This is a genomic window from Kaistella soli, from assembly GCF_019038595.1.
GTDB lineage: Bacteria > Bacteroidota > Bacteroidia > Flavobacteriales > Weeksellaceae > Kaistella > Kaistella soli.
The window spans coordinates 67,747-183,089 of the sequence record NZ_JAHOPF010000004.1; the positions used below are offsets into that span (position 1 = coordinate 67,747).

Consider the following 115,343-nt stretch of genomic DNA (forward strand, 5'->3'; position numbering starts at 1 on the left):
CATGTCCTCCGTGAAAACCCACGTGCCTCTGTGGTTAAGATAGTTTGAAGTCCTAACTTTTTTGATCTCGATTTGCTCTATGAAAACCTTTGTGCCTTTGTGGTTAAGACAGATGAACCATTAAGAAATGAAGACCATTAAAATTCTTCTAATTGAAAATTTAAACATAAACCTCATAATTATTAACCACAGAGTGCACGGAAATTTTCACAGAAAGTACTGAGATTTTGTAGAGCATCATCTTCACTTTTAATCTTAGCGTCCACCTTTTTTGTTCTTTTGAATATCTTAAATAAATGAAACTTTTGTGACTTTGTGGTTAAAAGAACTCATTTACCACAACAACTTTACTCCAGAGAGCTTTTACACTTCTGCAGTTAAGAAAATAAATACCGGTGACGTCCGGCAGCGATCGGAATGGGGATTAAAAAAATCCGGAAAAGAAAACTCTTCCGGATCGTTTTTAAAACCGTGATTAATCAGTACTGAAAAATCTGCAGCTTTATTTTAATTCTTAATCACTTTCACACTCGTGCTTTCCTGATCAGAATTTATTTTGATCATATAAACTCCTTTATCAAATGCACTGAGGTCAATGGTTGAATTTTTAACCGTCTTATCCAGTTTAAAACTTTTAATCAGCTGTCCGGTTGCGGAATAAACCTGTGCGGTATTCAGTTTCGTCGCGGTGTTATTCTGGATGGTCAGCATTCCGGAGGTAGGATTCGGGAATACCTGCACTCCGTTATTCATCCCTGCCTGATCTAAGGCAAGAATCGGAGCGGTACAGTTATACACATAAATCTCATCCAGATACCAGCCTTCTATCCCGTTGCAGCCATCGGTTCCCATTTCAAATCTGAATTTAATATTCGATCCGGACACGGCACCGATTTTCGATAAGTCGATGACGCTCTGTCCCCAGGATCCGCCAAGCGAACCGCCATCAGTCCCTGTAAACGCTGCCTGACCTTTCAGAGGATTGTCGTTGCTGGCCGTTCCGTCCAGAGTGGAATTGTACCCATTCTGAGTGAATGCGGTTTTCGGAATTAAGGTCCACGCACCGCCGTTAAGGCTGTACTTGATGTTTCCGCCATCCCATTTGGCTTCGGTCGCTACATAATGATTGAATGCCATCTCGTAGATCCCGGCGGTAAAATTTGGGAAAGTAATGAGCGGACTTTCTAAGCGCAAGATACCGTTCTGCATACTGGTGGAGCAGTTTCCGTTGATGGGGTCTGCACCGAAAATGGCTTTCCCGGTTCTTCCTTTGGGAAGGCTGCTTTTAACCGTCCAGTTTCTGTTCTCCCAGGACGCCGGGTTCGTCGGCACGTTGTTGATGGTCCAGTTTCCGGTTCCGTTTTCCCAGGTTTCAGTGAACAGTGCTCCTGTAGCAGCACTTGCGCAAAGGGCCGGAGTGGGTTTTAAAAGCGGAGTATAATTACACTGTGTCGGTGGAGTTCTTAGCTGTACGGACAGAATTGCATTTTTAAGATTCTGGAGATCTCCGGCAGCCCAGGACTGTCCGCTGAGCCCGGCAGGAACTGTCGTGGTAGACAGCCCCGGTAAATTAACGCCGATCAGATCGTTGGCTGAAGCTTCTAAAGCGTCTGCGAAAATAGCAAAATCACTGGTGGGAGTCAGATAGTTTTTCTGAGCCCTCCACCACAGATGCGCTGCCTTTACAAAGCCCACCCCTGTAATGGTATAGCCGTTAAAGGTTCCGCCGTCTACCAGCAAAGCGTAGAGGTGATTCGTCACCCCGGAATTGGTATGCACACCGCCCGAATCCGCTGTTCCGCAAAAATAGTACGTTGTGTCTGAGACTTTATCCGGATTGCTGTTACAGCGCGGGTTCCACATGTCGCGGATCGGAGCTCCGAAAGCAGTGGCCTTCTCACCCATCTTCCATCTCTGGCTGCCCGAACATGAAGTAGTAGTCCTTACAGAAACCACTTCGTTTTCATCCATATAGTTATTAAAGAGATCAATGGTTTCTCCCCACACATCGGAATAGGATTCATTTAAGGCACCCGCCTGATACTGATAGATCAGCCCGCTGGTATATTCGGTATAGGCATGTCCCCATTCGTGAGCCACCACGTCATCTGCTGCGGTACCGGTACAGTAGTTGGCGGTAACGCCGTTCCAGTTGGCATTCGGGCAGTTGATACTCGGGTTGTTGTTAATGGTAACCATCGATGCATCTGCGCTGTTATAGGAAACATAATTAAATGCATTCTTGAAGAAATTATAGACGTGCTCAGCGGTGACGATTTCACTCTGCTGCCACTGATCCAGTGCTCCGGGAAGAGCATCCCCTTCTTTCCATTTTAAACTGGAAGCGTTGGTATTCACTTCATAAAGTTTCCGGTCGATAGGATGGATTCCGGTAAACTGCTCTACCAGTTCTCCGGTATGGGCATCGATAAACAGAAATTCCCGCACATCGTTTTTGTTGGTCACTTCCACTTCATACGCCAGGTAAGGGATCACCTGTCCTCCCTGTACCAGATTTTTCGGGAAAATCAAAAGATTGTTCCTGCCGGTCTGTAACGGGCTTCCCGAGCGGTTAAGGTTCTGCTGATTCACTAAATTTTTAGCGGCAGCTTCTGCTTCAGAGTAAGAAATGGAAGCTTTGGTATTTACTTTAATATCCGAAACGGTATTTCCGTTCAGCGAAGCCAGCTGGCCTTTCGAATTAAAATGGAATTTAAGCAGACCGTCATAAACGGGCAGGCCTTCAAAAGTCTGGCGGTAAATAACATTTTTCAGTCCGTAATTGTCGGTGCTTTCTTCTGCAAAAACCATGTCTTTTGCAGATTTCAGATTGAAAACACTGATATTGGCCGTCAGAAACTCCTGTACTTTTGATCTGGCATCTGCTGCTTTCAGTTCCAGGCCTTCTGCGTTTGCGAATCTTATAAAGTTCGGGTTCGCAGTGCTTTTGCTGATACTCACCACGGCACCGCCCTGCTGTTTAAGCTTTGTCATTTCCTTAGAATCCTGCGCAAAACCACAGACATAGGACAGAGCTAAAACGAAAAATAGTGTTCTTTTCATAAAATATAATGATTTTTAGCAAATATAATGCATTGTAGCAAAACTGAAAGATTTAATTTAAAAAAATAACATAAACCTTGGTTTTATGATAAATTTTTACGGGTATTAATACAGAAAACACATCTGACAAATACCACGCAGATAATCTCCTGAGTATTGAATTCACTGAAAAGAATTTATCTATTTTTGCATCTTCTATACAGTTTCCAAAATGAAAATAGGCGATAAAGTTGCTGCCATCGATGATGATTTAAAAGGCGTGATCACTTCTGTGAAAGGCGATACCGTGGTGTTTAAAGATGAACACGGCTTTACGCACCAGTTCGGTAAGAATCAGGTGGTGCTTCAGAATCCGGATATTTATAAGGAAGTCGGCACCGTTCAGAAACTTGAAATTTCTAAGCGTGTGTCTAAAAAACACAACAGAAAGCATTTGGTGCTTGATTTACATTTTGAGCATCTGGTGAAAAACCCGTCGGAGTATGATGCTTTTGAAAGGATTTTTATTCAGAAAGAGAAACTAATGGAAACCATCAGTTTCTGCCGCAAAAACAATCTGAAAAAACTGGAGATCATCCATGGAATCGGCGACGGCGTCTTACAGAAAATGGTGTACGACTACCTGAACGGCCAGACAAATATTGAGTTTGAAGACCATGATTTTTTCTATCATCAGAGGGGAAGCGTGATGGTTACTTTTCTGTGACCCTAAAAAACGCGCTAGGAAAAAATCTGTATAATCTGTGGAAACCTTCCATCTTTCAGCTTCCAGAAAATATAAGCACTACTGACAATCTTATTTTTAACCAGATGGAAGCTGGGAGTTTGAAGCTGGAAGTTTGTACAGATTTTCCCGGAAGCTGTTTCTTGCAGTCCACCTCAACCACAGAGTGCACAGAGTTTTCACGGAGCGCGCGGAGATTTTATGAACTGTCAACGCAGCTTCCTTTTTTATTCTTGTGAATACCTTAAAAAGGCTTTTGTCACTTTAACGGTAAAAACCATTAACAGCAGTTGTCTCTCAGTCTTAATCTTCAGCCTTACTTTGCAGTCCACCTTAACCACAGAGTGCACAGAGGTTTTCACGGAGCGCACGGAGATTATATGAGATGTCATAACGCTCCCTCCTTTATGGTCTTTTTGAGTAGATAAAAAACAAAGAGCTTTTGTGACTTTGTGGTTGGAATACCATTAACAGCAATTATCCTCTCAGTCTTAATCTTCAGCCTTATTATCCTTATTCTCATCCTTAATCTCATCCTCAACCTTATCGTCCGCCTCCACATCATTGGCCTTAAAGAAAGAGAAGCTTACGTTTCCGTATTTTCTGGTATCCAGAAGATTGGGATGCTGCAGTTTGGTTCTGCTCTGATGTTCGAGGATGAAAATGCCGTTGTCTTTTAAAAACCTGTTGTTTAAAACCAGGGAAATCAGTTCGCCGTATTTTTTTTCGTCCGTTTCAAACGGTGGATCGGCAACCACCATTTCATAGGTTTTTCGGTTTCTGTTTTTCTTCAGGTATTCAAATACATCGGCGCGCTGCACGTTAACCTGAAGGCTCATATCGAGTTCGGAAGCGGTGGCATTGATGAACGCTGAATGCTTTGGATTCATTTCCACAGACGTCACATCATTGCATCCGCGGGAAGCGAATTCCAAAGAAATAGATCCGATGCCCGCAAACAGATCGAGTACCGAGCTTGCTCCCATATCGAAGCTGAAACGGTTTTCGATAATGCTGAAAAGGGCTTCTTTCGCAAAATCAGTGGTGGGTCTTACATCAAAGTTTTTCGGAGCAGAAATTCTTTTTGATTTCCATCTTCCGGAGATGATTCTATACATAGTTGGTGGGTTTCCCGATGTTTCGGGAAGTGTTTTTAATGAAGTTTGTTCTTTATCCTGCTAGGACAAAATTCTTCTTCGGAATATTATCGTAAACGATTTTTAGATGCTTTACAAATTTCTTCAGTTCCGAGATGAAAGTTTCGTTTTCAGTGGTTTCTCCGTAGACTAAGAAGTGGGTTTCATTAATTCCGAAACCGATTTTGCTTAAAGTGAACATGATGAAATAAAGAAAATCAACCTCCGAATTCACATCCAGATTATTGTAAAGCACTACTTTCTTCTGATCGAGCGCAAAAAACTCGCACTGATGATGGTAGAGATTGATGTGGATTTCCTTCTGATTTTTCGCAGTAATGGCGTTGAGGAATTTTTCTCCGGAGAAATTAAAATTCGTGGGAAGCTTTTTATTTTTGATCTGCTGATAATCGGCTTTTGGAAAAGTATAATAAAACTGAACCCCAAATTTTTTGTTCACCGAAAGCATCAGTTCTTCGTTTTTCTCATCTACCGGCGCGTTGAAAGCAATAAGGTCATAACCCAAGCTGTGTTCTGAAAAACCTTCAGGCATCAGGGTAAAATGGTTCAACGCTGAAATAACGGCAATCTCTTTAAAGTTTTTCTCCGCCAGAATCTCACCGAGCTTTTCGGAAATAAACTGTTCAGGACTTTCTTCACTGACAAAAAAAGCCTGTTCCTCCAAAACGTTTTTGTTTTTGGAAATCTGGTACTGTAAACCGTCTTTTGTAAAAAGAAGAGAAAGCTTGTGCATAATTTTTTATCGTGAGCAAATTTAATAAAAAAAAAAGGAGTCCGTTTCGGTATTGGAAAATAATGATGAACCGTATGATTCGGATCATCAGTTTAAGCCATAAAAATACTTACTTTTACTTAAAATTATTCAAGATGAAAAACGCGGTATTGGTATTCTTTCTTTTCTTGGGAATCAGCATGTTTTCTCAGTCCACGCAGAAGGTTCAGGTGGTGGAGGCTTCGTGCGGACAGTGTCAGTTTAAAATGAAAGGAAAAAAGGGCTGTGACCTTGCAGTAAGGATCAATGGGAAATCTTATTTTGTCGAAGGAACTAAAATTGATGATCACGGCGATGCCCACTCGAAGGAAGGGTTTTGCAATGCCGTCAGAAAAGCCGAAGTGATGGGAGAAATAAAAGGAGACCGATTTGTTGCGACTTCATTTAAACTGCTGCCCGAAGAAAAAGAGGGGGATAGGAAGTGATTTGCTGGGTGTTGGGTGACGGATGTTTGACGCTCCTTGTTTTTGCTTGCTCAAAAAAAACATAAAGGAAGCCGGTTATGACCTCTCATAAAATCTCCGTGTGCTCCGAAAAAACCGCTGTGTGCGCTGTGGTTAAAATGAAGTATACGAAGGACAAGGCTGAGGATTAAGACTTAAAGTAATTACTGTTAGTGGTTTTACCGCAAAAGTGACAAAAGTGTCATGCTTTTTTAAGCCGTCCAAATGACCCAAAAAAGCAAAAATGAGATGTTCCATATTTTTGCTAAGCGGATACCATATGGAAACAAAAAGTTAATTATTTTTTTTTGCGTCCCTGTTTTAAATTCTCAACACCTACGGTTGAGGCATCAAGCATCAAACACATTGCTTTACAGCACTTTCAGTTCGAGATCAATGGTTTTTCCGAAGAACTTTTTGGAAATCTTTTCGAAATTTTTGGTTAAATCTGAAAGATAAAACCGGTACTGAGGTTTTGGATTTTTCTCGTTGAGCAGATGATGCTTTTCCAGAATGATTTTCAGCTGGTTGGCTACGATATTCGGTGAATCAATCACGCGGACACGGTTGCCGTAATACTGCTTAATCTCATCGATGAGCAAAGGATAATGGGTACAGCCTAAAATCAGGGTTTCAATATTCTTTAGTTTGTTGTTGCTCAGATAATTGTAAATAATCGAATGGGTAATCGGATGGTTTTTGAAACCTTCTTCAATCGCAGGAACCAAAAGTGGCGTTGCCAGTTCATCCACTTTGATAAATTTATTGTGTTTGCGGATTGATTTTTTGTACAGTCCGGAATTGACCGTTGCTTTTGTGGCGATCACGCCTACATTCGTGTGAATTTCGTAAGACACTTTTTCCGCCACCGGGTTGATGACGTCGATCACGGGAACTTTCTCCGCCACAAGATCCAGCACTTCTTTCAGCGCGTTCGCAGTAGCCGAATTACAGGCAATCACAATCGCCTTACAGTTTTTCTCCAGCAGAAAACTGGTGATTTTCGTGGAATATCCCACAATCGCTTCCCTGGATTTTTCACCGTAAGGAAGATGTTTGGTATCACCGAAATAGATAAGGTCTTCGTTGGGAAGCAATCTTTTGATTTCCTTGGCCACCGTTAAACCTCCAACTCCTGAATCGAAAATACCGATCGGCTGGTTGGCGGAGAGATGGCTGAAATCCTGCTTTTTCTTTTTCAAGGGGAAAAATTTTTACAAAAATAAGGTTTTTGGATGAATCCTGAATACGTTCTCAGGAGAGTTTAAATAAGGTTCTTGAGAGAAAACAGCTTAATTTTCTACATTTCAGAACTTTCCGCGGAATCGTAAAATTTCGGCATCTGCCAGTGGTATTTTACCGCCAGCGTACGGATGGCTACGATGAGAAGGATGGTGGAAATCTGAACCAGCGTATAAGACAGCCTGCTGTAATTAATAAGAAGTAGGAAAACACTGCCTCCCACAATACAGGCCGTCGCATAAATCTCCGTACGGAAAATCAACGGAATTCTGTTCAGTAAAATATCTCGTATAATTCCCCCGAAACAGCCTGTAATGGTTCCCAAAGTAAGACAGATCAAAGGATGCAGGTCCGCGCTGAGCCCCTTTTGGATCCCGACAATGGTAAAAAGTCCCAGTCCGAAACTGTCAAAGAGAAAAAGGGTAACCTTGAATTTTCTCTCTACCGACTTGAACACCATCGAAACAATACAGGTGATAAAAATTACAGAACACATCACCAGATCACGCATCCAGAAAACTGGAACATCCAGAAGAACATCGCGTACCGTTCCGCCGCCCACCGAAGTAATAAATGCAATAATTAAAACCCCGAAAGGATCAAGGCGTTTCTGCATGGCCGCGAAACTTCCAGACATCGCGAAAGCAACGGTACCAAGCAGTTCTATAAGTAGATTTAAATTTTCGTGAACCATATTGATCAATCAGTAATGAGTAATAGTTAATTAAATTATTTTGGATTTCTCTCAGAAAGTTTCTTTTTGTAACTGGTCATTACTTTTACTATTTCTTCACATTCTTTCTTTAAATTTTCAAGTTCTTTTCCATTGAGGTAATTCAGTTCCTCAATGAGTTCCAACCAAAATTGTGTTTCGTCTGCTTCTTCCACCACAATACACAATTTAGAGAATTTTTCATTTTGAGATCTTGCTGTTCCCATTGCTCTGTAATTGGCAGCAACAGAAGTTGACGACCGGTAAACCTGTTTTCTTATGACTGACAAATCATCGGAATAAGGCAAAACAGAAAGACTTTTTATAATTGAAATACAGAGCTTTTTTGTTCTTTCCCTAAAAATTTGGTTATAGTCAGATTCCATAAAAAAATTATTACAGGTTACTCATTCATATTACTTATTGCTCATTGCTTATTGCTTATTGCTCATCACCCAATATCTACCCTCACCGTGTCCGGAACCAGCAGTTCGTAATCACCGCCGAAAGTGATGATTTCTCTTACAATGCTGCTGCTGATAAACGATTTTCCGGCAGAAGTCAGAAGGAATATCGTTTCAATCTGATTGCCCTGAGTCAGTTCGCGGTTGGTTTGGGCGATTGCTTTTTCAAACTCAAAATCGGCCGGGTTTCTCAGGCCGCGCAGAATAAAATTGACGTTTTTGCTGTGGCAGTAATCAATCGTAAGTCCTTCAAAATGGTCCACTTCAACATTCGGAAACTTTTCAAAGGTTCTTTTGATGAATTCCACCCTCTGTTCCAGTGAAAACATATATTTTTTCTGTGAATTCTGCCCGATTGCGATAATAATTTTATCGAAAAGCGGCGCAGCTCTTTCCACAATATCATAATGTCCAAGGGTAATCGGATCAAAAGATCCCGGAAATACAGCGACTCTCATAGTTTAGTTTTTGTTCTCACAGTCAGCGGTTTGCTTACTGTATTTTATTTTTTTCAGTCCATAGAAAGGACCGGATTGGAAAAATTACTTCTTCAGCGCTTTTTCTACCTCATTCCCGCATAAATCCTGGATAGAAATTCCGTAGATTTTTGCCTGTTGAGGCAGGATTGATGCCGGTGAAAACCCGGGATTCGTATTCATTTCCAGCATATAAGGGATACCGTTCATAATGATAAACTCACTTCTGGAAAACCCGCTCATTCCTAAAGAGTCATACGCTTTTTTAGCAATCTCCTCCACTTTTTTACGGGTGCCGTCATCAATTCTCGCCGGTGTTATTTCTTCTGAAGCGCCTTCATATTTGGCTTCATAATCGAAAAACTCTTTGAAAGGTACAATTTCAGTAATTCCCAGAACAATGGTTTCCCCGTTAAAATCTACGACGCCAACAGAAACCTCCATCCCGTCGAGAAAGCTCTCAATCAAAATCTCATCATCTTCGGCAAATGCAAAATCCACCGCCTTAAGGAAATCCGCTTTTTCCTTCACTTTGCTGATCCCTAACGAAGACCCGCTCTGATTGGGTTTCACAAACAAGGGCAGTCCCAGGTCTGCAATAATATCATCTTCATTAAAGGAATCGCCTTTTCGCAGATATACGCTTTTCGCGGAAGGGATTCCGTATTTTGAAAGCACCGCAAGGGTATCTTTTTTATTGAACGTCAAAGCACTCTGATAAAAACCGCATCCGGTATATCGCTGTCCGATGGTGTCCCAATACGCCTGAAGTTCTCCGTTTTCACCCGGTTTGCCGTGGATGATATTGAAACAGACATCAAACTTCACATCAAAACCGCTGTCAAGATTAACGGAAAAATCCGCTTTGTTAATCGGAATATGCTGTCCTCTGTCATCTACAAAATACCATTCATCTTTCAGAATAACCACGTGGTAAACATTGTATAAACCTCGGTCGAGAGAATCGTAAATAAGCTGCCCGCTTTTGAGAGAAACCTTATATTCGTCGGAATAACCGCCCATTACTACGGCTACATTTTTCTTGTTCATACGTTTTAATCTAATCAAGCAAATTTAAACAAAATGTTTAAAATTAGGGTTGAAGCCTGCTAATATTATCCCTTGTGGTAAAAAATTATTTTAACGATAAATATCATGCAGATTTATGGAAAAATGGAAGTCTCCGTGTTTATTTTCCTGTTAAAAATATGTATTTTTGCTGGCTATGAAAAGATGGTATCTCTACCCTTTTTCTCTGGGTTATCACTTGGTTACCGGCATCCGGAACTTAATGTATGACTGGGGAATCTCTAAATCGACCAAACTAAAAACTCCGGTGATCAGCGTCGGAAACCTTTCTGTGGGCGGCAGCGGGAAATCTCCGATGGTGATGTATCTGGCAGAACTTTTATCGAAACATTACAGAACCGGTGTCCTTTCCAGAGGGTATGGCAGACTTACCAAAGGTTACGGCATCACGAATTACGACAGCAATTATAAAACGGTGGGCGACGAGGCGATGCAGCTTTTCGAAAGGTTTAGAAACCGTTTTGTAATCGGCGTTTCTGAAGAAAGAGTTCCCGGTGCAAAAAAAATGATCGGCGATATGGATCTGGACGTTTTGCTGCTGGATGACGCCTATCAGCACAGGGCGATAAAGCCAGGCTTCAACATCCTGATGACCGATTATAACGATCCCTATTTTAAAGATTTTGTGCTTCCTGCAGGCGATCTGAGAGAAAGCAGAAGCGGAGTAAAAAGAGCGCAGATCATCATGGTTTCCAAATGTCCGGATGACATCACCGAGGAAAAGAAACAGTATTATATCTCGAGAATTAAACCTCAGCATAACCAGAAAGTTTTTTTCTCCTGGATTGGTTATGACGAAAACATTTACAGCAAAGACAAATTTCTCCCGGATAACAATTTGAGCTATTACGATATTTTACTGATTACAGGCATCGCAAACCCGAAGCCTTTGATCAGTCATTTAGCCAAATTTTCGCAGCGGGTAAAACATCTTAAATTTAAGGACCATCATAATTTCAGTGAACAGGACATCAAGGATATTGTAGCGGAATACAGAAAACTCGGCGAGTATAAACTGATCCTCACTACTGAGAAAGATTATGTAAGACTGAAAACCTTTGATTACCTCAGGGATCTGGTCTACTACTGGCCCATTAATGTAAATATTGAGAACAGGGAAGAATTTAATCAAATCATATTGGATTATGTTAGAAAAAATTAAAGAAACAGCAGCCTTCATTAAAAACATGATTCAGGAAACCCCTGATTTCGCAATTGTTTTGGGCTCCGGCCTCGGAAAACTGAAAGAGGAAGTACAGGCCATCCATACCCTGGATTTTACTGAAATCCCAAATTTTCCGCAGACCACCGTTGTAGGCCATGGCGGAAAACTCATCTACGGAATACTGGAAGGCAAAAAAGTACTCATGATGAGCGGCAGATTTCATTATTACGAAGGGCACGATATCCAGACTGTTGTATTTCCGTTCCGGGTTTTCCATCTTTTAGGAATTAAAAACCTGATCGTATCCAATGCCTCCGGAGGGGTAAACCCCAACTTCAAAGTTGCCGATATCATGCTGATTAACGACCATATCAACATGATGCCCGAACATCCTCTGCGCGGAAAAAACATCGATGAACTGGGGCCTAGATTCGTGGACATGAGTGAGCCTTACAATAAAAAAATGCTGCAGGTTGCCACAGCGGTAGCAAAAGATTTAAACATCAGAATCCACGAGGGATGCTACGTTGCCCTCCAGGGACCTACTTTTGAAACCCCTGCAGAATACGGGATGATCAAAGCAATCGGCGGTGACGCAGTAGGCATGAGCACTGTTCCTGAAGTGATCGTAGCCAAACATCAGGGAATGGACTGTTTCGGAATCTCGATTATCACCGATGTGGGCGGACCTGATATTGCATTTACCGTTTCCCACGAAGAGGTTTTACAGGCTGCAGATAAAGCGATGCCGAACGTCATTAAAATTGTAAAAGGTCTAGTAAAAAATTACAACGCCTAAATCTTTTATTAAAAAAACGCATCTCCCGGATGCGTTTTTTTCTTATCGGTTTTCGGCTTTCACGCTGAAAATCTTCAACCCTTCTTATTTCACTTTCACATAGATGTGACGGATATTGTTAACACCCGTTACGCGTTCATCGATTTCAATTTTACCGATGCTTTTAATTAAAGGCAGAAGTTTTGAAAAACCGAAATTTCGGGGGTCAAAATCCGGTTTCTTTTTAATGATAAAACTTCCAAGATTCCCAAGGAAAGTCCAGCCGTCTTCATCGCCCAGATCATTAATGCTCTGAGTGATAAGTTTAATAGTACGTGCGTCCACTTTGCTGATGGGTTCTGCTTTGTTTTTCTTTTTAACAGGCCTTTTCGCTAAAGTACTTTCCGGCTCTTCTGTACTGTCAGCTTCTTCAGTATTGTTGAGAATTTCCAGATAAATAAATTTATCACACGCAGAAATAAAAGGTTTCGGGGTTTTCTTTTCGCCAAATCCAATCACGTTCATGCCGGCTTCCCGAAGTCTTGTGGCTAATCTTGTAAAATCGCTGTCACTTGAAACGATGCAGAATCCATTCACTTTCTCGGAATACAGAATATCCATCGCATCAATGATTAAAGCGCTGTCGCTGGAGTTTTTTCCTGTGGTATAACTGTATTGCTGAATGGGCGTGATGGCGTTTTCGAGCAAAACATTTTTCCAGCCCGAAGCATTGGGTTTGGTCCAGTCTGCATAAATCCTTTTGATGGTGGGAGTTCCATTTCTGGAAATTTCCTCCAGCATTTCTTTTACGTTTTTATAAGGAACATTGTCCGCATCAATCAAGACTGCTAATTTATCGTCTGCCATATTTGTTTAAAAAATTATTCTTAAGTAAAGTCAAATTTACAGCAATTATTTTTAGAAAAAGTGGAAAATAACATCAGGGAGACAGAAATCGTTTGGGCTTTTAAAACATAAATTCTATTTCAATGATGTACAAGTTAATTTAATTTTTAATAGAAACATACTGATCTGGTGGAAGCGCTTTCTCTGGAGGAGGCCAATCTGGAGATGACCGAAAAAACGCAGAAGAAACCCGTCGGCGGATCACCGAAGCAACCAAACTTCCCTCTTCTGCCGCTCCTTTCAGGTGCGGGTGCCCACAAGGCGATGCCGAACGTTATTAAAATTGAAAGGTCTGATAAGAGAATACGTCGCCTGAACATTTATTGATAAACAAAAAAAACCGTTTTGAAGAGGATTCAAAACGGTTTTTGTTTAGATATGATTATCAGTTTTTATCAGTTTTTAATAAGTTTTTCCTGAGTTTTGGTGCCGTCTTTACTTTCTGTCTCAATGTAGTAAACACCGGCTTTCAAACGGGTTAAATCAACAGCATCATTTTTAAGCTCCGGAGTCTTCATTAATTTTCCGGTACTGTCAAAAATACTGAGGTTTTTAATTTTTCCTGAATTTTTAAAATAAACCATTCCGGTGGAAGGATTCGGGTAGAACTGTATCCTGCCCGCAAGACTTTCTTCGCCGGTAGCAAGAGCAGCGGTCATATTAAGGGTCGCATAACCTCTGTTCCCTGCACCATGATAAGAAAGGGTAAGCGTATTGTCTCCTTTCGCGTAAAAGATATCCAGCGGTCCTGCAGCATTAGGGATCGGTGTATCTTCAGCACCTCCGTTAAGGCTTCTTGTTGCTACTACCGTTCTTGTGCCCGCCGCAACAACATTTGAAGTCACGGTCCAGTCCTGGCTTGCATCAGCCGACGGCGTTACTCCAACTCCGTTAAAGGTATAATCTCTGCTGGCCGAAGAATTATAAATAAATCCGTCAGCTCCGTCAGCCATCCCTAAATCTCCGCCGCCAATTCCCATAAAAGAATTGCTGGGTCCGGTAAGCGTAAGGGTAACTGTTGTGGGGTTAGTGTCCATCTTCACCGTCATGCCGGTTGCTCCTAAACTCACCGTTCCTGAAGTGAACTGGCCCGAAATGAAAATGCCGGTAAAGACACTTCCTAAAATAAATAATAGTTTTCTTTTCATGTTAGTCGCTTTTAAAAAGGTTAATAATATTTTGCTTTTTGGTTTGTATTGCATATTCAAAAGGGGTAATTCCCGTCTGGTCTGCCAGGTCTTTTTTCGCCCGGTTGTTCAGCAGGATCTTTACAAGTTCTTCATTACCTGTCTTAACAGCCCATATCAGCGGGGTGGTACCGGAAGAATCCGCAATGTTGGGGTCGGCATTTTTCCGGAGCAGATGCTCTACCAGTCCTTTATGGTAGCGGATGCAGAGTCCGGCCAAGGCCGTTCCTTCAGGGCTTTTGTAATTAAGGTCTTTCACCTTTTCGATCAGGAAATCAGCAACCTCTGTATTTCCGCGGTAACAGGCCAGTATCAACGGGGAAAACCCCATAGGACTGACTGAATTGATCACGTCAGGATTTTTCAACATAAGCTGCTGCATCTCCGCCACCGTTCCGGATCTCGCAATGTCAAAAACATCTTTTTCCTGGGCTTTCAGAACGAAAAAACCGGCCATTAAAATCAGTATTAGAAATTTCGTTTTCATTATTTATGCAGTTCAAAATAATAATCTATATTGACATTTTCCGCAATTTTCTTCATGACCATTTTCGGTACAGTCACCTTATAATCTGCAGGCTTCGCAACAAATTTCCCTGAGATATAAATTTTACCGTCCTTGGTATAGATCTGAGCAGCAGAGTTAACCGGATTATTCACTCCATGAAAATTCAGGGTACCGGACACAGTATAAGCGGTTGGGGTTGAGGACAGATTTTCTTTTTTGAAATCTGCTATTTTTCCGGTGAATGTGGTCTTGGGATATTTCGATGTCTCAGCATAGTTTTCATTGAAATGTTCTTCCATCAGTGCGTTCTTAAATTTGAAATTTTTGGTCATTGCGACAGATGCAAAATCTCCGCTGTCCGCGTTCAGAACTGCAGCTGCATTGGAATGTCTGGCATCGATATCCTCGAAGAGCGGTACGTTGGCTTCAAAGTGAACGGTTCCGGTTTTGGTCGTGTATTTCTGGGAAAACAAAAGATTTCCTAAAAACAGAACCATGGTGATCATATAAATCCTTTTCATTTGATTATGGTATTAAATTATTGCTGCAAACCGTCAGCTTTCCATTTCTTTAAAATATCGATGTCGGCCTGAAACAGATTTCCGCCCTGAGGCATTTTCTGGGGATCTCCGGAAGGTCTCTGTACACGGTCTAAGATTTTGTCGATGGCATTTTTCACCAGGGTATAGTCGGTTAAAGGAAAAAATGAGGAGGCTCCGCCCGGCGAATGACAAACTGTACAGTTCCTGTCAATCACCGGCTTTACGTCCTGAGTGAACTTCACGGTTTCAGGAATGATCACTTTCCCGGTAATGTCTTCATAAGTACGGGTATCACAGCCCAGCAGTGCTAAACCTGAAATTAAAATGACTATTTTGATCGGTGTCTTCATATTTATTAATTTTAAAAGACTCTGTACAGGTTAAATCCGAAAAAAAAATGTCCCTTCGCCCAGTCTCCGGTAGCATTGGTGAGATAGCCCGTTTCGGTATTCGGCTGCGAATTGGTGAAAACAAGCTGAAAAATATGTCCGCCGGTGTCGATATCCATACCCACAGAAAGCGGATTTTTATAATAGTTATGATCTTCAAAATTCAGAAAATATTCTGCATTCAGCGAAACCCGTTTCGATATTTTATACCTTCCGCCAATGCCGGCTGAGAAAAGATTTTTATCCTCAATCGCGGACTCAATCAAATTCTTATGCACAAAACTCGGGGTCAGCTGCAGACTGAACTCATCAGAGAATCTCCGCGAAATAAGAATCTGCGAGAGATAGGCAAGCCGGTCTCCAAATCTCAGATTGGGATAACTGTCTTTATCAAGAACCGAATTGATATCCACCACATGGTAACCAACTACGTCAAAAGGGGAGTTTCCCATCTGTTTCAAAATCCTGTATTTTGTTCCAAATTCATAGGTTTTCTGATAGGTATGTCTGGAAGCACTTAATGAAATTCCGTCTGTCAGTCCATAAACTACTCCCAGTTTTGTAGTAGCATGATCCAGCCCGAAGAAACTTTTGAACCCGTCACTCACATCCCCGAAACGGTGAGAAATATCAAGATACCATTCTTTTTTGGCGGGCATTTTTGTCGACTGCCCTGTGACAATCTGAAGCGCTTTGAAACTGGGCTGGTAAATTTCAGAAGACTGGGCCGTATCAATTTCTTTCAGCAGATCTTCCTGTGACCATCCATAAAAACCAATAAAAAAGAAGAGAAAAACAGTAATTTTTGTAATCATATACGGTCTTTTTTAAAAACTGAAATTTGCTTTACCTCACCTCATAATCCACTGATTACAAGACAAACAAGAGAATGAAAAACAAATGTAAGTTTTAAAAAAAACAAAAAAAGTGACTAAAGTCACAACGGAACCATCACTTCAATCCCCAGGCTGTTTTGGCGGATATTCCCTTCATGTTCGAACTTTTTCAGGATTCTGCTTACAACTTCTCTTGCCGTTCCCAGGCTGTTCGCAATATCTTTGTGAGAAACCTTCACCGGATTTTTTCCTGTAATTTCCACCTTTTGATGCAGATAATCCATCACGCGTCTGTCGAGCCTGTGAAAAACCACTTTGTTCAGCATGTCAATCATTTCTGCAAACCGAAGATCATACTCACTATAAAAAAAACGGTTGAGCGCAGGATACAGATTCATCCACCGCAAAACCTTATGAACAGGAATAAGCAGCACCTCTGTAGGATCTTCCGTAACGGCAGAAACCCTGCTGATGCCGTCTCTGAAAGCTGCAGAAAACGTCATGATGCAGCTTTGTTTCGGCCTTACGAAATAATACACCAGTTCGCGGTCCTCATTCATGGCAAATACCTTTACCAGCCCGGTTAATACAACAGGAATAAATTTGACGTTCTGGCCTTCGTACATGAGTTCTGTTTTCGCTTCAAACTGCTGGATGACACAGCAGTCTTTGAACTCCTTTAAAAAATCTGCTCCAAGAAAACGGAACTGATCTTCTATATCTTCGTAGCTGCACATGATCTTTTTTTTATAAAATTATATATTTAAAGCATATGATTTTAACTTTCTCTAATTTTTTTGACAAAATATTTCTGAAAAGCTATTAATAGTCACAGACTTAAGGAAATAAAAGGGACATCTTAACCCTGCGAGAACTTAAATATTTCAAGCTGTATTTTTCAAAGTTAGTGATCGTATTTTTTCAAAATTAAACTCTATTTACAATAGTAAACGAATAATAATGACCGTCATACTGATTAATTCAGGCGACGTCCATCAAAAAAGAAAAGCCGCCTAAGTAACGGGCTGGAAAAACCTTGACAACATATAAAATCCGAACAACAAACCGGTACATTTATTTCGAAACCACAGGAATTTAATATCGATCGATTCCGCCATATTACTAAGGCGGATTCTTTATTTAAGAAAACATCATTTCATTTCAAGTAAGCACAAATCTCATTGTTTTTAGACGGTCAAAACAGTACAAGTTAGACGCATGTGGAGGATGAATTAATAAAAAACTCCATGCTCCATGATAAACTTTGTGCACCCTGCGGTTTAAACAATCTCCCTTGCCAGCAAAATACCTTTGCGTAATTAAAATGTACAGAGGTCATTTTCTTTCCGTGTATTCCTCCTTTCCTGAAGCATTTAATTTTTTATAATTTTGCTCCATGTTACCCAACCGGAAAATCATTCATGTGGATATGGACGCCTTTTACGCTTCCGTGGAGCAGCATGACAATCCGGAACTCCGCGGCAAACCTGTCTGTGTTGGTGGCGGAAAGTATGGCGTGGTAGCCGCCGCAAGTTATGAAGCCAGAAAATTCGGAATCCGGTCTGCAATGCCTGGAAGAACTGCACTGGAAAAATGCCCGCATCTAATCGTTGTGAAACCAAGATTTCAGCGTTACAAAGAAATTTCCCAGCAGATCAGGGAGATCTTTCATGAATATACTGATCTGGTGGAACCGCTTTCTCTGGATGAGGCCTATCTGGATGTGACCGAAAACAAAAAAGGGATGGAGTCGGCTAACGATATCGCAAGAGAAATCCGTCAGCGCATCTTCGAGGTAACCGGACTTACCGCTTCTGCAGGGATTTCAGTGAATAAATTTTTGGCCAAAGTCGCTTCTGACTATAACAAACCTAACGGACAGAAAACCATTCATCCCACCCAGATTCTGGAATTCATGGAGGAATTGCCGATAGAAAAATTCTTCGGCATCGGCAAAGTAACGGCCAACAAGATGCATGAGATGCATATTTTCAAAGGACTTGATCTGAAGAAAAAATCGCTGGAAGAGCTCATCGGGCTTTTCGGAAAATCCGGAAATTATTATTATAATGTGGTCCGTGGCATTCACATGAGCGAGGTGAAAGCACACAGGATACAGAAAAGTGTTGCCGTGGAGGAAACCTTCTGGGATAATCTGCTCGATGAGGATGCCGTTTTCAAACAGCTACAGCTCATCAGCGAAGAACTCGAAGCACGGCTTTCCAAAAAAGAAATCAGGGGAAAATCTTTAACCCTGAAAATCAAATATAAAGATTTCACCCAATACACCCGGAGCAAAACCCAGGAAGTATATTTTGACGGCGCTTTTGATTTTTATGAAACCGCACAGAAACTCTGGGAACTCAGACCTTTTGACAGGCCCGTAAGGTTATTAGGACTTTCCCTTTCCAACCTCAACACCCAGGAAAAAAAGCAGATTTCAGTACAGCTGAAAATACCTTTTGAGGAATACGGATAAAGAAAAAATAAATTTTTAATCCGGTTACGCATTATATGCACTTATTTGTATATTTGCACCTCACTGCCCGGATGGTGAAATTGGTAGACACGCTCGTTTCAGGTGCGGGTGCCCACAAGCTTGCAGGTTCGAGTCCTGTTCCGGGCACAAAAAAGCTCTCTTTTAGAGGGCTTTTTTTTGTGCTCTTAAAAAAAGGGAATTAGGTCTTCACTGAAAAACTCCTCCAGAAAAATCATCAGCACGTTGAAAGCCGATCCCAGCGCGCCTTGCTGCAGACCGTTGAAGGTCAGCCGATGTATGATAAGACCCTTTAACCTATTTTACTTTACTCTGGTTTCACTATTGGTTTGCACTCTGTATTTTGGGATTTTCAGATATCATTGCTGCATCGCACTTCGGCTAATAACATACTTAATATCAGACATTTGTATTAAGCCTTTATGCTGAATGCTGCCATTTGTATTTTTGCTGGAATTTTATATATTTGTTAAGACTTTTTAAGATTTTTTTAACATTTATTGATAATCCGGTAAACACTGCTGATGAAGAATTTTTATTTTCTGATTTTTTTTGTATTATTTCAAAACCTTTTCTCACAAAATACTGACCCCAATTACCTCAGGCAGGGCATTTTTGAAGATTCCAACGGTAAAATCATCACCAGCAGCACTGCACAGGAAAAATTCCTGAAAGAAAGAAATCTTAAAGTTCAGCAGGAACAACAGCACATGCACAAGGCAACCCAGCCGGCTGTTGAAATGTGTGCTAACGGTGGTTTTGAGCAGACAGAAACAGTCAGCGGCAAGCAATATATCAGGAATTTCCTCTATAATATCGGGGATCCGCCAGGACCTACCCAATGTAAATCCATTTCCAATACCGCAGACACTTATATTCCCCAGTATACTCCAGGGAACACCGCTTTGATGGCCACTTCGGTACCTGCCAACTATATCGACCCGTTCATGGGAGATATCAAAGCATTTGACCAGTACGCACTTAAGATCAACCACACCGGCTCAAGTACCTATGGCTCTATTGTGCAGGGAAAAAGGTTTAAAACCAATAACGAAACGCAGCTAAAGTTTAATTACAAGGCGGTCCTGCAGTCGGTGTACGACACGAGCCATACGGACAATCAGCCCTTTTTTAAAGCAAGAATCCTTAACAAAAACGGCGTTGTGGTAAGTGAATTCTGCTTGGTTGGCGATGAGAAGAACTGCATTTTTACGAAAGTTCCCGCTGGCGGCTACGGTTATGTAACGCTGTATACCGACAAATGGCAGTCGGGAATTCTGGATATTTCGTCGATTCCCAATAACGAGAATTTCACTGTAGAGTTTATGGCTTCACGATGCGGTCTTGGCGGTCATTTCGGTTATGCCTATGTTGATGATCTCTGTATTCTGCAGTCTACAGAAAACTTTGTAGGTTCGGTAACGCTTGATCCTTTATACAGCATCTGCCCTACCCTTCCGCTAAACGTATGTGGGAACTACACGCTGCCCAATTCCGGCGGTGTGGCGGCTACTCTTAAAACGCTAACGCTTAAACTTCGCGATGCCGGAGGCAATGTGGTATATACCACTACCACTCCTGCCACTCTGGATACTGCTAATAAAAAATTCTGTTTCGCCCTTCTTCCCCAGAATTTTCCCAACACGATCAACAGCAACTATAATGTCAGCGTCACCGCCGATTTTGATGTAGCTGCCACTTCAGGCGGAGGTGCCTGCGGGAGCAGCGGGGGAAATACAGCTATTTTCGGTTCTGCTACGGATTCCGATGCCAATCCCGGGTGGGACATCAGTTTTCTCAACTGTTCTCTATCTTGCGACATCAGTGTAAGTACCGCAAAACTTTCGAAGTGCGATACCGATTATGACGGAAGTGAATCATTTGACCTCAGACTTTTTGACGCACTGGTTGTGCCTTCCACCACTGGGCTTACCTTCTCCTATTTCGCAGATTATAGCAATGCGTATAATAACACCGGTGCCATTACAGGTTCATCAGCATATCTTTCCGCTTCTACTGTCCTTTATGTAAGAGTTTCTAGAGATGCCGGATGTTATAAAATCATTCCTGTTGACCTGGAGGTAAAAAATCCTACCGCCAACATCACGGGAATCCTTAATGTATGTTCTGGCAGCACGGAACTCAAAGCTTCCCCGGGAGCAACTTATCTCTGGAGCACGGGCGAATCTTCGCAGAACATTACCGTCACCGCTACAGGCGTATATTCGGTTACCGTGACCGACAGTTTTGGCTGTGCGAGTACCGCCAGTGTGAGCATTGAACCAAGCCAGACTGCGGTAACTCCTACCCTTGAAATCACTCAGCCTTCATGCTTTGTCTCTACCGGAACAGTAAAAGTAGTTTCACCTGCGTCCCAGTACAGTTTCGACAATGGCTTAACATGGGGTTCTAATCCAGTGAAAACCGGGCTTTATCCTGGTAATTATAAGGTGATGATCAAGACATTGAACGGATGTACGTCGTACCCTCAGGATGTTACCATCACCCCCGTACTTACCGCATACCCCAGCTGCTCCGCGGTACAGCCAAAATTTTGTGGTGATACCGGAAGCATTACAGTGAACAACTCTGCCGCTTACTACAGTTTCGATAACGGAACAACTTGGGTGACAGGTTCTACAGCGGACCATCTTCAGCCCGGAAACTATTCGATCCGTACAAAAGATATTTCCGGCTGTATCTCCAATGCGCAGATCGTTAATATTTCGAGCACTACCCTGGGTTCTCCGGACTATACCCTTGTCAACCCGGCATGTTCTGCTCCCGGCACCATTACTATTAATACCCCTTCCGATTTTTATACCTTCAACGGCGGACAGACTTGGGTTACCAGCAATACCCTGTCTAATGCAATTTCTGGTAATTTTTCCGTTGGGATTAAAAACAGTCTGGGATGCACATCAGTCTTTGTGACTATTTACCTTCAGCCTTTCCAGAATACCTCACCGCAGTATAGTGTTATTCAGCCTGCCTGTGGACAGGACGGCACGGTATATATCAGTACAGAGGCGGATTTCTACAGCTTTGACAATGGAGCTACCTGGACAACAAGCAATATGAAAGATCTGCCGCCTGGCACTTACAGAATCAAGATAAAAAATGCAGCAGGATGCCAGTCGCAAACCAGCAGTGTTTATCTGTACGAACCTCAGCTTCCCTATCCTTTTTACACCGTTTCACAGCCTACGTGCGGGAACAACGGAAGTATTACGATTAATTCGGTATCTGATTTTTACAGTTTTGACGGAGGCACCACCTGGGTGACCACAAATACCAAAAGTCTGCCTGCCGGAAGCTATCAGATATTGGTTAAAAACAGCCTTGGATGCAAGTCATCTGCCGCTTATGTGAGTTTAACGGAAGTAAAACTGCCGAAAGCAGATGTGATGACGGTGCAGCCTACATGCACCGCCAAAGGAAGTATTACGGTGAATACACCGGCAGATTTATACAGTATCAACGGAGGCACCACCTGGTCAGCAAGCAATGTTTTCTCCAATTTATCAGGGACAAGTTATAATGTAGTGATCAAAAATGCTCAGGGTTGCGTTTCAGAAACCAATTATGTCTATTTCAACCAGATTTATCTGGCTGAGCCAACCTATCTCGTGGTGAACCCCAGCTGCGGAAATGTGGGAAGCATCACCTTCACCTCACCCGCTGATTTTTACAGTATTAATGGAGGAAGCTCGTGGAGCACCAGCCCGGTGTTTACCAATCTTAATGCCTCGACGGGTTATTATTTGATGGTTAAAAACAGTGCCAACTGCATGTCCGCCGGTATTTCTGTTTACATGAATACGACCAATCTTGCCAGCCCGTCCGTAACAGTGGTACAGCCAACCTGCGGTACTAAAGGCAGCATTACCGTGACCTCCCCCGGCAGCTCCTACAGTTTCGACGGAGGAAACACCTGGTCCACTTCACCGGTTAAGAATAATATCACCTCCGGCTATTTTTATGTTCAGGTAAAAGATGCATCCTGCGTTTCTACCAGTACACCGGTGACGATCAATGAATTTTTTCTGCCCGGTCCTTCCTATACGGTAACCCACCCGAGCTGCGGCACAGGCGGATCCATCACCTTCACCACTTCTGCGGCGCAGTACAGCATTAACGGAGGTCAGACCTGGAGCAACACCGCAACCTTCAGTAACCTCGCGGATGGCTATTATAGTCTTATGGTACAGAATGCGCTGGGCTGTAGATCGTCCTCTTACGGTGCAAGCGTGACCCTTCAAAAATATTACCTTCCCAAACCGGACGTGCAGATTATTCAGCCCACCTGTACAGTTAAAGGCAGTATTAAAATAATGACGCCAGCCGCGATGTACAGTTTTGACGGCGGACAGACCTGGGGAACGGTCAACGAAAAAACAGATTTAACTTCGGGTTATTATAACGTGGTAATTAAAAATGCTCAGGGATGCACCTCCAACCCATATGACATGAGCATAAGCATCACCGCATTTTTTCTTCCTGCGCCGTTTGTTAAAACCGTACAGCCTACCTGCAGTGATTCCGGCAGTATTACTGTTGTTTCCCAGGCAGCCCAGTATTCATTTGATAACGGTTCGACGTGGGTAACAAACCCTGTGCTTTTGAATCCTTCGCCGGGATATTATAATATTAAAATTAAAAATGCCGCCGGCTGCACCTCCATTTCCACTTCAACCTCAGTCAGCAAATTTTACCTCAGCCAGCCGAGTTACACAACCGTTCAGCCAACGTGTGCCGTGCCCAAAGGCACCATCTTCATCAATACCGTGGCTGATCTTTACAGTTTCGACAACGGCACTACCTGGACGACAAACCCGGTGAAAAACAACCTCAATTCAGGTACTTACTACCTTCTGATTAAAAATGCTTCCGGCTGCGTTTCGCAGAGTGCCTACGTTTATATCGGTTCATCTCCAAATATTCCGGCAACTCCTGCTGTTTCGCTTGTTCAGCCGACGGCTTGTGACGCCACCGACGGAACCATTACCATCACCACTCCCGGTGTAAGCTATACCTTTAACGATGGAGCCAGCTGGACCAATGACCCTGTAAAGAAAAATGTTGGATCCGGAACCTATATCATTAGAGTTAAAACCAGTTCCTCAGGCTGCGAATCGGCTTCGGTACCCGTGACTTTACATTCCGGAATTACCATCGCTGCACCTGCAGTTTCAGTAGTACAGCCAACCTGCAGCGTAGCTACCGGCTCCGTTACCGTAACCACCAGCGCTGCGACCTACAGTTTCGATGACGGTCTCACCTTTGTGTATTCCAATACCAAAAGCGGTCTGAATCCTGGCGTATACAAGATCAAAATTAAAAATGCTACAGGCTGTATCTCTGCCGTAACATCCGCTACCGTAACGGCTCAGGCACCGCTGCCGGCACCTGCATTCCAGGTACAGCAACCGGACTGCAGTAGTGCTTTGGGAACACTTCTGATTACCACTGCCGCTGCGGAATACAGTTTCGACAACGGACTTACTTATGGACCTTCCGCTACCAAATCCGGTGTTGGACCCGGAACCTACAGTTTAATGATTAAAGATGCCGCAGGATGTATTTCCCTGGCAGGTATTGCCACCGTCAACCCGCAACCGCTCACTCCTTCTGCACCTCAGATCTCAGTAAGTGCGCCTTCCGGATGTACTGCCTCCAGCGGGACGGTAGCCGTAATTTCTGCGGCGGCGTTCTACAGTTACGATGACGGTGCTACCTGGGTAACAAACGCGTCTGCAAATCTTTCGCCCGGTGTATATCAGATCAGGATCAAGCTTTCTGCAACAGGATGTTCTTCCCCGGCAACTGCCGCGACGGTAGTACCTCCTCCGAATGCTCCCGCGCTTCCTCTCTTCGCAGTGGCACAGCCTCTTTCATGCACAAATCCTTACGGAACCATTACCATCACTTCCACGGAATATCAGTACAGCTTTGATAATGGCGCGACTTATTCCTCCAACGCGGTTTCATCACTGCTTTCACCGGGAATCTATACGCTGAAAGTCCGTAACAATGCGGGATGCGAATCCGGGGCAGTGGCCGTCACAATTAATATACCTGCCGACACCCCCCTCCAGCCAACCGCAACTGTAGAGCAGATCGACTGCGCCCACCCTTCCGCTAAAATTACGGTCAATGAAAGCGCTTCCCAGTACAGTATTGATGACGGTATGACCTGGCAAAACTCTAATATTTTCACTGGACTGTTTCCTAAAACCTATCTGCTGAGAACTAAAAATGCACTGGGCTGCCAATCAACTGCGAGACAAGTAACAGTGCATCCTTTTATCAATCCTACGCCTAAACCTCTGGTAAGTGTTACACAGAATTTCTGTGTTCAGCAGCAGGCCACGGTAGCGGAACTCAGTGCTGGCGGAACTCAAATCAGGTGGTACCTCAACGCAACCGGCGGCAGCACTCTTTCTCCTACCACTGCACTGGTAAACGGAGCCACTTATTATGTAACACAGACCCTCGCCTCCTGCGAAAGTGAAAGGGCTCCCGTACAGATTAACATCTTCAGCACGGCAACTCCTACCGGACCGGCTGCACAGGTCTTCTGCGTAAGCCAGTACGCGAAAGTATCAGATCTTACCGTGAACGGAAGCCAGATTAAATGGTACAGCAACACAACAGATACCTCACCGCTTGCTGCAGGCATCTTGCTGCAGGACGGCATTACGTATTATGCATCCCAAACAGAAAACGGATGTGAAAGCGTAGGCCGTCTTGCGGTGACGGTATCATTGGTGATCACCAATATTCCTGCTGCCGACTACTTGGCGCCCGCGCTGTGTTCGGAGGAGGACGGTACGAAAAAAACGGATCTCGCCCAATACCAGCCGCAGCTGGTTGCCAATTCGGCAGGCTATACCTACCGTTATTACACGCAGAACAATACCCTGATCAGTGATCCCGCGCATTACACCCTGATTACAGGCCAGAATATCTTTTTTGTTGAGATTAACGCTGCAAGCGGATGTTCTGCCAAAGTGAAACTGACGGTAGTTTTAAATGCGTCACCGGTAGTCAGCGTTCCTCCTTCAGCTGAATACTGTCCGGGCAGTTCTGTACAACTGGACGCCGGCAGCCAGCCAGCGGGAACCAGCTATTCCTGGAGTTATAACGGCGTGTTCCAAAGCAGCCAGCGGACCATCAATGCGGGCCAAAACGGAACCTACGCTGTTACCGTAACCAACAGCTCTGGATGCAGTACCTCAAAAGCCGCCACTGTGAAGAAAGTAGATTTTCCTGTCATCACTGAAATTAAAATCGAAAACAATACCGTCCAGATTATGGCTTCAGGCAGCGGGCTGCTTGAGTATTCCGTTGACGGTCTCCTGTGGCAGACGTCGGGTATATTTTATAATGTCCCTGTCGGTCAGCATAAAGCATATGTAAGGAGCGGCCTTCAACCCTGCGCTGTGGCAGAACAGACTTTTACAATATTTCTGATCAGCAACGTATTCAGTCCGAACGGTGACGGTGTTAACGATACGTGGCGAATCGAAGGCATTGAAGATTATCCGGGCAGCCGAATCAGGGTGATCGACCGTTTTGGAACCGTAGTTTTAGACCAGAAAGTCACCGGCACTTTTTCCTGGAACGGGCAGCACCTGAGCCGTCATCTTCCTACGGGCAATTACTGGTACTATATCACCGTATCCGACGGCCGAATACTGTCCGGGTATGTGACGATTAAAAACCGAAACTAATGACGCTTATCTTTTGAATGGTAAAGAAAGTCCGTAATCTCCATCGCACATTGCGAGAATTGCCGGATTTATTTCAGAAGTAATTTACTTGGATTTAAACGCAAAAATCAACATTCTTATATTGGAAAATTAAAAACCTCCGCTGATAAAGGCGGAGGTTCACTTTTTATTTTTAAGTTTGGCAATGACTTTCAGCAAAGCGTCCCTGTTTTTGGCTTCGTGGTAGAAGCGCGGAAGTTTTTCGAGTAAGGTAAAGTGGGTCCGGTCTTTGTGTTCACGCAGCGTGGCTGAAATATAAGATTCGAGATAATCAAGATGTTCGCGACTATATGCAATGAAAACCTCATTCTTGAAAGGTGCAGTGTACCACAGCTTTGCCTCAAAATATTCATGTGCTGCCATTTTCAAATGAGCACGGATTCCCACCACTTCAATTGCTGTACCGGTAATTTTCGAATAGCCGCAGTGAAGACAGTACAGGCGCACTTCCTTCTTTTCGTGATCTGCTTTTGCTGTTGCCTTCTGCCCGCAACCCGGACATACCACATCCACCTGATTCTGGAAATAGCTCAGGCGGTGCTTCTGGTCCTGGAAACGGTGAGTCATGGAAAATTGTTTGTCTGTAAATATATTAAAGTTTTTGAAACCGAATTCTCTGTTAGCTATGATATGATCAGCCTTATTCATCATCATCTTCTCTTGGAAATGACTGATTCATTCTGCGTTCTGCAAATTCCTTTATTTATCAATAAGAAAATGACCGCCAAAGCGGTCACGGTATATTAATTCTAATGTCAATTTACTTCAGATAATCTTCTACCAAAGCTACCCAGTATGCTGCGCCAATGGGAAGAATTTCCTGGTTGAAAACATATTTAGGATGATGAACCATAAAAGTGTCTCCATTCCCTAACATGCAGTAATTGCCCGGCTTCTGCTCCAGCATAAATGCGAAATCTTCACTGCTCATCAGCGGATCCGTATCGTCGATGACATTTTCAGCGCCAAAGGTTTTTTTAGCGACTTCACTGGCCCATCGGGTGTTTTCAGGCGTGTTTACCAATACCGTTCCGGCTACTCCTTCCTTGATTTCGTAAGTGCATCCAAAACTTTCTGCCTGGGCTTTGGTGATGCTTTTTATTTTTTCCAGCACCATTTTCCGAACGTCATTATCCATGTTGCGGACACTGAGTTTCAGGGTAGCGGTTTGCGGCACTACGTTGCCGGCGTTTCCTGCCTGGAAGGATCCGACATTTACTACTGTGTTTTTCCAGGGTGACACATTGCGGGAAACAATGGTCTGCAGCGCCATCACCAGACTTGAGCCGCAAACGATAGGATCAACGCTCAGTTCGGGCATCGAGCCATGACCGCCTTTTCCGGTAATAACAATCTCCCAGTTATCAACGGCAGACATGGTAGGACCTTCCCTGAAATGAAATTTTCCCTTTTCAAGCCCGGGAATATTGTGCATCGCATATACAGCGTCAACAGGAAATTTTTCAAAAAGACCGTCCTGGATCATAGCAGGACCGCCCTGCATGGTTTCTTCCCCCGGCTGATGGATGAAACGTACTGTGCCGTTGAAATTTTTAGTTTCGGAAAGGTATTTTGCAGCGGCCAGTGCCATTGAGGTATGACCGTCATGCCCACAAAGGTGGGACTTTCCTTCAAACCTGCTTTTATAAGGAAGATCATTATCTTCCTGAATAGGCAGCGCGTCAAAATCGGCACGGATGCCGATCACTTTTTGGCCGTCGCCTACTTTCAAAGAGGCTACGATGCCGTACTTTCCGACGCCTTCGGCGATTTCAAATCCTTCAAAAGTCTTTAAAATTCCGGCGATGTATTTCGAAGTGTTTTCTTCCTGCATTGACAGTTCAGGCTGCTGATGCATGGTTTCCATCCAGGATCTGATTTCATCCTGTTTTCCTTTTAAGGTTTCCAGTGCGTTCATTTGATTTTGTATTTCAGGTTAAATAGTTTTTAAATCAGGATCGTGAGTACAGACGATTTACCTGTTGGAATGGGGTAAGAATTGCGATTTGTGTTTTATGAGCTCAGGGTATAAAGTATTGACAATGCAACAAACAGTATGCCGTCAGCAGATTTTTAATTCCACTTATTTTCCATTACAAACAACTGAGGTTCAGCAAGTATACAAAATGGAGAATGAACATTGGGACGCTCTTAAATCTTTTGACTTAAATGCGTCTTACATTAAAGCTTTAAAGTTTTATCGAATCTGATTTATTAATGATTTACAATATAAATTAAGTCATTTAATTTTGGGGGAGCTTGTGATTATACCTAAATGAGCAAGATGAACTTTATATATTTGAAACTAAATTCCAGCCTTTTTCTTAAAGCCTTTTCTGATATTGGCAAGAGTTTTGTCTGTTTTCTCCAAACAATAAAAATATGAATACGTCCTTAAAAATCGCCATAGGATTGGCAGCAACAGCCGCAGGTACACTCGCAGTGGCTGTTTTAAGAAATCGTAAAGGAGCAGAACAGCAACAGTTTACCGCTCCGGACGGAACCACCTACCGTAAGGGAGAACGCTACCAGAGCGCGAATCAGAAGACCTATCTTAACGGAAAAGAAATCCGACAGGAAAAACCCGCAGACCATTTTCTGAATGACCGCAATACCTCTCCTTCATCCTATCCCAATGATGCAGCCTCCAACCATTATGACGGAGCAGCGAAGAATGTACAGTATCATCAAAGAGGGGTAAGGCACCGGTGATATAGGCTTAAACAAAATTAACCTAACCGCAATTTTCGGATTTTTCAGTTCCGGAATTTGCGGTTATTTATTTTTCAAATTTTTAACAGCATCGTCTTCCACGGAATTATCTTTCCGACACTAAACTTTGGTACCGCCAACCCGACGCTCGAAAATTTAAGCATACAGAAATTTTCCGCTTTAATTTTTCAGATAATAGGTATACACATTATAGGGATATATTTTCTGGGCTAGGAAGCGGGAAATCAAACTGCATATAAGAATAGGGAAAAATAACACGAAACCGTTCGGTACGAGATTACACACCAAAAACAATGCTGTAAAAGGTGCATAGATGGAAGCCGAAAGTGTAGCTGCCGCCCCTATCAATGCAAAGTTTACCATATTGAATGCCATTCCCAGATAGGTGTTGCAGCAATAAGCCACACAGAAGCCAAGGAAAGCCCCGGCAACAATGCTTGGCGCGAAGACGCCGCCGTCACCTCCTGCACCGAGGGTTAATGCAGAGGCCAGAGGTTTAAGGAAAATAAGTGCTGCCAGAAAAATCACCGGATAGGTTTGAGAACCGCTCAACAGTTCCCGCAAAGGATGATAGCTGTCACCGTAGAGAAAAGGAAAGCTGAAGATCAGGAGTCCTACCAGTAAAGCCCCAAGATTTACTTTGATAAACTCGCTGCTGATGCCTGCAAAAAAATCCTTAATCCGGATGACAAGCACGGTAAAACATACCGAGAGCAAAGCACCCAAAATACTGAGCAGCCCAAAGTAAGGCACCGCTTCCCACTTCCAGCCGGTAAGGAGATAAGGAAGAAGATGTTCTGTCTTAAAGAAACTCATGAAGAGCCAGGAAACGAGTGCCGAGACCGTGCAGCTGATAAAAAGTGTTTTAGAGAATTTTCTGGCAATCACTTCCATCGCAAAGAGCCAGCCTGCGAGCGGACTTCCAAAGAGCACCGCGACGCCGGCCACTACACCGGCGCAGACCATTTCCAGTTTATAGACGTTTGCAGAAAAATTCTTTTCATAAGCCGCGTTCCCGACCGTCGCTGAAGCCACCACCGTGGAAACTTCAATACCCGTAGATCCGCCGAAAATAACCGTTAAGAAGCCATTAAAATAATGAGACGGAATTTTAAAAAGAGGCAGATGGTCTTTTCTCTGGTCCACTGTTTTATAGATCTCAGTAATGCCTTTATTTTTTCTGTTTCGGAACAGGTACTTTCTTAAAAAATAGATCGCCGTAATTCCTACGGTCGGAAGAAAAATAAAAATCAGAGGATTGCTTTTTTCCGCTGTGCTGAAAATAATTTCCTGAAAATATTCAGTCAGCGTCTTTAGAGAAAAGGCCAGAAAACAGCAACAGATCCCAATTAAAACTGATATCAAAGCAAGTCTCAACTCATGGTGTCTCTGTATTTTTTTTCTCTCCATTGGTATTCTTTTATGCAATATTAAGGAATTCAAAAAAAACATTTCCTTAAAGTCACGGTAAAAAAAGCTGATCAACAAAACAAAAAGCAGCAGGTTTTTAAGTTTTCGGGACAGTTTTTGCTAACTTCACGTGTCAAAAAACAATAAACAATGAATGCAACGATGATTCAGTTTTTTCACTGGTATTCTGAAGGAAACGGTAAGCTATATGATCAGGCGAGAGATTCCGCAAACTATTTAAAGGAACTGGGCATCACTGCGGTATGGTTTCCGCCGGCTTATAAAGGTGCAGGTGGCGGCTATTCCGTAGGATATGATCCTTACGATCTCTTTGATCTCGGGGAATTTGACCAGAAAGGAACCGTCCCAACCAAATACGGAACAAAAGCACAATATCTGGACGCATGCACTGCCCTTCAGAAAAACGGCATTTCCGTCATCGCCGATATCGTCCTGAATCACAAAGCGGGAGGCGACGAAAAAGAGAAGTTTCATGCCGTAAAAGTAGATCCTGAAAACCGGCAGCAGAATCTTTCAGAACCTTTCGAAATTGAGAGTTATACAAAGTTCACTTTTCCGGGAAGAGGTAAGAAATATTCAGATTTTGAGTGGAATTTTCAATGTTTCTCCGGCGTCGATTTTGCGGAAGGTCAGGAAGGCATTTTCCAGGTCATCCACGACCACGGCGACGGATGGGAAGAAATGATTGATGGCGAAAAAGGAAATTACGACTATCTGATGTACAATGATATTGAACAGCGCAACCCTTTCGTACGCGAGGAACTGAACAGGTGGGGAAAATGGTACCATGATCAGATAAATTTTGACGGAGTGCGCCTGGATGCAGTAAAACACCAGTCTCCCCAGTTTTATCAGGAATGGCTTCAGCTGCTGCGCTCGAATACGGGAAAAAATATTTTCGCTGTCGGAGAATACTGGGCGCCCGGCCAACTGGATCTGCTGCAGAAATATATTGAAGCAACCGAAGGAAGCATGAGCCTGTTTGATTCTTCACTTCAACAGAATTTCCATACCGCCTCACTCGCGGGGGAAAATTATGATCTGCGCACGGTCTTTGACGGTACGTTAACACTTGCCGATCCCAAGCACTCAGTGACGGTGGTTGATAATCATGACACCCAGCCGCTGCAGGAGCTGGAAGCTCCCGTAGAGCAGTGGTTCAAACCCCTTGCCTACGCCCTGATGCTGTTGAGAGAAAACGGATATCCCTGCGTCTTTTATCCCGATCTGTTCGGCGCGACCTATACCGACAAGGACAAGGAAGGAAATGATCAGGAAATATTTTTAAATAAAGTCGAAAAGATTGAGGAACTGCTGAAAGCAAGACAGCATTTCGCTTACGGCCTGCAGCGCGATTATTTCGAAGATGCCAACTGCCTGGGATGGGTCCGTGAAGGAGACGGTGAACACAAAGGCTGTGCAGTGGTTTTAAGCAATAAAGATTCCTACGAAAAACCCATGGAAATTGGCGTACAGTACGCCGGACAAAACTTCTACGATTATCTGGGATGGTTCGATACTCAGGTAACGGTTGATGAAAACGGCTGGGGAAACTTTCCGGTTCCTGCCGGAAATGTGAGTGTTTGGGTACCCGTCTAATTTGAACAGAATTTATAAAACCTCCGCCAGAAAGAGCTTCCGGATGACCGAAAAAAATATAGTAAAATATCTTTCTATTTTTTAACTAAATAAAATTTGTTTTACTACTTTTGTTCTGTCAATTTAACATAATAAGATGAATTTCGAGCGCATTCAGGAAAAACTGGAAATCCTTGCAGATGCTGCAAAGTACGACGTATCATGCTCTTCCAGTGGCGGTAACCGGAAAAACAAAGGCGGACTGGGCAACAGTCATGCTTCCGGGATCTGTCATACCTATACCGAAGACGGAAGGTGCGTTTCGCTGCTCAAAATTCTGCTTACCAATCACTGTATCTACGATTGCGCCTACTGTGTTTCCCGCAAAAGCAACGATGTAAAACGTGCGGCCTTTACCGTGGAGGAAGTGGTGGATCTTACGATCAATTTTTACCGCCGCAACTATATCGAAGGTCTGTTCTTAAGCTCCGGAATTTTTAAAGATTCCGATACCACGATGGAAAGGCTGGTGCAGGTTGCAAAAAAGCTCAGGCTTGAACATAATTTCAACGGATATATTCATTTGAAATCCATTCCCTGTGCGAGCAACGAGCTGATGAAAGAAGCGGGTCTTTACGCGGACCGGCTTTCCGTGAACATTGAGATTCCGACAGAAAAAGGCCTGAAGTTGCTGGCTCCCGACAAATCGCATTCAGAAATGATCAAACCGATGAGTTTCGTAAAAAATGAGCTAATTCTTTATAAAGAAGAAAAGAAAATCTTCAGAAAAGTACCGAAATTCGCTCCCGCAGGACAATCCACCCAAATGATTGTCGGCGCTACGGGCGAAACCGATTTGAAAATCATTAAAGTTGCCGATCATTTTTATCAGAATTTTAATCTGAAACGCGTGTATTACTCAGGATATGTTCCAGTGCTGGAAGACAGCCGCCTTCCTTCCATTCACTCGCAGGTTCCGATGCAGCGGGAAAACCGTTTGTATCAGGCAGACTGGCTTATGAGGTTTTACGGATTTGAGGCGAATGAAATTCTCGATGCATCCAATCCTTTCCTGGATCTGGAGATCGACCCGAAACTCGCGTGGGCATTGCGCCACCGTGAACAGTTTCCGGTAAATATTAATTCCGCTCCAAAGGAAATGATTCTTAGAATTCCGGGAATCGGGACTAAATCTGTAGGAAAAATATTGATGGCGAGAAGATTTCAGAAACTGACACTCGAACATTTAAAGAAAATGGGCGTTGCCGTAAACCGTGCAAAGTATTTTGTCGAATTTGAAAACAACAATATTTTCAGCAAGCTGATCGACGAGCAGAATTTCAGGAAAATCATCCTCGCCGGAATGAGTTCGAAATACCAGAATCCTTTTTCACAGCAACTCTCGCTTTTCTAAATGACAACGCTTATTTATGACGGCTCTTTTGAAGGTCTGATGACCGCAGTTTTTGAGGTTTTCGAGTACCGTTTTGAAGCTGTAAAAGTGATCAGCCAGGAGCATTACCATTCGGAGGATATTTTTTCCGACGTGCATGAAGTGATTACTTCCGACGAAAAAGCGGACCGCGTCATTAAAAAGCTTGAAGCAAGCTTAGGAAAAAGTGGGGTAAAACAGCTCCTTCTGGTTTATCTCTCCGAAAGACCCGATTCGGGGAATCTCATTCTTTCCGCCGTACGGCAATCCGTTAAAAACCCGGAAGAAAATATCCTTCAGAATTTTGCAGACGCCGAAATTATGGAAATCGCAAAAATCACCAAAAGTATGGGCAGGGAAATTCACCGGCTGCATGCGTTCGTGCGTTTTGAAAAGCTGGAAGACGGAATGTTTTTTGCGAAGGTAGAACCTGATTTCAATGTACTTCCGGTAAGCATTAAATTCTTCAAAGACCGTTACGCCGACCAGAAATGGATGATTTATGATCTGAAAAGAAAATTCGGTGTGCTCTACGATCTCAAAACGACGGAATTCTTTTATCCCGCCAATGACCAGCTGGATCTTCTGAAAGGCCCTGAAAATTTTCATCACGAAGAAGAAAAAAAATATCAGAAACTCTGGCAGCGCTATTTTACCAAAACCAATATCACGGAGCGGAAAAATATGAAACTTCACATCCAGCATGTCCCGAAACGCTACTGGAAATACCTGACGGAAAAGTTATAACCAACTGCAAAATCCAGAGCGAAAGAAATATTTTTCCTGAATGTAAGTGTCTTAAGTCTGCAGCTTAACTTATGCTGTATTTTGAGCATTAAAGAAGACAATTTTTCTGCAACAGTATTTACATTTTGTCTTAATTTTACTTTAAATTAAAAACCAATGCTGGAAAATCTGGCTTTTTATCTTTTCCTCGTCATCATCATTGTTCTGCTGGTGATGCTTGCCAACAAAATAAAAGTGGCCTACCCTGTTCTGCTTGTTCTGGCAGGTCTCGCGATCAGTTTTGCACCGGGAATTCCGTCTATTATCATCGAACCTGAACTTATTTTTCTTCTTTTTCTTCCTCCTCTTCTTTACGAAGCTGCCTGGACGACCTCCTGGAAAGAGCTCTGGCGGTGGCGCAGAATTGTTTTCAGTTTTGCCTTTATCGTGGTTTTTTTTACTGCCATCTGTGTGGCTTTTGCAGCCAACTATTTTATACCGGGCTTTTCACTGGCACTTGGATTTCTTTTAGGAGGAATCGTTTCGCCTCCTGATGCGGTGAGTGCGGGCGCGATCCTCAAATTTGTAAAAATCCCGAAACGCTTCCAGTCGATTCTAGAAGGGGAAAGTCTGCTGAATGACGCTTCTTCCCTTATTATTTTTCGGTTTGCGCTGATCTCGGTTGCAACAGGGCAGTTTATCTGGTACCACGCGGTTTTCAATTTCTTCTGGATGTGCATCGGCGGTGTGGGCATCGGACTTCTCATCGGATACATCTTCATGAAAATGCACAAAATTCTTCCGACGGATGCCAATATGGATACGGTATTTACGCTGGCTGCGCCATTTATCATGTATCTAGTCGCAGAAGAACTTCATGCTTCCGGCGTTTTGGCTGTAGTAAGCGGAGGGCTTTTTCTGTCGATCCGAAGGCATCAGTTTCTCACCGGAACTTCGCGGCTTCAGGGAGTGAATGTTTGGGAAAGTTTCAGTTTTTTACTCAATGGGTCCGTTTTTATGCTTATCGGTCTTGATCTGCCGCAGATTGTCTCCGGCCTGGGAAACACGAGCATTTTTGAAGCTTTCGGTTATGGGGTTTTAGTGACTGTTGTTTTGGTCATGATCAGGTTTCTTGCCAGTTACGGTGCTGTAATGATCACTTTAATTATGCGGAATTTCATCACCGTGGCGGATACCGAATCGCCCGGATGGAGAGTCCCCCTAGTGATCGGATGGACCGGAATGCGGGGTGTTGTTTCTCTGGCGGCAGCGCTTTCAATCCCGGTAACCTTAAACGACGGCAGTCCTTTTCCGCAGCGGAACCTCATCTTGTTTATCACTTTTGTGGTCATCCTGATTACCCTTGTCGTTCAGGGACTCACGCTTCCCGCCTTGCTTAAAAAACTGAAACTTCAGGACAGGGATTTCATAAAATCAGAAAAAGAAATCGATTATGAAATAAGAAATGCCCTGGCGCAGATAGCGGTTAATAAGCTTAAAACAGATTACGTTCAGAAACTGGAAACCTTTCCTATCTTGAGGGAACAGCTCCATATCTGGGAAAACCGTGTTAAAAGTTCGGAAATTATTCTTAATTATCCTGAATATCAGAAAATCTACGCGGATATTCTGGAAACCCAAAGAAAGTGGCTCATCAGCAAAAACCGTGAGGAACTTTTACTAGATGAAGAAATTATTAGGAAGCACCTGAGGCGGCTTGATCTTCAGGAAGAAAAATTAAATCTCGGAAAGTAATTACTAACAGTAAAATCAAAATAATATGAATTCAACAGCACCAGTTTTTCCCAAAGGCAGTCCGCTTCCAAAGGACTGGTTCGTGGGTGACGCATTTTTAACCCCGCTGCTCTCACCGGATCATAATAACTCCTATTCGGTGGGAAGTGTTTGGTTTGAGAAAGGAGCAAGAACCAACTGGCATACCCATCCGAAAGGACAGAATCTGCTGGTTACTGAAGGACAGGGATTTTATCAGAAAAAGGGAAAACCCGCTCAGATCATTAAAAAAGGCGATGTCATCGTCATTCCGGAAAATGTGGAACATTGGCATGGTGCCTCTGCCCAAACAGAAATGGCACATAGTGCCATCACCAACTTTGAAGATGACAGCCAGGTTACGTGGTTACAACCGGTTTCAGAAGAGGAGTACAGAACCGTAAATGATTTGTAATCTTATTAAATATTTCGGCAGCTCGTCCGGCAGCTTGCGGAATGCAGCACCAACCTTTTTGATTAACATTTAAATAATTAGAAATATGAATACCTTTAGCGTAAAAGCCTTCGGAACAGAAGCGAAAGACAAAGATTTAGAACTGATGCAGATCGAAAGACGCGAAGTGACGCCCTCCGATATCGAAATCGACATTTTGTACTGCGGTGTCTGCCACAGCGATCTTCACACCGCGAGAAATGACTGGGGCGGCACGAAATATCCGTCAGTTCCGGGACATGAAATCATAGGAAGAATCACCAGAATAGGTTCTGAAGTCACCAAATTTAAAGTGGGCGATTTGGCAGGTGTAGGATGTCTTGTAGATTCCTGCAGGGAATGTGAAAGCTGCAGAAAAGATCTGGAGCAGTACTGTCTGACCGGCTCTACCGGAACTTACAACGGAGCTGATCAGTTTCTGGGCGGTCATACTTTTGGCGGTTACTCGGAAAAAGTGGTGGTGGATGAAGCTTTCGGTTTGAAAATTCCTGAAAACCTTGATCTGAAAGCGGTGGCACCGCTATTATGTGCGGGAATTACCACCTGGTCGCCGCTGAAACACTGGAATGCCGGTCCGGGTTCTAAAGTAGCGGTTGTCGGATTGGGCGGCCTTGGTCATATGGCGATTAAACTCGCCAAAGGCCTGGGTGCTGAAGTAACCCTGTTTTCAAGAAGTCCAAATAAAATTCAGGATGCGCTGGATCTGGGCGCGGATGCCGTGGTAATTTCGACGTACGAAAATGAAATGAGCGCCGTAAAAGGGAAATTCGATCTGATTATCGATACCGTTCCTTATGATCACGACATCAATCCTTATATCAGCACGCTGAACATCAGCGGAACTTTGGTTTTAGTAGGATACATCGGAAAAATGGAAGAAGCACTGTTCACCCCGCCTATGATTTTAGGAAGACGTTCTGTCGCAGGTTCAGTGATTGGCGGTATTAAAGAAACCCAGGAAATGCTTGATTTCTGCGGTGAACACAACATTCTGCCGGAAATTGAAATGATCAAAATGCAGGACATCAACACGGCATACGAAAGAATGCTGAAAAGTGATGTCCGGTACCGTTTTGTGATCGACATGCAGAGCCTGAAGCGCTAAAAAGCGCTGACGTGCAGAAAATCAACTCAAAAACTAAAATTAACACAATCCGGTTGAAATCGTTCAGCCGGATTTTTATTTCAGTACTTTTTTGGCGGTACAGTTTTTCCCGTCAATTTTCTCCGTTATCTTTAATCCCAAAATTTCAGCAACGAGCGGATACACATTTACGTTCCTGAATTCGCCGATTTCTTTATGCTGCTGAAATGTCTCTCCAGAAGCAATAAAAGTGGATTTCATTTCCGGAACCAGATAAGGATTGTAGCCGTGCTTCCCTTCTGATGATCCCTTTCCTTTTTCTAAAAATATTCTGGGCGCTTTGGGAACGAGCAAAATCTGCCCGATTCTCTGATAACGGTCGTCGCGCTGTGAAAACTTCAATTTCCGGGGAAATCTTTTATCAAGAAAAACATCATAATCTGAAGTTTTATTTTTCTTAAGCTCGCGGTAAGCCGACTTCACTTCTGCAGGATTTTTTACGACTACTCTCAGTAAAGTCTGGGAATTATAGAAATCAAAACGGTCTTTATTGAAAAGCATTTCAGGAATTTCAAGAGGATTTCCGTGATCTACATTGATCATTCCGTGGTCAGAAACAAAGATGAAATTCACCTGCTGAAGACCCAGCTGCTTTACTTTCTGAACCAGACTTCCTATTGCTTGATCTACTAATTGAACCGCCTTTTCGGTGTTTTGGCTTTCAGGCCCGAAATGATGCCCGTTGGAATCCACTTCCGGAAAATACAGCGAGATAAAATGAGGACGTTGGTTTTCAGGCATTTTGAGCCAACTGATGACTTTATCCACCTTTTCTTCCGGCGTGAATTTTTCGTGATAATGGTAATAATAAGTCGGCCGGATGCCACCCGCATCACTTGCAGAACCAACCCACATCATGGATGCAGACAGCATCCCGTTTTTTTCCGCTAAACTCCACAGCGGCGTTCCTCCGTACCAGCTTCCGTCTTCAGCATTTTCTTTACTGCTCATCGCGTAGGGTTTCTGCTTCTTGTAATCGAAGAAAAAATTATCAATAAGACCGTGATGAGAAGGATACAAACCGGTGATCAGGCTCCAGTGGTTCGGAAAGGTAATCGTGGGAAAACTCGGAATCATTGCTTTTGCGGATACGCCGTTTTCTGCCAATTTCAGCAGGTTTTTGGCGTTGTATTTTTTAGCGTAATCATAGCGGAAACCGTCCGCAGAAATCAAAATCACATAAGGTTTTGGAAGTGTCTCCACCGCATTCTGCCGGTTCAGAATTACTACCTGAGCCGTATCGGTTTGGGAAAAACCATATAAAAAAAGTACAATAAACAGGGAAGAAAACAGATTTTTCATAGGAATTTTTGTATCGCAAATTTAAAAAGAAAAATAGGGCTGGTAAGATTAATTTTTGGTCATGAAGCGGACAATGCATGAAGAAAAATCATTTTTTACTGATAATCGGTAAGATATTTAAAAAATCACCAATAAAATATTAATATTTTTTAAGATTCGTTAAGAAAATATTACATTTGCGAAGTTTCTAAATATTTATTATGAAAAAACTTCTATTCTTTTTATTCGCTTTCATTTCCTTCACTTCTTACGCACAGCTTGACCGCGAACACTGGTTCGCACCGATGGTGGACCGGGCAAACACCGGCAACAGCGTACAGCGGATTTATATGTCGACCAATGAAACAGTACCTTTTAAGGTAGATGTTTATAATAATAATACCGTTATCGGTACGGTTACGATCAGTAAAAACAATCCCAAGTATTATGAGTTTACGCAAAGGGACTTAATTATTGTTTCTGGGGGCACTGCTAATTTAAATACTTTCAGACCGGTAAATAAAGGCGTCTATCTCAAAGGGGAAAAACCATTTTACTCAAGTTTAAGATTTTCGATATCTCAACACGGAGAACTGCTGACCTCAAAAGGCACCGCCGGAATAGGGACAGAGTTCAGGGCAGTAATGGCTCCAATTACAGCCAATAACGGCATCCTCAATTTCATGACCAGTGTAATGGCTACCGAAGATAATACTACAGTTACCGTCTCAAATTTCAGCCCCGGCCTCAGATTTTCTGATGGAATCCCGAGAACCCAAATCAATTTTATTTTGAATAAGGGTCAGTCTTATATTATTGATGGTTCGGGAACCTACACTCAAAATTTTACAGGATTTATAGGAGCGAAAATTGTATCCGACAAACCCATCTCGATTACCAATGGTAATTTTAACGGACAGTATGCTACTAACGCAACCAACAGCTCGGACATCCTGATGGATCAGGGAGTTCCGATAGACCGGCTGGGCCAGGAGTTTGTCCTGATGAAAGGTAACGGTACCACTACTTCCGGAATGGAGAGAGCAATTGTGGTAGCTACGGAAGACAATACAGACATCTACATCAACGGAGGAATCGTTCCTGTGGCAAGTATCAATGCCGGCCAACACTATCTGACAGACAACAGCGCATACGTCGACCAGGGATTCAATCATTATAACATGCGCATTCAAACAAATAAGAATGCCTACGTTTATCAGTTACTGGCAGGAGATGCAGGAAGTTCAATGGTAGCAACCGGCGGATTTAACTACATCCCTCCTTTAAGCTGTTATCTTCCAATAAAAATTGATGAAATTGGTCTGATCGATGAAAACAGAGTGTACATTAATAATATTGGCGGCTTCCGTGATAAAATTCCCACCAAACTCAACATTATTACTGAAAGAGGAGCAACGGTAGATGTTAAACGCAACGGAACTTCTATGGTGCTAAGTGCAGCGAACGGACCTTTCAACGTAGCAGGCAACAATAACTGGGTAACCTACTCGATTACCGGAGTAGATGGCAATATAGCTGTAAACTCCACCCGTGCCGTTACTGCAGGAATTTCTGCCGGCGATGATGCCGTTGGTTACGGTGGATATTTCGCGGGATTCTCCTTTATTCCCGCTATTATTAAAAGTGAGGGCGACTGTCTTCCAGGGGTAAAACTGGAAGTAACAGAAGGATTCAGCAATTATCTTTGGGTAATGAAAGTGGGTGCTGCCTACGTTCCGGCCCCCGGAATCAACAACACCAATAAATACGAACCAACACAGGCAGGGATTTATGCCGTACAGATTCAGCAGGGCTCCTGTCCACAGATACAGACTCAGGATTTCAAATTCTACAACTGTACCACCTATACCAATTATAATTATAACAGCTGCGGAACGGAAACCATTACTCCGGTTTTTGCTTTAAGTTCGCAACCTGTAGACCCGGCAACCGTTAAAATAGTAACTCCGCCAACCAAAGGAACAGTGACCATAGCGCCCGACGGGAAATTTACTTACAAAGTAAACCCCGGTGCCAGCGGAACAGACACTTTTAAAATGTCCTTTTGTGGGATCGGCGCCATACCCGATTGCGAAACCGTGCAGATCACCGTAATCATGATCGAAAAATCTGATAATGTCATCTTGCAGGAATGTTCCACCACCGGAATTGCCACGTATAATTTGTCTTTAGCTGCCGTATCACCCGACACTGATATTACAAAAACTTATTTTAAAACCGAGAACGGTGCTGCCAATGATATCGCCGCCGAGCAAATTACCGGTTTCACAAGTTATACCTCATCGGACGGCTTTATCTACGTAAGAATTAAAAACAGTTTGGGATGTATTGCGGTTGCAAAAGTAGAGCTGAAATCGAAATTAGCGCCAGAAGTAAAAGAAAATCTTTATACCAAACTTCATTGCGACGAAGATATTGACGGAAAAATTGACGGTACTTACAAAGTTGATTTAGCCACAATCACACCGACCGTTTTGGTACAGGCTTCCAATTTTGTAGTGAAGTATTATTCAGACGCAGCTTTATCTAATAACATCACAGGCATTTACAGCTTTACAGGAAATACCTCGATATGGATTAAAGTAGATGCCCCGAATGGATGTTCTTCTGTCATTAAAGAAATTCAGCTGAAAACCGGAGCGAAAGCAGCTTTAACAGCTGCAGCGGCTACAGAAAAGATCTGCGACGTAAACAATGATAATACTGAAACAATAAATCTTGCAGACTATCTTGCTTTATTTTCAACAGCTTCCGGAACTTCCGTCACCTATTTCAATACTGCTGCTGACGCGCAGAACAACCAGAATGCAATCAGCGCTAACCCAACCATCACTGGCGACCGCACTTTTTATTACAGAATAAATGTTCCGGGTTTCTGCGCTAATATTGCAACCTTAAATATTTTATTTAAACAAGGCACTCCTTCTGCTCTTCTTCCTGCATCAGTAAAAGTCTGTCAGGGAAACCGTACAACTCTGGATGTCGGAACAGGTTATTCAGGAATTACCTGGAGTACAGGAGCCACGACGCAAAGCGTAAGTTTAGGAGCCGGAAATTACTGGGTAGATCTAACCAACGCGCTGGGCTGTGTTTACAGACAGAATGTAACAGTAGCCGATTCCCCCAGACCCATCGTGAATACCGCAGCTTACAGCGCCATCCTTTGCGACAGCAATTTTGACGGCGTAAGTGATACCGTAAATTTTAATACGATAACGCCTGTTATTATCACTAATTTCGCTGCAAACCCAGGTTTGTTCACGGTAAGATACTATTTAAATAAAAGTGACCGGGATGCCGGAAACAACAATACGATTCCGAATCTGACAAACTGGTCTTTCTCTACCGACACTACCGTATATGTAAGAGTCGAATCTCAGTATTGTTCTTATGTTCCCGACGCTTCTCACGAGATCTATTTCAAATTGGGAACTTCCCTTCCATTGATTACCCCAACGGTTCTTACCACGGTTTGTGACAATGACCTGAATGGAACTGAAAATATCAGTTTGGCAACTTTCAGAAACCAGTTCACCACCGATGCAGGTGCAACAGTGAGCTATTTCTCTTCGCTGCAGAACGCGCAGGCAAATACGCCAAATATTGCGGTAACACAGACTATTACAGCTGACCAGACCTTTTATTACAGGTTCAAAAAAACTGGTTTCTGCGACGTCATCGGAACGCTGAAGATTACATTTAAGGCTGCTACGCCCACAGCACTGCTTGATTCGTACACGGTTTGTCAGGGAAGTGCGGTGACCCTTACAGCCGAGTCTTCTTACTCTTCATGGCTTTGGAAAAAGGGAAGCACTACTGTTTCAACATCGAACACTGCAAATTTAACTGCGGGCGTTTATACCGTTTCCTTTACAAATGCTTCCGGCTGTACATTCACCAAAAATATTACGGTGGTAGATTCGCCGAAACCGGCATGGAACATCGCAGCCTACAACGCAACCCATTGTGATGATGATTTTGACGGAAGTATTAAGATTGATTTTTCAACAGTTACCCAGGTAATTTTACCGAATCACAGCCTGTTCACCGTCGAATATTTCGCAGATACGACTTATACAACACCATTGCCTTCCAACTGGAAGTATTCTGCAGACACAACGGTTTACATAAGAGCAACTTCAACCGTTTGCCCGACAGAATACCGACAGATCGATTTCAAACTGGGGACTTCGCTTCCACTTACTTCATCTACTGTGAGTACAACAGTTTGTGACAATGATATAAGCGGTTCGGAAAACATTAGTCTTACAGATTTTAATTCTTTATTCACCACATCTGCGGGAGTTTCCGTAAAATATTTTGACACCTTAATTAAGGCTCAAAATAACGTGGGCGGCGAGGATATTACTACAGCGCAAACCATCAGCGGAGATCAAACATTTTATTACCGGTTGAAGAAAACGGGGTTCTGTGACGTGATAGGAACTCTAAATATCATTTTCAAACAGCCTAAAAAATCACTGGTTTTAACTGACCAAAAGATATGTCCGGGAACAAAAGTAACTTTAGATGCAGGACCGGGATTCACTGCATACCTTTGGAGTACCGGCGAAACCACCTCATCAATCAGTGCTCCGGTAGGTGAATATTGGGTAGACCTATCTTTTAACGGTTGTGTTTACAGGCAGGAGGTCAGCGTCACCGCGGTTTCACTTCCCGAAATAGTGAGTGTAGAAATTCAGGGAAGCACGGTTACTGTATCAGTTACCGGCGGAAATCCTCCTTACCAGTACGCGATAGATGGCGGTAATTATCAGACCTCTAATGTATTTACGAATGTTCCGGGGGGCGACCATACCGTGTATGTCATTTCTGCAGACAACTGCGCACCGGTTTCGGCGGACATTAATGTTATCCAGCTCTATAATGCGATCACTCCTAATGGAGACGGCTTTAATGATGTTCTGGATTATTCAGGGTTACTGAAGAAAAACGAACCGTTTCTGCAGATTTTCGACCGTTACGGAAAAACAGTATTCATAGGGGACAAAAACAACCGCTTCACATGGGACGGAAAATCTTCAGGAAAAATAATAGAAACAGGCAGTTACTGGTACGTAATGCACTGGAAGGAACCCGGATTCGAAACCGTAAGCAAATTTACCGGTTGGGTCTTAGTGAAAAACAGAGAAAAGTAAATGGTATTTGGAAAAGTCACAATGTAATTAGCTATGAATCATTATGAAAAAACTTCTTTTCTTTTTATTCGCTTTCGTTTCCACTATTTCCTATGCACAGCTCGACCGGGAGCACTGGTTTGGACCGCTGGTAGACCGCGTGAACAGTTTTGGCTCAGTGAACTCGGACTACCAGTCGATTTACATGTCAACCGGTGAAACTACTCCTTTCAAAGTAGAGGTATATTTCAATAATGCAGTAGTTGCAACTTACACACTTAGTAAAAATAATCCTCAAAAACATACAGTTTCAACAGCAGATAGGAAAAAAATAATTATTAATCCCGGATGGGTTCCAGATCCGGCAGCCGGGCTGTTTCAACCTGTCACCATGGGATTTTACCTGAAAGGAGAAAAACCGTTTTTTGCGAGTATGAGATTTTCGATATTCAATCATGCCGAAATCATAACCTCAAAAGGAACAGCTGCTTTAGGGACAGAGTTCCGTGTCGCAACAGCTCCACTTGTCTCCGCAACAGGAACATTAAACTTTATGAATAGTGTAATGGCTACAGAAAACAATACCACAGTTACGGTTTCTGATTTTCAGCCCGATGTGATTTTTATGGACGAAATCCCAAGAACCCAAATTACTTTCACGCTAAACAAAGGCCAATCTTACATCATTGAAGGCTCTGACAGCTACTATGAGAATCAAACCGGTTATATTGGAGCAAAAATCATTTCCGATAAACCCGTAGTCGTAACGAACGGAAATTTTAATGGACAATATGCGCAAAATATTGGTTCATCCGACATATTAATGGATCAGGCAGTACCAATAAATAAATTGGGAAAAACTTTTGTGCTTGTAAAAGGTAACGGGCAGAACAGTTACACATTCGGAAACTTAACTACAATGGAGAAAGCGATTATCGTAGCGGTAAAAAACAATACTAAAATCTATCTCAACGCAGATCCGGTCCCTGTAGCAAATCTCCAGGAGGGAGAGTTTTTTACCACCCCTCCAAACAGCTATGTTGACCAGGGATCAGGGCATTTTAACATGTACATCAGTTCTTCCGAAGACATATACGTTTATCAGCTTTTGGCAGGATCGGTTGGTCATGTCTCTAATCCCAACGGCGAAGCAACCGGCGGTTTCAATTATATTCCCCCATTAAGCTGCTATCTTCCCAGGAAAATTGACGAAATCGGATTAATTGATGAGAATTTTTTTAAGTCTAATTCTAACTTAAACGGGATTCTAAATATACCCACCAAATTAAATGTCATCACAGAAAAAGGCGCAATAATCGACATCAAAAGAAATGGAGTCTCCCTTCCAATTAGCAGTGCTAACGGACCATATAATGTTTCCGGTAACAGCGATTGGCAAACCTATTCATTTCCCAATATTTCGGGAAATATTTCAGTTGCTTCCTCCAAAGCAGTTACCGCCGGCATTTCTGCCGGTGATGATGCTGTAGGATACGGAGGCTTTTTTGCTGGATTCTCTGCCACTCCTTTAATTACAAAAGTGGAAGGCGAATGTCTTCCGGATGATGTGAAAATTGCTGTGACAGAAGGTTTCAGCAACTACCAATGGTTACAAAAAGTTGGCAACACGTATATCAATGCACCTATAAGTCCAAGAAACCCTTCCAATACCGATTATTTTTATTATCCTTCTCAGGCAGGAATTTACGCAGTAAAAATTCAGCAGGGTTCCTGTCCGGAAATTCAGACGGAGGATTTCAATTTTTTTAACTGTACGAATTATACCAATTACAATTACACCATCTGCTCCGATCTAAAGATCACCCCAAAATTTGCATTAAGCACCCAAACTGTAAATCCTTCCAGCGTTAATGTGACCATGCCTTCAACAAAAGGAACCGTAAGCATCGCAGCAGACGGAAGCATAAACTACTCCGCCAATAAAAATGCATCAGGAACTGATACTTTCAGGTTTGCTTTTTGTGGTGTCGGCTCCATACCGGATTGCGAAGTAATTCAGGCAACCGTTAAGCTTAATCAAGTCATCAGTCATGATGTAGTGCTGAAGGCATGCAGCCTGACAAATAATGCCATATTTAACTTAACGGAAGCTATTGTGACACCGGATACAGCGGCTCAAAAACAATATTATTCAGATTCCGCGTTACAAAATCTTATCCCAAATAATCTGCTTGCCAATTATCCAGCTGCCAATGGTGATTTGGTATATGTACATCTTAAAAACAGTTTCGGTTGTGAAGCTACTTCGGTTATTAGTCTGGAAACAAATCTTCCACCGGCTGTTAATGAAAATCTTTATACAAAAACCCATTGTGATGAAGACATTGATGGGATTATCGACGGAAAATACAAAGTAAATTTAAATTCAATCACACCCATCGTTGTACCCAACAGTTCAGGGCTTACCGTCCGGTATTACGAGAATGAAGCTAAAGCTAATATTGGGGGTACCGATAATATAACAGGTATTTATACTTTTGTCGCCGGTAATACTCAAATATGGATAAGAGCTGATGCGACTAACGTCTGTCCACCTGCGATTAGAAAAATAGTATTGAATATTGGTACCAAATTAAGTATTAATAACACAGTTTCAGATTTTGCCTGTGATAACGATCTCGACAATAAAACCAATATTAATTTAGCCTCCTATATTCGATTGTTTACGGCCGATTCTAGTATAACAGCTAAATATTTTGATGAGCTTACAAAAGCTCAAAACAACTTGGCTGGCGAAAACCTTCCTGCCGACCAAATTATTACTGGCAACACGATTTTTTATTACCGGTTAAAAAAACAAGGATTCTGCGAAGCAATTGGAACTTTAAACTTAACGTTAAGACAGCCAAAAAAATCACTGGTTTTAACTGACCAAAAGATATGTCCGGGAACAAAAGTAACTTTAGATGCAGGACCGGGATTCACTGCGTACCTTTGGAGTACCGGCAAAACCACCTCATCAATCAGTGCTCCGGTAGGAAATTATTGGGTAGACCTATCTTTTAACGGTTGTGTTTACAGGCATGAGGTCAGCGTCACCGCGGTTTCACTTCCCGAAATAGTGAGTGTAGAAATTCAGGGAAGCACGGTTACTGTATCAGTTACCGGCGGAAATCCTCCTTACCAGTACGCGATAGATGGCGGGAATTATCAGACCTCTAATGTATTTACGAATGTTCCGGGGGGCGACCATACCGTGTATGTAATTTCTTCAGACCATTGCGCACCGGTTTCGGCGGACATTAATGTTATCCAACTCTATAACGCGATAACCCCTAATGGAGACGGCTTTAATGATGTTCTGGATTATTCAGGTTTGCTGAAGAAAAACGAACCGTTTCTGCAGATTTTCGACCGTTACGGAAAAACAGTATTCATAGGGGACAAAAACAACCGCTTCACATGGGACGGAAAATCTTCAGGAAAAATAATAGAAACAGGCAGTTACTGGTACGTAATGCACTGGAAGGAACCCGGATTCGAAACCGTAAGCAAATTTACTGGTTGGGTCTTAGTGAAAAACAGAGAATAACACTTAAACAAGAACTCATAAAAAAGCCTGAATTCAAATTGATTTCAGGCTTTTTATTATTTATAACTGATTACTTTTCCGCAGTTTCTTTTAGCTTCGCGATCATCTTTTCGGTTTCAGATTTCAGTTCATCCAGGCCTTCATTATTAAAAATGACATAATCAGCCAGTTTTATTTTATCTTTTTCCGGCATCTGTCTGTTCATAATGGCTTCAGTTTCGCGGTAGGTTTTGCCGTCTCTGTCCATTACGCGTTTGATCCTGATATTGTCGTCGGCAGTCACCAAGACCGATTTGTAGCAGCTTTGATTCAGTTTTAATTCGAAAAGCAGTGCGGTTTCCTTAAACATGAATTCAGCATCTTGCCTCTCCACCCAGTTTTCAAAATCGGTTTTAACTGCAGGATGAATTAATGAATTGAGTTTCAGCAGCAATTCCTCATTGCCGAATACTGTTGCGGAAACAAACTTGCGGTTATAAAAACCGTTTTCATCATAAGCCTCGTTCCCCAAAAGATTTATAATGCGCTTTTTCAAATCCTCATCATCATTCACAATCTCTTTGGCGCGGTCATCAGAATAATAAACCGGAAATCCAGCTTCTTCAATGAATTCAGCTACGGTAGTTTTTCCCGACCCAATTCCGCCGGTTAAACCTATTATTTTCTTTGCAGGAGCTTCAGAATTCTGTTTCTCTTCTTCCATCATTTTAGTATCCGAAAACATCATTCATGCTGAAAGTCTCATCAAGACGAACTCCTTTTTCAGTCATTTTCAGACTGGCTAATTCGTTGTGTGCATCGTGTTCAAAGAAAAGAAGGTATTCATTATCTACGCACTGCTTCAGAAATTTTCCTTTTTCTTCCATCGTCAAAAGCGGACGTGTATCGTAACCCATCACATAAACCTGAGGAATATGCCCGGCGGTCGGAATTAAATCTGCCGCAAAAACAATGGTCTTTTCCTGATAGCGGATCACGGGAAGCATCTGTTTTTCGGTATGTCCGTCTACGAATATAACGTCCATTTTAAGGTCGGGTGCAAAACCGTAGTTTCCGCTGTTGGGAGTCGCCAAGAAATTCAGCTGACCGCTTTCCTGCATCGGGAGAATATTCTCCTTTAAAAAACTTGCTTTTTCCCGTGGATTAGGTTCTGTGGCCCATTTCCAGTGTTCTTCATTGGTCCAGAAGTGCGCATTTTTAAAAGCCGGACGGTAACCGGTTTTGTCATCATTCCATTCAATCGCGCCGCCGCAATGATCAAAATGAAGGTGAGTAAGGAATACATCGGTAATATCTTCGCGCACAAAACCGTATTTTTTCAGGTTTTTATCCAGCGAATCGTCGCCCCAAAGAGAATAGTGTCCGAAGAATTTTTCGTCCTGTTTGTTTCCGAGGCCGCAATCAATTAAAATTAATTTCTTGCCGTCTTCCACTAAAAGGGAGCGCGTCCCCAGTTCAATTAAATTTCTTTCATCTGCCGGATTGGTCTTTTCCCAGATGGTCTTCGGGACGACGCCAAACATGGCACCGCCATCAAGCTTAAATTTTCCGCACTGTATAGGATAGAGTTTCATATATTTTATTTTGTGATTTCTAAATTATAAAATTTCAATTTATTTTAACACAACGAATATCGACTTTTTATAATTTATCACTGTGGTTTCCCTCAGCCTTTGATTTTATAACTCTCTGCTGTTTTTCATTTTTTCAGCAATTTTTTTTGAATCAGCATCATCGGATTCCATTAAGTTGCTGATAATTCTTTCCGCATTCACCTCATCCCGGTTTTGGGAGAGTTTCGAGGCAATATGAATTTCTGTGGGAAAAACATTGATTCCGAAAGCGCCTTTCATTTCTTTTCTAACATATTCGTCGCCCATATTTTCTACCAACATCGGACATTTCTGAGCTTTTTCATATTTAAAAGTCAGCTTCCGCAGATGTTCATAAAGTTCATCATCCGTCATCAGCCTGATTTTCCCGCGGATCTGAACGGCTTCATAATTCCAGGTCGAAACGTTTTTGTGGTCGTACCACGAAGAGGAAATATAAGAGTGCGCACCGAGAAAATCACATAAAACCTCATCGCCGTCCTTCAAAACTTTTGCCTGAAAATTGCCTCTGGAAATATGGGTTTCGAGATAAAATCCTTCTTCCGTTTCATTCAGCAAGAACATCGAATGCGTCGCGCACAATTTTTCTTTATCAGAAATTAAAAGGGCAAAACCGTTTTCACTGATAATTTCTTTCATCAGTTCCTGGTCTTCAATTCTGTAGATTTTTGGGATGTACATTTTAAAACAGTGTGTCCGGTCGTTTCGGAATTGAAATATTCAAATGTTTGTAGGCTTTCTCAGTCACTTCCCTACCGCGCGGTGTTCTGATAATGAATCCTTCCTGAATCAAAAACGGTTCATAAACTTCTTCCAGCGTTTCCGGATTTTCGCCGATCGAAGTAGCCAGCGCGGAAATTCCCACAGGTTTCCCACGGAAATTTTCAATCATTACGCGCATAATTTTATTGTCCATATCATCGAGCCCGAATTCATCAACATTCAAAGAATTCAAAGCAAATTTCGTGATTTCGATTTCAATTTCGCCATTCCCTTTAATCTCCGCAAAATCACGGACTCTTCTCAACAATGCATTAGCAATTCTCGGCGTTCCACGACTTCTTCTGGCAATTTCCAGCGCCGCGTCTTCGTAGATTTTCACACCCAAAACTCTTGCGCTTCTCTCAATAATCATTCCGAGGAGTTCAATGGTGTAATATTCCAGTCTGGACTGGATCCCGAATCTTGCGAGCATTGGTTTGGTCAGCATTCCGCTTCTGGTGGTAGCTCCAACTAAGGTAAAAGGATTTAATCCAATCTGAACGCTTCGGGCATTCGGTCCGGATTCCAGCATGATGTCGATTTTATAATCTTCCATCGCGGAATACAGATATTCTTCCACAATTGGCGAAAGCCGGTGAATTTCATCAATAAAAAGGACGTCGTTTTCTTCTAAATTCGTGAGCAATCCGGCCAAACTTCCTGGTTTGTCCAATACAGGACCGGAAGTGATTTTGCATCCGACTCCAAGTTCGTTTGCAATGATATTGGCTAAAGTCGTCTTTCCCAATCCCGGCGGGCCGTGCAGAAGAACATGATCCAGCGCACCGCCACGGTTTTTGGCCGCCGCCACAAAAACTTCCAGATTATCAAGAGTTTTCCGCTGTCCGGCAAAATCCTGAAAACTCTGGGGCCGGATTTTCTCTTCCTGCATCAGCTCATCATCGGAAAAATTATCTTTATCTGGATGTAAAAAATCGGGCATTTTTATTCTGGTTTGTATCTCTTCAAAGGTAAAATTTTTTCTTGAATTTTATGACCGGCAAGTACAGAGAGAATTTTCCAAATACAGAAAAACGATGAAGAGCAGGAAAAACTTTGTATGCTTTGGGTTTAAATATTAAATTTACCGTTATGAAACTTATAGGTCCTTTCAAGCAAATTGTAACACTTGCCAACCTTCCGTTAAGGGGAAAACTTTCTGATGACCAGCTCGAAATCTTTGAAAATGGCGGGATTTTAATTGATGACGGCAAAATCGTAGAAATTGAAAACTATGACTACCTGAAATATTTCATTCCGAGCGACAGCAAAGAATGTGAATTTGAATTTATCGAGGATGTTCAGGTTGCACTTCCTGCCTTCACCGATTCTCATACTCATATCTGCTTTGGCGGTAACCGTGCAAATGATTTTGCGATGCGTAATGCCGGGAAAACTTATCTCGAAATCGCGGAAAGCGGCGGCGGAATCTGGAGCTCTGTTCAACACACACGAAACGCTTCGGAAGAGGAATTATTAAAAACAACTTTAGAAAGAATCAACTTTTTGATTTCTCTGGGAATTACCACCATCGAAATAAAATCCGGTTACGGACTGGATGTGGAAAACGAACTGAAAATGCTGAGAATCATCAAAAAAGCTCAAAGTTTTACAAAAGCGACTTTAATCCCGACCTGTCTTTCTGCTCATTTGAAACCCAGAGATTTCGAAGGCAGCAATGAAGACTATTTAAATTATATTTTAGAAGAAATTCTTCCCAAAGTAAAAGAAGAAAATCTCGCAAAACGTGTCGATATTTTCATTGAAAAATCTGCTTTTCAGCCTGAAGAAAGCAAAGCATTTTTGCTGCAAGCCAAAGAAATGGGTTTTGAAATTACCGTTCATGCAGACCAGTTTACGCCTGGAAGTTCAAAAATTGCCGTGGAAGTTGGAGCAAAATCTGCCGACCATCTTGAAGCGACCGTTGACGAAGATATTCAGTTTTTAGCCAATTCAGAGACGGTTGCCGTTGCGCTTCCCGGAGCAAGTTTAGGTTTGGGAGAAAAATTTACACCTGCCCGAAAGATTTTAGATGCGGGCGGAATTCTGGCCATTGCCAGCGACTGGAATCCCGGTTCTGCGCCAATGGGGAATTTAGTTGCGCAAGCTTCGATTTTGGCAACTTTTGAAAAACTTTCAACCGCAGAAGTTTTGGCAGGAATTACCTTCCGTTCAGCTTTTGCACTGAATTTAACCGATCGCGGAATTTTAGAAAAAGGGAAAAAAGCTGATTTCATTACCTTTAAAACTGATAATTTCCAGAATGTACTTTATCATCAGGGAAGTCTGAAAGCGGAAAACGTTTTTATTGACGGAGAAAAAATTTAATAAAATTATTTATCTTAACGCCTCAAAAAAATTACAATGAGCAACTTAGAAATGTGGGAAGTTTTTATCCAGACCAAACCGGGACTTTCGCACAAACACGCGGGAACAGTGCAGGCTCCTACCGCCGAAATGGCACTGCAAAATGCAAGAGATGTATATACCAGAAGAATGGAAGGAACTTCTATTTGGGTAGTTCCGAGCAAATATCTGGTGACTTCAGAAGGAGTTGATAAGGAGGCTTTTTTTGACCCTGCAGACGACAAACTGTACCGCCATCCTACTTTTTATGAGATTCCGAACGACGTAAAGAATATGTAAAAGCGTTCGCTACCAAAAAATTACCAAAAGAATGAATCCACTTTATCAATACATCCTTAAGCTTGCCGATGACACTTTGATTTTCGGTCAAAGGTTGGGCGAAGTCTGCGGAAAAGGTCCTTATCTTGAAGAAGATATTGCCCTGACAAACGTTGCGCTCGATTACCTGGGGCAGTCCAGCAATTTATATAAACATGCCGCTCAGATTCAGGGCGAGGGGAAAACAGAAGACGACCTGGCGTTTCTGCGGCTTGAAAAAGAATATTTGAATTGCCAACTTTCCGAGCTTCCAAACGGTGATTATGCCAACACGATTCTGAAAGTTTACTTTTTCGCGGTGTACCAGAAACTTCTTTACGGGGCACTTTCTGCCAGTAAAGACGAACAGCTTGCGGGAATTGCTGAAAAATCGCTGAAAGAAGTAAAATACCATTACACGCACGCTTCAACATGGATTAAAATGTTTGCGGGCGGAACAGAAGAAAGCAAAACGCGGTTGAAAAATGCGGTTGAAAATCTTTGGGAATACACCGCCGGAATGTTTGCAGCAACTCATGGAGAAGATGATCTTGCCCAACTCGGGATTGTTCCTGATGCTAAAGACCTGCACGAAAAGTGGAAGCAGAAAGTGACTGAAGATTTTACTCAATTTGGGTTAGAAATTCCGGAAAGTGAGTTCATGCAGAAAGCTTCCAGAACCGGTTATCACACGGAATATTTCGGATTTATTCTGTGCGAATTACAGTATATGCAGAGAACGTATCCGAACTGTGTGTGGTAAAATTAAATGCGCACGGATTTTCACAGATGTCTTTTTATCTGTGTAAAATTTGTGTAATCTGTGTGAAACAAATTATTCAGAATCATATTAAAATAGCCCACAGGTTTTTACAAATCTTTTTTATCAATTTTGTGTAAGTTGTGCGAAAAAAAATGCAGAATCTCCTTGACATATTATCCCAAATCCCCGATCCCGAAATCCCCGTCATCAATATCGTGGAACTCGGGATTGTACGCGAAGCCAAAATGATTTCTGATCGTGAAGCGGAAATTGTGATTACTCCAACGTATTCTGCGTGTCCGGCAATGTTTAATATTGAAGAAGATATTATTAAACTTTTTACGGAAAAAGGAATTAAGGCAAAAATCATCACCAAAATATCACCCATCTGGACCACCGACTGGATCACCGACGAAGCCCGCGAAAAGCTCCGGGTTTACGGAATCACACCGCCTGAAAAAGGTGCGCACGAAGACCATTTAAACATCCCGAAAAAATGCCCAAGATGCGGTTCGGAAAACACCAGACAGATTTCAAGATTTGGCTCTACCCTTTGCAAAGCCTCTTATCAGTGTAACGACTGCCTGGAGCCTTTCGATTATTTCAAATGCCACTAATTGAATTTACTACATAGTTTTTACTTTTTCAGACTTAAAAAATATTGGTAAATTGGAGCAATAATAAACTCGCAAAATATGTATACCCAACTCGAAATAGAAACGCATCTCGGCGGAAAACTTCAGATCGCTTATCTTAACCAGCCCGAAACTTACAACAGTTTAAATAAAACCCTGCTGAAAGAACTCCGGACTTTTGTTCACGAATCTTCTAAAAACCCGGAAGTGCGGTGTATCGGTATTTCAGGCCGTGGAAAAGCCTTCTGTTCCGGACAGAACCTGAAAGATGCCCTTTCCTATGGCGACGAAGGTGATGAAAGAGTTATCCAGAGAATTGTGATTGATTATTACAATCCTCTGGTAAAGGAAATTTCAAAATGCAGAAAACCCGTTATCTCTTTGGTCAACGGTCCTGCAGTGGGCGCGGGAGCGATGTTGGCGCTGATCTGCGACATTACTCTGGCCACGGAATCTTCCTATTTTTCTCAGGCATTTGTGAACATCGGACTGATTCCCGACACAGGCGGAACCTATTGGCTACCCAAACTTTTGGGCAGACAGCAGGCAAACTATTTAGCATTTACGGGTAAAAAACTATCTGCAACGGAAACGAAAAATTTAGGATTAATTGCTGATGTTTTCGAGGATGAAAATTTTATGGTAAATGCGATGGGCATATTAGAACAGATTTCCAATTTACCTACAAAAGCGATCTCATTGACCAAAAAAGCATTCAATGAATCGTATGACAATAACTTAAGCCAGCAACTGGATCTAGAAGGAATTCTGCAGCAGGAAGCTGCAGAAACGGAAGATTTCCGCGAAGGTGTGGCTGCATTTCTGGAAAAGAGAACGCCGAATTATCAGGGAAAATAAACGAATGTAACAGTTTAGCAATGTAATAATTTATCAATATTATGTATTTTCAAACTGTTATATTATTAAACTACATTGTTATATTTTTTAGATTATGAATATAGGAATAATAGGCTCCGGAACCATGGGAATCGGTATTGCGCAGGTGGCTGCGACTTCCGGATGCAGCGTTTTTCTGTATGACGCCAATTCAGCTCAGACCGAAAAGTCATTACTGAATTTGCAGAAGACTTTAGGGAAATTAGCAGAAAAACAGAAAATCACCATTGAAAAAAGCGAAGAAATTTTTAACAAAATAAAATTCTGCACCGAGCTTTCTGATCTTAAAGCCTGCGATCTGGTAATTGAAGCCATCATCGAAAACAAGGAAATTAAAACTAAAGTTTTCCAGAATCTGGAAGAAATTGTTTCCGAAAAGTGCATCATCTCCAGTAATACATCATCCATTTCGATAACTTCGCTCTCGGCCGAACTGAAAAATCCGGAGCGTTTTGTCGGAATCCATTTTTTCAATCCGGCTCCGCTGATGCCTTTGGTAGAAATCATTCCCGGACTTCTGACCGACAAAAAATTGGCGCGTGAAATGTATACTTTAATGGAAAATTGGGGTAAAGTTCCGGTGATTGCGAAAGATGTTCCCGGATTTATCGTGAACCGGATTGCCAGACCTTTTTACGGCGAAGCTTTAAGAATTGCGGAAGAAAACATCGCGACTCCTGAACAGATTGATGATGCAATGAAAACGCTTGGAAATTTCAAAATGGGACCTTTTGAACTGATGGATTTAATTGGAATCGATATTAATTTTTCCGTTACCAAAACTGTTTACCAGGATTATTTTTACGATCCTAAATACAAACCCAGTTTGCTTCAGCAAAGAATGAGCGAGGCAAAATTACTCGGCAGAAAAACCGGAAAAGGCTTTTACGACTATTCCGAAGGCGCGGAAAAAAAAGCTCCTGAGAAAAATGAGGAACTGTACCAAACTGTTTTCATGAGAATCATTTCAATGCTGATCAACGAAGCAGTGGAAGCAAAAAGACTGGGAATTGCCAACGACGAAGATCTTGAACTGGCGATGCAGAAAGGCGTTAATTACCCGAAAGGTTTGCTAGCGTGGGGAAAAGAAATCGGTTTTGAGAACATTTCAGAAACGCTTCAGAACCTTTATGAAGAATATCAGGAGGAAAGGTACAGACAAAGTCCGCTGCTTAGAAAACTGTAGAAAATCAGTGTTTTATATCCGCGAAAGCTGCTATTAATTAAATTTTAAATCTTCAAAATTAGATGACCCCTTTAGAACTCGCCCAATACATGCTCAATCAGGACCATTTCTCTCAGTGGATGGGTATTAAACTGATTGAAATCCGCGAAAAATACTGTCTGATCGAAATGCCTGTAAAAGCAGAAATGATCAATGGTTTAAGAACCGTTCACGGCGGCGTTACTTTTTCCCTCGCCGATTCTGCGCTGGCTTTTTCGAGCAATAATACCAATGATGCTTCGGTGGCCTTACACTGTTCGATGAACTTCACGAAAGCCGTGAGACTGGGCGATACCTTAACTGCGGAAAGCGTTTTGATTTCCGACACCCGAAAAATCGGTGTATATGATATTTCGATCACCAATCAGCATAAAGTTTTGGTGGCGACTTTCCGGGGAACGGTGTATAAAATTGATAAAAAGGTTACTGATTTGTAAAACTAATTTCCTCAAAATATTTGATAGTTCCCATTTTGGGAATTTTTTTTATTATCTTTACATCAAATTATTTGGTATTGAGAGTTATAGCAAAAAAAATCCTTCGCGAATTTTGGGAAAAACACAATGACTGTGAGCAGCAACTTAAATCCTGGTTTAAAGAAGCAAGCATTGCAGAGTGGAAAAACGCCAATGAAATTAAAAGCCAATATCCTAGCGCAAGTATTTTAAATGATCAAAGAATCGTATTTAACATTAAGGGAAATCATTATCGTCTAATTGTGAAACTCAATTATGATTACCAAATAATCTGGATACGGTATATTGGAACTCATGCCGAATATGATAAAATAGACGCAAACGAAATTTAAAGAAAATGGAAATTAAACCGATCAAAACCGAACAGAATTACTCCGAAGCATTAATGAGATTGGAGCAGATATTTGATGCAAAAAAAGGAAGTAAAGAAGGTGATGAATTAGAAGTTTTGGCGATTCTCCTTGAAAAATATGAAGACGAGAACTTCCCTGTCGATTTGCCGGATCCTATTGAAGCAATAAAATTCCGAATGGAACAAATGGATTATTCACAAAATGATCTGGCAAAAGTTATTGGTCTGAAAAGTAGGGCGAGTGAAATTTTAAATAAAAAAAGAAAGCTTTCTCTGGAAATGATCAGAAACCTTCACTCCATGATGAAAATTCCCACTGAAGTCTTAATTCAGGCCTATTAAACCAAATAAAAAACACCTTAAAACCAAACTTCAAAAACAATTTTGAAGTTTTTTTTTATTTTGATGTAACAAATTTCCGAACTTCGTTGTCTTACCTATAAACTAAGCTATGACTCACGCAATTTTTAAGGATACGGTATTCTGTCTCAAGGATGAGATGTACCGTTTTGCGAAAAGATTTGTGATGAGCAGTGACGAAGCTGAAGATGTTGTACAGGATCTGATGATGAAATTCTGGCAGAAAAAAGAAGAAATTGCCGCTTTCGGAAACATCAAATCCTATGCGATGAGATCAGTGAAAAATGAATGCCTGAACAGATTAAAGCATCATGACGTGAAAATGGGTTTTGCAGATTTTCAACTTCACCGAAGCGAGCTTTATCAGCTCGAAACCAATAATCTGAAAGACCAGATTCTCGGCTTTATCAGGCAGCTTCCCGAAAAGCAGAAAACCGTGATTCACCTTAAAGATGTAGAAGAATATGACATCCAGGAAATCGCAGAAATGCTGGAAATGGAAGAAAACGCAGTAAGAGTGAATCTGATGCGGGCAAGACAGAAAATTAAAGAACAGATCACCCAATTGATGAATTATGAAAACCGACAAATCACAGGATAAATACAGCGAAATCTTCCAGGAGCTCAGGGAAGAAAAGATGAACTGGGATTTCGAAGACTTCCTGGCTGAAGCTGAAAAAGAAGAAAAACCTGTCATTAAAATTTCCGAAAAGAAAAGCGCGTCTTTCCCGAAATTTTACTGGATGGCAGCAAGTGCAGTACTGCTTGTTACCCTGGGAATCTTCTATAACGTTTCAACTGGCAACAAAATTGACGAACAGAACGATTTGGTGAAAAATGAAATCATCAGACAGAAAGATGATTTCGGAAAAAGCAATGAAATTGTCGCCATCCATACCAATGATTCTGTAAATGTAGTGTCCGACAGTTTGGTGACCGACTCCGTATCCATCAGCAGCGATGATGATGTGATGGAAAAAATTCTCCCGAAAAGAGGAAGAATCAAAAGACAGACGCGGCCGCAGTTTGTCAGCAATTCAAACCCCGTAAAATCTGCACCGGGCAGCAACGCCCAAAAAGCCGGTTATGAATCCAATTATGTGATCATCAACGGCCAGAAAATCGAGAACGAACAGGAAGCTATTGATTTAACGAAATATTCGTTCCGTATTTTATCAGAAAATGTATCGAAAACAGTGGCTCAGACTGAAGCCCTGCACAATTTTAACAACGATTACTAAAAACTTTCTATCATGAAAAAATTACTCTTAATATTCGCCTTAGTCTTTTCACATTTCTTCCATGTAAATGCACAGAAAGACAAACTCGACCAGCTTTTTGAAAAATACCAGGAAACAGAAGGCGTTACCTCCATCAAAATTGCAAAACCGATGTTCAGCATGCTGAATAAACTCAATATCGATGATTCTGAACTTGACCAGATCAAACCATTACTGAGTAAAATCAACGGCCTGAAAATTCTGATTCTCGAAAAGCCCGAAACTTCATCCACGGCCGGAACGGAGCAAAAAAGACAGCTCGGTCTTTTTCAGAATCTTCAGACTGATATTTCAAATTCGATTAAAAACATGAAGTATGAGGAACTGATTACCGTAAACAGCAAAGACAACAAGATTAAATTCCTGTCTTCTGATGCGACGAACGGAGTTTTGGACAATCTGCTTTTAAACATCAGTTCTGAAGGAAATACCGTGCTGATGATGCTCGACGGAAAAATCTCTATGGACGACGTGAACAAACTCGTGAACGAGGCACAGAATACTTCCCTTAAATCTTCCTTAGTTACAGAAAATGTAAGTCCGTCCGGAGTTACCCAGGTAAGAAATGTAGGAAAATTTACCGGAATCAAAGCATCCAGCGGCATTAAAGTAAATTTTACTCAGGGAAATAACCAAAGCGTGATCGTTGATACCGATCCCAATCTTCAGGAATATGTTTCAACGGAAGTAAAAGACGGAATTCTGGTGCTTTCAATTAATAACAAAAACAATAAAAAACTGAACTTCAAAAAACTATTAGTTACTGTGGAAGCTCCGAGACTTGCTTCAGTAGAATTAAGCTCAGGTTCCCTTTTAACAACAGTAAATACAGTAAAAGAAAATAACTTCAAGGCGGATATTTCGTCCGGATCTAATTTGAATGCTGACATTAATGCTGACAATACGGTGGATGTGGAAATAAGTTCCGGTTCTAATGCAAAACTGGATATCAACTCAAAAAAATTCAGTTTAAACGGAACCAGCGGCTCCATGATCACCGTCGTAGGAAAAACGGAAAGCGCGGTGTTTGATGTTTCGAGTGCGGTGAGCTGCAACGCCCAGGATTTAGCCTCCAAAACCGTTACTGTTTCAGCTTCTTCAGGCTCTAATTTGAAAGTTCAGGCAACCGATACACTTTCTGCAACAGCAAGTTCAGGCGCCTCAGTAAGATATAAAGGAAATCCTAAAACGATTTCTTCGCAAAAAACCAGCAGCGGAGGAAGCATTAAAACTTTGAATTAAAAACGAACCCTGAAAATTAAAATCATGAAAAAGATTTCCCTTTTATTTGCTGCAGTGCTGTTTATGATGTCCCTTCAGTCGTGCGTAGTTTCCAGACGTCCAAACATGGGTTTCTTTGACAATCCTTATTACGACTACAAAGGCGCACAGTTTACCAGCATCAATGTCCCGATGTTTCTTGCAAAACCTATTGTAAAAAAAGCTTTGAGAGAAGACGGAGAAAGCGAAGAACTCATCAGCCTCATCAAAAAAATCTCCGATATTAAAGTGATGACGATTGAAAATGGCAACAAAGAAATGCTGGCAGATTTTGCCAAATATCTTACCAATAACCGCTTCGAAGAATGGATGACGGTAAAAAAAGAAAATGAAACCGTCAATTTTCAGGCAAAACAAAGCGGGGATGTCATTAAGAAACTGATGATCACGGTACATTCCGGCAGCGAATTGGTTTTTGTAGATGTTTCAGGCAAATTTACCGCCGATGATATTTCGAGAATTATCAATTACTCCGAAAAGAAAGACGTAAAAAAACTTGTTTCCAAATAAATTAAATTTGAAATAGCCGCAGATTTTTCTGTGGTTATTTTTTTTGGAGCCGGGAACCTGCTGTCGCTACTCGCTTTTTTTCGGCGGCGGCTTCGCCGCCGCCGAAAAAAGAGCTCACACAAACCGCTCCATCAGGGCTAGTTACCACCCGTTTTTACATAAAATTAGGTTGACAAAACCGCTATTTCCATTTTCCAAAAAAAAACCATAATTTTGCAAGAAAGTAAAGATGTCTATTCACAACAAAATCGTAGAAACTGCCATCACTTTCGATGACGTTCTTCTTATCCCTTCTTACTCAGAAGTTTTACCTAATCAGGTTTCCCTCAAATCAAGACTTTCCGATAAAATTACGCTTAATGCGCCCATCGTTTCCGCTGCAATGGATACCGTTACAGAAGGCGAAATGGCAATTGCAATGGCAAGAGTTGGAGGTATTGGTTTCATCCATAAAAATATGCCGATTGCCGAACAGGCCGTTCAGGTATACCGCGTAAAACGCTCAGAAAACGGCATGATCTCCGATCCGGTGACTTTGTCTAAAGACCATACTTTAGCTCAGGCGAAAGAAATGATGGCCAACTTCAAAATTTCGGGTTTACCGGTTGTCGATGAGGAAAACAAACTCATTGGAATCATTACCAACCGTGACGTAAAATACCAGGAAGACCTTAATGCGAAGGTGGAGGAACTGATGACTAAAGACAAACTCATCACTTCCGATAAAGAGACCAACCTTGAACAGGCGAAAGCAATTTTACTTAAAAACCGAGTGGAAAAACTTCCGATTGTGGACAAAGAATTTAAACTGGTAGGTTTAATTACGATAAAAGATATAGACAATCAGCTTGAATATCCTAACGCCAATAAAGACAAAAACGGAAGACTGATCGTAGGTGCCGGAGTGGGCGTTGGCGAAGACACCATGGACCGTGTGTCTGCACTGGTAAAAGCAGGTGTTGATATTATTGCAGTGGATTCTGCACACGGACATTCAAAAGGTGTTCTTGATAAAATCAGGGAAATTCGTAAAAGTTTTCCTGACCTCGATATCGTCGGCGGAAATATTGTCACCGCAGATGCCGCAAAAGATTTAATTAAAGCCGGTGCAAACATCCTGAAAGTAGGTGTCGGTCCAGGCTCTATCTGTACAACGAGAGTTGTTGCAGGAGTTGGAGTTCCTCAACTTTCAGCGATTTATAATGTTTTTGAATATGCGAAAACTAAAAATGTAGCAGTAATTGCTGATGGCGGAATCAAACTTTCCGGTGATATCGTAAAAGCACTTGCTTCCGGCGCGAATGCCGTAATGCTTGGTTCACTTCTTGCCGGAACTGATGAAGCACCGGGCGAAGAAATTATTTTTCAGGGAAGAAAATTCAAAGCTTATCAGGGAATGGGATCGCTTTCTGCCATGAGACGTGGCGGTAAAGAAAGATATTTCCAGAGTGAAGCAAAGAAATTTGTTCCCGAAGGAATTGAAGGAAGAGTTCCGCATAAAGGAAAATTAGAAGAAGTCGTATTTCAGTTAACCGGAGGAATCCGTGCAGGAATGGGCTACTGCGGAACAAAAGATATCGATACTTTGCAGAAAGACGGTAAAATGGTAATGATTACCGGAAGCGGTTTAAAAGAATCTCATCCTCACGATGTAATTATTACACAGGAAGCTCCGAATTATTCGTTATAAATTTCAGATCAAGATAAAAGGGTGCAAGATTTGCACCCTTTTTTTAAGTACTTTTTTCCAATTATTGGTTAATTTTACTTTTTAAATACCGAAAAAAATATGAGATCTTACTCTTTAATTATACTTCTTTTTTTATTCGTCCAGTGTGATGTTTTGCCATCTACCACTCCTGTTTACAGACCAAAAACATCAACGGCGGCTTCTGCAGGTGAAAGCAAAGAATTTGAAGAATTAATGGCTAAAGATCAGATCAATAAGAAAAAAGTGACGGCAGAAGTTTTAACTTATCTGCTGAATGATACGGAAGCTGACGATCCGAAAACGGCCGCAGTGATAGAAAACAATTCCGGCTGCAATATTATTGTAAGGCTCGTATCGATCAAAGGAAATACCATTTATAATCTTCCTATACCGAAACACGGCAAAAATCAGTTTATCATTGATAAAGGAAGCTACACGCTGAGATCAAGTATTTGCGGCGCTATATATTATTCGCAGAAATTAATCAGTGATCCTCTTATTCTTGAACTTTCTGACCGTTGAGCTTTAAAAAGAATTTATACAAAAAAAGGCTGCATTATTTGCAGCCTTTTAAATTTTGTGCAATCAGCACTACTTTTTAATGAACTTAAATTCCGAGGAATTACCGTTGGCGGAAAATACTTTTAAGACATATACACCTGGTGAAAGGCTGTTGACATTCATTCTGTCAGTATAAGTTTCTGTTCTGATGAGCTGTCCGTTCACGTTGAAAATCTGAAGCGTTTTACCGTTCTGAACTCCTGAAAAACTGATATAATCTGAAACCGGATTCGGGAACATCTGTATTTTTCCTTTACCGGAATTGCTGACAGCAAGCGTTGATGTATGCACATCGCCGGTCATTGTAGAATTGGCTGCGGTAAGATTTCCGCCGCATCCGTTTTCAGTTACTGCCACATTTTCAACCCAGGTTCCAACATTATTGCTTGGTGGGTTCAGCGCGCTGCTGTTTCCTGTGGAGTTATAATAGATCAAAAAAGGGTCAACAAAATCTCCATTACCTGAATCTGCAAGAAACTCCCATCTCGTAAGCGTGTTATTCCACTGGATTTTAAATTCGCAGGTACCCAAACCTCCGCAAGGCTGTTGACCGTCCACGGGATTGGTGATATATATATTCTTGTTCTGGCCGTCGACTCCCGTTTTGAAGAAAGTGAAATTCTGGTCTTCAAAAAGGTTGTGGCATCCGTTGAAGGAAATGGTATTCTGGGCAAAAACCAAATTGCCAAAAACGAGGACTAAAGGGATAAATTTACTTTTCATATTCTTTTAGTTTCTGGATGGAAAAATACCCTGAAGGGCGATAATACACTTAAGTACCAGATATGGCTGTCTGTTTTCGTGTGGCTGGCTGCCTCCCGCAGGATTGATCATGAGTGGAGACATTTGCGTATTCGCAGCAGCATTTGAATATTCTTTATCCAGTGCTTTGGTATTGGCAGGTAAGGAAGCGGTAGGTATATTCTGGTTTCCTTCGGCCGTTACTGCATTTACCTGGTGGTTATGCGCTGGCATTTCATTAATAGTCAAGGTATGACTTTCTTCTCCACCGGTTTCGCCCATGGTATAAGGTGAAAGCCCCGGTCCGCTACCGTCCCCGATCAGAACGCGTCCGCGCATATCCGGTAAAGCGAAGTTAGTTTGTCCGTTTCCGCCATACTGCGTTCCAAGCAAGGAAAAAAGTGCTGTGTTTTGAGCGATGGACATAAGCTGTCCGTTACATTCCGCCCAGTTTCTGGGTGCAAAATTATAAGGTACAAAAGCAATCTGGCCGAGAAAAGGTTCTGAGCCCTGTGCTTTTAAATTGGTTACTGATAAAAAAAGGACTGCGGATAAAATAATTTTTTTCATGGTATTATTAGTTTTGTTGAGGATAAATTCCGAAAAGTGCGATAACACATTTCAGCGTTACAAACGGTTGGATGTTATTATGAGCCTGGCTGGAACCTGTAGGTGAAATCATTCCTGGGGCCATCGTTGCATTCGGAGCGAGATTTGAATATTCTTTATCCAGCACACCAGTATCTGCAGGAAGGGACAAGGTAGCCACTTCTTTTGTTCCTGCTGTTTTTACAGCATTTACGAGATGGCTGTGTGAAGGCAGCTGTGCAGTTGTCACCGTCACGTTTTCAACACCACCTTTCTGGCCAAGATTGAAAGTACTGAAGCCCGGGCGGGTTCCGTCATCCACCACCACTCTTCCGCGTGCATCCGGCAATCCAAATGTGGTTACACCATCGCCGCCATAAGTGGTTCCTATTAAAGAGTAAAGTGTTTCATTCTCAGCAATCGGCATCAAAGCACCGTCACAATCATGCCATCCCAGCGGAGAAAAATTATAAGGGACAATCATAATCTGCCCGATAAAATTATCCTGCGCAGCCAGCTTCAGACTTCCTGAAAGCAAACCGAGTAATAATAAAAGATTGAGTTTTCGCATAAATTAAGTGGGATTATTATTAAATATTCAGGTTTTTCTGTAATTTACATTTTAATCAATCATAAGCATCTATAATTGATTAAAACACGACGTAAAGATACTATAAATTAATTAAAACTATTTTTTTTGTAGGTTAAATGATTTTAATGTATTCATATTTATTACAACTAAATTAAGAGCTAAAAAGAATTTTATTCACAGTGACAAAACTCATACAACAAAACTTCCACAGATTATTTAATTCGGATAAATTTGTCTTATTAAAATTATAAAGAAAATAGATATGAAAAAATTGTTAACACTAATGGCTGCTGCATTACTGATTCTGCAGGCATGCAAGGAAAATAGCCCGGAATCCGGAAAGACATCCAAAAACAACGCTATTGAAATACAAACAATCGGCGAAACGGAAACCCAAAAAATTACAGCACCTCCTTTCCTGCCGGGTCCTGTGGGTGACCGCGCTGCCAAAAAAGTAATTGTAAATCTGGAAGCGACTGAGGCGGAAGGAGAACTGGCCGACGGAGTAACTTATAAATTCTGGACTTTCAACAATACCGTTCCCGGAACATTTATTCGGGTCCGCGTTGGTGACGAAGTTGAACTTCACCTAAAAAATGCTTCCAACAGCGTAATGCCTCACAATATCGATCTTCATGCCGTGAACGGTCCAGGAGGCGGTGCGGAAGCAACCAATGTAGCTCCGGGTAAGGAGGCAGTATTTAATTTCAAAGCTCTGAATCCCGGCCTTTATGTTTATCACTGTGCTGCGGCGCCGGTACCAATGCATATTGCAAACGGAATGTACGGACTGATCCTTGTGGAGCCTGAAGGAGGCCTGCCAAAAGTCGACAAAGAATACTACGTCATGCAGAGTGAATTTTACACCAAAGGTAAAACCGACGAAAAAGGTTTACAGGAGTTCGACCAGGATAAAGGTGTTGACGAAAGACCAACCTACGTTGTTTTCAACGGCAAGAAAAATGCTTTAATGGGCAAAAACGAACTTGAAGCAAAAGTGGGTGAAACAGTAAGACTTTTTGTAGGAAATGCCGGACCTAATCTCGCCTCGTCATTCCATGTGATCGGTGAAATTTTCGACAGGGTTTATATCGAAGGCGGAAGCAAAATCAACGAAAATGTACAGACAACGCTAATACCTGCGGGCGGTGCCGTGATTGTAGAATTTAAGGTTGAAGAACCTGGAGAATACATCCTGGTAGACCACTCAATTTTCAGGGCGTTCAACAAAGGTGCGATCGGGAAACTGAAAGTTACCGGCGAAAAAAACCCGAAGGTTTACAATAAAGTAAAATAAGACTTCATTTTAATCTGTTAAATAATCCACTATGAACAAAATACTTAAAATAGGCCTGCTTTGTAGTGGATTCTTTTTTCTCTCTTGCCAGAATGATTCGGTAAAACCTGCCGAAGATTTTTCAACAGGAAAGAATCAGAAAGAAATAAAAATAAATCCCGAGGTTAAAATGGTTCTCATAACAGGCGGAAAATACCAGCCTTTTTATGGAGCCAACAGTGCTTTGGTAGAAGTGAAAGACTTTCTTCTTGATGAAAGACCTGTTACCAACCGCGAATTTTTGGATTTCGTGAAGAAAAATCCGAAATGGAAAAGAAGCAGTGTAAAAGAAATTTTCGCAGATGAAACTTATCTTAAAAACTGGAAAGATGACGAAACGCTTGCACCAGAAATGAATCCTGATGCTCCAGTCACTTTCGTATCGTGGTTTGCTGCTAAAGCTTACGCCAAAAGCGCAGGAAAACGTTTACCGACCATTGACGAATGGGAATTTGTTGCAATGGCGGATGAAGAATCAGCAAATGCAAGAAAAAAACCGGCTTATTCCGAACATCTTATCAATCTCTATCAGGTGAAATTCCGAGAAAAAAATCCGGTGAAAAAATCAAAACCCAATTACTGGGGCGTTTACAATATGTTCGATCTGGTTTGGGAGTGGACGGAGGATTTTAATTCCATCATGACGACCAGCGATTCGAGAACCGGAGAATATGATGACAAAGGACTTTTCTGCGCTTCAGGTGCAACAAGTGCTACCGATGTTCTTAATTATGCCTCATTCATGCGCTACGCCTACCGATCTAGTTTAAAAGCCAATTACACCGTTGAAAACCTCGGTTTCAGATGCGCCAAAAACCTTAAATAAAATGAAAAATTTAATCATTCTCTTTTTTTCAGTGCTCATTCTTTTTTCCTGCAAAGAAAACACGGACCAGGCAGATATTAAGAAAGAAAACGGCGGAGCTTCCATCTTTCTGCTCGATTCCAAATGGCAGAATCAGGATGGAAAAGATCTTCATTTAAAAGATCTGAAAGGCAAAAACCTGGTTGTGGTAATGATTTTCACGAGTTGCCGCACCGCCTGTCCCATTTTGGTTGCTGACATGAAAAAAGTTCACGCCAAAATCGCGAAAGATAAACTTGATGATACGTCACTTGTTCTAATTTCAATTGATCCCACAAATGATACACCGGAAGTTCTGAAAAAATTTGCGGCCGACAGAAACATGGATCAGGCTCCGTGGATTTTCCTGAGAAGCGATGAAGATGCCACCCGCGAACTCGCCAATGTGCTCGCCATGAAATATAAAAAGATCTCTCCCATTGAGTTTTCTCACTCCAACATCATCAGCGTTTTTAACAGAAAAGGCGAACTGGTAAGCCAGGAAGAAGGTTCAGGAATTAATTCAGAAGCAGTTGCTGAAACCGTGAATCAACTGAATTAATCTTCACGTATTTTTATAATGACTTTAATGCCCTACAATCCTGTAAGGCATTTTCTGTTTCACAAAAAACAGCAGAAACAGGCCCAGCGAAAGGAGTCCTAAGCCCACATAATAAGAATACATTCCTGAATTCTCAGGAAAATGATCAATCATGTATGCGGTAATCTGAGGTCCGAAAATACCGCCAATTCCCCATCCTATTAGCGTTATTCCGTAAATCGAGGGCATCAGTTCCGTGCCGTATTTTTCCCTGATCAATGACGGAATTACTCCGAAACCGCCTCCGTAGCATAACAGAATCATACACACACCTGCAGAAAAAACGGTTACATTCTTAGTAATAATCAATACAGTAAAGACCAGAATCTCGATTAGCAGAATGAATTTAAATGCAGTTATTTTCCCTATTTTATCTGAGACACTTCCCCAAAAGAATCTTCCGAGCCCATTAAACAGAGCGCTTACGCCAATTAATGTTGCGCCTTTAGCTTCTAAACTTGCTGACTCTGTAACTCCGCTCAACTTCAAAAGATCCTGAAGCAAAGGCGACTGAAATGAAATAAAAATCATTCCGGCGATAATATTGAAAGTAAAAACCAACCAAATGATGATATAATCTGGTTTCAGAACATGTTGAAAAACATCGGGTTTATGGCCGCCCAAAACTGTTGAGTTATCAGTCTTCTTGTCCTTTAAAAACTGCGCAAAAACAGGAAGCACAAGCAATAAAGTAATTCCCATGAAAAGAAAAACACGCGGCAGATTATGATCAAAAAATTCAACAAAAAATGGCGCCAGGACTTTCGACATCACCAATGCACCCAGCCCGAATCCCATCACCACCATTCCGGTAACCAATCCGGGTTTATCGGGAAAGTAGCGCAAAACCACGCTCACCGGAGTTACATAAGCCATTCCTAGACCGATGCCGCCCACAATTCCGAAACCGAAATACAGCAGAAAAAGCGAGCCCGAGCTCAGGGCAAAAGACGATATGATATAACCTAAAGCGTAGAGAACAACACCTGTTACTGCCAGTTTTCTCGCACCGAATCTCTCAATTTTTGCTCCGCACCACGAGGCCGTAATTCCCAGCATTAATATTGACAGACAGAAAGCCCAGGCCGTTTCTGAATTGCTCCAACCGTAGGTTGCGGCGATCGGTTTCTGAAAAAAACTCCATGCGTAGACGGTTCCCAGACCGAGGTGAGTCAGCGTTCCCATGACGGCAACGAGCCATCGTTGATCAGTTGTTACTTCCACTTTTTAAAAAAAACTTAAGGATAAAGATAAGAAGTAGTGGATGTCCCCGAAGTATTTTTAGGAATGATATAATACAGATTAAAGGATTTAACTGGAAGAATTCTCGGAATTTCCTTTTCCTAAACTTTCTTTAAAGTCATCGATACGCCAGTCGGTTCCGGCATTCCCTTTCTCCATTTTTTCCTTCGCATAAAGCCTGAAATCGTTTTCGGTTTTATCCAAAAGATAGTCATACGGACCGACGGAGGAAATCAGTTTTACCAAAACGGGGGAAATTTCCAGACAGATAAAAAGTCCCATAATGAAAGCCGCGGCAAGTCCTATAATGGCGGAACTTTTCCCCAATTCGTCCAAAGCCTGCAGCCTTGCCGCAAATCCGTTGAATTTGTCTTCAAAAGTTTCGGTTTTATTTCTTTCGGTTTCGATGTTGGTGTATACTTTCGAAATTTCCTTATCCAAATATTCCAGACGCGGTGCAATCTGTTTCTGATAATTTTCCAAATCCTGGCGGCGCTGCTCCTTCAGTTCAGATTTCCGTTTTGCATTGGAGCCGAAGCCGACTTTTCCACTCGTTAAACCACTCTGTTTTCCCAAGATTTCCTTCTCCAGTTCCACTGCTGCAGAATCGTAAGATTTCTGATAATCTGCTATTTTTGAGGAAATCTGTTTTTTTTCAGTTTCGAATGGGCCGGACTGCTGCAGAATCCTGCCGTTCATTTCTGCCTGCAGCTGAGTTTTATTTCTTTGGATGATCGTGTTCAGCTGCTTATTGACTTCCTTTTCAAATATTTTAAGTTCTAAAGGCTTGGAAATAATAATCCCTAAAAAAGTCGCCAAAATCAATCTCGGAACGGCCATCAGAATCTGATTCCACCAGGTTCCAGTTTTCTTGATGGAAGAAACGATATACCGGTCGAGGTTAAAGATCATCAGACCCCAAAGAATTCCAAAACCAGATGCTGTCCAAATATCATCAAACACAGTAAACATGGCGTAACCCGCTGACAGTGTTGCAAAAACTGCAGTAAAAAGAACTATCCCGCCGATACCTGCAAATTTGTTCCATTCGCTTGGCGTTTTTCTTAAGATGTGAATATTTCCGCCTGAACAGATCAGCAGGAATTTTTGAAACCAGTTCATCCGATGATTAACGCGACTGATATGCTGTAATTGATTTTTAATCATTTTAATTTTTTTTAGATCCTATAAAAACTTAAATAATCTGTCTTTAAAAACGTAACAATGTTACAAATAGTATTAGGTTTAGCCAAGTAAAGTTTTCAACAGTGTTATGAGGAAGTTTTTTATCCACGAAAATATCGATATGTCCAATGACCTAATCATATTTTACAACAAATAAAGCAAAACTCAAAGTTTTAAATGATTATAATTCGATTTTAAACAAATTAATTATGATATTAATAAAATTTTTATATATTTGCGTTAACACAAAAATCTGCAACGTTGAAAATGCCTTGGGCAATCACGGAGCAAAATGAAAAAAAATATGAAGAAAAATAATTCTATCTTTTCGTACGAAAAGTTATTGAAAAGGCTTTTCCTGCACTCCCTCTTATTATTTGCGTTTTCAACTTTAGCACAATCTGTTCCTCCGCCTGCTTTGGGCGATTACAGGTCAACAGGAAGCGGCAATTGGACAAACCCCGGAATCTGGCAGATTTATGATGCTGGCGGAACTTGGCAAATGGCGACAGGTTTTCCCGGACAGGGAACAACATCAGCAAACCAGGCTTCTTACAAAGTAATTATAACACCCGGCACAGAAATTACTGTTTCCTCGAGTGCGACCTACTATTTCGGAAGCCTGTATGTCCTGGCCAACAATCCGGTGTTAAATTCACATCCGACGGTTTCCTCCGGGGCCAATGTGGGAAGAATAAATCTTTCCGGAAATGGTACCAGCTTCAAATTATTGGGCACCAATCAAAACATTTATATTAATGGTGGCGTTTTTCAGTTTGCTTCCAACAACACCGTTTTAGGTCTGCTTACCGGCAACTCATTAATGATCACCAACTTCAATGGCATTGGAGCCACGGGAGGCCTTGGATCAAATGGACTGCAGTACGGAAATACCTGTACCGGAAATCAGCAGGTTATTTTATACTACGCAAACGGTACAACTGCACTAAATTATATGGTTTGTAACGGCAGTAATTCAGACTACAATTTTGGTGCGATTAACAGCAATGGAGGTAGCATCATGGCAGTAACATCCATTTTCCCATCTGCCATCTGTGCCGGCGACAACGCCGCAATGTTCACAGACTATACCGGGATGGTTCCAAATGGCGAAGTCATTACATACACCGTAAAACTGGATAGCGGACCTGCAGGTTATACCTTCGCTCCAATAACCGGTAGTTTCACCCATCCTGGCACTGCGGGAAGCATACCCCGCCCATCCTTAGAAAATCTCACACAGTCCGGCAATTATAAATTTTCATTAGCGGTTTCGTATCCTTTCGACAACACAGCGGGTTCCTATCTGATTACCTCACTAGAAACTGCAAGTTTAACGGTAAACGCTGCGGGTTCTTCGAGCTGTGCATGTTATAAGGATCCGGCTGTTGATCTTTCAAGTAAATATCCAACGAAATTTGGGATAACTTCACTTGGAAGAGCTGGGGAAAGTAGGGGAACTCACAATAGTTCCTGGCCGGAGCAACTGCAGGGCGGGCATATTGCCATTGAATCACGTACAGCAGGATTCGTGATCAACAGAGTAGCGAACACCAACGCTATTCTGATTCCGGTGGAAGGAATGATTATTTTCGATTTAAGCGAAAACAATCTTAAAATTTTCACCCTCAAAGCCGGAGAAAGCACCCCCGCCTGGCACGTTTTTAACACACCGGCCTGTCCTACACTTTAGATCAGCAAAACACACAACACATGAAAAAAATATTTGTAATTTCCGGAACTTTCATTAGTTCCGTACTGTTCTCTCAGATTATTATTAATCCTGACAATGCAAATCCGCCGACCAACACCTCTGTTTCACTTGAATTTGGAAGTGATGCCCGTGGGATAATCCTTCCTTATGTGGAAGCCACGAGTGCCACCAACGCCGTGGCAGGAACTTTCATTATGGATCCTTCAGATAAAGAAGTAAAATTCAGGCTCGCAGACGGCTCCTGGAAAAACCTGTCCGGCTCCGCTGCTACAACCCAAAGTGTGACAAGTATGCCATCACAAGCACCTGAAAACAGTAATGCAAAAGTGGTAATAGGTTCTGCTTCTTCAGTTCAGGCACAGGTGCCCGGGATTCTGGTTCTTTCGGAAACCAACAAAGCGATGATATTGCCTAAAGTAGCTTCACCACATATTAACGTTAAAAACCCGGCCGCAGGAATGTTGGTTTACGATTCGGCGAACAGAATGCTTGCTGTTTTCAACGGAACGCAGTGGAGTTTCTGGAAACCTTAAAAAAAAGAAATCCGACACGAAAGAATTTTTCTATTGGAAACGGAATTTTATTTAATACGGTCCGGATTCTGCTTGAGAAAACTGTCCCATCCGGAGTAGCTTTTATCGGAAACCAAATTCCCTGAATTAAAGTGATGGCAAACCGCCACTGCCAAACCATCGGAAGCATCCAGGTATTTCGTAGGAAATTCTTTCAGTTTCAACAGATTCTTTAGCATTCCTGCTACCTGTTCTTTGCTTGCATTTCCGTTTCCGGTGATAGCCATCTTAATTTTTTTCGGAGAATATTCGGTGATCGGAATACTGCGGTGCAGCGCCGCCGCCATCGCAACACCCTGTGCTCTTCCGAGCTTCAGCATACTCTGCACGTTTTTACCAAAAAAAGGCGCTTCCAGAGCTACCTCATCCGGATGATATTCATCGATTAACGCTAAAGTTTTGTCAAAAATTATTTTGAGCTTGGTCTCGTGATTGGGATATTTTTTAAGAATAAGTTCATGGATGGATACCAGCTCCATCGCATTTCCTTTTGCGGAAATTATTCCGAAACCCATGATAGAGGTCCCGGGATCGATTCCCATGATAATTTTTTCGGCTTGCACGGTACAAAAATAACGGTTTCCTGCAAATTAATCAGAGAATGTAAATTATTTTGCCAAAATAATGCTAAATTTGTTTTAATCACTATTAACTTACTGGCTTTTAAGCTGTTTCATTATTTAAATATAAATTCCATAACCTGTAAACCTTTCTCCTGAACACTTCCATTAAACAACGATAACTTTTTACATCATAACTATTAACCAATTCAATATTAACATGAGAAAATTATTATTAAGTTTAAGTCTGGTGACAGCACTGTCTGTTACAAATTCTGCGTTGGCACAAAAGGCAGAGTCGCCGAAATTCATTTCAAACATTGAAGGAACTAAAGAATACTCTTTAAACAACGGAATGAAAATTTTGCTGCTGCCCGACCCTTCCCAAAGCAATATGGTTGTAAATATTATTTATAACGTAGGTTCCAAAGACGAAGGTTACGGAGAAAAAGGAATGGCGCACCTGCTGGAACACATGCTTTTTAAAAGCACCAAAAATTTGGGAGACATTAAGAAACAGCTTTCCGATAAAGGCGGTGCTGCAAACGGAACGACCTGGTACGACCGGACCAATTACTACGAAATTTTCCCTTCCAATGATGAAAATCTTAAATGGGCTCTTATGATGGAAGCAGACCGGATGATTAATGCAACGATTTTACAGAGCGATCTCGACAAAGAATTTTCGGTGGTAAGAAATGAATTTGAAATTGGCGAAAATGATCCGACGGGAGTTCTTATGGAGAAAGTATTTTCTACCGCTTACTTATGGCATAATTACGGCAACAGCACCATCGGCAGCAAAGAAGATATTGAAAGAGTAAAGGCTCCTGCTTTGAGAAAATTCTATGAAAAGTATTATCAGCCCGATAATGCAACACTCGTTATTGCAGGAAAATTTGATGAAGCCAACGCGCTGAAGTATGCTGCAGAATATTTTGCACCGCTTCAGAAACCAACACGGGAACTGGGTGGAACCTACACGGTAGAACCCGCTCAGGATGGAGAAAAATTCATTGAGGTGAAAAGAGCGGGAGACAGTAAAATAGTGTCAGCTGCTTATCACACCGCAGCCTATGCGGATAAAGATTATGCCGCATTAGATGCTTTAACTGAAGTTTTAACCGCCAATCCTTCGGGGTATCTGTACAAAAGTTTAGTCGAAACCCAAAAGGTTTCCAGTTTATGGGCATTTTCGCCAACGGTGCGTGATGCGGGTGTGCTTTATTTTCATTTTGATGTTCCGAAAGACAAAGATCTTGAAACCGCTAAAAACCTGGTAAGAACCGAACTCGACAAAATCGCGACCACGACTTATACCGCACAGGATTTGGCAAGAGCAAAAGCCAAACTCATAAAACAGATTGAAAACACCAAGAACAATACCATCAATAAAGCAATTGGTTATACTGAAACCGTAGGAGCCGGCGGATATAAACTGGCATTTCTTTATCGGGACAATGTAGAAAACCTTACGCTGGCGGACCTTAACAGAGTGGCTCAAAAATACTTTAAAAGCAACAACAGAACGGTAGGCATTTTCAATCCTTCAAAAGACGAACAGCGGGTGAAACCTTCAGAGTTCAGCCCTGCTCAAATTGCGAGTTTAACGAAAGACTATAAAGGAAAAGCACTCGAAAAAGAAGCAGCACCTTTCGAAGCCAGTATCGCCAATCTTAAGAAAAATTTAAAAGAAGGGGTTCTTTCCAACGGCATGAAATATGCTTTGGTGAACAAAGAACTGAAAGGTGATAAAATTACTGCCAACTTCAAACTGCTTATCGGTAATGAAAGCGATTTAGCCGGAAAAGCTTCCATCGCTTCTTTAACCGCTGCCTTACTGAATGCGGGAACAAAAACAAAATCAAAAGAACAGATTCAGGACCGGCTTGATCAGCTGAATTCTTCACTGAATTTCAGGACTTCCGGGCAGAATTTCATGATCAGTGTCAATACCTATAAAAATAATTTCCCTGAAGTCATGGATATCCTGCAGGATATTTTAGCCAATGCCACTTTCCCGCAGAACGAGATCACCAAAATGATCGCTGAAACCAATACTTATCTGGAAGGTCAGCAAAAAGATCCACAGGCTATTGCAAACAATGAACTTCAGAGACTTGCGAATCCGTATCCGAAAGAAAGCGTTTTCTACACCCCAACTTTACAGGAAGAAATCGACAACAATAAAAAGGTAACCCGTGAACAGATTTTGACATTCTATGAGAATATCATGGGCGCGAATAACGGTTTGGGAACAGTTTTAGGAAATATCGACGAAAAAACTGCTACAAATTCTCTGGAGAAAACTTTCGGGAAATTCACAGCAAAATCGAAATACACCGAGGTAAAACCTACTTATTTTGAAACCAAAAAAACGGATAAAAACTTCATTACTCCTGATAAAGAAAATGCGGTGGCCTTTGGAACCGGCAAATTCAAAATGGATCAGAAAAGCTCAGATTATGCAGCTTTGGTATTGGCCAATGAGATTCTTGGAAGCGGCGGTTTTCTTTCCGCAAGACTTCCGATGAGGCTCCGCGAAAAAGAAGGAATCAGCTACGGTGTTGGGTCTTACCTCAGCATCCCTATTACCAATGATGTAGCATCATGGAATTATTACGCTTTCTTAAATCCAACCAAAAGAGATGCAGTGGAAGCCGCCTGGAAAGAAGAAGTTGCCAAAGCTTTGAAAGACGGTTTCACTGCGGATGAACTGGTTTCTAACAAGAAAAGCTACGCCAACATTCAGCAGACCAGTCTGGGTATGGACAATACGTTAATCAGCCTGGTAAACAAGAAGCTTCAGTACGGAGTTTCACTGGATGAATATGATGCTTTAAATGCCAAAATTCAGGCACTGAAACTGGATGAAGTAAATGCAGCGCTTAAGAAATATGTGAGCCTTGATAAAGTAACTTCTGTGTATGCAGGAGATTTCAACAAGAAGTAAAAACTATAACATTAAAAAGCCGGAACTTAAATGCTCCGGCTTTTTTTATGGAATTAAAATCTTTCATTATCAAAATAATAACCTAATCCAATCTGCAGAAAATTATTTTTCATCACAGCTCCGGGAATAGTATTTGTGATATTGCTCGTTCCGATATTATATTTCACTTCTGCCGCAAATCCTTTTTTAAATTTATATTCAGTACCGAAAGAAAAAGAACTGTTTCCATTGTGCAGGTCTTCAAAATCAACATCTTTTCCGTTTTCCTTTCCTAAAGCATTGGTCACGAATCCAAAATTGTAAGCACCTACAAGTGCAAATCTTTCCACAGGATAAATTTTAAGACCTACCGGAAAATAAACCGTGGTAAGATGCAGACGGCTTCTCTCGCCATTTTCCATGATTAAATTCTCGCCGCCAAGACCCGCCATCCCCAGCTCTGCAAACAGAGAAAGGTTTTTATGAGCGTGATATTCGAGGGGAACAGTCATGTACACACTGTTTTTAGCATCTACCGGCTGTTTTTGTCCATCCACAGTAAAATCTAAAGTGGAATTTACATAACCGATTTTTATTCCTGCTTCAAACTTTTGCGCATTAAAAACTGAAGCTGATAATACAGCTACCGTAAGTAAAATTTTATTCATTTATTTTATTTTTTGCGGCAAAAATAGAATTATTTTTCAAGAAAGAAAGACAATTCGCAATGTCTCAGATTTTTTGTAATTTTAAATTCACGGATTTAATTCCTGTGGAATTTTTATAAATCTTCTTTCATATGAACCGTAAAGAATTTCTCGCCACCACATTTACCGCAGGTTTAGGTCTGGCTTTTGCGCCAGGTTTGCTGAGCTGTACCTCATCTGTTTCTAACAGAACTGTTTTTGATCCTTTAATTTTAAATGCAGGAAATCTCTCCAAAGTCCGGGGAAATGTCAGCAGATACACGAACAAAGGCGGAACCGTAGGAATTTTTGAAACGAAAGACGGTTTCATTATCATCGATTCTCAGTTTCCCGATTCCGTTCAGCCTGTTTTAGACGGAATTTCTGTTAAAGGGAAACCTGTACTTTATCTCTGTAGCACGCATCATCACGGTGATCATACTTCCGGAAACATCGCTTTTAAAGATCCGGAGACCAAAATTCTTGCTCACAACCGAGTTCCCGAACTTCAGAGGAAGGCTGCGGAAAAAAGCAACAAACTCGGCGAACAGCGATATGCTACATTGCTCTTCGAAAAGGAATATAAAATGGATCTGGGAAATGAAAAAGTAACCGGTTATCATTTCGGTAACGGACATACTTTTGGCGACGTGATGTATCATTTTGAAAATGACAATGTGGTTCACATGGGAGATTTGATGTTCAATAACATGATTCCCGTTTACCGTACTGCCGACGGTTCAGATTCCAGAAATTGGATTAAAGTCCTGGAAAAAGCGCAAAAAACCTTTGATGATGATACGGTTTTTATTTTCGGTCACGCCAACAAACCGGAACTCACTACAGGAAATAAATCCAATTTAAAAGAAATGGCAGATTTTCTGGAAGCTTCGAACGAGTTTGTTCTAAAAGCGATTACTGAGGGTAAAACAACCGAACTGCTGTTAAAAGAACATACTTTCATTCCGGGATTTGCCAACAGAACTACGCCGGAACGTTTTGCAGGATTTTTGGATGAGCTGAGAAAAACTTTAGGCGGTTAAACTTATTTTATCATTTCTTTTCGAAGATCAGTCACTGCATTTTCAATAATTTCAGTCACTTTTTTCACTTCTTTGTGCGGAACAAAAAAACCGTTTTTCCCTTTGCTCTCATCAGCAATATTCGAAAGGATTACTACGGAAGTTTTTGTTTCGGGATAATAAATATTCAGTGACGGCGAACCTTTCACATAACCGCTGTGGAAATAGGACGGCGGTTTCCTTTCGTTAATCATAATCCCGTATCCGTAACCCACTTTGCCTAAAATCGCATGATGATTTTCTGACGACTTCTGCAAAAATTTCTTCAGCGTTTCCGGTTTTAGGATTTTCCCGCTGTATAATGAAGCATTCCATCGGTGCAAATCATTCACAGTGGATAACACTCCGCCAGCAGCGACTGAAATTTCTTTATTAGCAAGCCGTTTCGGCATATTTTCAATTCTTTCAAAGCGGGAAGAATTTCCCAGATAAGCTCCGGCAAAATGATTTCCGTTAAAAACATTAGCCGTGGAAGAATGAAGCATTCCAGCTTTACCGAAAAGTTCTTTTGCGTTTTCCTCATAAGATTTCCCCGAAGCTTTCTCGATAATTTCCCCTAAAAACCGGTAACCTTTGTTGGAATAATTAAATACCTTCCCCGGTTTTGAATGAAGACCGTTTCCCAGATCGCTGATTCCGGAAGTGTGATTCAATAGCTGATGAACAGCAATGCTTTCAAACTGTTTATTTTGAAATTCGGGCAAAAATTTGGAGACTTTATTATTAGTATTAAGCTTTCCCTGATCTTCCAGCATTAAAATCATCACGGCCGTAAACTGCTTGCTTACCGAACCAATCGCGAAAACCGAATTGCTGTCAAGTTTTGCTTTAGTTTTAAAATCTTCAAGTCCATTTTCCCTTTCATATAATTTTTCGCCGTTCTGTACGATAGAAATACTTCCGTTGAATTTCGTTTTAGAAAACACGGAATCGATCTGCTGCGCAAGTAATTTTTTCTGCAAGGCGGTAATGGTGCTGTCGATAATTGCATTTCGCGTGACTGAGTCATCCGCGATTTTTGCGGGTTCAGATTTACACGAAATTAAAATGAAGAAGAGAAAAAGGAAATAATTGGAGTAAATTTTTGACAGCATATTTAAAGTTTCATTTATAGAATTCTATGGAAAGCAAAAACCGTGTCAAGTATCAACTTTAACACGGTTTTTAAATATAAAATAATATTGGACCTTACATATTTCTCCTGTACATTCCGCCAACTTCAAACAAGGCATTCGTGATTTGTCCCAAAGAACAGTATTTCACCGCATCCATCATCAGTTCAAAAAGATTTTCCTGATTAATAGCACCGTGCTGAAGCTGTTTTAAAGCATTTTCGGTGTTTGCTTCGTTTGCATTCTGGTAATTCTCAAGGTTTTTGATCTGCAGCTGTTTTTCCTCTTCTGTTGAACGGATGACTTCGCCCGGTAAAACTGTTGGTGAACCGTCTTTTCCGAGGAAAGTATTTACGCCGATGATCGGATATTCGCCGGTATGTTTCAGCCATTCGTAATGCATGGATTCTTCCTGAATTTTGGAACGCTGATACATGGTTTCCATGGCGCCGAGAACTCCGCCTCTTTCGGTGATTCTGTCGAATTCCGCATAAACTGCTTCTTCAACCAAATCCGTCAGTTCTTCAATAATAAATGAACCTTGCAAAGGATTCTCGTTTTTCGCCAATCCTAATTCTTTATTAATAATCAGCTGAATGGCCATCGCTCTTCTTACAGACTCTTCCGTTGGTGTAGTAATCGCTTCGTCATAAGCATTGGTGTGAAGCGAGTTACAGTTATCATAGATCGCATACAAAGCCTGAAGCGAAGTTCTGATATCATTAAAATCGATTTCCTGAGCGTGAAGCGAACGGCCGGAAGTCTGAATGTGGTATTTCAGCATCTGGCTTCTTTCGTTGGCATTGTATTTTTCACGCATTGCTTTTGCCCAGATTCTTCTCGCTACACGACCGATTACCGCATATTCCGGATCAATTCCGTTCGAGAAAAAGAAGGATAAATTCGGAGCGAAATCGTTGATATCCATTCCTCTTGACAGGTAATATTCCACATAAGTGAAACCGTTTGCAAGCGTAAATGCGAGTTGGGAGATCGGATTAGCGCCGGCTTCCGCAATATGATATCCGGAAATAGAAACCGAATAGAAGTTTCTCACTTTTTCTTTGATGAAATATTCCTGTACATCGCCCATCAGCCTCAAAGCAAATTCCGTGGAGAAAATACAGGTGTTCTGCGCCTGGTCTTCTTTTAAAATATCTGCCTGAACGGTTCCGCGGACTGTCGCGATGGTTTCCGCTTTAATTTTTGCGTAAACATCAGCATCAAGAATTTCATCACCCGTCAAACCGAGCAATTTTAAACCTAAACCATTATTGGAAGGCGGAAGTTCTCCGCTGTAAGTCGGACGGTGAAGTCCTTTATCATCAAATTTCTGTTTTAAAGCAGCTTCTACTTTATCCCAAAGATTATTTTCTGCGATATATTTCTCACAGTTCTGATCGATGGCGGCATTCATGAAAAATGCAAGCAGCATTGGCGCCGGACCGTTAATCGTCATCGAAACTGAAGTCATCGCATTAACCAAATCAAAACCTGAATAGAGTTTTTTGGCATCATCCAAAGTGGCAATAGAAACTCCGGCATTACCGATTTTCCCGTAAATATCGGGTGGAAACGCTGGATCCTGACCGTAAAGCGTTACGGAATCGAAAGCAGTAGAAAGTCTTTTCGCGTCCATATCTGCCGAAACATAATGGAATCTTCTGTTAGTTCTTTCCGGTCCGCCTTCACCGGCAAACATTCTTGTCGGGTCTTCACCGGTTCTTTTAAAAGGGTAAATTCCCGCAGTGAACGGAAATGCACCCGGAACATTTTCCTGACCTTTCCATCTGATCAAATCGCCCCAATCCTGAAATTTAGGTAAAGATATTTTTGGAATCTGTAAATGGGAAAGAGATTCCGATTTAGTCTGCACTTTTATTTCCTTTCCGCGAACAAGATATATATATTCATCGGCTTCGTGTCTCAATTTGAAACTGTGCCAACCATTAAGAAATTCAAGATTTTCGTGACTGAGATCTTTTTTAATGCTCTCGTATCTTTTTTCGATGATCTGCTGTGAATTTGCATCGTCTTCCAGAATATTTTTTGCCCCCTGAAGCTGATATAATTTTTGCGCAGTCAGAGCCTGATCAACCACTTCTTTATCATAAGCGCGGTTGGTTTCCACGATTTCCGACAGATAACGCACTCTTTTCGGTGGAATAATGGTGGTTTCCTCGGAAACATTCTGCTCGATATATCCGCTCAGATTTAATCCGTCGAACTTTTCATTTACTTTTTTAATTAATTCATTATAAAGTTCAGTCGTTCCCCAATCGTTGAACTGGCTTGCTTTCGTCGAGTAAACCGGCATTTCTTCCAAAGGCTGCTCGAACAGCAGATGATTTCTCTGAAACTGTTTTTTTACCGCCTGCAAAGCGTCCAAAGCGCCCCGTTTGTCGGATTTATTTAAAGCTACCAAATCTGCATAATCGAGCATATCGATTTTCTCCAGCTGCGTTGACGCGCCATATTCCGGAGTCATAACGTACATTGAAACATCAGCAATATCGGTAATTTCGGAACCTGACTGACCAATTCCGGAAGTTTCCAGAACAATGACATCGGGTTTTGCAATTTTTAAAATATTTAACGCGGAATGAATGTGCGGAGAAACCGAAACATTGTTCTCACGCGTTGCCATCGAACGCATATAAACACGGGGATCGTTGATAGAATTCATACGGATTCTGTCGCCCAAAAGCGCACCGCCTGTTTTTTTCTTGGAAGGATCGATAGAAATGATCGCAATTTTCTTTTCCGGATTGGAACGGATAAATCTTCTTACCAGTTCGTCCGTTAATGAAGATTTTCCTGCACCGCCGGTTCCGGTAATCCCGATGATCGGAATGGTGGAATCTTTCGCTCTTTCATCGATTTCTTTTACTAAATCTGGCTTTGTTTCGGAAAAGTTTTCAACAGCAGAAATCACTTCAGCGATAGATTTTGAATCTTCAAAACTGATTTTGTCCAAATCTGCAACGCTGATATTTTCACCGGTTGCATAATCTGATTTGTTTACCAAGTCGTCAATCATCCCCTGCAGACCAAGCTCGCGGCCGTCATCAGGAGAATAAATTCTCGTTACGCCGTAATCCATCAAATCTTTGATTTCCTCGGGAAGGATTACACCGCCGCCGCCGCCAAAAATTTTGATGTGCGAAGCATTTTTCTCCTTTAAAAGATCATAAATGTATTTGAAATACTCGTTGTGACCGCCCTGATAAGAGGTTAAAGCAATTGCATTGGCGTCTTCCTGCACCGCGCAGTTCACCACTTCTTCAGCAGATTTGTCGTGTCCGAGGTGAATGACTTCTACACCAGTTCCCTGGATGACGCGGCGCATGATATTGATTGCAGCATCGTGTCCGTCGAATAATGCGGCGGCGGTAACGATACGGATTTTGTTTTTTGGAGAATATTTTTGGGTTTCCATAATTGAATTTTCGATAGTTTTCAAATATAATCAATTCTTAAAAAATAAAAATACGCTTATATACCTATGATTGATAAGGGATTAAATAAATCAGAGTTTGCAGAAGAACCCCACTTTTTTCGCAGCCTTTATAAATTATGGAGAAAATCATTAAAACTTATGTGTTACTCTATATAAATAAGTTGGTTTCAAATTTTTAATCTTTATTTTTGCGGAAATAAAATTTTATGCAGCGCGCGATTATCTATTTTTTAGCCGGAACCTTGATTAGTTTTCTTCTGAATTATTTTTTTTTGGGAAGTCAGGGTTGGGCGCTGGATCTGTATTATGGTTTTGCTTTCGGTGCTGCATGGGGAATGGCTTATTTTCTTGATGATGAGAAATTTACCTTACCTCAGAAGTTGGGAACTTCTTTTATCGGAATGGCGGTTCTGGTTGTTATAGGAATTTTCCTCTTTGATTTGGAGAAAGCGGTGCCTTCTGTTATTAAATTTGCGATGGTTTTTGTCGCTTACTATCTGCTTGCGAGTTTCAAAAGCTCTAAATCTTTAAGAAAATAGCAAAAATTAGATTTGATTTCATGCTTTTAATGATTTAAAAATCATAAATAAAAACGTCAGATTCAGATCCTTACCATAATCTTTCTTAAAATATTTTCTCTTTCAAAAAAAATCTTTACCTTTGCACACCCTTTTTAGGGGAAAATTATGTTTAACCGTAAACGAAAAAGTGTGAATACATTAAGTTACAAAACCGTTTCAGCTAACAAAGCTACCGCTAATAAAGAATGGGTTGTGGTAGACGCTGAAGGACAACCGTTAGGAAGACTAGCTTCTAAGGTTGCAAAGATTTTGAGAGGAAAGCACAAAACGAATTTTACGCCTCACGCAGACTGCGGAGACAACGTAATCGTTTTGAATGCTGGGAAAGTAACCCTTTCCGGGAACAAGTGGGCTGACAAGACTTACATTTGGCATACTGGGTATCCAGGAGGTCAAAAGTCAATGACTGCTCTTGAACTTCAGAAAAAAGATTCTTTAAAAGTATTGGAAAAATCTGTAAAAGGTATGCTTCCAAAAAACAGATTGGGATCTCAGTTATTCAGCAACCTTTATTTATATGAAGGAACTGAACACAAACATGAAGCTCAACAGCCAAAAGTTATTAATATTAACGAATTCAAATAATTAATATGTCAATAGTTCATAAAATCGGAAGAAGAAAAACTTCTGTTGCAAGAGTTTACGTGAGACCAGGTTCTGGTGTAATCACGATTAACAAAAAGGATTCTAAAGACTATTTTGGTACTGATGTATTGGTTTACAAAATCAATCAGCCATTTTTGTTGACAGAAACTGTAGGTCAGTATGACGTAACAGTGAACGTTTTCGGAGGCGGAATTACAGGTCAGGCTGAAGCGATCAGATTAGGTCTTTCAAGAGCAATGTGCGAAATCAACGAAGAATTCAGATTATTGCTTAAGCCACACGGTTTGCTTACAAGAGATGCAAGAATGGTGGAGAGAAAGAAACCAGGTCAGAAGAAAGCAAGAAAGAGATTCCAGTTCTCAAAACGTTAATTCAAAAGATTCAAGACACGAGACGCAGGATTCAGGATGTTTTTCAGAAATCTTGGTTCCCGGTTCTTGGCTCTATTATCTAATCAAAATGCCCCGTTTAGTTTAGCACCCAAACTCTTCTCCCATCTAAAGAAAAGTTGATTGCGAAAAAGCGGAACGTAAACTAAAAACAAAAAAGCGACATGGCAAAAGCAAATGTTAAAGACCTTTTAGAGGCAGGTGTACACTTCGGTCACATGACCAGAAAGTGGAATCCAAATATGGCTCCATACATTTTCATGGAGAAAAACGGTATTCACATTGTAGACTTACATAAAACAGCTGTAAAATTGGACGAAGCGTGCAGCGCTTTGGAAAAAATTACTTCTGCAGGCAAAAAAGTTCTTTTCGTGGCTACAAAGAAACAAGCGAAAGAAGTAGTTGCAAAATATGCAGCTGAACTTAATATGCCTTATATTACTGAAAGATGGCCAGGCGGAATGTTAACAAACTTTGTTACGATCCGTAAAGCTGTTAAGAAAATGAACCACATTGATAAAATGAAGAAAGACGGAACTTTCGAAACTTTATCTAAAAAAGAAAGACTTCAGGTTGACCGTCAGCGTGCTAATCTTGAGAAAAACTTAGGTTCAATCTCTGACATGGTACGTCTTCCTTCAGCAATTTTTGTTGTTGATATTATGAAAGAACACATCGCAGTAACTGAAGCTAAAAAATTGGGTATTCCTGTATTCGCTATCGTTGATACGAACTCAGATCCAAGAAAAGTAGATTTCGTTATTCCAGGAAATGATGATGCTTCTAAATCTATCGATATGATCCTTAGCGTAGTTTCGGGTTCTATCAAAGACGGATTATCTCAAAGAAAAGCAGACAAAGAAAAATCTAAAGAAGAAGGAGAAAAAGTATCAGCTGATGCTGATGCAGATTTCGATGCAGCTGCAGAATAAGATTTTATCTTAGCTATAGAAAAAAGGTTCAGAAAATTTCTGAACCTTTTTTTGTTTCAAATTTTAATTAAATAATGCTTTCAACTAAATCCTGAATGTATCCGTATAAAAAAACCGGAGCGCCACTGACGTTCCGGTTTTATTTTTTTTATAACTTCTGCGATAGCTTCAGTTTAAATCACGCATTAATTGGAAGCTCCTGCCACCGTCTTTGAATAGTTCCTTGGCGATGAATTATTATTCAGTGTAACCAGCATATTCTTGCCGATACTTTTTGATGAAGAATATTTTCCGTCGCAGGCATTGCCGGTAAGCAGATACTCCCCTTTTTTCAGAACCACAGAGTTTTCTCCGCGTGCAGGAACCGCAAGGTTATAGGATTCCTTTCCTTTAATTCTAATAATCATGTTACAATCCAGATTATTCTGTACCAACAGAATGGCGTCTTTATTTGCGACATCATTATCAAACAGCTGATTGAGCAGCTTTACTGTTTTTTCTTTGTGAGCACCTGAATTTTCAGACATCAGTCTTCTGTACTCTTCCGCTTCCTCATTATCTTTTCCATTACCGAAGCCCGAGGGAACAGCATTGGAAGAAGATTTAGACGGAATATAAGCCGTTTTTTCAAATTTCGAACCCTGTACGGGCGAATTTCTGAGAGTGGCTAATCTGGGCTTCAGAACGCTCCGTCTTGGATCATCTGGATGAGCCATCTTCAGGAAGCTTTCAATTTCTTTAATGTTTGTACTTTTTAAGATATCCCTGTTATCTTTTTGCGCAGCGAGGGAAACGCAGCTTACTGCCGCGAGCATAAGAAATGTTTTTTTCATTAATAAAAAACAGTAATTACTTGATTTTAAATTTAATATAGGTAATCGTTTTGCCTTTCGCTGAGAATAATCCCTCGTAATAAGTTTTTATTTCTCTTAAAAGCGGAGTTCCCGGTTCGTATTCCGGCGCTCCGTAAATGTCGTGATGGGCAGAAAGTATCTCGTGGCCTTGCCCCTGAAGCAATCCCAAAGTATAACCATGCAGAAATTCTGAATCGGTTTTTAAATGAATAATTCCGTCTTTTTTCAGAATCTTCCGGTAACGGTCCAGAAATTCCGGATGAGTCATTCTGTGTTTTGTTCTTCGGTATTTTATCTGGGGATCGGGGAAGGTAATCCAAATCTCATCCACTTCATCTTTATCAAAAAAACAGTCAACCAGCTCGATCTGTGTTCTCAGGAAAGCTACATTATCCAGGTTTTTTTCTGCAGCCTCCTTTGCACCGAACCAAAATCTGGCGCCTTTAATATCAATACCGATAAAGTTTTTTTCAGGAAAAGATTTCGCCAGTCCTACAGAGTACTCTCCTTTTCCGCAACCCAATTCTAAAACAATAGGGTTTTGGTTTTTAAAGACTTCGGATCTCCATTTTCCTTTTAAGTGATAATTGTCGAGTGCCTCTTCTCTCGTTGGCTGAAATACATTCGGAAGTGTCTTGTTTTCGGCAAATCTTGCCAGTTTATTTTTACCCATTTCTCTAATCAAAAACGTGCAAAATTAATTAAAATTGTACACTTAGTGAATATTTTTTTTAAATTAAAATTATTGAAGCTGCTATTCGCCCAGCGCAACCATTATTGCTTTCTGCACGGTCTTCTGTGAAGCGTACTGCGCACCACAAAGCAGGCTGGAGAAAAGATAATCACCTTTCGCTACCACAATGGTATTATCTGCCCGTGCCGGTATCGCAAGACGGTATTTTGTATTGCCAACACCTTCTATTCTCATGATGATGTTGCAGTCTGATTTATTTTCAATCATTACAATACTTTCCTTGCTGTTGGGATCATTATCGAAGAGCGAATTGAGGATTTTCACCGTATTGTTTTTATGCTCCACAGGATTTACAGACATTAGGAGCTTAAACTCTTCTTCCTCCGGATTGTCAGCAATTTTTGGTCCTGAGACGTTGGAGTTACCCGCTGCAGTTCCGTAAGATTTGGTGACATACGTTTTACCTTTTGTTTGAAGCTCTTCTTTAAATTTTGCAATCTGTTTCTGTTTAATAATTTCGTTCATTTCCTCAAAACTGATCCGTGTGGAAGGTTTTCGGCGCAGCAGTGCTAATTTTTCCTGAAAGTCTTTTACCCGCTGATCTGCAGGATGTGCGTTCTGTATATATTCTTTAAGCATTTTGATCAGTCTGGGTTTCAGTACCGATCTTTTGGGCTCATCAGGGTGGGCTGTACGCAGAAAAGCATCGATTTCATAAATATTGGTGCTGCGCAGAATATTTGAATAATCCTTACCTTTCTGCTGTGCCGGAAAGTTGCAGCAAAGACAAAGACATATGAAATACAAAGCATTTTTAAGAGTGCTCATTCCAATAAATTTAAGAATAATTAATTCCTGCAACCCCACTTTAAAACAAGGATAACATGCAGAGAATCAAAGATAAATAAATTTATTTTACGTTATCTGTTAAATGTGAATTTTTAAGGCGGCGCTGGTAAATGGGAAGATATTTCTCGATGTATACTGCCACTGCTTCATAATTATTATTCTGAATGTAAGGATATAAATTTTCCGAAGTATAAATAAACTGCAGGAAATTATCGATGAAGTTTGCAGGAATTTTTAAATTGGTAAAGTACTCCGTTCCGTAATAATTCCGGATTCCCGTTACTGTAGCGTTCATTTTTTCATACTGGTTCGCCCTTTCCTTCTTTTTCCTTTCGCCCGAAAGGATGTCGTAGATACTCTCCAAACTGAAAGTAAGCCCGCCGCCGGATAAGCCTGCAACAGGAAGCTGCGGCGAAGTGCCATCCCCTTTCGGAGCCGGAAGACCAATCATTTTCTGCAGTGCAAGTGTTTTTTCGCCTGTCTTTAATGAACTTACATCTTTTCTTAAATTTCCGGTAGGTTTAAATTTGCTGATCACCACTTCCTGAATATCGTAATAGGCAATCTTCAGTTCTACGAAATTACTGGGGTTCTGCAGGTCATCTGCGCTTACCGTAACATCTTTCCTGTCGGTAACAATTGAAGTGAACCGGATGACGTCGCCAGGTTTCGCAGGGATCTTAAAAGCACCAAAATAATCGGTATAAACCGTACTCTGAGAGGTAAGGTTGGTCACATAAACCTGATTGAGGTAATATACAGAATTGTCTCTGATAATAATTTCCCCGGAAAAAAACTGAGCCTTAGCCTGCGTTAAAATAAAGAATGTGGCGAGCAGAAAAAATCTTTTCATATAGAGGACAAAAATAACTGAAATTTCCTTCAGATAATAATAACTGCCTCACGCAGACGGTTAAAGTTTGGTTAAATATTAACAAAAAGGTGTTAATGTTTATCTTTTCAATCCCGAAATTAAAACTTTTTACTCAATCACTGAAGGTTTTTAGCTTTAATGTTGGTCATGAGATGGATGATTTCGATAACCAACCGAAAGCTTTAGGTTCATGACCCAAATTTGACGGTAAGGAAGCTATCCTTACAACTTTAAGACCTGAATAAGTCATTCCGTAATCACAAGTTGGGGCAAAAAAAATCCCCGGTGGTATTCCGGGGATTAAGAGTTCAGAAGGTTGGGTTATTTTTTGATAAACTTCACCTGGCTTACTTCACCGCCATTATCTACAGCGATCATGTAAACACCTTTCTCTAACTGAGAAACCTGTACTTTATTATTAGATACTTTACCTTTAGATACAGCCTGACCAGCCATATTGAAGATCGTATAAGTTGCTTTGTCAGAAACTTTAGTAATGTTCAGCAAATCAATAGCAGGGTTTGGATACACCTGAATCGCATTAGCTTTTACATTATCATTTACCCCAAGAGTCGGAGAAATTTTCACTGCATAATCTTCAACCTCACCGTAGGTATAAGTACCACATGGAGAAGTTTGAGGAGTGCTGAATCTTAAAGCTACTCTCATTCCTACAGTTTTGTCACCTGAGTAAGCAGATGCAGGAACGCTGAAAATATCAGAAACCGGATTGATTTTATCCGCAGAAGTAGACATTACTATTTCGTCCGCATCGTAAGTACCGTTACGATTGAAGTCGATCCATACGGTAATTGCCTCGTTGTACTGAGTACCAGTCCATTTTTTGGTAACTGTTATCGTGTTATTGGTAGTGTTTTTTGCTAAATTAACCAATCTTGTAGGATCTGTAGAATAATTGGTATAAGTAGAAGCACCTGAAGTACTGTTTACTCCTGCAGCACCTTCTGCAGTAATTGTTACGTTAGAAATATACTCATCGTTCGCGTTAGTAGCAGTAAGCGTACAATAAGCCAACATTGAAGTAGTAAAGTTCGTCACCGCGGTATAAGTACCTGTAGTTCCTGTACACACAGCAGCCACCTGAACGTTATAAGCAGTACCTTCATCTAAATTAGGAATGGTATAGGTATTTGTAGTAACCGGTACTTCTGTCCAGGTTGCATCTGTAGCTTTTTTATATCTTACAATATAAGTAGCTCCTGCGATTGGATCCCAAGAAACATTAGCCGATGCGGTAGTAATACCAGATACAGCAAAACCTGCAGGCGCTGTTCCATCACATGGAACAATTGCAGAAACAGTTACCGGCGCTATTGCATAAAACACGTTACCGATCGCCGAAATTCTTACTTTCAGTGCAGTATTGGTAGGCAAGGAAGCAAAACTGAAATCTTCAGTACCGTCATTTGGTGTAGAAGCTGCTAAAACTGTCCAGTTAGCTCCGTTATCAGTTGTGTAATCAACTTTTACGTTAGCTACGTTGAAAGGGGCAGCGTTGGTTCCAACAACATCCCAGGTTAATGGTCCCGGAGCATTGTTGTACACTTTAGTAGAAGTAATTTTGAATGGTCCGTTTGCACTTACCGTTACTTTCTGTAAAGCACTCTGTGTCTGCTGTTTAGTTACATCCGCGTTGTTATCTCTTACTGTAACTCTAAAGTTAGAAGCTCTCGCAACCGTAGAAACAGCTTCCCAATCAGCATTATTTTTAAGATTTCCTGCCAATACTGTACTTAGTTTAGGGAAGTATCTTGTTGGATTAGAAGTAGGATTCAAAGATCTGAACGAAGGTCCGTTTGTTAATGTTCCTAAACTTCCAATTGTAGTAGCTGTAGTAGCAGCATCTACCTGTTCCCAAGTGTAAGTTAAAGGATCACCTTCAGCATCTGTAGCCTGTGCAGTAAGCACGAACGCAGTACTTTTAGGAATCGTAACATCTGCCATTGGCGTAATTACCGGTGGTGTGTTAGAAACAGCAGTTTCGGTATCACAGGTCTTACTTGCTAAATTAGTCTGAACCTGGAAAATACTGAAATAGTGAAAATAAGCATCAGAGTGAGGCTGAACATCAGTAGCACCAGTAATTCCGGCATAACCCATAATTGATGATCCTGAACCTGGCTCCATATTAGCTCCTGTACCTTCAAGACTCATAGAAAATGTGTGGTTTCCACCTAATTGGTGACCCATTTCGTGAGCTACATAATCAATGTCAAAGTTATCCCCCATTGGAATTCCATCCGCAGGAGAAGTTATACCTGAACCTTTTGCTTTGCTGGTTGAACTCGTTGGATCAACGCAAACGCAACCAATACAACCTGCATTTCCACCGCCGCCTGATGCACCAAACATATGTCCGATATCATAAGCTGCACTACCAATGGTATTAGTTAAGGTATTTTGTAACTCAAGATTCCAGTTTGATAACGTAGTATATGGATCTGTTGTAGGATTGGTATAAATTAATGCAGGGAAATCCTGAAGAATTAAATGAAGTGCAAAATCCTTCTCGAAAACAAAATTACAACGGGTTAAGGTTGCATTAATTGCCGCTAAAGCTTGTGGAACTCCACCAAAATAGGTTGTGTATTCTCCGTTAACAGACATTGCCAAACGCATTGTTCTGTACTTTTGATCTGAGGATCTGTTAAAATCCGTCGGGTTATTGGTAAAAGATTTACCAGACATATATAACTTGTCGATCTGCTGCTTTGTTAAAGGAGCTTCACTTGTAGAACATATAAAAGCTTTATCTGCTTCAGTTTTATTGGTTTTCGGATGAACGCCGTAAACTGTTTTAGTTGTATTCTGTGCTTCAATAAACTCATAAACACCATTTCTCAGCATCATCGACTGGAAATCGTTTGGAGCGACACTGAATCTTACATAAGCGGTAGGATCATCAATCCCAACACCTACATAAGAACCCAGCTGATGTCTTTCAGCAATAGATTTAACCACTACCGGTGCGCTGTAAACAGCGAATCTTTCGATTTTTCCGTTAAGTGTTGGTAATTTAATTTCAACTGCAACAGCATTTCTTCCTGTTTCCTGCGCATTGGCAAGCTTAGATCTCATTGCATTAAGATCTAATGAATAATAACTCGTGACGTTTGACGCCGGACGGATTTTCTCACCCTGCATTGATGTCGGACTCCACTGAGCAAGTGCAGCTGTTGACATCAAACCACAAAGTAAAGAGGTAAAAATTCTCTTCATAAGTTTAATTTATTTTAAAATTAATTTGTTCAAAAGTAATTTTTTTTTTTGCACTGTCAAAATAAAAACCATATAATTTTTCTTAATTCAAAAGATATTTGACAAAATTACTCACATATCACTACGATATTCACAAAACAAAATAGCTTTTTCTTAAAATTAACCAATTATAAAATAGAAATTAAGAATTTAGGCGCCGAATTTTTAAAGAAAATTTACGACTAAATTATTATCAGATGATTTCCTGAATTTAAAATGAATATGCGATATTCCACGAGAAACCCACATTGAATTTTGCTGAGCTTTTGCCGAAGCCCGGAACAATCATCGGTTTGATATCATCCTGAGTTGTCGAAAACAGCAAATATCTTGGCTGTACGTTGACGTCGATATAGAAAGGGGATTCGAAAAGCTGCATCCGCCCGCCAACGGCAGCCTCCAGCCAGTAAGAACTTTGAGAAGAGGCAGGAAAAGCCACAGAAGTATCACTGCCGCCAAAACCCCGAACAGGAACCGCCCGATATTCCTGATTATAGAATGAACCGGCGACTTTTCCGCCGGCATAAAATCCGTTCATCGGATTTTCTTTATCGTTTGCCAACATGTAGAAAGCACCTACTTTAAGAAAAGGCCCGTTTACTGCAGCGTCGTAACCGTTTTTTTGGTAAATATTTTTCTCGAAACCCACATCAGCAACCGCATGAATGTTTTTGGTAACCCGTGAAGACACAAATCCCTGAAAAAGCTTCCGGTCCGAAAAAGCGCCTATTCCTGCATTCAGGACATCAAAACCCACCATAAAATTAGGTTCATACTTCCATTTTGTTTTTAAAGTATCCTGATCTTTCTGAGCAAAAGCGGCAAAAAAAAGAAAACTAAAAAAGAAGGAAAAAATGAGTTTTGGATTCATCTGTGATTTGGGTTTGATTTTGTTCTACCTCTACAACGGGATTCGGCACTTCCAATACCGCATTTACGTTTTCATAAATCTTCTTGATTCCGCAAGCGGGCGAAACATATTGGGATTTTGTGGTATAATTTATTTTTACTTCTGAAGTGACAGCAGCTTTTGAGATACCTACATAAATTTTAGTAAACGGAACATCATCAACTCTTAAAGGAATAAACACAGAATCGGTTTTTGTTTTCGCTGCAATCACCGGAACAGGACCGTTTCCGTAATCTACATTCACAAAAAGCGAATCCATGGTTTTGATTTTCCCCGTTGCTTTGGTTTTAAATTTCAGTTTCATTCTGGGAGTGGCTTCTCCGCTGATACAGATATCATCATCGCTTCCGCACGAAAAGAGCGAAATCAAAAACAGAGAAACCAGAAAAATTTTCAGAAACTTCATGAATCAAATTTAATTAAATCTTAATCAACAGCGCAATATTTTCGACATGATGTGTTTGCGGGAACATATCCACCGGAAGTATTTTCACCAAACGGTAATGTTCTTTCATCAAAGCCATATCTCTTGCCTGTGTTGCCGAGTTACAGCTCACATAAACGATCTTTTCAGGAGAAAGCTTCAGGATTTGCTCCACTACTTTCTGATGCATTCCGTCGCGCGGCGGATCGGTAATTAAAACATCTGCCTTGGGATGATTTGCTAAAAATTCATCATTAAAGACATCTTTCATATCCCCGCAATAGAATGTACAGTTCGACAAACCATTGAGCGCTGCATGTTCTTTTGCCGCATTAATCGCCTCCTGAACCGACTCAATACCAATCACCTGTTTTGCATTTCTTGCAACATATTGTGCAATCGTTCCTGTTCCGGTATATAAGTCGTAAACGACTTCATGGCCTTTCAGATCTGCGAATTCCAAGGTTTTTCTGTATAACTCCAAAGCCTGCTTATAATTAGTCTGAAAGAATGATTTTGGTCCGATTTTAAATTTCAAACCATCCATTTCCTCCATTAAAAATCCGTCACCAAAATAGGTTACCACATGCTGATCATAAATTGAATCGTTCTGTTTTGAATTGATACAGTACACTAAAGTTTTGATCTGCGGGAATTCACCTAATAAAAAGTCGAATAACTTCTCACGGTTTTCTTTTTCGTCGCGGAAAAGCTGGAAGAGAACCATCCATTCTCCTTTGGAATTCTGTCTCATCATTAAAGTCCGTAAAAAACCGGTCTGTTCTCTAACGTCAAAAAACTCAAGTCCGTTTGCGACTGCATACTTTTTTACGGCAAGCCTGATGGAATTGGAAGGATCTTCCTGAAGCCAACATTCCTTCAGATCTAAAATCTTACTCCACATCCCGGGAATATGAAAACCAAGCGCATCACGGTTTCCAAAATTTTCTTCGGAACTGATTTCATACTGGGTCAGCCAACGCGCATTGGAAAAGGAAAATTCCATTTTGTTACGGTAAAAATACTGCTCTTCACTTCCAAGAATCGGAAGGGTTTCGAAATCTTCAATACCGCCAATTCTTTTGATATGATTGTAAACTTCGTCCTGTTTAAAGTTCAGCTGCATTTCATAGGAAAGATTCTGCCATTTACAACCGCCACAAACCCCGAAATGAATACACTTCGGCTCTACTCTGTACGGTGATTTCTCCACGATTTCAACAGCTTCCGCCTCGAAATATTTCGATTTCGATTTTTTCACGCGGGCATTGACCACATCGCCGGGTACTGCTCCGGAAACCAAAACGGTTTTGCCGTCATCAGTTTTGCCCACTGCAACACCTTTTGCGCCTGCTGAAATTAATTTTATATTCTCTAAAACGATATTTTTGTTTTTCTTTCTCATTGAAACTTTTAATGACCACAAAAGTACAGTTTTAAAATAAAAAAGAAGCGATAAATCGCTTCAGTAGAATTGAATCCCTTCAAATTATTAAAAAGAATATCTATTGGTGTAAACTATTAATTTATGCTTTGGACAAAAAACTGTCGCGCTTCAGTAAATAATACACTCCTCCAATGCACCCGGAAAACAGAAACCCTAAGGTCCAAAGATATTTTGTGGAGAGATTGTTCTTGAAAACATCTACAATTAAAACAATCACAGTTATAAAATTGCATAATAGTGCTATGTATGTCAGTATTTTTCCAGCTTCAAGCGGAAGACCGAAAGAAGTAAGATCAATGTTTATGGTACAAACCGTAAAAATCAAACCGAACACGGCTACAGGAAAAAGAATGTTTCTGGAAATGAGTAAATCGTTTTTCATCTTTCAAATTTAATCAAATATAAAAAAAATTCCTGCCGAAAAAATCCGGCAGGAATGATATGATGATTCTGATGATTTATTTTGTCGGTGCAGCTTGTGGCTGAGGAGCAGGCTGCGGTGCAAGCAAATCATTCTGCAAATGAGCTTCCGGCTGTACAGTTGGTGCTTTTAATCCTGAAAGTTTATCCAAAACGGTTACAATTTCCGGATCTCCCAGATTGTAGAAAAACCGGCTTGCGATTTTACCGTCTTTATCCAGAACCACGAAAGATGGAAGTTTAAAACCATAAATTCCCAAATCTTTGGCAATCTGCGAATTCATTCCGCCTTCACCGTAAACATTATTCCCGGGAATTCCTTTCAGCATTGCATTGCTTGTTTTTACGAACTGATCTTTGGTGTCATCGAAATTCACGAATGTGAAATCCATTTTCGATTTATAAAAATTCACCACTTCTCTCAGAACCGGAACTGTACCTTCGGCAATATAAGGATTCCACGAAGCGTAGAACATTACTAATGTCGGTTTTCCTGTTCCGAATTTGAAATCGCTTCCGTCCGCTTTGATCAGTTTTGCCGAGCTTATTGCATCACCAACTTTAGGACCTGCGATAACGAACTGAATTCTTTCAAGATCTTTCTTAATTTCAGAATCCTTAATTTTCTCCTTAATGATTTTAGAAATTTTATCTGAATTCTCTTTCGTCATTCCCGGAGCGATATCGCCGCTGGACAGTACGAAAGCCAAAAGATAATCTTTAGTGATCTGAGACATGTCTTTTTTGGTATCTAAAAACTGAGAAAACACTTCAGATGAAATTTCATTTCCTGTTTTTCTGTTAGCAGTCGCAAAAGTCTGAAATTCCTGGCTTAGTTTTCCTAACAGATAATTTCTGTAGATTGGCTGACTTTTCAGCATTCTTTCACTGTTTGCATCAAGTTTGGCTTCCGCATCTTTAAAGTTTTTAGAAACTTTGTAGTTAGGATTTTGCGTTGCCTGCGGGTGATTCACCTCATACTGATTCATCAGTCCCAGAACACTTGCTGCAAGCTCGTCTTTCTTAAACTGCACTACTTCACTGTCAGCAGAAGTTTTCTTTGCAGAGGAATCTATATTCCCTTCAATGTCTTTTTTAATTCTTTCAATATCTTTTAAGAAAGCGTCTTCGTTTTTAGTCACCAGTTCTCCAACATTAATTTTCGAAGCGTAATTCTGAATGAATTTCTGAACTTCTAAAAGGAAATCGTTGTTGTTTTTCGCGTCTCCAGTGATGGTAAACTGATTAGGGAAATTTGCAGCCTGCCCAGAAATGTTCAATTCCTGACCGCGCTTAAGATAAATCATTGCAGTTTTTCCTGCATAAGACATAATGTACATCCCGTTTTTCGGAGCTTCGAAACTCCCGGAAAAACTTCCTTTTGCATCTACTCCCATATTCACTAAAGGAAGGGTTGCAACGCCGGAAGCTTCTACGAATTCGATTCTTTCCAGTGGCGAACCACCTGCGAAATTACCTTTTACTTCTACTTTTTTTGAACATGACATTGCTGCGAAAGCGAACATCAACAATAAAAAATATTTACTCATGTTTTTTTGATTGTGTATAAATTTTTGCATTTTTAATTTCTTCATCTATAAAATTAATTGGGCAAAAATAGGTTATATAAAGAGTTATAGAAAATTTTACTAGGATTTTTGTGAAAATTTAACAAAGAAAAATCCGCTTTCGGTATGGAAAGCGGATTTTCTGTCTTCATTAAATATTTTATCCTCTGTCGATATTGGCCGACATGTATTCGCGGTTCATTCTGGCAATTACTTCCAGGGAGATTCCTTTCGGGCATTCTACTTCACATGCACCGGTATTGGAACAGTTTCCGAATCCTTCTTCGTCCATTGCTTTTACCATATTAAGCACTCTTCTCTGCGCTTCAACGCGTCCTTGAGGCAACAATGCGTACTGAGAAACTTTAGCTCCGACAAACAGCATTGCTGAACCGTTTTTACACGTTGCTACACAGGCACCGCATCCAATACACGCAGCAGCATCCATTGCTTTGTCTGCATCATCTTTAGGAACGGGAATCGCGTTAGCGTCCAAAGTGTTTCCTGAAGTATTTACGGAAATAAATCCTCCCGCAGCCATTATTTTGTCGAAAGCACTTCTGTCAACCACCAAATCTTTGATCACCGGGAAAGCAGCGCTTCTCCATGGTTCGATATGAATGGTTTCGCCATCTTTGAACATTCTCATATGCAGCTGGCAAGTGGTGATTCCTGTATCCGGACCGTGCGCTCTGCCATTAATGTAGAGGGAGCACATCCCGCAGATTCCTTCACGGCAGTCGTGATCGAAAGCGATCGGTTCTTTTCCTTCATTAATCAGATTCTCATTGAGCATATCCAACATTTCGAGGAAAGAAGAATCTGTGGAAACGTCTGAAATTTTATAGGTTTCAAACTGTCCTTTAACTTTATTATTTTTCTGTCTCCAAATTTTCAGAGTCAGGTTTAAGCCTTTTTTTGCACTCATTTTATTATTTACTTTTTTGGAGATTATTTATAACTTCTGGTTTTAACTTCAATGTTTTCATAAATCAGGTCTTCTTTATGCATCACTTCCTGATTAATGTCCGCACCCTGATATTCCCAGGCTGCAACATATTTGAAATTCATATCATCTCTTTCCGCTTCTCCTTCCGGAGTTGCATGATCCCAACGGAAATGACCTCCACAGGATTCCTCTCTCTTCAAAGCATCAATTGCCATCAGCTGTCCAAGTTCAAGAAAATCTGCAACCCTGAATGCTTTTTCCAGTTCAGGATTCATTTCGTTAGCTTCACCCGGAACTCTTACATCTTTCCAAAATTCATCTCTTACCTCAGCAATTTCTTTAATGGCTTCTCTTAAACCTTCAGGAGTTCTTCCCATTCCTACTTTATTCCACATAATGTGTCCTAATTTCTTGTGGAAATGATCTACTGAATGAGTTCCTTTATTGTTAATGAAGAAATTGATTTTATCCTGAACTTCTTTTTCAGCAGCATCAAAATCTGCAGTGTTTGTTGGAATTGCACCTGTTCTAATATCTGCTGAAAGATAATCAGCAATCGTATAAGGAAGTACAAAATAACCGTCTGCCAAGCCCTGCATCAGTGCAGAAGCTCCTAATCTGTTCGCTCCGTGATCAGAGAAATTAGCTTCTCCAAGTACGAAACATCCCGGAATAGTCGACTGCAGATTATAGTCAACCCAAACGCCGCCCATGGTATAATGAACCGCCGGATAAATTTTCATTGGAGTTACATATGGATTTTCCCCAGTGATTTTTTCATACATCACAAAAAGGTTTCCGTATTTTTCTTCAATCCATGCTTTTCCTAAATCATAAATTTGCTGATCGGTAGGATTGTGAATGTTTTTTTCAATGGCCGCTTCCCGACCTTTCTTAGTAATTTCTGTCGAGAAATCAAGATAGACACCTTCTTTGGTGTCGTTATTTTCAATTCCGTAACCGGCATCACATCTTTCTTTCGCTGCTCTGGAAGCAACGTCACGCGGCACCAAGTTTCCGAAAGCCGGATATCTTCTTTCCAGATAATAATCGCGGTTTTCTTCAGCAATATTTTCAGGTTTTAATTTCCCGGCACGAATTGCTTCTGCGTCTTCAATCTTTTTAGGAACCCAGATTCTTCCTGAGTTTCTTAAAGATTCAGACATCAAAGTCAGTTTGGACTGCTGCGTTCCGTGAACCGGAATACAAGTCGGGTGAATCTGTACATAACAAGGATTTGCGAAATACGCTCCTTTTTTATGAATTTTCCAGGATGCAGAAACGTTGGATCCCATTGCATTCGTGGAAAGGAAATATACATTACCGTAACCGCCGGAAGCAATTACAACAGCATGTGCCGAGTGTCTTTCGATTTCTCCGGTTACTAAATTTCTTGCGATAATTCCTCTTGCTTTTCCGTCAACAATTACCAGTTCAAGCATTTCGTGACGGTTGTACATTTTAATTCTGCCTTTCCCGATTTGACGGCTCATTGCAGAGTAAGCTCCTAATAAAAGCTGTTGCCCGGTTTGTCCTTTAGCATAAAAAGTTCTTTTTACCTGAACACCACCGAAAGACCTGTTATCAAGCTGGCCGCCGTACTCTCTTCCGAAAGGTACGCCCTGCGCAACACACTGGTCAATAATATTTGCAGATACTTCCGCCAAACGGTAAACATTGGATTCTCTTGCGCGGTAATCTCCACCTTTAATGGTATCGTAAAACAAACGGTAAGTTGAATCTCCGTCTCCCTGATAATTTTTCGCAGCATTAATCCCGCCCTGAGCAGCGATAGAGTGCGCTCTTCTTGGGGAATCCTGATAACAGAATGCTTTTACGTTGTAGCCCTGCTCAGCTAAAGTGGCTGCGGCAGAACCTCCAGCCAAACCTGTTCCTACAACAATGATATCAATTTTATCACGGTTGTTTGGTGCAACAAGGTTCATATGATTTTTATGGTTTTTCCATTTGTCCGCTAACGGGCCGGCAGGAATTTTTGAATCTAATTTGCTCATTTTTAGAAATTTTTAATTTACTCAGAACTTTCTATTCTTTATTTGAGTTCGTGAATATTTCGAATATTAAATTTTAAAGAATTAATGAATGATTAAAACTTAATATTTATTGAGTTATGAAATGATACACTGCTATAAAAATAAATCCTGCAGGAATAAGGATGGAATACCATGTTCCCAATGCTTTGATCACAGGAGTATATTTAGGATGTCTTGCACCAACAGACTGGAACGACGACTGGAAGCCATGTGCCAAATGCAATCCCAACAGCACAAAAGAAATCACATAGAAAGCTACGCGAATCGGATCAGCAAATTTTGCATGAAGTTCAGCCCAGAATCTTTCGTTATCCGGAACGTTTGCTTCAACATACTTGAAACTGATTTCATGCCACCAAAAATCGTAAAGGTGCAATCCTAAAAATGCTAAAACCACCAAGCCGGAAATAATCATATTTCTGGACATCCAGGTAGAATTGGCCGAACCCTGGTTCACCGCATATTTTACCGGTCTTGCGCTTCTGTTCTTCAGTTCGAGAACGAAACCCATTACAAAGTGAAAAACTACTGCAAAACCTAAAACCGGCTGCATCAAAAACTGAATAAGCGGGTTATACCCCATAAATTCCGAAGCTGAGTTGAATGCACTCGGGCTGCAAACTGATAGCAAATTAACCGAAAGGTGCATGATAAGGAATATGAGCAAAAACATTGCAGACAATGCCATTGCGTACTTTCTACCAATAGTAGAACTTGTTAATCCTGCCATAATAATGTTTAAATTGAATTTTCACAAAGTTAAAAAATTGTTAAGGTATAAAGAGGTGAGAAAAATCAGAATTTTTTAGTTTGTAATCTTTCTAAATAAGATTACCCTCAACAACCGGTTGATTAGCAATAAATTGGCATTAGCAAAAACACCATTATTACTTGAAATGATACACTTTCCCCTCTACAACCACCTTGTGCACTTCCGGAGGCAGTGTCTTTATTTCAAAATCATTTGCCCTACGGGAAGTTAAGTAAGGTTCTGTTACATATTTTTCAACTTTCCCTAGATTGGAATTTTCTCTCATGAAAAACTGAACTTTATTATTCCGTTTTACCGAAATAATTTTCTCTTTAAAATACTGATGTTCTAAAGTTTCATTGATTTGCGAGGCTTTAAAATTCAATAAAAACCTCAACGCCACAAATGTCACCACAAAATAAGTCACTTTCAAAACATTTCTGGGATTAAGTTTTATCACCGCAAACCGTAAAAACCAAACGGTCAGTAAAGCAACAGCCACTTCCAGTAAAGTCATCGGAATCATTTTATAGAAAGCAAAATCGACATCTGCAAAGAGATGAATGACGTCAAGCGTTTTAGTAACTACCCAATCGTAAAGAAAATTAAGCCAGGAAAACTCTATTGAAAACCCAATAAGAACCGTCATCAGCAGAGAAAAGATAATTAAAATTTCTGAAAACGGAATGACAATTAAATTAGCAACAATCGAAACCATTGAATATTGATGGAAATAATAAATAACCAATGGCAACGTAGCAATCTGTGCAGAAAAACTTACCGAAACCACATTCACCATCGCGTTCTGGAACTCATTTTTAGGTTTCGGAAGATATTTAAGTATAGGTTGATTGAGCCAGAAAATTCCAAAAACTGCTGCAAAACTCAGCTGGAAACCAACGTCAAAAAACTGGTTCGTATCCGCAATGAGAATCGCAAATGCCGCCACCGCCATTGCGTGGAGCAAATCGGGTTTCCGCTGCAACAGTACACAAATATAATAAGCAGAAATCATAATGCAGCTTCTTACAACCGAACTTCCGTAATCGATAAAAATGGCAAAAGACCAGATTAATACCAAAGAAATAACCGTTTTATAATTTCTAAATTTTGGAGGAAATACCGGCTTTAATACAATAAGAATCAGCCAGAAAATAATCGCCATATGAGATCCGGAAATCGCCAGAACATGCATTAAACCGGATTTACTGAAATCCTGAACCGTCCCGTCATCCATTTCAGTCCGGTCTGCGAGGATAATCCCTTTTGTAAATTCGCGTGCTTTTTTGCTGAAGCCGGCCCGGTCGATTTTGCTTAATGTTTCGAGTCGCTTCTGTTTTATTTTCTCAGAAAAACTCAAGTCATTCCGCGCGCCGGGCTGAAATGAATTAGGCAGATAAATCTGGAAATAAATATCTTTTCGAGCTAAATATTTTCCGTAATCAAACTGAAAGTCGCTGTAAGGTTTCTGCAGTTTATTGATGTACGCTTCAGCTTTGTAATAATGAAGAAAATCGAGATCATTCTCTGTTTTAGGTATCGAAAGTACACTCAGAAATGACTGATTACCTTTCCACGCTTTCACTTCATAACGCCGGTTTTTCTCGTTGGAATTGAGTTTTCTGCTGATTTTAAAAACGATGTTTTCTTTGCTTTTCAGCTCGGGTAATTGAGGTTTCTTTGAATTCAGGAAATGTGCAAAAATTCCCAGAGAAAAGAACAGCAGAAACAGCGAAACGTGACGGAAACGGTGAGCATAAAAATTTTGAATCAAATACAGAACAAGCGACAGAAAACTGAAAACCAATAATATTATGATTTGCTTAATCCGCACGGAAAGATAATCCTGCAAAAGAATTCCAAGAATAAAACAGACACAGAGAATGAGTAAAGGCTGCTTTTGCAAGATATTTTTTACAGGTAAATATATTAATCTTTACCTGCAAAAAGCACCGTCAAATCACCCTTTTACAATGAGATGCGCAGCGTGATCACTTGCACCCTTTCCGCCTAATTTTTCCCGGAGAAGCTCAAAGTCATTTAGCATTTTTTGTCTTGGTTCTCCTTCTAACACGAGTTTCAGCTCTTTCACCAGGTTTTCGGTATTAAGTTCATTCTGAATTAATTCCGTAACAACTTCCCTGTCCATAATTAAATTCACCAAAGAAATATATTTGATGTTTTTTACAACTCTTTTCCCGATTTCGTAGGAGATCCGGCTGCTCCGGTAACAGACCACTTCCGGAATGTTGAGCAATGCCGTTTCTAAAGTTGCTGTGCCGGAAGTAACTAAAGCTGCTTTCGAACACCTCAGCAGATCGTAGGTTTTATTGGAAACAAAGTGAACGTTTTCGTCAACATATTTTTGGTAAAAATCTTTAGGCAGACTCGGCGCGCCTGCAATTGCAAACTGATATTCTTTAAAAAACGGGCGAACCGAAAGCATAAGTTCCAGCATTTTGGTCACTTCCTGTTCCCGCGAACCGGGCAACAATGCGATGATTTCTTTTCCGTTAAGCTGATTCTCTGATTGGAACTGACGAATGTCAATGCTCGGCAAATCGGAAATCGCATCCAGCAATGGATGTCCTACAAAATGCGCATCCACCTGATGCTTTCTGTAAAACTCCTTCTCGAACGGAAGAATTACCAGCATTTCATCAACAAATTTCTTAATTTTTTCAACCCTACCTTCTTTCCAGGCCCAAAGCTGCGGAGAAATATAATAAACCACCTTCATTCCCGATGTTTTGGCAAATTCAGCAATCCTTAAATTAAATCCAGGATAATCCACTAAAATCAAAACGTCCGGCTGATAATTTGCCAGATCTTCTTTGCAAAATCTTATATTTTTAAGAATAGTTCTGAGATTTTTAGCTACTTCCAGAAATCCCATGAACGCAAGATCTCTGTAATGTTTCACCGGACCAAACCCGGCAACCTGAGTCATTAAATCTCCGCCCCAAAAACGGAATTCCGCCTCAGCATCTTTTTTCAGAATTGATTTCATTAGGTTTGAAGCGTGCAGATCTCCAGAAGCCTCGCCGGCGATAATATAGTATTTCACTCGTTTAAAAATTGTAATTTTGCTCAAAGATAAAGATAAAAAATGTCAGAAGATTTCGAAATAAAAAATAAAGTTGCAGACAGCGGTTTGGTAAATTTTGACCTTTCCGTGCTGGTTCCAAAAGGCAGAAGAATAGGGATTGACCTTAAGGATTTCCTCTACGAAGGCCTGATCCTAAAAGAAAAAGACTTCCGCGACAAAGTGAGTGCTATCAATACCGAAGATTACGCAGATTGTTACGTTTATATTTATAACTCTGCAGAGGCGATCGTTCCGCTTTGGGCGTATTTTCTTCTTACCGCTAAAATTACAGATTCCGCTAAAAAAGTCGTTTACGGAAACAGGGAAGATTTGGAAGTGCTTTTGATACACAACGCCATTCAGACTTACGATTTCAGTGAAATGACAGATAAAAGAATTTTGGTAAAAGGCTGCTCTGACGAAAACATCCCCGAAAATGCCTACATCGAACTTGTAGAGCAGTTAAAACCCATCGTAAAATCTTTAATGTTCGGTGAAGCCTGTTCAAATGTTCCCATTTTTAAGAAATAAATTTTAACAGTTTTTTATTATTTAAATAAAATAGTATCGGAACAGTATTTGGTAACTTTGATACTCACTATTTTTTAACAAAAAACGAACAAATTATGAATTTAATTGATTTAATTACCGGAAACGCCGGAAATCAGGTTGCTTCACAGGCCGAAAACAAGTTCGGTATCGATAAAAATCAAATAATTGCCCTTCTTGCAGTTGCTGCACCATTGGTAATTTCTTATCTGAGAAAAAAATCCCAGGACGATCCCAACGAAGCAGAAGCTTTAAACAGTGCTTTAGATAAAGACCATGACGGCAGCATTCTGGATAATCCTGCACAGGTAGAAGCCAGACAGCAGGAAGGCAGTTCGATCCTTGACCATATTTTCGGAGGACAGAAACCTCAGGTTGAAAATCAGCTTTCTCAGAATACCGGTATTTCAATGGATAAAATCGGACCTGTATTAGCGATGTTGGCTCCACTCATCATGGGATATATCGGAAAAGAGAAGCAGACCAGCGGAGTAAATTCCGGCGGAGGTTTGGGAGATTTATTAGGCGGGATTTTGGGCGGCGCGCAGAATCAGGCTCAATCGCAGCCTTCAAATCCATTAAATGATATTTTAGGAAGTGTTCTTGGGGGTGGTTCTCAGCAGTCATCTTCAGGAAATCCTTTAAATGATATTTTGGGAAGCGTTCTGGGAGGCGGCAATTCCGGTCAGCAGCAGGGCGGCCTGGGCGGTCTCTTAGGAAGTATCCTTGGCGGCGGAAAATAATTTCATCACTATAAAATAAAAACCGAAGATTATTCTTCGGTTTTTTTCTTTTTCGCAGCTTTGGGTTTGTTATCGGTTTCTAAATTTTCAGATTTGTCTGTCGGATAACCAACTTCCTCTCTTACTTTCTTTTTAGAATCCTTTTTATCATCCTCATCCAAAACTTTGACAGGAATATTTTTTACTGAACTTGATTTTCTCGGTCTCTTTTTTCCATAACTTCCGGCGGTTACTTTTCCGCGTCTGGATTTCTGATCTCCTTTTCCCATAATTAACAGTTTTTTATTGTTGATTTACACAAAGTTAACCAAAATCCCTGAACTTAAATCTTAAAAAATTCATAAACTTTGAACACCACTGCTCGCTAAAAAAGTTCTCACTTCCAAAGCATAGCTTTTAATTTCAGACTAAGATGAACTCAAAAAATTGGTGTTCAAAGCCACATAAAACTTCTAAAAGCCACTTCCTGCTTCCATGCAAAAATCTTATATTTGCATGCATAAAATTTTAACCGACCCACGTCAACCAAAACGATCACTAAGATGTTCCGAACCCACACCAACGGCGAATTATCGCTTCATCATCTCAACGAAAACATTACCCTTTCAGGCTGGGTTCAAACCATCCGTGATAAAGGATTTATGATTTGGATCGACCTTCGGGACCGTTACGGAATTACACAGCTGGTCTTCGATCAGGACCGTTCCTCTGCAGAATTAATGGAAGAAGCCAAAAAGCTCGGACGTGAATTCGTGATTCAGGTTGAAGGAAAAGTCATTGAAAGAGTTTCAAAAAACCCAAATATTCCTACAGGCGAAATTGAAATTTTAGTCGAAAAACTTACTGTTTTAAATGAATCCCAGCTGCCCCCGTTTACGATTGAAGACCAAACCGATGGTGGTGAAGAACTGAGAATGAAATATAGATATTTGGACATCCGCAGAAATCCGGTAAAAGACAAACTGATTTTCCGTCACAAAATGGCGCAGAAAGTAAGAAACTATCTTTCTGATCAGAATTTTATCGAAGTTGAAACTCCGGTTCTTATTAAATCCACTCCCGAAGGTGCAAGAGATTTCGTGGTTCCAAGCAGAATGAACCCTGGACAGTTTTATGCACTTCCGCAATCGCCGCAAACTTTCAAACAGTTGTTGATGATCGGCGGAATGGACCGTTATTTCCAGATTGTAAAATGTTTCCGTGACGAGGATTTAAGAGCAGACAGACAGCCTGAGTTTACCCAAATCGATTGCGAAATGGCTTTCGTAGAGCAGGAAGATGTTTTGGAAATCTTTGAAGGAATGACGGCGACTTTATTGAAAGATATTGCCGGAAAAGAATTCGGGAAATTCCCGAGAATGACTTTCGAAGATGCCATGAAAAATTACGGAAATGACAAACCGGATATCAGGTTCGGGATGAAATTCGTGGAAGTAAATGAGTTGGTTAAAGGAAAGGATTTCAAAATATTTGATGACGCCGAATTGGTTGTCGGAATCAATGTTGAAGGCTGCGCAGATTATACGAGAAAACAAATCGACGAATTGATTGATTGGGTAAAACGTCCGCAAATTGGTGCCAACGGAATGATTTGGATTAAATTCCAAAATGATGGCGTTGTAACTTCTTCCGTAAATAAATTTTACAGCGAAGAAGATTTAAAGAAAATTACAGAAAAATTCGGAGCAAAAGAAGGAGATTTGATTTTCCTGATGTCCGGAAATGAAAATAAGGTAAGAACCCAACTTTCCGCACTGAGAATGGAATTGGGGAACAGATTGGGATTAAGAAAAGGAAACGAATTCGCGCCACTTTGGGTAATCGATTTCCCGCTGTTGGAATGGGACGAAGAAACCGGAAGATATCATGCAATGCACCATCCGTTCACGTCACCAAAACCTGAAGATGTGCACTTACTGGAAACCGATCCGGGAAAAGCGAGAGCAAATGCTTACGATTTAATTCTGAACGGAAATGAAATCGGCGGCGGATCTGTACGGATTTTCGACAAAGATTTGCAGGCGAAAATGTTTAATCTTTTAGGATTTACCAAAGAAGACGCAGAAGCACAGTTTGGATTCCTGATGAACGCTTTCCAGTACGGAGCACCGCCTCACGCAGGTTTGGCTTTAGGTTTTGACCGTTTGGTTGCAATTTTGGACGGAAACGAAGTGATCAGAGATTATATCGCTTTCCCGAAAAATAATTCTGGAAGGGATGTAATGATTGACGCACCGAGCAAGATTGCTGATGAGCAGCTTGAAGAACTTTTCCTGAAAGTAGAAACGAAAGAATAAACTTTTTATACATACCAATTATAATCCCGGCAATTCGTCGGGATTTCTTATTTTTATTCAAATATTCAGAAATGAAAAAAATCGCTTCTCTTTTATCTTTGCTTTGTTTCCTTATGATTACTGCTCAAAACCTTACTTCATACGTCAATCCCTTTGTCGGCACAAAAAATATGGGACACACTTTTCCAGGCGCTACTTCGCCGTTCGGTATGGTGCAGCTTTCCCCCGAGACGAATCAGGTTCCGTACGCAACTGATGGCAAATACAATCCCGAAACGTATCGCTACTGTTCGGGTTATCAGTTTGAAGATCAAACCATTTTTGGTTTTTCGCATACCCATTTCAGTGGGGTTGGACATTCTGATCTCGGAGATTTTCTTATCATGCCAACGACAGGTAAACTCAATTTAGAACCCGGAAAAATTGGTGAACCGAAAAGCGGTTACCATTCTCAGTTTTCAAAAAGCACAGAAAAAGCGGAACCTGGATTTTATGAAGTCTTTCTGGATGATTATGGAATTAAAGCAGAACTCACCACCTCGGACCGGGTGGGTTTTCACCGTTACACATTCCCCAAATCAGGCGAATCGCATATTATTCTGGATTTAATGTCGAATATTTACAACTATGATTCTAAAAATGTGTGGACTTTTGTTCGGGTTGAAGATAATCAGACCGTTGTCGGATACCGCGAAACAACCGGCTGGGCGCGAACTAAAAAGGTGTTTTTTGCCATGAAATTTTCGAAACCGTTTAAAAGTTATGGTAGAAAACGCTACGAAAAAGTAGAATACAACGGCTTCTACAGAAAATTCAATGAAAACGAGAACTTCCCGGAATTTGCCGGAAGACAAATCAGGGCGTATTTCGATTTTGACACTGAAAAAGACGAGCAGATTCTGATCAAATTCGCACTTTCAAATACTTCTACCAACGGAGCACTAAAAAATCTGGACGCAGAAATTCCGCACTGGGATTTCGAGCAGGTGAAAAATGGGACTTCCGAAAAGTGGGAGAAAGAACTTTCGAAAATTGAAGTGGAAACTTTAAACGGAAACGATAAAAAAACTTTCTACACCTCACTTTATCACACGATGATGTCGCCGATTCTTTACGAAGATGTTGATGGAAAATACCTCGGACTTGATCAAAATATTCATGAATCGGAAGGATTTACGAACTACTCCATTTTTTCGCTTTGGGATACCTATCGTGCGCTGCATCCGCTTTACAATATTATTCAGCCTAAAAGAAACAACGATTTTGTGCATTCTATGATGGCTCATTATGACCAAAGTGTGCATAAAGCTTTACCGATCTGGAGTCATTACGCCAACGAAAACTGGTGTATGATCGGTTATCACTCTGTTTCCGTAATTGCAGACGCAATCGTGAAAGGAACTACGGATATCGATGTAAGCCGGGCTTTAACAGCAGCAAGGAATTCATCAAACCTAAAGTACTATGATGGGATTGAAGACTATCTGAAATACGGCTATGTTCCCGAGGACAAAAGCAGTTCCTCAGTTTCAAAAACCCTGGAATATGCTTACGATGACTGGGCAGTCGCGCAAATTGCAAAAAGAGCCGGCGACAAAAATTCCGAAACCGAATATCTGAGAAGAAGCCAGTCTTATCGTAATGTGTACAATCCCAAAACCGGATTTATGCATCCAAAACTTTCAGACGGAAATTTCAAGAAAGAATTTGATCCGATGGATACGCACGGCCAGGGTTTTATCGAAGGAAATGCTTTTAATTACGGACTTTATGTCCCTCAAAACGTTCCCGAAATGATCAAAATGATGGGCGGAAAAACTAAATTCTCCAAACATCTGGATGAAATTTTCACCACGGAAATCGCTGACAAATACATCGAAAAAAACGAAGACATCACCCGAGACGGCATTATCGGAAATTACGTTCACGGAAACGAACCGGGGCATCATATTCCGTATCTCTACAACTGGACCAACAATGCGTGGAAAACCCAGGAACGCGTGCGGATGATTATTCGGAAAATGTATTCGGCCGAAGAAGACGGACTTTGCGGAAATGATGATGCAGGACAAATGTCCGCGTGGTATGTTTTCTCGGCGCTTGGTTTTTATCCTGTTTTGCCGGGTTCTGATGAATATCAGATTGGTTCGCCTTTGGTAAAATCCGCCAAAATTAATTTGGAAAACGGGAAAACGTTATCCATTAAAACTGAAAATCAATCAGAGAAAAATGTTTATGTAAAGCGAATTTTGGTAAACGGAAAAGAAATTAAAAACCATATTCTTAAGCACAGTGATATTGCAAACGGAGGAGAAGTTATTTTCGTAATGAGTGATAAAAACTGATTTACGGTAATTTCGCCACCAAAAATTCAGGCGATATTTTTAAAATCCAGTAAATGATTTTCCATTTCCAGTTGGGAACAATGGTGAAGGAATCCCCCGCTACATATTCCGGCTCCATGATTAAAGATTCGTTCAGTTTTAAACCATCATTTATTTTGGTTCTGATGTAACCGCTGATCAAAACATTTACGGTAATATTCCGTGAACTTAAATCCTGTCGTAAGCCAGAAAGATAAGTGGTAAAAGCCGCTTTTGTACTTCCATAAATATAATTACTTTTTCGCCCGCGAACGCCCGAAAGAGAGGACAGACTGATGATTCGTTCAAGATTTGTATTTGAAAAATCGTTCGCAATTATATTTAAAACTGAAACCGCGCCGGCGTAATTCACCTTCATCATTTCGAAAGCATCATTGAAATCTTTGCTCGCTTGCTCATTCTGTCTTAAAAATCCTGCAGCGTAAATCACGACATGAGGTTTCATGGGCAATTCCTCATAAAACTTCTGATGTGATGAAAAATCAGCCGCATCAAAGAAAATCACCTGAACCGAATTCTCCATGTGATTTTTTGTGATAAAATTTTCCAGTGAGATTAAATCCCGCGAAGCTGCAAAAACGGTATAACCTTTCGCGGTATATTGCAAAATACACTGTTTAGCGACATCGGAATTGGCGCCTAAAATCAGAACGGTTCTCTGCTTGTTCATTTGAAATTAAACTATTTCGCTCTCAGCCTTTCTTTGATCATTTCAATATTTTTCTTCGCCGAATCTTCCAGGATTAAACTTGCGCTCATGTGAATTCTCTCCGGCATTAAACTTTCAAAATGTTCGGTTCCTTCCCAGGAAACTTTTTTAATCAAAGCCAAAGCATCGGAACTTCTGTACGAAAGTTTCTCCAGGAAACTGTGAAGCTCTGCATCCATTTCCGCAATAGTTGCAGAAACGGAATGATAAACATCGTGCTTTTCACACCAATCAGCGCTGCGGAAATCCGCATCAATCGACATCGCAGCGTAAGCTGATTTTCCGATTTTTCTTTCAACGTAAGGTCCGATTACGAAAGGTCCGATTCCTAAATTTAATTCCGTTAAAGCCATAGCGGAATCTTTCGTGGCAAAACAGTAATCTGCGGCACACGCAATTCCTACTCCGCCGCCGGTTGTTTTTCCCTGAACGCGGACGATGACTAATTTTCCGCAATTGCGCATCGCATTGAGAACTTTAGCAAAGCCTCCAAAGAATTTTTTGGAAGTTTCAAGTTCGTCGATTGAAAGAAGCTCATCGAAACTTGCGCCTGCACAGAAGGCTTTTTCGCCGGCCGATTTTAAAAGTATAGCTTTAACCTCCGGCTTTGCACCTTCATCAAGGATAGTTTGTGCAAGTTTCTCCAGGATTTCTCCGGGTAATGAATTGCTTTTTTCGGTTCCGAAAGTGATTTCCGAAATATTATTTTTAAGTTCCTGGTTTACAAATCCGTTGTTCATTATTTTTTATTTAAGGCAATTAAATATTTGTCGATATAGAGTTCCTTTTCCTTGCTTTTATACTGCTGGATATATCTGGGATGGTCCAAAACCGTCATTTTGTCGAAAAACTTTTCCTCGCGGTTGATTTTTTCAATGAAAGCCGCGTTCTTTTTTCCTAAAATAAAAACCTCAGAAGTATCCAAACCCAAGCTGATATGATCTTTTAAACTTTGAACCATAAAGGGTTTCACTGTCTGAAAAAGATCTTTGTCATCATAATAGTTGGCGTTTAAACCGCCTCTCGCGGTCTTCCTGATGATGGCTAAGGGAAACGGCGAATTGATATAAAATTCACTGTAAAATCTTTCCGGACCTCCAAAATTTTCGATAACGTCGTACAAAAAGACAGACGAAATTTCATGCGTGTGCGCCGATTTCATTTCGATTCCGCATACGGCTTCCAGCCTTTTCGTATCGGTAAACGGAACACCTGTAACTCCTGCTCCGTGACGGCTTGGATTGATTCCGATGATGAATTTCCGCTGATTCTGGTCATTGTAAAACTTCTCATAGAACGCTGTCATCACCGTTAAAGTTTCCGGATTATCGAAGAATGGATTCAGCACTTCGAAACCTTCGGGAAGCGCGCCTGAATAGTGCAATTGCTTATTGAAAGCGACGACTTTTTCTCCGATGGTTTTTTTCACGGTCCTATTGTTTTTACACAGATAGCATTCCTACGGGATGCCAACCACATGTTTTTATTGTTACTACACAGATAATGTTCCTACGGAACATTTATATCTCTCCTTTCATGGCACATTTTTAACCCGAGAGATCCAAGATTTGATTAAAAACATTTCCAAATCCTAATGATTCCTACGGAATCATATCTGTGTAGGTTGTGTTTAAGACGCCAACCACGGCGTTCCGTAGGAACGCTATCTTTTAAATCCAAATCAATCATAAAATTCAAACAGATATTTATTATTAAAATCAATCTCAAATTTCTTCAACAAATCTAAATATTCTTCTCTAAAGCTGTGCTTTTTATGATGTTCTTCCTGCTTTAAAATATATTTGGTTACCGCATCTTTCTGACTTTTCGCATAAGAAAATGCCCCGTAACCTTCCTGCCATGCAAATTTGCCTTTAACCATTTTCTTCTCATTGATGAAGTTAGTCGCCTCGGTTTTGACTACTTTTATTAATTCTGGAATACCAATCATCAAATTTTTATAACTGAAAAAAATATGAATATGGTCCGGATTAAGATAGATTGCAATAATCTTTTGACCCTTATTCGTAAATATTCCCGTTATATATTTCTCAATTTCCTCACGAAATTCCGATGGAATTATATTTTCCCGACCTTTTGTAGCAAAAACCACCTGAATATAAATCTGTGTGTACGTATTGGGCATTTTTACAATCTTTAATTAAGCTTTTTTCAATACATCAACTGCTTTTTATCCTTTTTCTTCCAACCTGCCTGACTCTGGTATTTGACAAAGAAAATTTTTAGATCTGCCTGACTTTGATAGTCTACAAAATAAATCTTTTTATCGGCCTAGCCGGAATATTTTACAACAAACCATTTCCCTTCATTTCCGTCGGCTTGACTTTGGTAATCGACTTTATAGACGTTTAAATCTGCCTGACTTTCATATTCACTACAAAAACCTTTACATCGGCCTGACTTTGATAATCAACAGAGAATACCTTCTGCGCAGAAAACTGCGAAGTCAAAAAAATGATCAGAAAAAGTGAAAGGATTGTTTTCAATTTATTATAAAATTACTCGTTAATCCAAACTGCTCAAAATGGTGAGTGAAATGTTTACGGTGAAAAAGTTCCCACATTTCTTTACCAATATTGCAGAACAGCGGATGCGTATGCTCTGCCAAAGGATTTTCCCGGTAATAGATCAGATAGTTTTTAAGGCTTTCAATCAATTTTTCTTTAGCCTGTTCGAGATTTTTGTACCGTAACGCCGCATTTTCATTTTCGGGTAATCCTTCAAATTTTAAATCTCTGGTAATTGCTTTTTCCTTGTACAGCCAGTCGCGAAGTTTTTCCAGCTGTTCTTCATCTTTTGTACGGCATTCCATTTGCTCCTCGCCCACGGACATCTTCAGGAAATCTTCAAGATGTTCCAGCATATTCTGCGCAGTCATTATTCCCCATTTTGGCTGAGAATTTTGGGTTAAACCATTTAACTTTTTTTGAATATTCTTTAAATTCAGATCCAAAAACTGTGATTTCTTCGCCACCAAAGTAAGAATGGTAGCCACACAAACAATCTCATCGCGCTGATTTACCACTTCCACTAACCATTTGACAACCCCGCTTGGGATGTTTCTTCCTTTTACTCCTTTGTTAATTTTTTCTTTCGCCGTTAAATAAACCGTAATCGTGTCGCCGGCGTAAACAGGTTTAAAGAAACTCGCATTTTCCAGGCCGTAATTGGCGATAACAGGACCTTTCTTGCCCGAAACAAACAGTCCCGCCGCGGCGGAAAGGATGAAATATCCGTGCGCCACCGTTTTATCGAAAATAGTTCCGTTCAAACTTGTAGCATCAGTGTGTGCGTAGAAATGATCCCACGAGACATTGGAAAAATTCACAATATCAGCTTCCGTAACAGTTCTTCCGGCAGTTTCTAAAGAATCTCCGATTTCTACTTCCTCAAAATATTTTCTGAAAGGGTGTTTATCTGAAAAATGCTGCGTAGCACCTTGCTGGTAAATTTTCGTAATCGCGGTCAGAATATCCGGCGAACCCTGGATTGCGGTTTTCTGAAGAAAGAAATGAAGACCGTTCAAACCGCCCATTTCCTCGCCTCCGCCAGCTCTTCCGGGACCGCCGTGCATCAATGTTGGCAGCGGCGAACCGTGACCTGTAGATTCCTTTGCGTTATCGCGGTTCAAAACAAAAATTCTTCCGTGTGAGGAAGCCATTTTCCAGGAAGTTTCGGCGACGAATTTTTCATCGCGAGATACGATTGAACCGACCAAACTTCCTTTTCCGCGTTTTGCAAGTGCGGCTGCTTCATCGGCATCTTTGTACGGCATTATTGTGGAAACCGGTCCGAAAGCTTCCACTTCGTGGGATGCGTTTTTCTCGAAAGGTTTATCGTTGTAAAAAACTTTTGGCGACATAAAAGCGCCATTTTCATAATCGGCGTCGACTAGTTCATGTTTTCCGTCGTAGATGAGTTCTGTTTCAGCTTTTAGAAGTTCAATTTTGCTTTCTAAAACCGCCATTTCTTTTTTACCGACAATGGAACCCATTCTGGTTTCGCGGTTTAAAGGATTTCCGATTTTGGTTTGGTCCAGCGCTTTGCTTAAAGCATTCTGAACATCACCCACTAAATTTTCCGGAACAATAATTCTACGGATAGCGGTACATTTCTGTCCCGCTTTTGTGGTCATTTCATTGCGGACTTCTTTAATAAAAAGATCGAATTCCGGAGTTCCGGGTTTTGCATCGAGTCCTAAAATAGAACAGTTCAGAGAATCTGCTTCCATATTGAAGCGCACGGCATTCGAAGAAATGGAAGGCAAAGATTTTAATTTTTTTCCGGTGGAAGCGGAACCTGTAAATAAAACAGAATCGCCGTCCTGAACGTAATCGAGAATATTTCCGGGTTCGCCACAAACCAACTGAATAGCGCCTTCGGGAAGAATGCCGCTTTCAATCATATCCTGAAAAACCGCGTTCGTCAGATAAGAACCGGGAGTTGCGGGCTTTACAATGCTTGGAACTCCGGCTAAAAGCGACGTAGATAATTTTTCCATCATTCCCCAAACCGGAAAATTATAGGCATTAATCTGCACAGAAACTCCTTCGCTTGGCGTTAAAATATGCGTTCCGATAAAAGTTCCGTTGGCGGAAAGTTTCTGGGTGTCGCCATCGACCCAAAAAGGCGTGTTCGGCAACATTCTTTTAGCCAAACCGGAATAGGCGAAAAAAGTTCCGCAACCTCCTTCAATATCAACCCAGGAATCTGCGTGCGTTGCACCGGTTTTATAGGACAGATCGTAATATTTCTTTTTTCTTTCTAATAAATACAAAGCTACTTTTTTCAACATTTCGCCGCGATCATAGAAAGTCATGGAGGAAAGATTTTTGTAACCGACGGTTCGTCCGTAATGCAAGGCACTTTCGAAATCAATTCCTTCTGTATCGGAAACCGCGACTAATTCGCCGTTAACCGCATTATAAAGTGGAATTTCATTTCCTAAACCGTCGACCCATTGGCCGTGTATGTAATTTCTAAGTTTCATATGTTGAAGTGCTACTGAGCTTTTTTGGAGGTTTTGATGTTTCTTATTACGAATTTAATGAAGAGATAAAGCATTAATAAAATGACTGCAATATCAATGGTAATAACAATGGATGAAAAAAAATCGATAAAAGTGCTCTTCTCTTCCAATCCTGCAGCAAGTTCTTTTCCTTCGGAATGCTGGAGGGTATCCGAAATACCAATTCCTACTTTCAGTGCGTAGTATGCAGCAAAATTAAGGGTTGTGAGGATTAGAGCCGCGATGATGATTTTAGGTTTTGAAAGTCTGAACATATTTTCGTTTGAGGATTTTCGTTTCGGGAAAAGTATTTTTTTCGGTGTGTTAAGATAATGAAATTTTCAATTTTTTTGATTTAATAGTTTTGTGGTGCGCTATTTATCATTGTAACCTTTAAACTCATTTCTGCAATAATTAATATTTCACAATTTTGCAGTGCTTTTTTTATGAATTTGGTTGAAAAAATCAATAAAAATTATTGCGCATCCATTTCTGACACTTGCGGAGCTTTCTGACGCTTGCGGAACCATTTCTGACAGTTGCGGAACCATTTCTACCACTTGAGGAACCATTTCTATTGGCTGCGAAACCATTTCTAAAGGCTGCGGGATCATTTCTTAGGGTTGCGGACGGAAAA

At 41.0% G+C, this 115,343-nt stretch carries 99 protein-coding genes, 1 tRNA gene and 2 pseudogenes; 46 read left to right on the forward strand and 56 right to left on the reverse strand.

The genetic code is table 11. The annotated features are described in order from the left end of the window. Positions 1–507: 507 nt before the first annotated feature. On the reverse strand, positions 508–3,063 hold the full coding sequence (locus KSK37_RS08400; protein WP_217200830.1) for a M4 family metallopeptidase: 2,556 nt from the start codon (positions 3,061–3,063) through the stop codon (positions 508–510). Between the two features lie 211 nt (positions 3,064–3,274). Here KSK37_RS08400 and KSK37_RS08405 point away from each other — a divergent pair, with 211 nt between their 5' ends. Beyond that, positions 3,275–3,769, forward strand: a complete 495-nt coding sequence (locus KSK37_RS08405; RefSeq protein WP_217200832.1) for a Smr/MutS family protein — start codon at positions 3,275–3,277, stop codon at positions 3,767–3,769. Positions 3,770–4,278: 509 nt separating this feature from the next. On the opposite strand, the gene KSK37_RS08410 is transcribed toward KSK37_RS08405, so the two are convergent. Together KSK37_RS08410 and KSK37_RS08415 are read right to left on the reverse strand one after the other, a co-directional pair. Then, positions 4,279–4,905: an RsmD family RNA methyltransferase gene (locus KSK37_RS08410; protein ID WP_217200834.1), complete on the reverse strand. Its 627-nt coding sequence runs from the start codon at positions 4,903–4,905 to the stop codon at positions 4,279–4,281. Between the two features lie 52 nt (positions 4,906–4,957). Continuing rightward, positions 4,958–5,677, reverse strand: coding sequence for a DUF3822 family protein (locus KSK37_RS08415; RefSeq protein WP_088358686.1), 720 nt, complete (start codon positions 5,675–5,677; stop codon positions 4,958–4,960). Positions 5,678–5,811: 134 nt separating this feature from the next. Here KSK37_RS08415 and KSK37_RS08420 point away from each other — a divergent pair, with 134 nt between their 5' ends. Continuing rightward, positions 5,812–6,141, forward strand: coding sequence for a DUF6370 family protein (locus KSK37_RS08420; protein WP_088359420.1), 330 nt, complete (start codon positions 5,812–5,814; stop codon positions 6,139–6,141). A 132-nt stretch (positions 6,142–6,273) separates the two neighbouring features. Here KSK37_RS08420 and KSK37_RS08425 read toward each other — a convergent pair whose 3' ends face one another. The 6 genes from KSK37_RS08425 to KSK37_RS08450 form a co-directional block, all read right to left on the reverse strand. Next, positions 6,274–6,417: a hypothetical protein gene (locus KSK37_RS08425; RefSeq protein WP_217200835.1), complete on the reverse strand. Its 144-nt coding sequence runs from the start codon at positions 6,415–6,417 to the stop codon at positions 6,274–6,276. Between the two features lie 113 nt (positions 6,418–6,530). Further along, a complete protein-coding gene (gene murI, locus KSK37_RS08430; protein ID WP_217200837.1) occupies positions 6,531–7,361 on the reverse strand; it encodes a glutamate racemase in 831 nt (276 codons plus the stop codon). Between the two features lie 98 nt (positions 7,362–7,459). After that, positions 7,460–8,095 (reverse strand): trimeric intracellular cation channel family protein, encoded by a 636-nt coding sequence (locus KSK37_RS08435; RefSeq protein WP_088358689.1) that lies wholly within the window; start codon positions 8,093–8,095, stop codon positions 7,460–7,462. 35 nt (positions 8,096–8,130) lie between these two features. Then, positions 8,131–8,499: a four helix bundle protein gene (locus tag KSK37_RS08440; RefSeq protein WP_217200839.1), complete on the reverse strand. Its 369-nt coding sequence runs from the start codon at positions 8,497–8,499 to the stop codon at positions 8,131–8,133. Between the two features lie 65 nt (positions 8,500–8,564). Next, positions 8,565–9,035: a pantetheine-phosphate adenylyltransferase gene (gene coaD / locus KSK37_RS08445; RefSeq protein WP_088358691.1), complete on the reverse strand. Its 471-nt coding sequence runs from the start codon at positions 9,033–9,035 to the stop codon at positions 8,565–8,567. Positions 9,036–9,119: 84 nt separating this feature from the next. Next, positions 9,120–10,103, reverse strand: a complete 984-nt coding sequence (locus tag KSK37_RS08450) for a D-alanine--D-alanine ligase (protein ID WP_217200840.1) — start codon at positions 10,101–10,103, stop codon at positions 9,120–9,122. A 175-nt stretch (positions 10,104–10,278) separates the two neighbouring features. Between KSK37_RS08450 and lpxK the strand changes: the two genes are divergently transcribed. Then, on the forward strand, positions 10,279–11,304 hold the full coding sequence (lpxK, locus tag KSK37_RS08455; RefSeq protein ID WP_217200842.1) for a tetraacyldisaccharide 4'-kinase: 1,026 nt from the start codon (positions 10,279–10,281) through the stop codon (positions 11,302–11,304). Further along, positions 11,288–12,106, forward strand: coding sequence for a purine-nucleoside phosphorylase (locus KSK37_RS08460; RefSeq protein ID WP_217200844.1), 819 nt, complete (start codon positions 11,288–11,290; stop codon positions 12,104–12,106). Before lpxK ends, KSK37_RS08460 begins: the two co-directional genes overlap by 17 nt. 84 nt (positions 12,107–12,190) lie before the next feature. Here the strand turns inward: KSK37_RS08460 and KSK37_RS08465 are convergent, their stop codons facing one another. The 7 genes from KSK37_RS08465 to KSK37_RS08495 form a co-directional block, all read right to left on the reverse strand. After that, complete coding sequence (locus KSK37_RS08465; RefSeq protein ID WP_088358695.1) at positions 12,191–12,952, reverse strand: NYN domain-containing protein; 762 nt, start codon at positions 12,950–12,952, stop codon at positions 12,191–12,193. A gap of 434 nt (positions 12,953–13,386) precedes the next feature. Next, a complete protein-coding gene (locus tag KSK37_RS08470; protein WP_217200845.1) occupies positions 13,387–14,139 on the reverse strand; it encodes a T9SS type A sorting domain-containing protein in 753 nt (250 codons plus the stop codon). Position 14,140: 1 nt separating this feature from the next. Then, a complete protein-coding gene (locus KSK37_RS08475; RefSeq protein ID WP_217200846.1) occupies positions 14,141–14,665 on the reverse strand; it encodes an ankyrin repeat domain-containing protein in 525 nt (174 codons plus the stop codon). Next, complete coding sequence (locus KSK37_RS08480; RefSeq protein WP_088358698.1) at positions 14,665–15,207, reverse strand: YceI family protein; 543 nt, start codon at positions 15,205–15,207, stop codon at positions 14,665–14,667. Before KSK37_RS08480 ends, KSK37_RS08475 begins: the two co-directional genes overlap by 1 nt. A 17-nt stretch (positions 15,208–15,224) precedes the next feature. Beyond that, positions 15,225–15,578 carry a c-type cytochrome gene (locus KSK37_RS08485; RefSeq protein WP_217200847.1) on the reverse strand — a complete coding sequence of 118 codons (354 nt, stop codon included), beginning with the start codon at positions 15,576–15,578 and terminating at the stop codon, positions 15,225–15,227. Between the two features lie 11 nt (positions 15,579–15,589). Then, a complete protein-coding gene (locus tag KSK37_RS08490) occupies positions 15,590–16,432 on the reverse strand; it encodes a DUF5777 family beta-barrel protein (protein ID WP_217200848.1) in 843 nt (280 codons plus the stop codon). 122 nt (positions 16,433–16,554) lie between these two features. Beyond that, positions 16,555–17,190, reverse strand: coding sequence for a Crp/Fnr family transcriptional regulator (locus KSK37_RS08495; protein ID WP_217200849.1), 636 nt, complete (start codon positions 17,188–17,190; stop codon positions 16,555–16,557). Between the two features lie 659 nt (positions 17,191–17,849). On the opposite strand from KSK37_RS08495, the gene dinB reads away from it, so the two are divergent. The 3 genes from dinB (at position 17,850) to KSK37_RS08510 (ending at position 26,686) form a co-directional block, all read left to right on the forward strand. Then, positions 17,850–18,932, forward strand: coding sequence for a DNA polymerase IV (gene dinB / locus KSK37_RS08500; RefSeq protein ID WP_217200851.1), 1,083 nt, complete (start codon positions 17,850–17,852; stop codon positions 18,930–18,932). A gap of 65 nt (positions 18,933–18,997) precedes the next feature. Further along, positions 18,998–19,079, forward strand: a tRNA-Leu gene (locus KSK37_RS08505). A gap of 395 nt (positions 19,080–19,474) precedes the next feature. Then, complete coding sequence (locus KSK37_RS08510; protein WP_217200853.1) at positions 19,475–26,686, forward strand: T9SS type B sorting domain-containing protein; 7,212 nt, start codon at positions 19,475–19,477, stop codon at positions 26,684–26,686. 159 nt (positions 26,687–26,845) lie between these two features. Here KSK37_RS08510 and KSK37_RS08515 read toward each other — a convergent pair whose 3' ends face one another. Then, the gene (locus tag KSK37_RS08515; protein ID WP_246566374.1) at positions 26,846–27,376 is read right to left on the reverse strand and encodes a hypothetical protein; all 531 of its coding nucleotides are present in this window, start codon (positions 27,374–27,376) and stop codon (positions 26,846–26,848) included. Between the two features lie 109 nt (positions 27,377–27,485). Further along, the gene (locus tag KSK37_RS08520; RefSeq protein ID WP_217200855.1) at positions 27,486–28,643 is read right to left on the reverse strand and encodes a M20 aminoacylase family protein; all 1,158 of its coding nucleotides are present in this window, start codon (positions 28,641–28,643) and stop codon (positions 27,486–27,488) included. Between the two features lie 464 nt (positions 28,644–29,107). Here KSK37_RS08520 and KSK37_RS08525 point away from each other — a divergent pair, with 464 nt between their 5' ends. Further along, a complete protein-coding gene (locus KSK37_RS08525) occupies positions 29,108–29,437 on the forward strand; it encodes a hypothetical protein (protein ID WP_217200857.1) in 330 nt (109 codons plus the stop codon). 180 nt (positions 29,438–29,617) lie between these two features. Here KSK37_RS08525 and KSK37_RS08530 read toward each other — a convergent pair whose 3' ends face one another. After that, a complete protein-coding gene (locus KSK37_RS08530) occupies positions 29,618–30,868 on the reverse strand; it encodes a chloride channel protein (protein WP_217200859.1) in 1,251 nt (416 codons plus the stop codon). A 150-nt stretch (positions 30,869–31,018) separates the two neighbouring features. Between KSK37_RS08530 and KSK37_RS08535 the strand changes: the two genes are divergently transcribed. The 6 genes from KSK37_RS08535 to KSK37_RS08560 all read left to right on the forward strand — a co-directional run bounded on the left by KSK37_RS08535 (position 31,019) and on the right by KSK37_RS08560 (position 37,957). After that, complete coding sequence (locus KSK37_RS08535) at positions 31,019–32,488, forward strand: alpha-amylase (RefSeq protein ID WP_217200861.1); 1,470 nt, start codon at positions 31,019–31,021, stop codon at positions 32,486–32,488. Positions 32,489–32,624: 136 nt separating this feature from the next. Continuing rightward, a complete protein-coding gene (locus tag KSK37_RS08540) occupies positions 32,625–33,881 on the forward strand; it encodes a putative DNA modification/repair radical SAM protein (RefSeq protein ID WP_217200863.1) in 1,257 nt (418 codons plus the stop codon). Continuing rightward, positions 33,882–34,646: a TIGR03915 family putative DNA repair protein gene (locus tag KSK37_RS08545; protein ID WP_217200864.1), complete on the forward strand. Its 765-nt coding sequence runs from the start codon at positions 33,882–33,884 to the stop codon at positions 34,644–34,646. Positions 34,647–34,802: 156 nt separating this feature from the next. Beyond that, positions 34,803–36,380 carry a Na+/H+ antiporter gene (locus KSK37_RS08550; RefSeq protein WP_217200866.1) on the forward strand — a complete coding sequence of 526 codons (1,578 nt, stop codon included), beginning with the start codon at positions 34,803–34,805 and terminating at the stop codon, positions 36,378–36,380. 25 nt (positions 36,381–36,405) lie between these two features. Then, on the forward strand, positions 36,406–36,813 hold the full coding sequence (locus KSK37_RS08555; RefSeq protein ID WP_217200868.1) for a (R)-mandelonitrile lyase: 408 nt from the start codon (positions 36,406–36,408) through the stop codon (positions 36,811–36,813). Between the two features lie 85 nt (positions 36,814–36,898). Further along, positions 36,899–37,957, forward strand: coding sequence for an NAD(P)-dependent alcohol dehydrogenase (locus tag KSK37_RS08560; RefSeq protein WP_088358713.1), 1,059 nt, complete (start codon positions 36,899–36,901; stop codon positions 37,955–37,957). Positions 37,958–38,032: 75 nt separating this feature from the next. Here the strand turns inward: KSK37_RS08560 and KSK37_RS08565 are convergent, their stop codons facing one another. Beyond that, a complete protein-coding gene (locus tag KSK37_RS08565; protein ID WP_217200869.1) occupies positions 38,033–39,298 on the reverse strand; it encodes an alkaline phosphatase family protein in 1,266 nt (421 codons plus the stop codon). Between the two features lie 200 nt (positions 39,299–39,498). Between KSK37_RS08565 and KSK37_RS08570 the strand changes: the two genes are divergently transcribed. Continuing rightward, positions 39,499–44,457, forward strand: a complete 4,959-nt coding sequence (locus KSK37_RS08570; RefSeq protein WP_217200871.1) for a T9SS type B sorting domain-containing protein — start codon at positions 39,499–39,501, stop codon at positions 44,455–44,457. Between the two features lie 43 nt (positions 44,458–44,500). Next, positions 44,501–47,989: a T9SS type B sorting domain-containing protein gene (locus KSK37_RS08575; protein WP_217200873.1), complete on the forward strand. Its 3,489-nt coding sequence runs from the start codon at positions 44,501–44,503 to the stop codon at positions 47,987–47,989. Between the two features lie 70 nt (positions 47,990–48,059). Here the strand turns inward: KSK37_RS08575 and coaE are convergent, their stop codons facing one another. The 4 genes from coaE to ruvB all read right to left on the reverse strand — a co-directional run bounded on the left by coaE (position 48,060) and on the right by ruvB (position 51,307). Further along, positions 48,060–48,713 (reverse strand): dephospho-CoA kinase, encoded by a 654-nt coding sequence (coaE, locus tag KSK37_RS08580; RefSeq protein ID WP_246566492.1) that lies wholly within the window; start codon positions 48,711–48,713, stop codon positions 48,060–48,062. Then, entirely contained in the window at positions 48,697–49,563 is an 867-nt protein-coding gene (locus tag KSK37_RS08585; protein WP_088358716.1) for an MBL fold metallo-hydrolase, read from the reverse strand. Before KSK37_RS08585 ends, coaE begins: the two co-directional genes overlap by 17 nt. Before the next feature lie 105 nt (positions 49,564–49,668). Further along, entirely contained in the window at positions 49,669–50,283 is a 615-nt protein-coding gene (locus KSK37_RS08590; RefSeq protein ID WP_088358717.1) for an FMN-binding negative transcriptional regulator, read from the reverse strand. 1 nt (position 50,284) lies between these two features. Then, a complete protein-coding gene (gene ruvB / locus KSK37_RS08595) occupies positions 50,285–51,307 on the reverse strand; it encodes a Holliday junction branch migration DNA helicase RuvB (protein ID WP_088358718.1) in 1,023 nt (340 codons plus the stop codon). Positions 51,308–51,456: 149 nt separating this feature from the next. Between ruvB and hutI the strand changes: the two genes are divergently transcribed. The 15 genes from hutI to KSK37_RS08670 all read left to right on the forward strand — a co-directional run bounded on the left by hutI (position 51,457) and on the right by KSK37_RS08670 (position 63,040). Beyond that, a complete protein-coding gene (hutI, locus tag KSK37_RS08600; protein WP_217200874.1) occupies positions 51,457–52,692 on the forward strand; it encodes an imidazolonepropionase in 1,236 nt (411 codons plus the stop codon). Positions 52,693–52,728: 36 nt separating this feature from the next. Beyond that, positions 52,729–53,010 carry a 1,2-phenylacetyl-CoA epoxidase subunit PaaB gene (paaB, locus tag KSK37_RS08605; protein WP_088358720.1) on the forward strand — a complete coding sequence of 94 codons (282 nt, stop codon included), beginning with the start codon at positions 52,729–52,731 and terminating at the stop codon, positions 53,008–53,010. Positions 53,011–53,029: 19 nt separating this feature from the next. After that, positions 53,030–53,791 (forward strand): 1,2-phenylacetyl-CoA epoxidase subunit PaaC, encoded by a 762-nt coding sequence (gene paaC / locus KSK37_RS08610; RefSeq protein WP_343216986.1) that lies wholly within the window; start codon positions 53,030–53,032, stop codon positions 53,789–53,791. Positions 53,792–53,943: 152 nt separating this feature from the next. After that, positions 53,944–54,408 carry a 1,2-phenylacetyl-CoA epoxidase subunit PaaD gene (paaD, locus tag KSK37_RS08615; RefSeq protein ID WP_217200878.1) on the forward strand — a complete coding sequence of 155 codons (465 nt, stop codon included), beginning with the start codon at positions 53,944–53,946 and terminating at the stop codon, positions 54,406–54,408. Between the two features lie 78 nt (positions 54,409–54,486). Further along, positions 54,487–55,284 (forward strand): enoyl-CoA hydratase-related protein, encoded by a 798-nt coding sequence (locus KSK37_RS08620; RefSeq protein WP_217200880.1) that lies wholly within the window; start codon positions 54,487–54,489, stop codon positions 55,282–55,284. Positions 55,285–55,378: 94 nt separating this feature from the next. Continuing rightward, positions 55,379–56,509, forward strand: a complete 1,131-nt coding sequence (locus KSK37_RS08625; RefSeq protein WP_217200881.1) for a 3-hydroxyacyl-CoA dehydrogenase NAD-binding domain-containing protein — start codon at positions 55,379–55,381, stop codon at positions 56,507–56,509. A 62-nt stretch (positions 56,510–56,571) separates the two neighbouring features. Then, entirely contained in the window at positions 56,572–56,985 is a 414-nt protein-coding gene (locus KSK37_RS08630) for a PaaI family thioesterase (protein WP_217200883.1), read from the forward strand. A gap of 77 nt (positions 56,986–57,062) precedes the next feature. Further along, positions 57,063–57,356 carry a type II toxin-antitoxin system HigB family toxin gene (locus tag KSK37_RS08635; RefSeq protein ID WP_217200885.1) on the forward strand — a complete coding sequence of 98 codons (294 nt, stop codon included), beginning with the start codon at positions 57,063–57,065 and terminating at the stop codon, positions 57,354–57,356. Positions 57,357–57,361: 5 nt separating this feature from the next. Beyond that, positions 57,362–57,718 (forward strand): helix-turn-helix domain-containing protein, encoded by a 357-nt coding sequence (locus tag KSK37_RS08640; RefSeq protein WP_088358726.1) that lies wholly within the window; start codon positions 57,362–57,364, stop codon positions 57,716–57,718. 109 nt (positions 57,719–57,827) lie between these two features. After that, a complete protein-coding gene (locus tag KSK37_RS08645) occupies positions 57,828–58,337 on the forward strand; it encodes an RNA polymerase sigma factor (protein ID WP_217200887.1) in 510 nt (169 codons plus the stop codon). After that, the gene (locus tag KSK37_RS08650) at positions 58,312–58,977 is read left to right on the forward strand and encodes a hypothetical protein (RefSeq protein ID WP_217200889.1); all 666 of its coding nucleotides are present in this window, start codon (positions 58,312–58,314) and stop codon (positions 58,975–58,977) included. The genes KSK37_RS08645 and KSK37_RS08650 overlap by 26 nt, the downstream gene beginning before the upstream one ends. A gap of 12 nt (positions 58,978–58,989) precedes the next feature. After that, on the forward strand, positions 58,990–60,258 hold the full coding sequence (locus tag KSK37_RS08655; RefSeq protein ID WP_217200892.1) for a DUF4252 domain-containing protein: 1,269 nt from the start codon (positions 58,990–58,992) through the stop codon (positions 60,256–60,258). Between the two features lie 24 nt (positions 60,259–60,282). Then, complete coding sequence (locus KSK37_RS08660) at positions 60,283–60,807, forward strand: DUF4252 domain-containing protein (protein WP_217200894.1); 525 nt, start codon at positions 60,283–60,285, stop codon at positions 60,805–60,807. A 229-nt stretch (positions 60,808–61,036) separates the two neighbouring features. After that, positions 61,037–62,497 (forward strand): IMP dehydrogenase, encoded by a 1,461-nt coding sequence (gene guaB / locus KSK37_RS08665; protein WP_088358730.1) that lies wholly within the window; start codon positions 61,037–61,039, stop codon positions 62,495–62,497. Positions 62,498–62,596: 99 nt separating this feature from the next. Continuing rightward, positions 62,597–63,040, forward strand: coding sequence for a DUF6759 domain-containing protein (locus KSK37_RS08670; RefSeq protein WP_217200895.1), 444 nt, complete (start codon positions 62,597–62,599; stop codon positions 63,038–63,040). A gap of 69 nt (positions 63,041–63,109) precedes the next feature. Here KSK37_RS08670 and KSK37_RS08675 read toward each other — a convergent pair whose 3' ends face one another. From KSK37_RS08675 to KSK37_RS08685, 3 genes are read right to left on the reverse strand one after another with little or no spacing between them, the layout of a single operon-like run. Beyond that, entirely contained in the window at positions 63,110–63,802 is a 693-nt protein-coding gene (locus tag KSK37_RS08675; protein WP_217200897.1) for a T9SS type A sorting domain-containing protein, read from the reverse strand. 6 nt (positions 63,803–63,808) lie between these two features. Further along, on the reverse strand, positions 63,809–64,390 hold the full coding sequence (locus tag KSK37_RS08680; RefSeq protein WP_217200899.1) for a phage tail protein: 582 nt from the start codon (positions 64,388–64,390) through the stop codon (positions 63,809–63,811). A gap of 7 nt (positions 64,391–64,397) precedes the next feature. Further along, positions 64,398–64,979: a phage tail protein gene (locus KSK37_RS08685; protein WP_217200900.1), complete on the reverse strand. Its 582-nt coding sequence runs from the start codon at positions 64,977–64,979 to the stop codon at positions 64,398–64,400. Positions 64,980–65,262: 283 nt separating this feature from the next. Here KSK37_RS08685 and nirK point away from each other — a divergent pair. From nirK to KSK37_RS08700, 3 genes and pseudogenes are all read left to right on the forward strand, one after another. After that, a pseudogene (gene nirK, locus KSK37_RS08690) lies at positions 65,263–66,294 on the forward strand (copper-containing nitrite reductase); the annotation flags it as partial. A gap of 34 nt (positions 66,295–66,328) precedes the next feature. Then, complete coding sequence (locus KSK37_RS08695; RefSeq protein ID WP_217200904.1) at positions 66,329–67,162, forward strand: formylglycine-generating enzyme family protein; 834 nt, start codon at positions 66,329–66,331, stop codon at positions 67,160–67,162. 1 nt (position 67,163) lies between these two features. Next, positions 67,164–67,742, forward strand: a complete 579-nt coding sequence (locus tag KSK37_RS08700; RefSeq protein WP_088358737.1) for an SCO family protein — start codon at positions 67,164–67,166, stop codon at positions 67,740–67,742. A gap of 24 nt (positions 67,743–67,766) precedes the next feature. Here KSK37_RS08700 and KSK37_RS08705 read toward each other — a convergent pair whose 3' ends face one another. Both KSK37_RS08705 and KSK37_RS08710 read right to left on the reverse strand, forming a co-directional pair. Further along, entirely contained in the window at positions 67,767–69,005 is a 1,239-nt protein-coding gene (locus KSK37_RS08705; RefSeq protein WP_343216982.1) for an MFS transporter, read from the reverse strand. 87 nt (positions 69,006–69,092) lie between these two features. After that, the gene (locus tag KSK37_RS08710) at positions 69,093–70,190 is read right to left on the reverse strand and encodes a DUF4407 domain-containing protein (protein ID WP_217200906.1); all 1,098 of its coding nucleotides are present in this window, start codon (positions 70,188–70,190) and stop codon (positions 69,093–69,095) included. 322 nt (positions 70,191–70,512) lie between these two features. Here KSK37_RS08710 and KSK37_RS08715 point away from each other — a divergent pair, with 322 nt between their 5' ends. Both KSK37_RS08715 and KSK37_RS08720 read left to right on the forward strand, forming a co-directional pair. After that, on the forward strand, positions 70,513–71,901 hold the full coding sequence (locus tag KSK37_RS08715) for a hypothetical protein (protein ID WP_217200908.1): 1,389 nt from the start codon (positions 70,513–70,515) through the stop codon (positions 71,899–71,901). Between the two features lie 20 nt (positions 71,902–71,921). Further along, the gene (locus tag KSK37_RS08720) at positions 71,922–72,455 is read left to right on the forward strand and encodes a hypothetical protein (protein WP_217200910.1); all 534 of its coding nucleotides are present in this window, start codon (positions 71,922–71,924) and stop codon (positions 72,453–72,455) included. Between the two features lie 47 nt (positions 72,456–72,502). Here the strand turns inward: KSK37_RS08720 and ruvC are convergent, their stop codons facing one another. Next, positions 72,503–73,057 carry a crossover junction endodeoxyribonuclease RuvC gene (gene ruvC / locus KSK37_RS08725; RefSeq protein WP_088358742.1) on the reverse strand — a complete coding sequence of 185 codons (555 nt, stop codon included), beginning with the start codon at positions 73,055–73,057 and terminating at the stop codon, positions 72,503–72,505. Between the two features lie 217 nt (positions 73,058–73,274). Between ruvC and KSK37_RS08730 the strand changes: the two genes are divergently transcribed. Next, positions 73,275–76,007 carry a M16 family metallopeptidase gene (locus KSK37_RS08730; protein WP_217200912.1) on the forward strand — a complete coding sequence of 911 codons (2,733 nt, stop codon included), beginning with the start codon at positions 73,275–73,277 and terminating at the stop codon, positions 76,005–76,007. Positions 76,008–76,060: 53 nt separating this feature from the next. Here the strand turns inward: KSK37_RS08730 and KSK37_RS08735 are convergent, their stop codons facing one another. Beyond that, positions 76,061–76,654 carry an outer membrane beta-barrel protein gene (locus tag KSK37_RS08735; RefSeq protein ID WP_217200913.1) on the reverse strand — a complete coding sequence of 198 codons (594 nt, stop codon included), beginning with the start codon at positions 76,652–76,654 and terminating at the stop codon, positions 76,061–76,063. 131 nt (positions 76,655–76,785) lie between these two features. On the opposite strand from KSK37_RS08735, the gene KSK37_RS08740 reads away from it, so the two are divergent. After that, positions 76,786–77,715, forward strand: coding sequence for an MBL fold metallo-hydrolase (locus KSK37_RS08740; RefSeq protein ID WP_088358745.1), 930 nt, complete (start codon positions 76,786–76,788; stop codon positions 77,713–77,715). A 2-nt stretch (positions 77,716–77,717) separates the two neighbouring features. Here the strand turns inward: KSK37_RS08740 and KSK37_RS08745 are convergent, their stop codons facing one another. Together KSK37_RS08745 and KSK37_RS08750 are read right to left on the reverse strand one after the other, a co-directional pair. Then, positions 77,718–78,848: a serine hydrolase domain-containing protein gene (locus tag KSK37_RS08745; protein ID WP_217200915.1), complete on the reverse strand. Its 1,131-nt coding sequence runs from the start codon at positions 78,846–78,848 to the stop codon at positions 77,718–77,720. A gap of 94 nt (positions 78,849–78,942) precedes the next feature. After that, positions 78,943–82,305 (reverse strand): methylmalonyl-CoA mutase family protein, encoded by a 3,363-nt coding sequence (locus KSK37_RS08750; RefSeq protein WP_217200917.1) that lies wholly within the window; start codon positions 82,303–82,305, stop codon positions 78,943–78,945. Positions 82,306–82,532: 227 nt separating this feature from the next. Here KSK37_RS08750 and KSK37_RS08755 point away from each other — a divergent pair, with 227 nt between their 5' ends. The 4 genes from KSK37_RS08755 (at position 82,533) to rpsB (ending at position 84,834) form a co-directional block, all read left to right on the forward strand. Next, positions 82,533–82,865, forward strand: coding sequence for a hypothetical protein (locus KSK37_RS08755; protein ID WP_217200918.1), 333 nt, complete (start codon positions 82,533–82,535; stop codon positions 82,863–82,865). A 171-nt stretch (positions 82,866–83,036) separates the two neighbouring features. Then, positions 83,037–83,492, forward strand: coding sequence for a 50S ribosomal protein L13 (gene rplM, locus KSK37_RS08760; protein WP_027376676.1), 456 nt, complete (start codon positions 83,037–83,039; stop codon positions 83,490–83,492). 5 nt (positions 83,493–83,497) lie between these two features. Further along, on the forward strand, positions 83,498–83,884 hold the full coding sequence (gene rpsI / locus KSK37_RS08765) for a 30S ribosomal protein S9 (protein ID WP_088358751.1): 387 nt from the start codon (positions 83,498–83,500) through the stop codon (positions 83,882–83,884). 182 nt (positions 83,885–84,066) lie between these two features. Further along, positions 84,067–84,834 (forward strand): 30S ribosomal protein S2, encoded by a 768-nt coding sequence (gene rpsB, locus KSK37_RS08770; protein WP_088358752.1) that lies wholly within the window; start codon positions 84,067–84,069, stop codon positions 84,832–84,834. Positions 84,835–85,019: 185 nt separating this feature from the next. On the opposite strand, the gene KSK37_RS08775 is transcribed toward rpsB, so the two are convergent. From KSK37_RS08775 to lpxB, 15 genes are all read right to left on the reverse strand, one after another. Continuing rightward, a complete protein-coding gene (locus KSK37_RS08775) occupies positions 85,020–85,667 on the reverse strand; it encodes a DUF6759 domain-containing protein (protein WP_088358753.1) in 648 nt (215 codons plus the stop codon). Positions 85,668–85,683: 16 nt separating this feature from the next. Continuing rightward, positions 85,684–86,361 (reverse strand): tRNA (guanosine(46)-N7)-methyltransferase TrmB, encoded by a 678-nt coding sequence (gene trmB, locus KSK37_RS08780; RefSeq protein WP_088358754.1) that lies wholly within the window; start codon positions 86,359–86,361, stop codon positions 85,684–85,686. A gap of 81 nt (positions 86,362–86,442) precedes the next feature. Beyond that, complete coding sequence (locus KSK37_RS08785; protein WP_217200920.1) at positions 86,443–87,210, reverse strand: DUF6759 domain-containing protein; 768 nt, start codon at positions 87,208–87,210, stop codon at positions 86,443–86,445. 82 nt (positions 87,211–87,292) lie between these two features. Beyond that, complete coding sequence (locus KSK37_RS08790) at positions 87,293–88,084, reverse strand: hypothetical protein (RefSeq protein ID WP_088358755.1); 792 nt, start codon at positions 88,082–88,084, stop codon at positions 87,293–87,295. 342 nt (positions 88,085–88,426) lie between these two features. Then, positions 88,427–91,345: a reprolysin-like metallopeptidase gene (locus KSK37_RS08795; protein WP_217200922.1), complete on the reverse strand. Its 2,919-nt coding sequence runs from the start codon at positions 91,343–91,345 to the stop codon at positions 88,427–88,429. Between the two features lie 250 nt (positions 91,346–91,595). Further along, entirely contained in the window at positions 91,596–92,255 is a 660-nt protein-coding gene (locus tag KSK37_RS08800; RefSeq protein ID WP_217200924.1) for a DUF6048 family protein, read from the reverse strand. Next, complete coding sequence (locus KSK37_RS08805; RefSeq protein WP_088358758.1) at positions 92,221–92,700, reverse strand: DUF6452 family protein; 480 nt, start codon at positions 92,698–92,700, stop codon at positions 92,221–92,223. Before KSK37_RS08805 ends, KSK37_RS08800 begins: the two co-directional genes overlap by 35 nt. Positions 92,701–92,713: 13 nt before the next feature. Beyond that, a complete protein-coding gene (gene rlmD / locus KSK37_RS08810; RefSeq protein ID WP_217200926.1) occupies positions 92,714–94,123 on the reverse strand; it encodes a 23S rRNA (uracil(1939)-C(5))-methyltransferase RlmD in 1,410 nt (469 codons plus the stop codon). 121 nt (positions 94,124–94,244) lie between these two features. Next, a complete protein-coding gene (locus tag KSK37_RS08815) occupies positions 94,245–94,547 on the reverse strand; it encodes a hypothetical protein (RefSeq protein ID WP_217200928.1) in 303 nt (100 codons plus the stop codon). 76 nt (positions 94,548–94,623) lie between these two features. Further along, a complete protein-coding gene (locus KSK37_RS08820; RefSeq protein WP_217200930.1) occupies positions 94,624–96,135 on the reverse strand; it encodes a TlpA family protein disulfide reductase in 1,512 nt (503 codons plus the stop codon). Between the two features lie 178 nt (positions 96,136–96,313). After that, positions 96,314–97,081, reverse strand: a complete 768-nt coding sequence (locus KSK37_RS08825) for a succinate dehydrogenase/fumarate reductase iron-sulfur subunit (RefSeq protein ID WP_088358761.1) — start codon at positions 97,079–97,081, stop codon at positions 96,314–96,316. 23 nt (positions 97,082–97,104) lie between these two features. After that, the gene (locus KSK37_RS08830; RefSeq protein ID WP_217200932.1) at positions 97,105–99,117 is read right to left on the reverse strand and encodes a fumarate reductase/succinate dehydrogenase flavoprotein subunit; all 2,013 of its coding nucleotides are present in this window, start codon (positions 99,115–99,117) and stop codon (positions 97,105–97,107) included. 106 nt (positions 99,118–99,223) lie between these two features. Further along, positions 99,224–99,886 carry a succinate dehydrogenase cytochrome b subunit gene (locus tag KSK37_RS08835; protein WP_217200933.1) on the reverse strand — a complete coding sequence of 221 codons (663 nt, stop codon included), beginning with the start codon at positions 99,884–99,886 and terminating at the stop codon, positions 99,224–99,226. Between the two features lie 157 nt (positions 99,887–100,043). Further along, the gene (locus KSK37_RS08840; protein ID WP_217200935.1) at positions 100,044–101,813 is read right to left on the reverse strand and encodes a ComEC/Rec2 family competence protein; all 1,770 of its coding nucleotides are present in this window, start codon (positions 101,811–101,813) and stop codon (positions 100,044–100,046) included. 54 nt (positions 101,814–101,867) lie between these two features. Then, positions 101,868–102,974, reverse strand: coding sequence for a lipid-A-disaccharide synthase (lpxB, locus tag KSK37_RS08845; protein WP_217200937.1), 1,107 nt, complete (start codon positions 102,972–102,974; stop codon positions 101,868–101,870). A 42-nt stretch (positions 102,975–103,016) separates the two neighbouring features. Here lpxB and KSK37_RS08850 point away from each other — a divergent pair, with 42 nt between their 5' ends. Next, positions 103,017–103,526 (forward strand): DUF2480 family protein, encoded by a 510-nt coding sequence (locus KSK37_RS08850; protein WP_217200939.1) that lies wholly within the window; start codon positions 103,017–103,019, stop codon positions 103,524–103,526. Between the two features lie 95 nt (positions 103,527–103,621). Then, positions 103,622–104,287: a DUF937 domain-containing protein gene (locus KSK37_RS08855; RefSeq protein WP_217200940.1), complete on the forward strand. Its 666-nt coding sequence runs from the start codon at positions 103,622–103,624 to the stop codon at positions 104,285–104,287. 29 nt (positions 104,288–104,316) lie between these two features. On the opposite strand, the gene KSK37_RS14180 is transcribed toward KSK37_RS08855, so the two are convergent. Continuing rightward, complete coding sequence (locus tag KSK37_RS14180) at positions 104,317–104,556, reverse strand: 30S ribosomal protein THX (RefSeq protein WP_217200942.1); 240 nt, start codon at positions 104,554–104,556, stop codon at positions 104,317–104,319. Between the two features lie 273 nt (positions 104,557–104,829). On the opposite strand from KSK37_RS14180, the gene aspS reads away from it, so the two are divergent. Both aspS and KSK37_RS08870 read left to right on the forward strand, forming a co-directional pair. After that, entirely contained in the window at positions 104,830–106,584 is a 1,755-nt protein-coding gene (gene aspS, locus KSK37_RS08865) for an aspartate--tRNA ligase (protein WP_217200944.1), read from the forward strand. Positions 106,585–106,655: 71 nt separating this feature from the next. Next, positions 106,656–108,929 carry a GH92 family glycosyl hydrolase gene (locus KSK37_RS08870; RefSeq protein ID WP_217200946.1) on the forward strand — a complete coding sequence of 758 codons (2,274 nt, stop codon included), beginning with the start codon at positions 106,656–106,658 and terminating at the stop codon, positions 108,927–108,929. A gap of 1 nt (position 108,930) precedes the next feature. Here the strand turns inward: KSK37_RS08870 and KSK37_RS08875 are convergent, their stop codons facing one another. The 7 genes and pseudogenes from KSK37_RS08875 to KSK37_RS08900 form a co-directional block, all read right to left on the reverse strand. Next, complete coding sequence (locus KSK37_RS08875) at positions 108,931–109,638, reverse strand: SDR family NAD(P)-dependent oxidoreductase (RefSeq protein WP_217200948.1); 708 nt, start codon at positions 109,636–109,638, stop codon at positions 108,931–108,933. 11 nt (positions 109,639–109,649) lie between these two features. After that, complete coding sequence (locus tag KSK37_RS08880; protein ID WP_217200950.1) at positions 109,650–110,417, reverse strand: enoyl-CoA hydratase/isomerase family protein; 768 nt, start codon at positions 110,415–110,417, stop codon at positions 109,650–109,652. Further along, positions 110,417–111,106 (reverse strand): SMUG2 DNA glycosylase family protein, encoded by a 690-nt coding sequence (locus KSK37_RS08885; protein WP_088358773.1) that lies wholly within the window; start codon positions 111,104–111,106, stop codon positions 110,417–110,419. The genes KSK37_RS08880 and KSK37_RS08885 overlap by 1 nt, the downstream gene beginning before the upstream one ends. 252 nt (positions 111,107–111,358) lie before the next feature. Beyond that, positions 111,359–111,823, reverse strand: a complete 465-nt coding sequence (tnpA, locus tag KSK37_RS08890; RefSeq protein ID WP_217200952.1) for an IS200/IS605 family transposase — start codon at positions 111,821–111,823, stop codon at positions 111,359–111,361. Between the two features lie 26 nt (positions 111,824–111,849). After that, positions 111,850–112,014: pseudogene (locus KSK37_RS14185) on the reverse strand (7(1) septoil knot domain-containing protein); the annotation flags it as partial. Between the two features lie 166 nt (positions 112,015–112,180). Beyond that, positions 112,181–114,688 carry a phenylacetic acid degradation bifunctional protein PaaZ gene (gene paaZ, locus KSK37_RS08895; protein WP_217200954.1) on the reverse strand — a complete coding sequence of 836 codons (2,508 nt, stop codon included), beginning with the start codon at positions 114,686–114,688 and terminating at the stop codon, positions 112,181–112,183. Between the two features lie 11 nt (positions 114,689–114,699). Then, entirely contained in the window at positions 114,700–114,981 is a 282-nt protein-coding gene (locus tag KSK37_RS08900) for a hypothetical protein (protein WP_217200956.1), read from the reverse strand. Between the last annotated feature and the right edge of the window lie 362 nt (positions 114,982–115,343).

Bases quoted from the DNA above. Each gene is read 5' to 3' on its own strand.
- KSK37_RS08495 (WP_217200849.1), bottom strand. From the start codon at position 17,190: ATGTGCAGCTACGAAGATATAGAAGATCAGTTCCGTTTTCTTGGAGCA.
- KSK37_RS08545 (WP_217200864.1), top strand. From the start codon at position 33,882: ATGACAACGCTTATTTATGACGGCTCTTTTGAAGGTCTGATGACCGCA.
- KSK37_RS08515 (WP_246566374.1), bottom strand. From the start codon at position 27,376: ATGATGAATAAGGCTGATCATATCATAGCTAACAGAGAATTCGGTTTC.
- KSK37_RS08415 (WP_088358686.1), bottom strand. From the start codon at position 5,677: ATGCACAAGCTTTCTCTTCTTTTTACAAAAGACGGTTTACAGTACCAG.
- KSK37_RS08525 (WP_217200857.1), top strand. From the start codon at position 29,108: ATGAATACGTCCTTAAAAATCGCCATAGGATTGGCAGCAACAGCCGCA.
- KSK37_RS08655 (WP_217200892.1), top strand. From the start codon at position 58,990: ATGAAAAAATTACTCTTAATATTCGCCTTAGTCTTTTCACATTTCTTC.
- KSK37_RS08645 (WP_217200887.1), top strand. From the start codon at position 57,828: ATGACTCACGCAATTTTTAAGGATACGGTATTCTGTCTCAAGGATGAG.
- paaZ (WP_217200954.1), bottom strand. From the start codon at position 114,688: ATGAAACTTAGAAATTACATACACGGCCAATGGGTCGACGGTTTAGGA.
- KSK37_RS08815 (WP_217200928.1), bottom strand. From the start codon at position 94,547: ATGAAAAACGATTTACTCATTTCCAGAAACATTCTTTTTCCTGTAGCC.
- KSK37_RS08460 (WP_217200844.1), top strand. From the start codon at position 11,288: ATGTTAGAAAAAATTAAAGAAACAGCAGCCTTCATTAAAAACATGATT.
- KSK37_RS08830 (WP_217200932.1), bottom strand. From the start codon at position 99,117: ATGAGCAAATTAGATTCAAAAATTCCTGCCGGCCCGTTAGCGGACAAA.
- lpxK (WP_217200842.1), top strand. From the start codon at position 10,279: ATGAAAAGATGGTATCTCTACCCTTTTTCTCTGGGTTATCACTTGGTT.
- KSK37_RS08555 (WP_217200868.1), top strand. From the start codon at position 36,406: ATGAATTCAACAGCACCAGTTTTTCCCAAAGGCAGTCCGCTTCCAAAG.
- KSK37_RS08710 (WP_217200906.1), bottom strand. From the start codon at position 70,190: ATGATTAAAAATCAATTACAGCATATCAGTCGCGTTAATCATCGGATG.
- KSK37_RS08420 (WP_088359420.1), top strand. From the start codon at position 5,812: ATGAAAAACGCGGTATTGGTATTCTTTCTTTTCTTGGGAATCAGCATG.
- rlmD (WP_217200926.1), bottom strand. From the start codon at position 94,123: ATGAGAAAGAAAAACAAAAATATCGTTTTAGAGAATATAAAATTAATT.
- aspS (WP_217200944.1), top strand. From the start codon at position 104,830: ATGTTCCGAACCCACACCAACGGCGAATTATCGCTTCATCATCTCAAC.
- KSK37_RS08660 (WP_217200894.1), top strand. From the start codon at position 60,283: ATGAAAAAGATTTCCCTTTTATTTGCTGCAGTGCTGTTTATGATGTCC.
- paaD (WP_217200878.1), top strand. From the start codon at position 53,944: ATGCAGAATCTCCTTGACATATTATCCCAAATCCCCGATCCCGAAATC.
- KSK37_RS08855 (WP_217200940.1), top strand. From the start codon at position 103,622: ATGAATTTAATTGATTTAATTACCGGAAACGCCGGAAATCAGGTTGCT.
- KSK37_RS08805 (WP_088358758.1), bottom strand. From the start codon at position 92,700: ATGAAGTTTCTGAAAATTTTTCTGGTTTCTCTGTTTTTGATTTCGCTC.
- KSK37_RS08680 (WP_217200899.1), bottom strand. From the start codon at position 64,390: ATGAAAAAAATTATTTTATCCGCAGTCCTTTTTTTATCAGTAACCAAT.
- KSK37_RS08465 (WP_088358695.1), bottom strand. From the start codon at position 12,952: ATGGCAGACGATAAATTAGCAGTCTTGATTGATGCGGACAATGTTCCT.
- KSK37_RS08650 (WP_217200889.1), top strand. From the start codon at position 58,312: ATGAAAACCGACAAATCACAGGATAAATACAGCGAAATCTTCCAGGAG.
- KSK37_RS08490 (WP_217200848.1), bottom strand. From the start codon at position 16,432: ATGATTACAAAAATTACTGTTTTTCTCTTCTTTTTTATTGGTTTTTAT.
- KSK37_RS08820 (WP_217200930.1), bottom strand. From the start codon at position 96,135: ATGAGTAAATATTTTTTATTGTTGATGTTCGCTTTCGCAGCAATGTCA.
- KSK37_RS08400 (WP_217200830.1), bottom strand. From the start codon at position 3,063: ATGAAAAGAACACTATTTTTCGTTTTAGCTCTGTCCTATGTCTGTGGT.
- KSK37_RS08745 (WP_217200915.1), bottom strand. From the start codon at position 78,848: ATGCTGTCAAAAATTTACTCCAATTATTTCCTTTTTCTCTTCTTCATT.
- KSK37_RS08410 (WP_217200834.1), bottom strand. From the start codon at position 4,905: ATGTATAGAATCATCTCCGGAAGATGGAAATCAAAAAGAATTTCTGCT.
- KSK37_RS08785 (WP_217200920.1), bottom strand. From the start codon at position 87,210: ATGAGCACTCTTAAAAATGCTTTGTATTTCATATGTCTTTGTCTTTGC.
- KSK37_RS08715 (WP_217200908.1), top strand. From the start codon at position 70,513: ATGAAGAAAAATAATTCTATCTTTTCGTACGAAAAGTTATTGAAAAGG.
- KSK37_RS08800 (WP_217200924.1), bottom strand. From the start codon at position 92,255: ATGAATCCAAAACTCATTTTTTCCTTCTTTTTTAGTTTTCTTTTTTTT.
- KSK37_RS08530 (WP_217200859.1), bottom strand. From the start codon at position 30,868: ATGGAGAGAAAAAAAATACAGAGACACCATGAGTTGAGACTTGCTTTG.
- KSK37_RS08880 (WP_217200950.1), bottom strand. From the start codon at position 110,417: ATGAACAACGGATTTGTAAACCAGGAACTTAAAAATAATATTTCGGAA.
- KSK37_RS08620 (WP_217200880.1), top strand. From the start codon at position 54,487: ATGTATACCCAACTCGAAATAGAAACGCATCTCGGCGGAAAACTTCAG.
- KSK37_RS08870 (WP_217200946.1), top strand. From the start codon at position 106,656: ATGAAAAAAATCGCTTCTCTTTTATCTTTGCTTTGTTTCCTTATGATT.
- KSK37_RS08755 (WP_217200918.1), top strand. From the start codon at position 82,533: ATGCAGCGCGCGATTATCTATTTTTTAGCCGGAACCTTGATTAGTTTT.
- tnpA (WP_217200952.1), bottom strand. From the start codon at position 111,823: ATGCCCAATACGTACACACAGATTTATATTCAGGTGGTTTTTGCTACA.
- KSK37_RS08630 (WP_217200883.1), top strand. From the start codon at position 56,572: ATGACCCCTTTAGAACTCGCCCAATACATGCTCAATCAGGACCATTTC.
- KSK37_RS08550 (WP_217200866.1), top strand. From the start codon at position 34,803: ATGCTGGAAAATCTGGCTTTTTATCTTTTCCTCGTCATCATCATTGTT.
- dinB (WP_217200851.1), top strand. From the start codon at position 17,850: ATGTTACCCAACCGGAAAATCATTCATGTGGATATGGACGCCTTTTAC.
- KSK37_RS08825 (WP_088358761.1), bottom strand. From the start codon at position 97,081: ATGAGTGCAAAAAAAGGCTTAAACCTGACTCTGAAAATTTGGAGACAG.
- guaB (WP_088358730.1), top strand. From the start codon at position 61,037: ATGTCTATTCACAACAAAATCGTAGAAACTGCCATCACTTTCGATGAC.
- rpsI (WP_088358751.1), top strand. From the start codon at position 83,498: ATGTCAATAGTTCATAAAATCGGAAGAAGAAAAACTTCTGTTGCAAGA.
- KSK37_RS14180 (WP_217200942.1), bottom strand. From the start codon at position 104,556: ATGGGAAAAGGAGATCAGAAATCCAGACGCGGAAAAGTAACCGCCGGA.
- KSK37_RS08520 (WP_217200855.1), bottom strand. From the start codon at position 28,643: ATGAACGCACTGGAAACCTTAAAAGGAAAACAGGATGAAATCAGATCC.
- KSK37_RS08435 (WP_088358689.1), bottom strand. From the start codon at position 8,095: ATGGTTCACGAAAATTTAAATCTACTTATAGAACTGCTTGGTACCGTT.
- KSK37_RS08470 (WP_217200845.1), bottom strand. From the start codon at position 14,139: ATGAAAAGAAAACTATTATTTATTTTAGGAAGTGTCTTTACCGGCATT.
- KSK37_RS08740 (WP_088358745.1), top strand. From the start codon at position 76,786: ATGAACCGTAAAGAATTTCTCGCCACCACATTTACCGCAGGTTTAGGT.
- KSK37_RS08790 (WP_088358755.1), bottom strand. From the start codon at position 88,084: ATGAAAAGATTTTTTCTGCTCGCCACATTCTTTATTTTAACGCAGGCT.
- KSK37_RS08475 (WP_217200846.1), bottom strand. From the start codon at position 14,665: ATGAAAACGAAATTTCTAATACTGATTTTAATGGCCGGTTTTTTCGTT.
- KSK37_RS08535 (WP_217200861.1), top strand. From the start codon at position 31,019: ATGAATGCAACGATGATTCAGTTTTTTCACTGGTATTCTGAAGGAAAC.
- KSK37_RS08675 (WP_217200897.1), bottom strand. From the start codon at position 63,802: ATGAAAAGTAAATTTATCCCTTTAGTCCTCGTTTTTGGCAATTTGGTT.
- KSK37_RS08510 (WP_217200853.1), top strand. From the start codon at position 19,475: ATGAAGAATTTTTATTTTCTGATTTTTTTTGTATTATTTCAAAACCTT.
- KSK37_RS08590 (WP_088358717.1), bottom strand. From the start codon at position 50,283: ATGTACATCCCAAAAATCTACAGAATTGAAGACCAGGAACTGATGAAA.
- KSK37_RS08480 (WP_088358698.1), bottom strand. From the start codon at position 15,207: ATGAAAAGGATTTATATGATCACCATGGTTCTGTTTTTAGGAAATCTT.
- trmB (WP_088358754.1), bottom strand. From the start codon at position 86,361: ATGGGTAAAAATAAACTGGCAAGATTTGCCGAAAACAAGACACTTCCG.
- rpsB (WP_088358752.1), top strand. From the start codon at position 84,067: ATGGCAAAAGCAAATGTTAAAGACCTTTTAGAGGCAGGTGTACACTTC.
- KSK37_RS08585 (WP_088358716.1), bottom strand. From the start codon at position 49,563: ATGAAACTCTATCCTATACAGTGCGGAAAATTTAAGCTTGATGGCGGT.
- KSK37_RS08405 (WP_217200832.1), top strand. From the start codon at position 3,275: ATGAAAATAGGCGATAAAGTTGCTGCCATCGATGATGATTTAAAAGGC.
- coaD (WP_088358691.1), bottom strand. From the start codon at position 9,035: ATGAGAGTCGCTGTATTTCCGGGATCTTTTGATCCGATTACCCTTGGA.
- KSK37_RS08750 (WP_217200917.1), bottom strand. From the start codon at position 82,305: ATGGAAACCCAAAAATATTCTCCAAAAAACAAAATCCGTATCGTTACC.
- coaE (WP_246566492.1), bottom strand. From the start codon at position 48,713: ATGTTTTCGGATACTAAAATGATGGAAGAAGAGAAACAGAATTCTGAA.
- hutI (WP_217200874.1), top strand. From the start codon at position 51,457: ATGAAACTTATAGGTCCTTTCAAGCAAATTGTAACACTTGCCAACCTT.
- KSK37_RS08835 (WP_217200933.1), bottom strand. From the start codon at position 99,886: ATGGCAGGATTAACAAGTTCTACTATTGGTAGAAAGTACGCAATGGCA.
- KSK37_RS08720 (WP_217200910.1), top strand. From the start codon at position 71,922: ATGAAAAAAATATTTGTAATTTCCGGAACTTTCATTAGTTCCGTACTG.
- KSK37_RS08565 (WP_217200869.1), bottom strand. From the start codon at position 39,298: ATGAAAAATCTGTTTTCTTCCCTGTTTATTGTACTTTTTTTATATGGT.
- paaB (WP_088358720.1), top strand. From the start codon at position 52,729: ATGAGCAACTTAGAAATGTGGGAAGTTTTTATCCAGACCAAACCGGGA.
- KSK37_RS08875 (WP_217200948.1), bottom strand. From the start codon at position 109,638: ATGAACAAGCAGAGAACCGTTCTGATTTTAGGCGCCAATTCCGATGTC.
- KSK37_RS08700 (WP_088358737.1), top strand. From the start codon at position 67,164: ATGAAAAATTTAATCATTCTCTTTTTTTCAGTGCTCATTCTTTTTTCC.
- KSK37_RS08685 (WP_217200900.1), bottom strand. From the start codon at position 64,979: ATGCGAAAACTCAATCTTTTATTATTACTCGGTTTGCTTTCAGGAAGT.
- KSK37_RS08560 (WP_088358713.1), top strand. From the start codon at position 36,899: ATGAATACCTTTAGCGTAAAAGCCTTCGGAACAGAAGCGAAAGACAAA.
- KSK37_RS08640 (WP_088358726.1), top strand. From the start codon at position 57,362: ATGGAAATTAAACCGATCAAAACCGAACAGAATTACTCCGAAGCATTA.
- KSK37_RS08670 (WP_217200895.1), top strand. From the start codon at position 62,597: ATGAGATCTTACTCTTTAATTATACTTCTTTTTTTATTCGTCCAGTGT.
- KSK37_RS08440 (WP_217200839.1), bottom strand. From the start codon at position 8,499: ATGGAATCTGACTATAACCAAATTTTTAGGGAAAGAACAAAAAAGCTC.
- KSK37_RS08425 (WP_217200835.1), bottom strand. From the start codon at position 6,417: ATGGAACATCTCATTTTTGCTTTTTTGGGTCATTTGGACGGCTTAAAA.
- KSK37_RS08570 (WP_217200871.1), top strand. From the start codon at position 39,499: ATGAAAAAACTTCTATTCTTTTTATTCGCTTTCATTTCCTTCACTTCT.
- KSK37_RS08540 (WP_217200863.1), top strand. From the start codon at position 32,625: ATGAATTTCGAGCGCATTCAGGAAAAACTGGAAATCCTTGCAGATGCT.
- KSK37_RS08625 (WP_217200881.1), top strand. From the start codon at position 55,379: ATGAATATAGGAATAATAGGCTCCGGAACCATGGGAATCGGTATTGCG.
- KSK37_RS08730 (WP_217200912.1), top strand. From the start codon at position 73,275: ATGAGAAAATTATTATTAAGTTTAAGTCTGGTGACAGCACTGTCTGTT.
- ruvB (WP_088358718.1), bottom strand. From the start codon at position 51,307: ATGCCCGATTTTTTACATCCAGATAAAGATAATTTTTCCGATGATGAG.
- KSK37_RS08450 (WP_217200840.1), bottom strand. From the start codon at position 10,103: ATGAACAAGAAAAATGTAGCCGTAGTAATGGGCGGTTATTCCGACGAA.
- KSK37_RS08575 (WP_217200873.1), top strand. From the start codon at position 44,501: ATGAAAAAACTTCTTTTCTTTTTATTCGCTTTCGTTTCCACTATTTCC.
- KSK37_RS08795 (WP_217200922.1), bottom strand. From the start codon at position 91,345: ATGAAGAGAATTTTTACCTCTTTACTTTGTGGTTTGATGTCAACAGCT.
- KSK37_RS08850 (WP_217200939.1), top strand. From the start codon at position 103,017: ATGTCAGAAGATTTCGAAATAAAAAATAAAGTTGCAGACAGCGGTTTG.
- KSK37_RS08900 (WP_217200956.1), bottom strand. From the start codon at position 114,981: ATGTTCAGACTTTCAAAACCTAAAATCATCATCGCGGCTCTAATCCTC.
- KSK37_RS08695 (WP_217200904.1), top strand. From the start codon at position 66,329: ATGAACAAAATACTTAAAATAGGCCTGCTTTGTAGTGGATTCTTTTTT.
- KSK37_RS08775 (WP_088358753.1), bottom strand. From the start codon at position 85,667: ATGAAAAAAACATTTCTTATGCTCGCGGCAGTAAGCTGCGTTTCCCTC.
- KSK37_RS08735 (WP_217200913.1), bottom strand. From the start codon at position 76,654: ATGAATAAAATTTTACTTACGGTAGCTGTATTATCAGCTTCAGTTTTT.
- KSK37_RS08485 (WP_217200847.1), bottom strand. From the start codon at position 15,578: ATGAAGACACCGATCAAAATAGTCATTTTAATTTCAGGTTTAGCACTG.